Here is a 114,199-nt window from a genome sequence, read left to right on the forward strand (position 1 = left end):
ATGACGTCTTCGGGGTCGCCGTCGGCCTCCTCGACGAAGGCGAACTGCTCGGTGCGGTAGTCCCGTTCGGGCTGGGAGGGGGGCGCGGTGTCCTCGGCCGGCGCGGCCGGGCCGGCCTGCTGCGGGATGTACGCGGTCTGCTCGGCGACCCGGGGCTGCTGGCCACTGGCCGCGGTCTGCCCGTAGGGGTCGTAGGGCTGTGCCGGTGCCCCGCCCTGGGGCCCGCCCGCGGCATACGGGTCGTAGGAGGGCGCGGCCTGCTGCCGGCCGGTGCCGTACGGGTCGTAGGGCGGCGCCTGCTGCGTGCCCGTGGCGTACGGGTCGTAGCCGTAGCCCTGCTGCTGCGCGTACGGGTCGTACTGCTGCTGGGGCGCCTGCTGCGGGGCGACCTGCCGGTACACGGGCCGGCCGTACTCGTCGTAGCCGACGAGTTCGTACTGGTCGCCCTGGTCGCCGCCGTGGCCCGCGTCGTATCGGTCGTTCACCGGTAGCCCCTCTCGGCTCACTCGCCGCGGTACAGCTCGCGCTTGTGGATGTAGCGCACGACTCCGTCCGGCACCATGTACCAGATGGGGTCTCCCTTGGCGACTCTCGCACGGCAGTCCGTGGAGGAGATGGCCAGTGCGGGAACCTCCACCAGCGAGACGCCGCCCTCGGGCAGGCCGTGGTCGGTCAGGTGGTGGCCGGGGCGGGTGCAGCCGATGAAGTGCGCGAGGGAGAACAGCTCCTCCGAGTCGCGCCAGGTGAGGATCTGGCCCAGGGCGTCGGCGCCGGTGATGAAGAAGAGGTCGGTGTCCGGGTTGAGCGCGCGCAGGTCGCGCAGGGTGTCCACGGTGTAGGTCGGGCCGCCGCGGTCGATGTCGATGCGGCTCACCGAGAACTGCGGGTTCTCGGCGGTCGCGATGACCGTCATCAGATAGCGGTCCTCGGCCGGGGAGACATGGCGGTGGGTCTTCTGCCACGGCTGGCCGGTGGGTACGAACACCACCTCGTCCAGGTGGAACTGCGCGGCGACCTCGCTGGCCGCCACGAGGTGCCCGTGGTGGATCGGGTCGAACGTTCCGCCCATGACGCCGAGGCGGCGCTTGCCGGGGTTCGACGGGCCGTTCACCGGGCGGGTCCCGGTACCGCTCGCCCGGCGGGCCGTGGTGCCGCTCGCGTCGTCCATCGCCGGACCGGTAGGCATGTCCTGCTCTCCCATGCGTGCAGACCCTACCGGCCCGGCCTGAGCACTCCGTTCGACGGATGCCCGGGTTGTCCCGGTACCGGGCGGTGCGGGGTTCAGCGGTCGCGGTTGAAGCGGGTGGTGATCCACAGCAGAAGCAGCAGGATGACGAGGGCGCCGCCGCCGGTGAGCGCGGGATTGAGGCTCTCGTGGTTGCCGCCCTCGGCTTCGGCGAGGGTGACGAGGTGGGCAGCGGTGGTGTGGAGGCTCATCTTCGGCAGGACCTATCGTCGGGGTCCCCCCGCTCGAGCGGAGTCGAGACCGGAGGGAGGGCGGGATAAGACGTCGGCCCATGGTAAGCGGGGGCCGTGTCGGCGATCACGCCGACTCCGCCGTCGGGGAACCCTGGGCGGCCCTCAGTCGTCTTTCCGCTTGTAGCCCCGCAGCAGGAACCACCCGGCGAACGCACAGCCCAGGATCATCACCACCAGCACGACCCGCAGCAGATAGCCCGATCCCTGGTGCTGGGGGGCGCTGGCGGCCGCGGCGAGCCAGGCGGCTGCTGGGATGTGCTCCATGGTGCGGGACTCTCCTTCGGTGTGGTGCCCGTCCACGGTAACTCCGCCTAGGCTGGGCCTTGCTTCGGGGGCGCAAAGGGCCGCACAAGGGTCCGCAAAGGGCCACTCACACGCACATGGGGGAAGACATGTCCGACGACGGCCACCAGCACAACGGGCACGAGCATGTACCGAGCAGGCAGCGCCGGCGCTTCCCGGGGATCTCCTCGCGTGCGTACGAGCACCCCGCCGACCGCAGTGCCCTGGTCGCGCTGCGCAAGCTGAGCGGGTTCGACACGGTCTTCAAGGCGCTCAGCGGTCTGCTGCCCGAGCGCAGCCTGCGGCTGCTGTTCCTCTCGGATTCCGTGCGGGTCTCCGACGAGCAGTTCACCCACCTCAACGACATGCTGCGGGACGCCTGTTACATCCTGGACCTGGAGAAGGTCCCGCCGATGTACGTCAACCAGGACCCGCAGCCGAACGCGATGTGCATCGGCCTGGACGAGCCGATCATCGTCGTCACCACCGGCCTCGTCGAGCTGCTCGACGAGGAGGAGATGCGGGCGGTCATCGGCCACGAGGTGGGCCACGCCCTGTCCGGGCACGCGGTGTACCGCACGATCCTGCTGTTCCTGACGAACCTGGCGATCCGGGTCGCGTGGATCCCGCTGGGCACGCTCGCGATCATGGCGATCGTGACGGCGCTGCGCGAGTGGTTCCGCAAGTCGGAGCTGTCGGCCGACCGGGCCGGGCTGCTGGTCGGGCAGGACCTGCGGGCCTCGATGCGCGGCCTGATGAAGATCGCGGGCGGCAACCACCTGCACGAGATGAACGTGGACGCGTTCCTGAAGCAGGCCGAGGAGTACGAGTCGGGCGGCGACCTGCGCGACTCGGTGCTGAAGATCCTGAACCTGCTGCCGCGCTCGCACCCGTTCACCACCATCCGGGCGGCGGAGCTGAAGAAGTGGTCCGAGAGCCGCGACTACCAGCGGATCATGGACGGTCACTACCCGCGGCGCGACGAGGACAAGGACACCTCGGTCTCGGACTCGTTCCGGGAGTCGGCGGCCAGCTACGCCGGCAGTGTGAAGAGCTCCAAGGACCCGCTGATGAAGCTCGTCAGCGACATCGCCGGCGGGGCCGGGGGCCTGGGCGGCCGGGTGCGGCGCGGCTTCGACGGTTTCACCAGCTCGGCACCGGGCGAGGAGCGGCCGTCGCAGGACGAGCCGCCCACGGACGCTCCGCCCCGCACCGAGGACTGACCGGCTCCGGGCGGCCCGTCACACCTTCGGCTGCGCCCCGGCGGCCAGCGTCCCGCACAGCGCCGTGGCACCGCCCGTCGCGTACGGGTCGGTGCCCGCGGGGCCACCCGACCTGGCCGTCTGGCCGGCCAGCAGCGGGTGGAAGTGGTTGGTGGAGTCCTCGGCACAGGACAGCGGGCCGGCCTGGACGTAGGAGACGACGAGCTGGGCCTGGTGCAGACGCAGGTCGTCGCGGTCGAAGCGGAAGTGCAGCTCGCGCCGGACGGTGAACAGCGAGGCCGGGGCCTTCGCGGACGAGCCGGTCGGCTTCAGCGCGTACACGAAGGTGTGGTCCGCGGTGACCTCCAGGGCGGCGGAGTCGGTCTCGGTGGCCTCCATCGAGCCCTGGACGCGGATCCTGCGGTCCGCGAGCTCGGCGCGGGTCTGGTCGAAGCGAACCAGCCATCCGGTGGGCTGGTGGCGGCCGTCGGCGGTCGGGCGGGCGAAACTCTGGTCGAACTGGTCGAGTTGGGCGCCGTCGAGCATGACGCGCACGGCGCGCACGTCCTGACTGCCGATCACCTCGGGGTAGAGCGCGGAGCGGACGATGTAGTCCTTGGCCGTGGTCAGGGCGGCCACCACCTGGCTCTCGGAGAAGTGCGCGGTGCGCCGGGCGGCGGGCAGCGGGATGCCCTCGGCGCCGACGCGGAACTGCGCGGCGGGGCTGTGCGCGTACAGGTACTCGGCGTCGGCCTTCCCGGGCACCTTGCCCTGCGGGGTGAGCGGGATGACGGTCATCCGCAGGGGTTCGACGGGCCGGCGGGCGACGGAGCTCTGGTACGGGTGGCGTACGCCCATGTAGATCGCGGTGCCGAAGGCGACGGCTATCAGCAGGACGAGGATCAGCGCCTGCCGGGACAGTCCCCGGTGCAGGGGCGGGCGGCGGCGTACGGCGGGGGCGTGGTCGGTCATGCGCTCGTGCGCGGAGTACTCCTGGAGGCGGGCAGCGCGGACGAACGACTCGTCGAAGACGACGGATCGGTACTCGTCCTCTCCACCTCCGGGGCCGCCCTCGGGTGTCCCCTCGGGTGGGTCTCCAGGCCCGCCCATACCTTCAGGGTAGGTCTCCGGACGCCCCGGTAAACGCCCTGGTACACGACAAGTTCTGACAGGTTCTCACCAGGGCCGCAACCGTGCGCGACCGGACGGCTCGGGGGCCCGGTCAGGGGGTGCGCGGGATGACCGGGATGGCCGGCTGGGAGGTCTCGGCGGAGGCGGAGGGCGGAGGGGCGCTGCCCTGCTCCAGGCCGGTCGACGCGGGGGGTGGGACCTGGTCCCGGCTGCTGGAGGAGGCGCCCCGGTAGACGGCGGTGAAGGCCAGGGCGACCATGCCGATCCCCATGACGAGGGCAAGCATCCAGGCGACCGGGCGGTGCCAGCGGACCTGTTTGCCGAAGGGGCCCGAGGTGCCGTAGCGGCCCTCGAGGACGTCGGTGTCGTCCAGGTCGTCGAGCTCGGGATCATGGCCGAAACCGGAGGGGTCGTATCCCTCGTCGTACCGCTCGCCCCGGCCGTGGGCCCGGCGGGTCTCCGCCTCGGAGGCCTCGGCTCTGGCCTGGGCGGCGGCCAGGAGGCGTTCGACGGCGGTCGGCTCGTGCACCACGGCCGCCCGCACGAAGGCCTCGTCGAAGACCACGGAGGCGAACTCTTCGTCCGACACCCCGCGGTCGTGGTCGTCGTCGGGCTCCCAGCCGTCAGGGAACGGCGTGCCCCCCACGTCCTCCGGCACGGATCCAGAGTAGACCTGGGGGGTCAATTTGGGCAGACGGTATGGAAATTCATCCGCCCTGTGAGACACCTCTCGCGGACACGGGAGCATGCGGTGCGCATATGCCGAACGGATACGCGCACCGCCGCAGGGCTCCGGCCTCAGCGGCGGATGTGGCCGTCCCCGGTGACGATGTACTTGGTGCTGGTCAGCTCCGGCAGGCCCATCGGGCCGCGGGCGTGCAGCTTCTGGGTGGAGATGCCGATCTCCGCGCCGAAGCCGAACTGGCCGCCGTCGGTGAAGCGGGTGGATGCGTTCACGGCGACGGTGGTGGAGTCGACCAGCTGGGTGAAACGGCGGGCGGCCTGCTGGGAGGTGGTGACGATCGCCTCGGTGTGACCGGACGACCACAGCCGGATGTGCTCGACGGCCTTGTCGAGGGAGTCGACGACGGCGGCGGCGATGTCGTAGGAGAGATACTCGGTGTCCCAGTCGTCCGGGGTGGCCTCGACGACGGTCGCCTTGGTGTCCTCGGCGTACGCCAGCACTCGCGGGTCGGCGTGCACGGTGACCCCGGCCTCCGCGAGGGCGTCCAGGGCGCGCGGCAGGAACTCGGGGGCGATGTCCTGGTGGACCAGGAGGGTCTCGGCGGCGTTGCAGACGCTGGGCCGCTGGGCCTTGGAGTTGATCAGGATGTCGACGGCCATGTCGAGGTCGGCCTGGGCGTCGACGTAGACGTGGCAGTTGCCGGTGCCGGTCTCGATGACGGGGACGGTGGACTCGTTCACCACGGTCTGGATCAGCGAGGCGCCGCCGCGCGGGATCAGGACGTCGACCAGACCGCGGGCCCGCATCAGCTCGCGCACGCTCTCCCGGCTCTCGCCGGGCACGAGCTGGACGGCGTCGGCGGGCAGCCCCGCCCCGCCCACGGCGTCGCGCAGCACGCGCACCAGGGCGGTGTTCGACTCGTAGGCCGAGGCCGAGCCGCGCAGCAGGACCGCGTTGCCGGACTTCAGGCACAGGGCGGCGGCGTCCACGGTGACGTTCGGGCGGGCCTCGTAGATGATGCCGACCACGCCGAGCGGGACGCGGACCTGGCGCAGGTCGATGCCGTTGGGCAGCGTCGAGCCGCGGACGACCTCGCCGACCGGGTCGGGCAGGGCGACGACGTCCCGCACGTCGGAGGCGATGGCGCGCACCCGCTCCGGGGTGAGCGTGAGCCGGTCGACGATGGCCTCGCTGGTGCCGGCCGCGCGGGCCTTGGCCACGTCCTTGGCGTTGGCCTCGACGATCTCGCTCGTACGGACCTCCAGGGCGTCCGCGATGGCGGCGAGCGCGTCGTCCTTGACCGCGCGCGGCAGCGGGGCGAGGTCGGCGGCGGCGGCCTTGGCGCGGTAGGCGGCCTGGGTGACCGGGGACATGGCGTCGTACGGCGAGAGCGTGGTCATGAGGGAAGCGTAGTGCGCCGGACCGGGCCGTTCACCGTTCGTCCCACACCCCGAGACGGTCTCAAAAGGGGTGAACTCCGACAGGGGTCGCCGGGGGCGGTCCGTATCCCTCCGCCAGGCGCTGGTGGTAGGTCTCGCGGTCGATGACCTCCAGGCCGACGATCTCCCAGGGCGGCAGCTTGGCGGTCTGGCGGTGCTCGCCCCACAGGCGCAGGGCGACGGCGGCCGCGTCGTGCAGGTCGCGCGCCTCCTCCCAGTAGCGGATCTCCGCGTGGTCGTTGGCATACCTGCTGGTCAGCAGAAAGGGATGGTCGTGGGCGAGCTGTTCGAGGGCGCGCCGGACCTCGTGCAGCGGGGCGGCCTGGCCGGAGACGCTGAGCGTGACGTGCCACAGCCGGGGCAGGTCGGCCGGCTCCTCGTAGGACTCGCCGGCCGTGACGCTGGTCAGACCACCGCGGGACGCCGCCGCCCCAGGGCGTACTCGTCTCACGACGGCCTCCTTTGCGCGGCATCGAGCGGTGCTCGTGCGGAACGGGTCCCTGAGTCAAAGTTGAGCAGGCCGCAAGCGCTCGCGGGGCGGTTTTGCGGAACGTCCACCTCAGGGCGCGCCGTTTTGCGGGGCGTTCACCCTGTTTTCGGCTGCCGAACGCCCTGGCCGGGCCGCCGGCGGACGTATCAGGGACGAAGGATCACCAGGTCGTCGCGGTGGACGACCTCGCGTTCGTAGGCCGGGCCCAGTTCGCGCGCCAGCTCCCGCGTCGAACGCCCGAGCAGCTGGGGGATCTCCTTGGCGTCGAAGTTGACGAGCCCGCGGGCCACCGCGCGCCCCGCGCCGTCGCGCAGCTCGACCGGGTCACCGGCGGCGAAGTCGCCCTCCACGGCGGCGATACCGGCCGGCAGCAGCGACTTGCGCCGCTCGACGACCGCCCGCACCGCCCCTTCGTCCAGGGTGAGGTGCCCCTGCGGGGTGGAGGCGTGCTGCAGCCACAGCAGGCGGTCGGCGTAGCGCTTGCCGGTGACGTGGAACCAGGTCCCGGTGTCCCCGCCGGACAGGGCCTCGGCCGCGTGCACGGCGCTGGTCAGGACCACGGGGATGCCGGCCGCGGCGGCGATGCCGGCCGCCTCGATCTTGGTGACCATGCCGCCCGTGCCGACGCCCGCCTTGCCCGCGCTGCCGATCTCGACGTGCGCGAGGTCCTCGGGTCCGCGGACCTCCGCTATCCGCGAGGTGCCGGGCTTGCCGGGGTCGCCGTCGTAGACGCCGTCGACGTCGGAGAGCAGCACCAGCAGGTCGGCGTGGACCAGGTGCGCCACGAGTGCCGCGAGGCGGTCGTTGTCGCCGAAGCGGATCTCGTCGGTGGCGACGGTGTCGTTCTCGTTCACGATCGGGAAGGCGCCCATGGCGAGCAGCTTGTCGAGGGTGCGCGAGGCGTTGCGGTGGTGGGCGCGGCGGCTCATGTCGTCGCTGGTGAGCAGCACCTGGCCGACGCGGACGCCGTAGCGGGCGAAGGAGGCGGTGTAGCGGGCGACGAGCAGGCCCTGGCCGACGCTGGCGGCGGCCTGCTGGCGGGCCAGGTCCCGGGGGCGGCGGCGCAGGCCCAGCGGGGCGAGTCCGGCGGCGATGGCACCGGAGGAGACCAGGACGATCTCCCTCTCCCCTCCGCTGCGGCTCTTCGCGAGGACGTCGACGAGCGCGTCGACGCGGTCGGCGTCCAGGCCGCCCGAGGCGGTGGTCAGCGACGAGGAACCCACCTTGACGACGATCCTGCGGGCTTCCGCCACGCCCTGCCTTGCCCCTGCCACCTGCTTGTCCGTCCCCTCGCGCGCTCGGGTTGCCCCGCCAGGCAATCTACGCGAAGGGGCACGGGCGGCGCGCGTCGGTCCACGCACCGGACACGCGCGACGTAACCGATTGCTCACGCGGTGCGTACGGCAAAAAGGTTGCACTGGTTGCCTATAGAAATAAAAGTCCCGGCAAACTTAATTTGAATGTCGTGTCACCCATAGATCACCAGACCCGCCCCACGCAGCGCATCCTTCTCCGGTCGGGGAAGAGCCCCTACGACGTCTTCTCGGTCGAGGAGGCGCTGCACCAGGACGTCATCGCCACCAACTCCGGCAACCTGATCTTCAGCGACGCCGCGCACAAGATCCTCGAGACGCCCGGCACGGAGGTGGTCTCGAACGGCATCCGGACGGATGTGTCGGCGGCGGAGCGGATCAACGAGGAGTACGACGTCTTCGTCGTACCGCTGGCCAACGCCTTCCGGCCGTCCTTCGAGGGGCAGCTGAAGCGGCTGACCCGGCTGATCCGCCGGCTGCGCATCCCGGTGGTGGTGCTGGGCGTCGGCGCGCAGGCCGGGCTGAGCTACAACGCCGAGCGGCTGAAGCCCATGGAGGAGTCGGTGCGCGACTTCGTCTCCGCGGTGCTGGACCGCAGCGCGTCCATCGGCGTGCGCGGCGACTTCACCGAGAAGTACCTGCGGGGTCTGGGTTTCCAGGACGTCGAGGTCATCGGCTGCCCGTCGCTGTTCCTGTACGGCGGCGAACTGCCGGTGCGCAAGCGGGTGGCGGAGCTGACGGCCGGGTCGCGGATCGCGGTCAACGGTTCGCACAGCGCGGTGCAGAAGCAGGGGCTCGGCAAGGTCATCGACCGTGCCCACGCCCGCTATCCGCACCTGACCTTCATCGGCCAGAACCTCAGCGACGCACGGCAGTTGCACTGGCGGGACCTGTCGCACCCGAACGCCGCGGTGACCGCGATCCCGACCCACCCGGACCACCCGATGTACCGGGAGGACAAGGTGCGCGTCTACGTCGACCCGGTGACCTGGATCGACGACCTGCGCGGCTACGACTTCTCGTTCGGCTCCCGCATCCACGGCAACATCGCGGCGCTGCTGGCGGGCACGCCCGCGACGGTGCTGTGCGGCGACTCCCGGACGCTGGAGCTGTGCCGCTACTTCGACATCCCGCACCGCAGGATCGACAAGCTGCCCGAGGACCTGGACCCGGCGCGGCTGTACGAGGAGGCCGACCTCTCCGGACTGACCGGCGGGCACGCGGAGCGCTTCGAGCGCTTCACGGCGTTCCTGGGCCGCAACGGTCTGGAGAACACCTTCACCCACGGCGACGGCGGCGCGGCCTTCGACGCCCGGATGAGGAAGCTGTCCTTCCCGGCGGGCATCCGCCCCTGGAACGACGCCGACCTGGCCTCGCTCACCTCCCGGTTCGGCTGGATGCAGACCCGGCTCGCCGAACTGTCCCTGGACAACGACCGGTTGAAGCGCGAGCTGGAGCGCACCGCCACGGCATCGGCCGCCCCGACGTCCGTCTACCGCAAGGCCCGCCGTGTGGTGGCCCGCCCGATCAGACGGGCACTGCAGACGGGCCGCCAGTAACGGAGTCAGGCCGCCGCGGGCACCTTCAGCACCCGGCGGGCCTTGCGCACGGCGCGGCGCAGGACCGAGGAGGGTGTGTGCTCGCGGTAGCCGGGGAAGGCCCTGGCCTCGCGCGGGGTGGCGAGGTAGACCGAGTCGGGTATGCCCGCCGCGGCGTCACGGAAGTGCGGGTAGGCGAGGTAGACGTGGTGGCCCCGCTTCTCCAGCAGGGCCGCCGCCTGCTTCTTCGCCTTCACGAACTCCACGACGGGCAGCAGGAGTTCGGGCTTCTCCTCGGCCACCAGGTGCAGCCGCAGGCGCTCGTCGACCTTCAGCCGGCGCGCCACGCCCTCGGTCCAGAACTGCTCCATCAGCGGCTTCGCCAGCTCGAACTTGTGCCGTCGTACCTTCTCGCTGTCCTTGAGGTACTTGGGGCCGAACTGCGGGAGCAGGGTGACCACGAAGGGCCGGTGCATGAGGGAGTCGCGCCGCTCGCCGGGCGGCACCATGTCGGCGATCAGGTTCATCAGGGCCCGCGCGGAGTCGAAGCGCAGGGTGTAACCGCCGCTCTTGGTCACGTGCTTGCCGTCGTCGCGGCCGACCAGGTAGTAGCAGGTGTGGTCGGCGATCACGGAGACGCCGTCGGCCCGCAGATACGCCTCCATCGTGAACAGCGCGTCCTCGCCGGTCCACAGGGACTCGTCGAAGCGCATGCCGTGCCGCTCCAGGAGCTCCCGGCGGAACAGCTTCTGCGCGCTCAGCGTGAACTTGATGTTGGACGAGAAGACGTCCGTGCGCTCCAGGGTCTTGCCCCACATGGACTGCGGCGGCTTGCGGTTGATGCCCTCGACCCTGCCGAGGACGACGTCCGTGGCGTTGCGGTCGGCCATGTCGACCATGCGCTCCAGGGCCTCGGGGCCGAGCCGGTCGTCGGCGTCGAGGAAGAACACGTAGCGCCCGGCGGCCTTGCTCAGGCCGACGTTGCGGGGGCCGCTGGGGCCGCCGGAGTTGGCCTGCCGGATCACGGTGACGGACATGGAGACGCGGTCGGCGAACTCCTCCAGGCACTCCCCCGTGCCGTCGGTGGAGCCGTCGTCCACCGCTATGACCTCGATGCGCCCCGGGTCGATGGTCTGTGCCTCGACGGACGCGAGGCATTCGACCAGGTAAGGCATCGCTTCGTACGCTCCGATGACGACAGTCACATCAGGCTGCGTCACGGTCACATTTCCCCCTCGTCACGGGATCTTTCCCCCGTATCGTCTTATTGGCTACCTGCTAGACGGACGACCAGGGGGGCGGGTTGCCCGTACGTACGTAAAAAGGGCCCGGTTTTCGAGGATCACTCCTCGGAAACCGGGCCCTTCTCACCGTTTTCACATACGGGGGCTCACGCGGTGGTGGGCGGCTGCGCCGACAGCGCGTCCGACAGTTCGTCGGCGCCGGGGGTGCCGGCCGCGGCGGCGCGGGACTCCTGGCCGAGGTTGCGGGTCTCGGCCTTCAGCGCCAGGTCGGCGACCGCGGTGTTGAACTGCTCGATGGAGGTCGGCTCGTCGGGGCCGAGCAGGTACTCCTTGAGCTCCTTGCGGTCCTCCGCCAGCGGGTCGGCGGCGGGCTCGCGGACCGCGGCCAGCAGCTCGCCCAGCTCGGCGGCGGAGTTGGACAGGATCGTGGCGGCGCGCACCGCGGTGTTCTGCCGCTTGAACTCCTCCACGCCCAGCTCGGCGGAGTCCGTCACCGCGTACGGCTTGCCGCTGGCGATGAAGTCGGAGACCACGCTGGAGATGTCGGAGACCATCGCGTCGGAGACGTTGAAGCAGTCGTACAGGCGCGGCTCGGCGCCCGTGACGACGCGGTGCTCGAAGGTGCCGGCGGAGCGCCAGTAGGCGTCGTTCCACTCGCCGCGCAGCCGGGCGACCTCCTCGTGCCGCTTGAGGTCGACCACGCCGTCGCGGGTGGCCTCGGCCTCGTCGCCGCGGTCGCTGCCGGTGCCGGAGAGCTCGGCCAGCCGCGCCTCGATCCGGGCCAGTTCCGCCTTGGCCTGGGCCTGGGCGGCGCTGTCGACGGTGAAGCGGGGGTCGGCGGCGCGCTCGGCGGCGGCCTTCTCGACCAGCGCGGTGATCCGCTGGTGCGCGGCGCCGGCCTCCTTGCTGACGGTGCCGGTGAACGGGTGCGGCTTGTACAGCACACGGACCGGCGGGTCGGCCTTGAGGAGCTTCTTGACGATGTTCTCGCCGGCCAGCACGAGCGAGGTGTTGCCCGGGTTGCCGTCCCATCCCTCCCAGGTGGGCGCGTACAACACGGTGGGGACACGCCCCTCGGGCACGCCCTGCCGGCCCTGGATCGGCGCCAGCTGCGGGCGGCCGACCTCCACGATGTCGTCGTCGCGGACGCCGACGTCGGCTATGGCGTAGCGGTCACGGCCGGCGCGGCCGGCGGTCCACACCTCGTCGTACACCTTGCTGAAGGGGTTGACGCTGGCGAGCTTGTCGCTGTCGCCGTGGCCGATGAAGACGTGCTTCATGGTGGGCACGCGCAGCAGGTGGATGTTCTTGCCGACGTTGGCCGCGTACAGCGCGACGCGCACGGTGGTCAGGTCCATGTTCATCAGGTGGACACCGCCGGGCACGCAGACGACCGGGACCGTGGTGGGCGCCAGGTTGGCCAGGATGACCCGCTCGCGCAGGACGACCAGCGGCTTGGAGTCGAGCTGCTCCATCGTCTCCAGCCACATGTTGACCTGGTAGGCGGAGTCCTTGGAGCCGGAGAAGTACAGCACCGTCTCCGGCTTGTACTCGCGCAGCCAGTCGTCGACCGCCGCCAGGACCTTCTCGGCGTTCGGCGGGATCTTCCCGCCGCGGACGTACGGCATCAGCGCGAGGACGTACAGGCAGCCCAGGAAGAGGGTGACGCCGATGCCGATGAATCCGGGCACCGACGACTCCATCTCCGCGGCGACCAGGATGCCGGCCACGGCCGCGAGGTCGAGGTGGAGCATCTTCTCGGCGGAGCGGTTCAGCAGGAAGCGCGGCGGGGCGTCCGGGATGCGGATGCGGGACTTCAGGTCGACGTTGCGGGTGGCGACCGGCATCCGGCGGCGGTTGCGGATCAGGGTGACCAGGGCGCCGTGCGGGGCCTGGAGGCCGTAGAAGGCGATGAAGCAGGCGACCGCGCCGTAGTAGATCAGGTTGTCCGCGAGGGACAGCCGGGCCAGCAGCAGGATCAGCAGCAGCTCTCGGATCAGGAAGCGGATCGAGAGGCCGGCGCGGACCTTGCTGAGCCGGTTGACCAGGTAGCTGCCCTTGCGGTGCAGATAGTGGTCGGCGGCGTACGTCACGGCGGCGGCCGCGGCGAAGGCGGGCACGCTCGGAACGAGCGCGGCCAGCATCAGCGCCGGGAAGCCCAGCATCATGAGCGCCGCCGCGGCCAGCTCGGCCGCGCTGCCCACCCGGGCGACGCGAATAGCGGTGGATATCACGGAGAACCTGCTCTGGGAGGGAGTGCCGGTTTTGAATGTATTCAGGCCCCTGCGAAGACCCGGACGATGCACTGCTCAATGCACTGCATTAACCCCGGAAAGCAGAGGCCTGAATAACGGAAGACTAATTCCCGTTGATTATTACACGCCGTCCTGGCGGTCCAGCACCGAGGCCAGGGCCTGCTCGAAGCCCGTGGCCTTCGCCGCGCCCGCCGTCGGGTCCTGCTGGCGGACGTCGATGACGTGCCCGGTCAGCTCGGACAGCAGCACGTCGAGCGAGGTGCGGGCGACCGCCTCGGAGGAGAGCAGGGTGCCCGCGGGCTCCTGGCCGAAGGCCTTGGTGCGCATCGGGGTGGCGGTGCGCTCCGGGTTGATGCAGTTGACGCGGACGCCGTCGCCGGCCCACTCGTCGGACAGGGCCTGGGTGAGGTTCACCATGGCGGCCTTGGTCGAGGAGTAGAGGCTGTACTCGGCGCGGCCGCGGGTGTAGCTGCTGGAGGTGTACAGCAGCAGCTGGCCCTTGGTCTCCGCCAGGTACTTGTACGCCGAACGCGCGATCTGCACCGGGGCGAGGTAGTTGACCTTCAGCGCTTCCTCGATGGTCGCGTTGTCGGTCTCGGCCAGCTTGCCGATGCGCAGCACGCCCGCGGTGTTGACGACGTAGTCGATCCGGCCGGTCTCGCCGTACGCCTTGGACAGCGCGTCGTCGACCTCCTCCGGGTTCTCCACGTGGGTGCCGGTGGTGGAGCGGCCGAGGGCGTAGACCTTGGAGCCGTAGGACTCCGCGAGCTCGGCGATGTCCTTGCCGATGCCGTACGAGCCGCCGAAGATCACGATGGTCTTGCCGGTGAGCAGCTCGCGGTAGGCGTCCTCGCTCACCTGCTCGGGCGCGGCCGTCGAGGCGAGCTGGAACAGCTTGTCGGCGATGAAGACGTCGACGGGCTGGGTGACCTTCATGTTGTACTCGTCGCCCGCGACGACGTGGATCGGCACGTCCGGCAGGTACTTGAGCACGACGGAGCAGTCGTCGGTGGCCTGGAAGTTCGGGTCGCCGGCCGCGACCTCGTAGGCCCGCTTGATCGTGGACAGCTTGAAGGCCTGCGGCGTCTGGCCGCGGCGCAGCCGGGAGCGGTCCGGGATCTCGGTGATGAACTCGCCGTCCTGGCCGTGCGTGCGGGTCACGATGATGGTGTCCGCGGACGGGATGGCGACGTCGACGGCCTGGTAGCGCTCCAGCGCGGCCACGCAGTCGTCGATCACACGCCGCGAGAGCAGCGGGCGAACGGCGTCGTGGAAGAGGACGTTGAGGTCCTCGCCCTCGGCCAGACCCTCGCCGAGGGCCTCGATGGCGCGCTCGGTGGTCTCGTTGCGGGTCGAACCGCCCTCGATGATCTTCTTGACCTTGGTCAAGCCGGCCTTGGCGACGATCTTCTCGACGTCGGGCACGTAGCCCGGCGCCATCAGCACGATGATGTCGTCGATCGAGTCCGCCTGTTCGAAGGTGGCCAGGGTGTGCTCGATGACTGCCTTGCCGGCGATCTTCAGCAGCTGCTTGGGGATCGAGAGACCCACCCGCTGGCCGGTGCCACCGGCCAGGATCACTGCGGTGGTACGGGGCTTGGCTATGTGCTGGGACACAGAGGACCTACCTTGGGGCGACAGGGAACCCGGAAATGGTCCCACTTGCGGTTACCGCTGTGCAAGGTGAGCGCCGTTCACCGCATATGTGCGCGCCACCTGACATTCACCTTGCACCACTGGTGACACCGTGACACTCGCCGGGCGCGTCCGCGGAATTGCTGTGAGTAACGGCACAGGAGATCAGTGCCGGCGCAGCTTCTTCAGGCAGCGGTGACCGAGCACCTTCACGAGTTCCTTCGACGGCGTCTGGTGAACCGTGCGCGCCTTCGCGGGATCGGCGTGCCGCACGGGAGCCCCCGCGGCCGCCGCGAGGGCGCCGTAGAGCGCCTGGGCCGCCACCTCGGGAGCGATCCGCGGCTCGCCCGAGGCCGGGGCCCGGTCCGGTGACGCCGGTACGGCGGACAGCAGCGCCGGATCGCCGAGGACGCGTACGCCCGTCCGGGCGATGCGTTCCGCCATCTCGGTGGCTCTGGCGGCCGCGGCCTCGGCGGCCCAGACGGGGGTGGAGATCTTCACGTCCCGCGGTGTCGGACTGCACGCATTCTTCATATGCATCACCGCGCCGTTGCGCACGAGCCTGGAATACAGCTCGTCCGGCAGGCCATTGCCGCGGAATTCCTTATTAAGATTCCGCAGCATTTCGGTCTCGGCGAGAGTAAGGGAACGATTCGCTGTGTCCGGAACGGGTTGCAGCAGGTTCTCGGGCAGCCCGAGCAGTGTCTCGAAGGTGCGCATCAGGCCGTCCCGGTCGCGGTCGTCGACCACGACCACCGTGACCCGCTCCGGGCCCACCACCGCGGCCCAGCGCTCGACGAGCCGGTCGTGCCCGTGGCGGCGCCAGAAGCTGGGGGTGGGCTGCTCGTACGGCGCCTTCCTCAGCATGTGCCGCAGCCAGTCCTCGTAGCCCATGCGCAGGCCGTTCTGCACGTACTGCTGCCACTGCGAGGGCATGATCCTGGCCAGCGGGCGCAGGGTGACCAGGACGTGCACCCGGTCGCCGCCCAGCTGCCGGACGATCCGCGCGACGGTCGCCTCGTCCTCGGCGTCGGCGAAGAACTCGCTGCTGACCGCCGAGGTGCGCCGGCCGGTGGCCTCGACCTGCTTGACCAGCGTCGCCCAGTGCCGGTCGGTGGGCACGATGTCGCCGATCATGGCTGGCCGGGCGCAGGCGGCCAGCGCGGCCTCCATGGGGTGCCGGGTGTGCGCGGGGAACTCCACGCCGTGCGCGGGCAGTCGGTCCTTCGCGGCGAACAGGGCGCCCTGGATCGAGGTGGTCCCGGTCTTGTGCGGGCCGATGTGCAGCAGCCGGGTGCCGGCGGGCAGCGGCTCGGGCCGCCGCACCGGGGCATCGTCTCTCGTGCAGTCCGTCTCCATGGTCAGGGGATGGTAAGAGGCTTACCTGAGACTTACCTGAGGAGGGCCTGGGACCCGGATGAACCCCAGGACTCCTTCCGCGCCGCAGTCAGGCGAGTTCGACGCCGGGGCGGCCGTTCTCCACTCGCAGCCGGGCCAGGGTGCTCGCGGCCGCCGTCGGCCGTACGACCGTGTCGACCACCCTGACCTGCGCGTCGATGCCGTGCCGGTCGATGTCGAAGAGGTGGTAGCCGCGGTGTGCGTCGATCAGCTTCCAGTGCGGGTTGTCCGGCAGCAGCGGGTCCCACTGAGCGTGGAAGGCGGCCTGGTCCTGGTCGCCGTTGCTGGAGATGGAGGTGCCGACGAACTCGGCGCCGACGACGTCGGATTCGGGGTCGGCGTAGTCCGTCCTGAGGTCGCTGATCATCGTCAGGTGGCGGTCGCCGCTGAGCACGACCGGGTTGCGGACGTCGGCGAACTCCCCCAGCAGGGCGTTGCGTTCGACCTGGTAGCCGTCCCAGGCGTCGTAGTACCAGAGCTTTCCGTCGCCGACCTGCAGGTCCGTCTCGGCCATCATGATCTGCGAGGCGATCAGGTTCCAGCGGGCGGGCGAGTCGTGCAGCCCGTCCAGCAGCCACTGCTTCTGCTCGGCGCCGAGCATGGTCATCGACGGCGACCGGGCGCCCTCCTGGGTGGTCGCCTGGTCGGTGCGGAACTGGCGGGTGTCCAGGACGTTGAGGCGGGCGAGGCGGCCGAACTCCAGGCGGCGGTACATCTGGATGTGCGGACCGTCCGGGATCGCGCTCGCGCGGACCGGCATGTGCTCGTAGTACGCCTGGAAGGCCGCCGTCAGCCGGGCCACGAAGGCGTCGTGCGGCTGCTTGGCGGGGTCCTGGGGGATCTCGCCGGCCCAGTCGTTGTCGACCTCGTGGTCGTCGAAGGTGACCACCCAGGGGGCGTTCGCGTGCATCGCCGCGAGGTCGGGGTCGGAGCGGTACTGGGCGTAGCGGTTGCGGTACTGCTCCAGGGTGTACGGCTCCCCCGTGCCCTCGTGCCGGCGCGGGCCCGCCGACGACGGCGTGGACTCGTAGATGTAGTCGCCGACGAACAGGACGACGTCGGGGTCCTGGTCGAGCATGTCGGCGTACGGCGTGAAATAGCCGTGCTGCCAGTTCTGGCAGGAGGCCAGGGCAACGCGCAGCGAGCCGCCCTTGCCGTGCGGGTGCGGGGCGGTCCGGGTGCGGCCGGCCGGGGAGATCTGCGCGCCCACCCGGAAGCGGTACCAGTACGCGCGCCCGGGACGCAGGCCCCGTACGTCGACGTGAACGCTGTGCCCGTACTCGGGGCGGGCCTGGGCGACGCCCCGGCGGGCGGTCTTTCTGAACCGCTCGTCCTCGGCGATCTCCCACTGCACCGGGACCACCTCGTCGGGCATGCCGCCGCCGTTCAGCGGGTCCGGGGCGAGGCGGGTCCAGAGCACGATGCCGTCGGGCAGCGGGTCGCCGGAGGAGACACCGAGGCTGAACACCCCGTCGGGCACGGTGTTCTCCGCGGCTCGGGCGGTGCCCGGGAGCCACAGCTGGGCAGAGGCCGCGGCGCCGAGAACGGCGGCACCGGCGGTCAGAAAACGGCGTCGGTCGGGCGAGAGTGCTCCGGTCATCGTCGAACTCCTTTGCCTGGCTGGCCTCTTGGACTCGTGCAGGCTCACGCACCCGGGCGGTCCGCCCGCTGAACGTGGCCCTTCGCGTGCATGACAAATGGGCAGACAACAGAAGACCCGTTGCGACACGGGAACAACAGGATGAACCCGATCTTGTCGCAACGGGCCTCATGAACGAGCCGCGTGCGGGGATACCACCAAGTTGGCGGAAAGACCCGGGGCGCCTACCGCGGCCTCGCTACGGCACCGAAGACACCGTCCCCCTACTCCGCGAACGGATCGAAGTCGCCGTACTCCCGATCCGCGTCGTCCCGCTCGGCCTGCCGGTCCCGCCGCCGCTGCGCGGCCGGCCTCGGCGCCTCGAAGCGATGGTCCTCGCCCCGGCGCCCCAGCATCTCCGCACCGGCCGTCAGCGTCGGCTCCCAGTCGAAGACGACGGCGTTGTCCTCGGGACCGATGGCCACGCCGTCCCCGGAGCGGGCGCCCGCCTTGACCAACTCGTCCTCCACACCGAGCCGGTTGAGCCGGTCCGCGAGGTAGCCCACGGCCTCGTCGTTGTTGAAGTCGGTCTGCCGCACCCAGCGTTCGGGCTTCTCGCCACGCACCCGGAACAGCGGCTCGCCGGCGACGTCCTCGCGCGTGACGGTGAACCCGGTGTCATCGACGGCCTTCGGCCGGATGACGATCCGCGTCGCCTCTTCCTTCGGCTTCGCGGCGCGCGCCGACGCGACCATGTCGGCCAGCGCGAACGACAGCTCCCGCAGCCCGAGATGGGCCACCGCCGACACCTCGAAGACCCGGTAGCCCCGCGCCTCGAGGTCCGGCCGCACCATCTCGGCGAGATCCTTGCCGTCCGGTACGTCGATCTTGTTGAGGACGACGATCCGGGGCCGCCGGTCGAGCCCGCCGTACTGCTTCAGCTCCTCCTCGATGATGTCGAGGTCGGAGACGGGGTCGCGGTCGGACTCCAGGGTCGCCGTGTCCAGCACGTGCACCAGCACGCTGCACCGCTCCACGTGCCGCAGGAACTCCAGGCCGAGTCCCCGGCCCTGGCTCGCCCCGGGGATCAGCCCCGGCACGTCGGCGATGGTGTACACGTTCTCACCGGCCGTCACCACGCCCAGGTTGGGCACCAGCGTCGTGAAGGGATAGTCCGCGATCTTCGGCTTCGCGGCGCTCAGCACCGAGATCAGCGAGGACTTGCCCGCGCTCGGATAGCCCACGAGCGCCACGTCGGCGACGGTCTTCAGCTCCAGGACGACGTCCTGCAGATCCCCCGGCTCGCCGAGCAGCGCGAAACCGGGCGCCTTGCGGCGGGCCGACGCGAGCGCCGCGTTGCCGAGGCCGCCGCGGCCGCCCTGCGCGGCGACGAACGAGGTGCCGTGCCCCACCAGGTCGGCGAGGACGTTGCCCGCCTTGTCGAGGACGACGGTGCCGTCCGGCACGGGCAGGATCAGGTCCTGGCCGTCCTTGCCGGAGCGGTTGCCGCCCTCCCCGGGCTTGCCGTTGGTGGCCTTGCGGTGCGGGGAGTGGTGGTACTCGAGAAGCGTGGTCACGGACTGGTCGACGGTGAGGATGACATCCCCGCCGCGTCCGCCGTTGCCGCCGTCGGGTCCGCCGAGCGGCTTGAACTTCTCGCGGTGGACGGAGGCACAGCCGTGACCTCCGTTACCCGCGGCGACATGCAGTTCGACGCGGTCCACGAAGGTGGTCATGGTTCAGTGCCTCCAGAGACGTAAGTACTACTCGTGTTAACACGCGAAAGGCGGACCCGCCTTCCCGACCGGGAAGTGAGGTCCGCCTCGCGAAAAGCTTCCGATCAGCCGACTCAGGCGACCGGAACGATGTTCACGACCTTGCGGCCACGGAACGTGCCGAACTCCACCGCACCGGGCTGGAGCGCGAACAGCGTGTCGTCGCCGCCGCGGCCGACGCCGGAGCCCGGGTGGAAGTGGGTGCCGCGCTGGCGGACCAGGATCTCGCCCGCGTTGACGACCTGACCGCCGAAGCGCTTCACGCCGAGGCGCTGAGCGTTGGAGTCGCGACCGTTACGGGTGGACGATGCGCCCTTCTTGTGTGCCATCTCTCCTCAGTCCCTTACTTCGCAGCCGCGGGGATCTCAGTGACCTTGATCGCCGTGTACTGCTGGCGGTGGCCCTGACGACGGCGGTAGCCGGTCTTGTTCTTGTAGCGAAGGATGTCGATCTTGACGCCCTTGTGGTGGTCCACGACCTCGGCCTGGACCTTGATGCCGGCCAGCACCCACGGGTCGCTGGTCACAGCGTCGCCGTCGACAACGAGCAGGGTCGAGAGCTCGACCGTGTCGCCAACCTTGGCAGTGGAAATCTTGTCAACCTCAACGATGTCGCCGACAGCAACCTTGTGCTGGCGACCACCGCTGCGCACGATGGCGTACACGCGGATCTCACTCTCTCGCTCGGGAACGGCACCCCCGCAGTCCAGCCACCCGGCACGGGCAGCCTCTCCGGAACGGCCGGCGCGGAACGCCCGGCGCTCTGGAGGAAGAGGTTTACGGGGATGTGGCGCGTCCCATATCCGTGGACACGCCGACGGTCAAGGTTACGGGGCCGGAGCCGAGGGGGTCAAACCGGACCGGGTCCCGCGGGTATGCGGCCGATCACACCGACCGGCCGCACCCCTTCACCTCGTACTGCTCAGCTCTCGTCGGCGGCGGCGGAGACCGAGGTCTTCTTCGCCGTCGACTTGGCCGCGGCCGTCTTGGCGGTCTTCGCCGCCTTCTTGGCCGTCGTCTTCTTCGCGGCCGTCTTCTTGGCTGCGGTCTTCTTGGTGGCCGCCTTCGTCGCGGTCGCCTTCTTGGCCGTCTTGCGGGCCGTCTTCTTGGCCGGAGCGGCCTCCTCGACGTCCCCCTCGGCGGCCGCGGGGGCCTCGTCCGTCGCGGCCGACGGGACGACCACGACGGCCGCCTCCTCGGACGCGGTGGGCGCGGTGGCCTTGCGGACCGCACGGCGCCGGGTACGGGCCGGGGCGGCGCTCTCGGCGACCGGCTCGGACCGCTCCTCGACGGGCTCGGCGGCCTTCTCGGCCTCGGCCCGCGGCTCGGCCGCGGGCGCGGCCTCGGTGACCGTCACCACGGCCGCCTCGGCCCCGGCCGGCGAACCGGCGGGCGCCGACACCTTGCGGGTGGCGCGACGGCGGGTACGGCCCTTGGGCGCGGCCTCCTCGGCGGGCTCGGCCGGCTCGGCCGGGACCACCGGGTCCTCCGCGGCGACCGGCGCGGCCTGCGCCTCGGTGGCCGTCTCCGGCTGCACCGGACGCTCGGCCTCCGCCGCGGCCGGCACGACCTGGGCGGTGGGCACCTCGGCGACCTCGGTGTCGGACTCGGCCCTGGCGGCGTCGGACCCGGTCCGCTCGCCCTCCGGACGCGTCCGGCCCTTCGGCGCACCGGCCGGAGCCGACGCACGCCGGCTCGTCCGGCGCCGGGAACGGCCACCGCGCACGGCGGCCTCCGCCTCGGCGACGCTGCTGAACAGCTCCTCGTCCGGCTCGAAGACCGGCGCGGGGAGCGCGATGGGCTCGGCGGCCTCGGCGGCGACCTCGGTCTCCGTCTCCTCGGCCTCCGTCTCCTCGACCTCGGCCTCCGGCGCCTCGACGGCGACCGCGGCCTCGTGGACGTGCTCGTGCCCGTCGCCGCCGCGTCCGCGCTTCTTGCGCTTGCCGCCGCCCCCGCCGGAGCTCGGCTGCTCCATGTGGACGATGACACCGCGGCCGTTGCAGTGGACGCAGGTCTCGGAGAAGGACTCCAGCAGGCCCTGGCCGACCCGCTTGCGGGTCATCTGGACCAGGCCCAACGAGGTCACCTCGGCGACCTGGTGCTTGGTCCGGTCGCGGCCCAGGCACTCCAGCAGGCGGCGCAGCACCAGGTCCCGGTTGGACTCCAGCACCATGTCGATGAAGTCGATGACGATGATGCCGCCGAGGTCGCGCAGCCGCAGCTGACGGACGATCTCCTCGGCCGCCTCCAGGTTGTTCCTGGTGACCGTCTCCTCCAGGTTGCCGCCCTGGCCGGTGAACTTGCCGGTGTTGACGTCGACGACGACCATCGCCTCGGTCCGGTCGATCACCAGCGAACCGCCGCTGGGCAGCCAGACCTTGCGGTCCAGGGCCTTGGCGAGCTGCTCGTCGATCCGGTAGGTGGCGAAGACGTCGACCTCGGAGGTCCACCTCTGCAACCGCTCGGCGAGGTCGGGCGCGACGTGCGAGACGTAGCCGTAGACGGTCTCCCACGCCTCGTCGCCGCTGACGATGACCTTGGAGAAGTCCTCGTTGAAGATGTCGCGGACGACGCGGACGGTCATGTCCGGCTCGCCGTACAGCAGCGTCGGGGCGTTGCCGTTCTTCGACTTCTTCTGGATGTCCTCCCACTGCGCCTGCAGCCGCTCGACGTCGCGGCGCAGCTCGTCCTCGCTCGCGCCCTCGGCGGCGGTGCGCACGATGACGCCCGCGTCCTCGGGGACGATCTTCTTGAGGATGGTCTTCAGCCGGGCCCGCTCGGTGTCGGGCAGCTTGCGGCTGATGCCGGTCATGGAGCCCTCGGGGACGTACACGAGGTAGCGGCCCGGGAGGGAGACCTGGCTGGTCAGACGCGCGCCCTTGTGACCGATCGGGTCCTTGGTGACCTGCACGAGGACCGACTGGCCGGACTTCAGGGCGGACTCGATGCGGCGCGGGCCGTTGGCCATGCCGAGGGCCTCGAAGTTGACCTCACCGGCGTACAGGACGGCGTTGCGGCCCTTGCCGATGTCGATGAAGGCGGCCTCCATCGAGGGCAGGACGTTCTGCACCTTGCCCAGGTAGACGTTGCCGACGTACGAGGTCGCCTGCTCCTTGTTGACGTAGTGCTCGACGAGCACGCCGTCCTCCAGGACGCCGATCTGCGTGCGCTCGCCGCTCTGGCGGACGACCATCACGCGCTCGACGGCCTCGCGGCGGGCGAGGAACTCGGCCTCGGTGATGATCGGGACGCGGCGGCGGCCCTGCTCGCGGCCTTCGCGGCGGCGCTGCTTCTTGGCCTCCAGACGCGTGGAGCCCTTGATGGACTGCACCTCGTCGGACGGCTCGGACTTCGGGCGGGGCTCGCGGACCTTGACGACGGTGCGCTCGGGGTCGCCGTCGCCGGGCTCGCTGTCGGCGGAGCTGTCACCGGCACGACGGCGGCGACGGCGCCGGCGGCGGCTACTGGAGCTGGACCCGCCGGGCTCGTCGTGAGCGTCCTCGGCGTCCTCCTCCTCCTGCTCGGCGGTGTCCTCGGCGTCCTGGTCGGCCTGCTCGGCGGCGACGTCGTCGGAGTCCTCGTCCTCGCCGGAGGCGTCCGCGGACTCGCCCCGGCGGCGGCGACGGCCACCGCGGCGGCGGCGCCGGCGCGAGCCGGTCTCCTCGGACTCGTCGCCGTCGTGGGCGTCCTCGGCCGACTCCTCGGCCTCCTCCGCCTCGTCCTCGTCGGTGGTCTCGACGCGCTCCACGGTCTGGACGGCGGCCGGCGCCTCGGCCTCGTCGCCGGACGCGGCGCCCCTGCGGCGGCGCCGGCGGCGGGCCCCGGTCTGCTCCTCCTGGAGCTCCTCGGGCTCGGCGGCCTCGGCACCGGATCCGGGCTCGGACTCGGACTCGGCGGCGGCCTCAGCGGCGGCGCGCTCGGGCGTCTGGAACTTCGGTTCGGTGAACACCGGCGCCTGGAAGACGGCGACGGCGGGCCGCGCGGGCCGCAGCGGGCTGTCCTCCTCGACGGACGCCTCGGCGGTCATCCGGGCGGGCTCGGAGAACCCGGTGGCGGCCTTGCGGGCGACCCGGCGGCGGCGACGCGGGGAGGCGTCCTCCTCGGCCGGGGCGGCGGCGGGCTCCTGGACGGCCTCGGCGGGCTCCTGGGCGGCCTCGGGGGCGGGTGCGGTCTCGGTGGCGGCCTCCTGCGCGGGTGCGGTCTCGGTGGCGGCCTCCTGCGCGGGTGCCGTCTCCTCCTCCGGCGTCCCGGCGGGCGCGGTCACGCGACGCGTGGCACGGCGGCGGGTGCGGCGCGGAGCCGCTTCCTCGGCACCGTCGACGGCCACGGCGGGCTCGGCGGCAGCGGCGGCGTCGGCCTCCGCGCCCTGCTCGCTCGCGGTCTCGGCCGCCGGCGCGGCCTCGGGGGCTCCGGTGGGCGCGGTGGCGCGCCGGGTGGCACGGCGGCGCGTCCGGGGAGCGGGCGCGGCCTCCTCGGCGGGGGTCTCGGCCACGGCGGCGGGCTCCTCGGTGCTCTCGCTCTCGGCCGCGGCGGGCACGACGGTCTCGGCGGCCTCCGCGGTGGCGGCCGGCGAGGTGACCCGGCGGGTGGCGCGCCGGCGGGCACGCGGCGGAGCGGCGTCCTCACCGGTCACGACGGCCTGCTCGGTGTCGGTGTGCAGGGCAGCCTCGGCGACCTCGGCGGCAGCGGCGGGCACGACCGTCTCGGCCGCCTCGGCGGACGCCGGAGAGGCGGTCGGCGCGGACACGCGGCGCGTGGCACGCCGACGTGTGCGGGCGGCGGGCGCGGGCTCCTCGACGGGCGCCGGTGCGGCGGCCGCCGTCTCCTCGGCACCCTCGGCACCCTCGGTCTCGTCGAGCTCCTGCGGCTCCACGGCCTTCTCCTCGCCCTCGGCCGGTACGGCGGGTGCGGTGACCTCCTCCGTCGTCCCTTCGGCCCCGGCGGGCGGGCCCGCCGGGCGGGAAGCGGCACGGCGCCGACGACGCGGCGGCAGGGTGTCGCTCGGAGTGTTCAGTTCTTCGGAACCCTCGGTGGGTTCGGTCGGTTCGAGCATGCGGGCTTGTCTCCCGTCAGGCTCCCGGGCTCCGCGCCTGGTCCGGCGTCGATGACTCGACCGCCGTTGACGTCCGCGGCTCGCGCGTTGCGCGGTGCCGCCGTCCGGGGCGCGGGCGCCGCACGGGAGCTCTCTGTGTCCTGTCTCGCCGGTTCCGTACACCCTGTTGGGTACGGCCTGGCGAAAGTCTTCTGGTCGGTGCGCTGCCCGACCCAGGTGGCTCCCGAGTACGAGGGCGGCGCTACGACGTCCGTCCTTCGCGGGACCGCCTTACGCCGGCGCCGTCGCGGCGGCAGCGGCCGTTGGGGCCTCAGCTGCCTCGCGGTCGGGCGCGAGCGGGTCGGTCACCGTGCCGGTCTCTTCATCGAACAGCCCCTGCGCCAGCCTGGTCACCGCTGCGGGGACCGGCGGCGCCAGGTCGGCCACGGCGCGGAGACCGGACAGGACGTCGTCGGGTCGTACGGCAGGCGTCACGTGCCGAACAACCAGCCGCAGTATCGCACAGGGCTGGTCGGTCGGCCTATCAGCCGGATCACTGTGCGTTTCGAGATCCGCCCGGATGTCCAGATCCGCGACCGCGGAACGGGCGTCGAACGTCCGGACGCCGTTCTTCGTCGTCCGCTGGACCTCCACGGTCCCGGCGGCCTTGAAGGCGGCGACCGCGCGCTCGGCGTCCTCGGGGGCCACGCCGTCCAGGCGCAGCTCCCACACGGAGGCGGTCAGCCGGTCGGCGAGGCCGGAGGTGCGGGCCTCGACGGCGTCGACGATGTCGAGCCCGGGGGGCAGCGACTCGTCGAGCAGGACCCTGAGTTTCTCCGGGTCCCGCGCCTCGGTGAGGGCGATCTCCAGGTACTCCGCCTCACTGCCCGTGCCGGTGGGTGCGGCATTGGCGTACGACACCTTCGGATGCGGCGTGAACCCCGCCGAGTACGCCATCGGCACCTCGGCTCGGCGCAACGCACGCTCGAAGGCGCGCTGGAAGTCACGGTGGCTGGTGAACCGGAGGCGGCCGCGCTTGGTGTAGCGCAGTCGGATGCGCTGCACCGCGGGTGCGGGCGGCGGGCCTTCGGGCTGTCGCTTGCCCAGTGTCGTTCAGTCCTTCGTGAGAGCGGTCGTACCTCTACCAAGAGTACGTGTCTCGTGGCCCGACGGTTCCCGCCGGTCGATCCTCCCGGCCGGTTCGGGTTCCCCGAACAGCATCCGGCGGAAGTCCGCCCGCGCCTGCCGTACGGATTCCCGGGCGGCGGCCAGCGCCTCCCGGGTCGCCCGTCCCACGCTGCGTGCGAGGGCCGCGGCGGGCTTCAGCACGACGTCCCGGACGGCATGGCCGACGGGGGTGAGCACCGTGCGGTACACCCACCGCACCGGTTCCACGAAGACCAGCCGGAAGAGGGCGGCGAGGGCGCGTCCGACGGCGAGCGAGATCCGCCCGGCCACCCGCCAGGCATGCCCGAGGGCATCACCGACCTCGCGGGCGACGACGGCGAGGACGCGTCCGACGGGAACGAGGACCCAGCGCCACAGCGCCAGCGCGGGCAGCACCAGCGCCACCCGGGCGATCCAGTACAGCGCGACGCCGATACCGGTGGCGACCGTGCCCACCAGCCACGCCAGTCCCCTGGCGCACGCGGCGATCGCGTGCCCCAACGGCGTCAGGACCCACGCGTACAGCCGGCCCGCGGGGACGACGAGGAGGTACCGCGCCAGCCAGGCCAGGCCGGTGTACACCCCGGTCCCGACGGCCGCGAGCAGCCACCACACGCCCCGCGCGACGGGCGTGAGCACCCGCGCGTACACCCATACGAGGGCATGTCCGAGGGGGGTCAGCACCGACCGGTAGAACCAGGTCAGCGGGATGACGACGAGCACCTTTCCGAGCAGCCCGAGCGCCTTGCCGACGGGTACGACGACGTATCGCCACAGTCCTATGAGGGGCCAGACGAACAACGCCCGCCCGAGCCACAGCAGGGCCCGCCCGACCGGCCTGAGGACGGTGTCCGTCAGGAACCTGCCCGCCACCACCAGCGCGTCCCAGACCATGCGCACCGGAACGACCAGCACGAGCACGACGATCCGCACCGGCAGGCGGATCGCCACGGCGAGACACCCCTCCGGTGCCTGCCGCTCGGGCCGCTGCGGGGATTTCTCCAGGTCCATACCGACGTAGACGCGCGGACGGCCCGGATGGATGCGGTCCTGGGGCCGAACGGCCCCCGCCCGGGCCGCGACAGGCCCTTCGAACGGGCCTGTCGTCATCTCCACCCGCCCGCGCGAGCGGCGCACGCTGACGACATGAGCGGCAACCACACATCCCCAGGCACCGGGTCATGGCACCTGAAGGGCTTCATGATCCTCACTCCGTCGCAGATCGAGGTCACGGCCGGAGAAGAGTTCACTTCGTCCGTGAGCGTGTGGCCCGCGGGGCCACGGCACGTCGTCAGCGCGTCCGCGTCCGCCGGCTCGGACCTGCGGGTCACGGTGGAGGGCCACAAGGTCACGGTCACCGGGCGCCTCGGGCGCAGGGGCGACAGGCACACCGTTCAGGTGTCCGTGAGCGACGGCGCGGACGTCGCGCACGACACCCTGACCATCGAGGCCACCGACCTGCACCGGCCGATCCCGCCGTTCCTGCACTCGACCACCGGCTGACCACGACCCGGCCACACATGCCGGGCCCGCCGGGTACGCCCATACTGGTGGCAGAAGCGTCGCCGTCCTCCGTCAGAGGGAGGTGGGTGCGGACATGTGCCGCTGGATCGCCTACTCGGGCACGCCCATCCTGCTCAGCCACGTCCTGTTCGAGCCGCAGCACAGCCTGATCGACCAGAGCCTGCACTCCCGACTGGGCGTGGAGACCACCAACGGCGACGGCTTCGGGGTCGGCTGGTACGCGGCGGATCTCCCCACCCCGGCGGTCGTACGGGACGTGGGCCCGGCCTGGAACAACCGCAACCTCCAGGAGGTCGCCCACCACGTCCGCTCGGGCCTGTTCTTCGCCCACATCAGGGCGACGACAGGGACGGCCGTGCAGCAGACCAACTGCCATCCCTTCCGGTGGGATCGCTGGCTGTGGATGCACAACGGCGTGATCAGCGACTTCCCCCGGCTCCGACGCGACCTGGCGCTGGCCGTCGACCCCGCCCTGTACTCCGACATCGAGGGCTCCACCGACTCGGAGCTGATGTTCTACCTCGCCCTGACCTTCGGTCTCACCGAGGACCCGCCGGACGCCGTGGCCCGCATGGCCGGCCTGGTCGAGGAGACGGGACACAAGCACGGTGTACGGCACCCGCTCCAGATGACCGTCGCCGTGTCCGACGGCGACCGCCTCTGGGCTTTCCGCTACTCCAGCGAGGGCCACTCGCGCTCCCTGTACTACAGCACCAGGGTGGACTCCCTGCGCGCCCTCCATCCGGACACCGCGTTCCTGCGCGAGGTCGGCGAGGAGACCCGCCTGGTCGTCTCCGAACCCCTCGGCAACCTCCCCGGAGCCTGGAACGAGGTCCCCGAGAGCAGCTACGGCATCGTCCAACCGGGCCAGGACACCCTCCACGGCTTCCAACCCCGGCCGAACACCGTATGAACCGCCCGGGCCGGACGGGGCCGGCGACCTGCGACCTGCGACAGAGTCACTTCGGTCCGGAACCGCTCCCCGCGATGTCCGCCGACGGGTAGGTCCGGCCGCCCATATCGAGACGGAACGGCGGGTACTGATCCGTCATGAGTGCGGCATAGGCGCTCACCCGGGCGACCCATCGGGCCAGGCCCAGCAGGAAGTCGAACAGGGGGACCGGGTAGCGCGCGGTGACCGCGAGGACGATCACCGCGACCAGGGAGAGGAAAGGAATCACGCCGCCGCCACGCCAAGTGTCCCCTGACGCCCAGCCCCAGTCACCGACGAACATCCCGATGACGATGTACTGCGGGATCGCCAGCAGCCACCACTTCACGAGGACCAGGCCGCGCGAGAGACGCTCGGGATAGACGACGTCGAAACGCGCCGGATAGTCCGGCACGTCCTTGAGCGTGAAGGGCGGGTACCGGTCGGTGCCGAGCGCGGTGTGGGCGTAGTAGCTGACACGCCAGTTCCAGCGCAGTACGCCGACGTTGAACTCGAAGAGGGCCCGGGGATACCGGCCCGTGAACAGGATGGCGAAGAACGCGATGACGGTCACGCAGACGAACGCGATCCACAGGAAGAACAGCACGACGTAGTGGGGAATGGCGAGGAGCCACTTCACCAGCCACAGCCATCTGGACAGCCGAGGGTCGAGAGATGCTTCGATACGCACCGGTGACGCACTGACAGGAATCATGCGCGCAAATCCCTTCGAACGTCCCCGCCCGGCGGTCACCGGCCATGCCCCGCCGGAGCAGGCGGGCGGCCAGGTGGCTTCCTGATCACGGACTCAGACTCGCACGTGCCCGGGAACACCGCGACCGGGGTTGATCCGTTCGTACCGCTCGAATCAGTGTGTGTGACCGCTCGGAGCCGAGGTCGGGCCCGCGTTCTTGACCGTCAGCGGCAGCAACTTCTTGCCCGTCGGGCCGACCTGGATATGGGTCTCCATCTGCGGCCGTATGGACACACGGGTAAATCCAGTACGGTCGCAGATGGGGACACGTACACACGGCAGTCGACAAGAGGCACTACTCGGTTGAGACCGAGTGGACTGACGCAGATCTCGCGCTCTTGGAGGAGTCGAAGGCCGCGGAGGCCCTACTGCCCGAGGACGCTCCTCGCGCTCTCTTATCCATCCGCCTGTCCGTACTGACGAACGAAACCACGTCGCCGGTACGGCAGGAGCTAGACCTTCGCATCTTGGCAAGGGAGCGAGGCTGCCGAGTCGTCGGCGTCGCTTCGAACCTGAACGTGTCGGCGACGAAGGTTCCGCCGTGGCGGAGGAAGCAACTCGGGGACTGGCTGAACAATCGCTCCCCCGCAGAGTCCATCGCCCTCTACATGAGGGAGCTCGAACCCGGAGGCCGTTATACGAAGACCCGGTTCACGAAGGAACAGGCAGAGGCGACGCTCGACAAGCTTGTCGGGGAGTTGGAAGCCATCGGCCCCGAGACGGCGAAGGACGGATGGGTCAACATCCACGGCGGTAAGACCCTCCGCGAACACTGAGCAGGAAGGCGGCATGGAAGCCATGGCCGCAGACCTGCACCGAGTCGGCATCCGGTGCGAGGTCACCCGCACCAAGGTGCCGAGGGTGCGAGCCCCGAAGGTGCACCTCCGCCTACCGGTCCCGAGGGACGTACGTGAGCGGCTCGTGATACTAGAGGACGACTTCGCGGAAGCCTTCTGATGCGTCTTCGAAGATACGCATGAGGGCCGGAGTGGATCACGGACTCCGGCCCCCTGCGACGCACTTCAGCTTGTCAGCGTCGCGCTGCCCTGCTCATCAGGAACTCGGCGGCCGCGCCCACAAGGAGGGCCAGGCTCAGGCCCAGCACGCCGGCGTTGATGACGGACGGCCCCTGAGACCACGCCCAGGCACACCCCGCGAGGAAGGCCACCGCGACGGCGATGCGACCGGACATGGTGGACGTGACCACCAAAGGCTGCCGTCCGGCCAGGCGCCGACGGTACTTGACTGCCAGGATGACCGCCGCGGCCAGGATGAGGACGGACGGTCCGGCGAAAACTTCCATCTCCTAGGTCCTCTCTCTTCGGACTAATGTCCGATCTGAAACGCAGTCTACTTGCAATTGCCGCCGGAGTATTCGTACGGAAGGAACGTAGGCACCTTTACCTCCACGCACTTATGGTCGGAGGTGGCGTTCCAGGCAACCCGGGAAATATTCGCAGCGTTGAGGATGCCGTACGCGTCGAACGGCGGCGGCGCCGCAGCAAAGAGCACGCCCACGAAGGCCGAGTTCGCGGCCAAGTGGGCCGTTTCCCTTTTGTTGAAGTACACCGTGCCGCTGATGATTCCCCACGTCCACTTGGGGTCGGCGACCACCGGGAAGGCCGCGTCGGCGCTCGGGTTGACCGTCTGCGTAACGGTGTCGCCATCAACAGTGTAGGTCGTGGGTACAGCGTTGCCGTTGGCGTCCTTGGCCCACGGGGTCTCCAGGCCACCAATGATCGTTCCGTCGGCGTTGAAGACGACCAGGCCGCCCTCGGCGGTTTGACGGGTCGTAGCCCCGGCGGGCAGCGCCAGCCTGAACGACTGTTGGCGCGGAGCGTTGGCGTCGTTGAGCGTGAACAGCGCGCGGAAGCCCCCGTCAGTGGTCGCCTGCGCGGGCCGCGGTCACGGATGCGTCGTTCCCCGCGAAGACGTTCGTGTCGTTTGTACTGGACTGCTGCTTGGCCCCGGTCGCCGGCAGCGTGAGGGAGACGGTCGCGTCTCCCTTCGTTGCGGTGATGGGCTCATCACCGCGAGTAGGAAGCGTCACCTGGGCGCCGCTCACCGGCGAGTCCAGGGCAGTCGAGCGCAAGTTGGCGGTCCCGGTTGCGTTTTCGATCAGCGTCGCGGCACGAGAGGCAGAGTGGTTCGTGTCGGCTGCCGCAGCAGGCGCCAAAGTTGCGGTCAGAGCGGCTGCGCCGGCAAGTATGGAAAAGCCGGCTATTGCACGTCTGCGCATGAAGTTGTCCCCCAGAAGATGTTCTGCGTCCGCGGGTCAATGCGGACTGATCAACTTCTACACGATCAAGCGCAAACGTTCGAAGCGGATTGCATCGCCACCATCCAGCAGCAGACTCAGAACTTGACCGGAGCTTGGGCATTGGATGGTGAACTTACGCTTTCCCGGCAGGGGCGATTCGGACAATCGAAAGTTTTCGCTGAACGGAGTAGCACGCCGCGAACTCCTGCGTGATGTCTGTCACTTGAACCACTACACGGGGTCGAACGGCTCTTCCGTGCCGTCATCGTCAACGATCTCGCTCTCGCTCTCGATCTCGCTCTCGATCAGACTCACGGCCGTCTCGTCATCATCCCGAGGCAGCGACGAACGGCGAGACTCCCGATTTTCACGTTCGGTCGGAGCGGTCATCGGCACCACTCCCCGGCAACGCCGGCCGCGATGAGTGCTGCGCCGAGGGTGTGGCCGGAGCCGACGTATCGCCAGTTCCGTTCGGTGATTGCTTCGGGTAGGTCGGTGTGGTCCTGGTGGTGGGCGCGTTGGGCGCGAAGTGCTGCGTAGGTGGTGGAGTAGGCGCGGGATTTAGTGAGGATGTGTCCTCGGTAGCCGAGCGTGTGAGTCCAGGCACGCAAGCGGAGGGGCGTGTACTCGGGTAGGGCCGCCGAGGCGCCAGCAGGTCCGCATGAGGGTTCGGGTGTGTTCGCTCACGGGTGCCGACTCGATGTCCTCCCGATTCGAAAGCGGATGGTCAGTGCCGGCGCCTGTGTCGCTCGCGCCCTTGGTGACGTAGTTGGCGACGTACGCGGCGACCGCGTCATCGTCGGGTCCGTCACCGTCAGTCCGTAGGGGCCGGGCGTCGGTCTGGGCGCCCCAGCGTAGGGTCGGCTCGCCCACGGCGGGGCAGTAGGGCGTACGGACCAGGACCCGCCGCGCGGAGGCGCGTACGGCGTCGGTGAGGAGTTCGGCCGTGGCCCAGGCGGGGGGTTCGTCGCCGGGTCCGGTCGGGCCGTCGAGGCGGACGACGGCATGGACGTGGACGGCCGCCCGCCTCTGGTACTCGACGACGCGGGCGAAGGACAGTCGGGCGTGCTGGGCGAAGCGGGACTGCACCAGGCCGACCGATGATGCGAGGCGCCGCCGGACGTCGATGACGACGGTCCCACAGCTTGGGTGCTTAGGCGCGGGGGCGCCGCGCGGGCTGCGACATCTCGCGGCGCCCTGATGTCGCCCGACGAGGTCGGAGCACGGCCGTCCCTGCTTGCGGTGCTTGCCGGACTAGACGCGCTTGCCGTCCGGACAACCGGTGCCCCGTTCCGACGCGAGCGCGGCCAGGACGTCGATGGCCTCCATCACGTGCCCCGTGGCAGTGTCGTTCGGGAGCCCAGCCGCGTGGTGGGCTTACGTTTGTCCGCAGCGCAGATGCGAGTAACAGCAAGGTTCGTAGTCGGCCGGAGTCCGACGTCACGGGGGCGCCGGGCAGGTGCCCGTGCACGGTCAGCAGGCGCCGCCGTTCAGAAGCTCAGTCATCCGCCGTGGCAACGGCGATCGGGCAAGACCCCCGGTACAAGACGCGAAGCGCCGGCCGCAGCCAGCACGTCCGCCACTTCCTCCTTACTCACCCCCACCAGCGCCTCCCTCACTCGATCGAGTGCCTCGCTCACGTCAGTGCGAGTGACCACTCGAAGCCGACGCCTGACCCGCGTTCTTGACCGTCAAGGGCAGCAACTTCTTGCCGGTCGGGCCGATTTGTATGGCCGTGTCCATCTGCGGGCGAACCCACATCACAACACGGCTATGCCCCGGACCTACCCGGAGCGCATGATCTCCCTCAGCACCAACAACCAGGGGGGCGCATGCCGCGCACGATCATGCTGTTCGCTGTCGTCCTACTCGCCAGCCTTACTGCCTGCGGAAGTAGAGACGAGGCCCGCTACCCAGCCGCGCATCCGAAGGGCACGCCAACCGTCGGCAAAGAGGACTACCTCAGGGTGGCCCACGACCTGCCGTACACCGAGGGCAAGCCAACCGATCAAGAACTCCTTGCCTTCCCACCGAGGTGGTGTCACGGCCTGGCCCAGGGACACAGCGTGAGGCACCTGTTCAGTTTCAGCGGGGACGGCCTGTATCCGGCCGGCCAAGACTGGGGCATGCTGCAGGCTGACGCCAACGACCTGCTGACAACCGGCGTGAACGTCTACTGCCCGCAGTATTGGAACCATGTGAAGCAAGACGTCAAGGCCAACGGCGGCTTCTGAAGGCCGCGGGAAACGGCGCACCGCTTCGCCGAGCCGACGGCGGGACGCATGATCTCCGGCCAACGCCACGAGGCTCAAGATGAGCCTCAGGAACTGCTGGCAAAACCCCGAAGGGGTCAGATCCACTCCACCTCTGAGGCGATCTGTGACGCTCCTCCAGGGATCGGCAGCGGCGTTCGGCGAGCCGTCCGCGGCACTGCGGGGCGAGACATTGAAGCGCCGACCGCTGCAAGCGCAGCCGCCATCTCCTCCTCGCTCACCCCCACCAGCGCCTCCATCACTCGATCGAGTGCCTCGCTCACCTCAGTGCGTGTGACCGCTCGAAGCCGGCGACGGACCCGCGTTCTTGACCGTCAGCGGCAGCAACTTCTTGCCGGTCGGGCCGATTTGGATGGTCGTGTCCATCTGCGGGCACACCCCGCAGTCGAAGCACGGGGTCCAGCGGCAGTCCTCGACCTCTGTCTCGTCGAGGGCGTCCTGCCAGTCCTCCCAGAGCCAGTCCTTGTCCAGGCCGGAGTCGAGGTGGTCCCAGGGGAGGACCTCCTCGTAGGTGCGCTCGCGGGTGGTGTACCAGTCGACGTCCACGCCGAGGGGCGTCAGGGCCTTGTCGGCGCAGGCCATCCAGCGGTCGTAGGAGAAGTGCTCACGCCAGCCGTCGAAGCGGCCGCCGTCCTCGTAGACGGCGCGGATGACGGCGCCGATCCGGCGGTCGCCGCGGGAGAGGAGGCCCTCGACGATGCCCGGCTTGCCGTCGTGGTAGCGGAAGCCGATCGAGCGGCCGTACTTCTTGTCGCCGCGGATCTTGTCGCGGAGCTTCTCCAGGCGGGCGTCCGTCTCCTCGGCGGAGAGCTGCGGGGCCCACTGGAAGGGGGTGTGCGGCTTGGGGACGAACCCGCCGATCGAGACCGTGCAGCGGATGTCGTTGGAGCGGGAGACCTCGCGGCCCTTCTGGATGACCCGCGTCGCCATGTCGGCGATCTGCAGGACGTCCTCGTCCGTCTCCGTCGGCAGGCCGCACATGAAGTACAGCTTCACCTGGCGCCAGCCGTTGCCGTAGGCGGTGGCGACGGTGCGGATGAGGTCCTCCTCGGACACCATCTTGTTGATGACCTTGCGCATCCGCTCCGAGCCGCCCTCGGGGGCGAAGGTGAGGCCCGAGCGGCGGCCGTTGCGCGTGAGCTCGTTGGCCAGGTCGACGTTGAAGGCGTCGACTCGGGTGGAGGGGAGGGAGAGGCCGATCTTGTCCTCTTCGTAGCGGTCGGCCAGGCCCTTGGCGATGTCGCCGATCTCGCTGTGGTCCGCGGAGGACAGCGAGAGGAGGCCGACCTCCTCGAAGCCCGTCGCCTTCAGGCCCTTGTCGACCATCTCGCCGATGCCGGTGATGGAGCGCTCACGCACCGGGCGGGTGATCATGCCGGCCTGGCAGAAGCGGCAGCCGCGCGTGCAGCCGCGGAAGATCTCCACCGACATCCGCTCGTGGACGGTCTCGGCCAGCGGGACCAGCGGCTGCTTGGGGTAGGGCCATTCGTCGAGGTCCATGACGGTGTGCTTGGACACGCGCCACGGGACACCCGACTTGTTGGGGACCACGCGGGCGATACGGCCGTCGGGGAGGTACTCGACGTCGTAGAACGCCGGGATGTAGACCCCGCCGGTCTTGGCGAGGCGGAAGAGGACCTCTTCGCGGCCGCCGGGGCGGCCCTCGGCCTTCCACTCCTTGATGATCCGCGTCATGTCCAGCACGGCCTGCTCGCCGTCGCCGATGATCGCCGCGTCGATGAAGTCCGCGATGGGCTCCGGGTTGAACGCCGCGTGGCCGCCCGCGAGGACGATCGGGTCGTCGAGGCCGCGGTCCTTCGACTCCAGCGGGATGCCCGCCAGGTCCAGGGCGGTGAGCATGTTCGTGTAGCCGAGTTCGGTGGAGAAGGACAGGCCGAACACGTCGAACGCCTTCACCGGGCGGTGGCTGTCCACCGTGAACTGCGGGACGTCGTGCTCCCGCATCAGCGCCTCCAGGTCCGGCCACACGCTGTACGTGCGCTCGGCGAGGACGCCCTCCTGCTCGTTCAGGACCTCGTAGAGGATCATGACGCCCTGGTTGGGCAGGCCGACCTCGTAGGCGTCCGGGTACATCAGCGCCCAGCGGACGTCGCAGGACTCCCACGGCTTGACCGTGGAGTTGAGCTCTCCGCCGACGTACTGGATCGGCTTCTGCACATGGGGGAGCAGAGCTTCGAGCTGCGGGAACACCGACGCAGCGACTTCGGCAGGCATCTCGCGAACCTTCGTGGGATGGATCCAACGGACAGGGGTGACCATCAAGACTAACGCGGCCCCGGCCCTTCCCCGACCGCCCGGACGCCCGCACCGCCCGGGCCCGCCGTCCGCGGCCGGCCCTCAGATGTCCGTCGCCTCCTTGATCCCCCGCCAGGCGACGGGCAGCGCCCCTTCCGAGGCCGCAGCCCGCTGCTCCTCACGCCCGTAGAGCACCCCGTACGTGAACGCGCTCTCCCCCGCCGCGTGCGCCACCGCGGACAGCTCACGCAGCGTCTGGCGGGCCATGACGCTGTCCTGGTGGTCGCCGAGCAGGGTCTGGACCGACTTCATCGACTTGACCAGAGCGGACGCGCGGGCGCCGAGGGCTCCGACGGCGGCCTCCGCCGAGTACCGGGCCCGCTTGGCCTTCTTGCGGGCCTCGTGCAGCGCCAGGTCGCGTTCGGTGCCGGGGTCGAGGGCGAGGGCCGCCTCCACCGTCTCCGCCAGTCTCCCGAGGTCCTTGCGTACGGCCCTGGCGATCACCTTCTCCGGTGTGCCCCCGGCCGCCTTCAGCAGGGGCGGCTCGTCGACCAGCGTGTCCAGGGTGTCGAGCAGGGCCAGGTACCGCGCGGAGTCCAGTACGCCTACCAGCCGGCGGCGTGAGCCGCCGCGCCGGTCCGTCGCCCACCTCCGCAGCCGGCTGTGGACGGGGCCGGTGACCAGCGTCCGGGGCAGTCCGTCGAGGGAGGCCGTCAGGCGCTCGGCGAGGACCTCGCTGTCGCGCCCCACCCCGAGTTCGCCGGCCAGCCACTTCAGTTCCTCGCCGACAGGGTCGGTGACGGCGCGGTCGAGGACCTTCGCGTAGCTGCGGAAGACGCTGCGCATGCGGCGGGTGGCGACGCGCATGCGGTGCAGGGCGTCGGGGACGTCCCTGCGTACCGCCGGGTCGAGGGCGACGATCGTGTCCCGCTGCTCGCGGACGTAGGCGAGGACATGGTCGCCGGCGGTCACCGGCGGGGGTGTGGCCGGCTTGCCGTTGCGGCGCTTCTTCTTCGGCGCCGTCTCCGCCAGCGCCCGGGCCAGCTTCGAGGCCGACCCGGAGGGCCGTACGCCCGCCTTGCGCAGTCGTTTGTCGACCTTGTCGAGGAAGGCCGGGTCGCCGTCGTCGGCGAGTTCGACCTCCAGTTCCGTCCACTGGGCGGTGCCGCCGGCGCCGGTGAGCCGTTCGGCGTGGACGGCGTCCACGCTGACCTCGGCCAGGACGCGGCCGGTGGGGTCGACGAGGTCGCTGACGTCGCGGTCGGAGCGCAGCCGGACCACGGGCAGCACCTCGGCCTCGCGGACCCGGGAGCGGATCAGGCCGGCGAGGACGGGCGGGAGGGTGTCGGAGAGCGGGGCGCGGATCTCGTCGCGGACGTCCGGGGCGACGGGGAACTTCAGGTGCCAGCCGGCGTCCGCGCCGCCGGTGCGGCGGCGCAGCGTGATCGAGGCGGCGGCGAGGCGCTCGTCCGCGGTGTCGTAGTAGGTGGCGTCCAGGTGCGCGACGCCCTTGTCGACCACGGCGTCGACACCCGCGACGCCGGTCAGGTCGGGCAGCCCGCTGTCGTCGGACTCGTACTTGCGCTCGATCTCGCGTTTGGTGTCCGCCATGACCCGAATCTAGTGGGATCCGGGTCCGGACGGCAGGGCCGATCGGGCCGCCTGCGATCAGGCGGACATCGGTCGTTGGACCTTGATCGACTGCAGCAGACCCACGGCCAACCACACCGCGAACATCGAGGAGCCACCGTACGACACGAACGGCAGCGGCAGGCCGGTGACCGGCATGATCCCGAGGGTCATGCCGATGTTCTCGAACGACTGGAACGCGAACCAGGCGACGATGCCAGCGGCGACGATCGTGCCGTAGAGCTCCGTGGAGTCGCGGGCGATGCGGCAGGCGCGCCACAGGACCACGCCGAGCAGGAGGATGATCAGGCCCGCGCCGACGAAGCCGAGCTCCTCCCCCGCGACGGTGAACACGAAGTCGGTCTGCTGCTCGGGCACGAACTGGCCGGTGGTCTGCGAGCCGTGGAAGAGGCCGGCCCCGGTCAGGCCGCCCGAACCGATCGCGATGCGGGCCTGGTTGGTGTTGTAGCCGACGCCGGCCGGGTCGAGGCTGGGGTTCGCGAAGGCCGCGAAGCGGGCGATCTGGTACTCGTCCAGGATGTGCAGCTGCCAGATGGCGATGCAGCCGACGACGCCGGCCGTGATCATGCCGAAGATCCAGCGGTTGGAGGCGCCGGAGGCGAGCAGCACGCCCAGGATGATCGTCACCAGGACCAGGACGGTGCCGAGGTCGGGCATGAGCAGCACGATCAGGATGGGTACGGCGGCCAGGCCGAGCGCCTGCAGGACCGTGCGGTGGTCGGGGTACTTCTTGTCGCCCGCGTCGACCCGGGCCGACAGCAGCATCGCCATGCCCAGGATGATCGTGATCTTCACGAACTCGGCGGGCTGGAGGGAGAATCCGCCGCCGAAGACGATCCAGTTGCGGCTGCCGTTGATGGTGGCGCCGAGCGGGGTGAGGACCAGCAGCACCCCGAACAGGGAGATGCCGTAGAGGATCGGGACGGCCGTGCGCAGGGTGCGGTGGCCGAGCCAGATCACGCCGATCATCAGGGCGAGCCCGATGCCGGTGTTCATGACGTGGCGGATCAGGAAGTAGTACGGGTCGCCCTGGTTGATCTCCGTGCGGTTGCGGGTCGCGGAGAAGACGAGGAGCGAGCCGAGGCCGGACAGGGCGAGGCCCGACAGGAGCATCGGCCAGTCCAGGCGGCGGGCGACCGAGTCGCGGGCGAAGATCCGCGTCCAGCCGGCCCGCTCGGGCCCGTACCCGGAGACGGAGAAGCTGTTGGCACCGGTCATGTGAGCATCCTCCGGCTTCCCCTTCCGCGCTGCCTGCGGCGCGTGTTGCGGTTGGTCGCGGTGGGCGAGGCGGTGGTGGCGCCGGGCTGGGTGCCGTCGGGGGACGTGGGGTCCTGCTTGTCCGCCTTCTGCAGGTCCTTGACGGGGTCCTTGGCGACCTTCGGGGAGGCGATGGTGCCGTCCGTCTGGATCTTCGGCAGGCTCTTCTGCGGGGTGGGCAGCAGTGCCTTCTTCTTGTCGATGGAGCCGTCGGACTGCACGCCGTACATCGCGCTGTAGATGTTGCGCACGGCCTCACCGGAGGCGCCGGAACCGGTACCGGCCTGGGCGATGGTCATGACGACCGTGTAGTCCTTGGAGTACGTGGCGAGCCACGAGGTGGTCTGCTTGCCGTAGACCTCGGCGGTACCGGTCTTGGCGTGCAGCTCGATCTTGTCCTGCGGCCAGCCCTGGAACTTCCAGGCGGCGGTACCGCTGGTGACGACGCCGGCCAGGGCCTTGTCCATGCCCTTGAGGGTGGCCTTGCTGACCGGCAGCTTGGCCCTGACCTTCGGCTTGATCTCCTGGACGGTCCTGCCGTCGGCGCTGACGACCGCCTTGCCGATGGTGGGGACGTACTCGGTGCCGCCGTTGGCGAGGGCGCCGTAGATCATGGCCTCCTGGATCGGCGTGACGAGCGTGTCGCCCTGGCCGATGGAGTAGTTGATCGAGTCACCCTCGCGCATCTTGTTGCCCTCGAGGCAGTTCTCGTAGGCGATCTTCTCGACGTACGAGCCGTCCTTCTTGCCGGTCCTGCACCAGGCGTCCTTGTTGGCCTTCCAGTAGGACTCCTTCCACTGGCGGTCGGGGACACGGCCGGTGACCTCGTTCGGCAGGTCGACGCCGGTCTCCTTGCCGAGGCCGAACTGGTGGGCTGCCTTGTAGAAGTAGTCCTTCGGCTGGCCCTTCTTGGGGTTGATGCCGCCGTCCTTCTTCCACTGCTGGTCGGCGAGGCCGTAGAAGACGGTGTCGCAGGAGACCTCCAGGGCGCGGCCCAGGGAGATCGGGCCGAAGTTCTCGCCCTCGAAGTTCTTGAAGACCTGGCCGCCCACGGAGTACGAGCTGGTGCAGGGGTAGCCGCCGTCCCACACGTAGCCGGCCTCGACCGCGGCGGCCGTGGAGACCACCTTGAAGGTCGAACCGGGCGCGGACTGACCCTGTATGGCGCGGTTCAGCAGCGGGTAGTCGGACTTCTTGCCGGTGAGCGCCTTGTAGTCCTTGGCGGAGATGCCGCCCACCCACACGTTCGGGTCGTAGGTCGGGGCGGAGGCCATGGCGACGATGCGGCCGGTCTTGGCCTCCATGACGACGACGGCGCCGGAGTCGGCCTTGTAGTTCTCGCCGGTGATCTTGTCGAACTGGGTACGGGCGATCTTCATCGCGTTGTCCAGCTCGTACTCGGCGACGCGCTGGACGCGGGAGTCGATGCTGGTGACGAGGTTCGCGCCGGGCTCGGCGGCGTCGGACTTGGCCTTGCCGATGACGCGGCCGAGGTTGTCGACCTCGTAGCGGGTGACGCCGGCCTTGCCGCGCAGTTCCTTGTCGTACTGGCGCTCGAGACCCGAGCGGCCGACCTGGTCGGAGCGCAGGTAGGGCGAGTCGGTGTTCTTGGCCTGCTGGATCTCGTCGTCGGTGACCGGGGAGAGGTAGCCGAGGACCTGGGCGGTGTTGGCCTTGCCGGGGGCTGGATAGCGGCGCACGGCCTCGGGTTCGGCGGTGATGCCGGGGAAGTCCTCGGAGCGCTCGCGGATCTGCAGGGCCTGGCGCGGGGTGGCCTCGTCGGTGATGGGGATCGGCTGGTACGGCGAGCCGTTCCAGCACGGCTGCGGGGTCTTGGCGTCGCACAGCCGGACCTTCTGCATGACGTCGGCGGGCTTCATGCCGAGGACGCCGGCCAGCTTGGTCAGGACGGCCTTGCCGTCGTCCTTCATCTTCAGCAGGTCGGTGCGGGAGGCGGAGACCACGAGCCGGGTCTCGTTGTCCGCGATCGGCACGCCGCGCGCGTCCAGGATGGAGCCGCGCACGGCGGGCTCGACGACCTGCTGGACGTGGTTGCCGGAGGCTTCCTTCTGGTACGCGGCGCCCTCGCGGATCTGCAGGTACCACAGGCGGCCGCCGAGGGTGCCGAGCAGGGAGAGGACGAGGATCTGGATGACGACGAGGCGGATCTGGACGCGTGGCGTCCGTCCGGTCTCGGGAATGTTGGTCACGTTGGCTGACTCCCCCTCTCAGTGCGCGAATGTGTCGGCGCGTACGCATGATGAACGACGGACCTGTGAGGCGCCGTTCCGCGAAAAGTGCCCCGTTCGGGTGAACTGACCCGCTGTCACAGCCGCTTGACCCCCTTGATGCGTCCCACCCGGGCGGTGCGGGTGCGCGCCTTGGTCTTCAGGGCGCCCAGGCCGCCGCGCTGGCCGCCGATCTTCAGGCCGGTGCCGGCGGAGATCCACCCCGAGGAGATGTCGGTGGCCTTCTTGCCGGTGGAACCGGTCTCGGCGAGCGGGTCGTTGTCGGCGCGCCGGGCCAGGGCCATGATCCCGGGGACCACGAAGGGGGCGAGCAGCAGGTCGTACAGGGCGGCCGTGAACAGCAGGCCGGCCAGGCCCACATGGCGGGCGGCGGTGTCGCCGACGAGGGCGCCGACCCCGGCGTACAGCAGGGTGGAGCCGATGGCGGCGGCGACCACGACGACCATGGGGCCGGTGGCCGACTTGAGTCTGCCGTTCTCGGGTTTGATCAGGCCGGCGAGGTAGCCGATGACGCACAGGACCAGGGCGTAGCGGCCGGCCGCGTGGTCGGCCGGGGGCGCGAGGTCGGCGAGCAGGCCGGCGCCGAAGCCGACGAGGGCGCCGCCGACATGGCCGTAGACCATGGCCAGGGCCAGGACGGTCAGGAGCAGCAAGTCGGGTACGGCGCCCGGCAGATGGAGCCGGGAGAGGACGCTCACCTGGATCACCAGGGCGACGACCACCAGTGTTGAGGAGAGCAGGATCCGGTTGACACGCATGGGGATTCAGCTCCTACTGCTACGGGGTCGGGCCGTTGGTGGGCGCGTTCGCCGAGGGGGTGACCGTGACGGTGACCGTCGGCGTCGGGGTCGGCTTGGGCTTCTTCGGCAGCACCGTGTCGCGGGGGTCCTTCTTCGGGGCCTCGACGACGACGCCGACGATGTCGAGCTTGGTGAAGCCGACGTACGGCGTGACGTAGATGGTCCGGGTCAGGCCGCCCTCGGAGGGCTGGACGCGGGAGACCACGCCGACCGGGACGCCCGGCACGAAGGGCTTGTCGGCCTCGGAGCCGAAGGTGACGAGCCGGTCGCCCTTCTTCACGTCCGCCTTGCCGTTGAGGAGTTCGACGCGCAGCGGCCGGTCGCCCTGGCCTGAGGCGAAGCCGAGTTCGTCGCTGTTCTCCATGCGGGTGCCGACGGTGAAGTCGGGGTCGTTGGCGAGCAGGACGGTGGAGGTGTTCGGGCCGACGGTCGTGACGCGCCCGACGAGGCCGTCGCCGTTGAGGACGGTCATGTCGCGCTTGATGCCGTCGTTCGCGCCGACGTCGATGGTGATGGTCCAGGAGAAGCCCTGGGCCGCTCCTATGGCGATGACCTCGGCGCCCTTGATGCCGTACTGGCCCTCGCCGGCGATCTTCAGCATCTTGTCGAGCTGCTTGAGGCGGCTGGTGTTGCGGTCGTCGCTGCCGAGTTTGGCCTTGAGAGCCGCGTTCTCCTTCTCCAGCCGGGCGAGCCGGTCGTGCTTGGTGCCGGAGTCGCGGACCGCGGAGACGGCGTTGCCGACCGGGTCGACCGCCGCCGACACGCCGTTCTCGATCGGGCCGAAGGCCGCGGCCGCCGCCCGGCGGGCACCGTCGACCGGTGAGTCCTCCCCGCCGCGGATGTCCACGGTGATCAGCGCGAACGCGACGGCGATCAACAGCACCAGGAGCAGCCGGCTCTCTCTCGTGTCCCTCACGTGCGGCGGCCGTGCCTTCCTCATAGGAATGTGCGGGTGTTCAGGTGTCGAAGGGTGCGAAGGCTTATGCGTGAGCTTATGCCTCTATATCAACGATCCGCCGCACGAGAGGAGATCATCTCGTACGGCGGAATCGAAGAGTTACGTCATCTGCGCGGCTGGGCGTCCAGCACCTGCTGAAGCGCCTCGAACTCCTCCACGCACTTGCCGGAACCGAGCGCCACGCTGTCCAGCGGGTCCTCGGCGATGTGGATCGGCATGCCCGTCTCGCGCCGCAGCCGCTCGTCGAGGCCGCGCAGCAGGGCTCCGCCGCCGGTCAGAACGATTCCGCGGTCCATGATGTCGCCGGACAGCTCCGGCGGGCACTTGTCGAGGGTCGTCTTGACGGCGTCGACGATGGCGTTGACCGGTTCCTCGATGGCCTTGCGCACCTCTGCGGCCGAGATGACGACGGTCTTGGGCAGCCCGGACACCAGGTCCCGGCCGCGGATTTCGGTGTGTTCGTCAGCGTCGAGGTCGTACGCCGAACCGATCGTGATCTTGATCTGCTCGGCAGTCCGCTCACCCAGAAGAAGGCTGTACTCCTTCTTGATGTGCTGGATGATCGCGTTGTCCAGTTCGTCGCCCGCGACGCGGATGGACTGGGCGGTGACGATGCCGCCGAGCGAGATGACCGCAACCTCCGTCGTGCCGCCGCCGATGTCCACCACCATGTTGCCCGTGGCCTCGTGGACCGGCAGGCCGGAACCGATGGCCGCGGCCATGGGCTCCTCGATGATGTGCACCTGGCGGGCGCCGGCCTGGGACGACGCCTCGATGACGGCGCGGCGCTCGACGCCGGTGATGCCCGAGGGCACACAGACGACGACCCGCGGACGAGCCAGATACCGCCGCTTGTGGATCTTCAGGATGAAGTAGCGGAGCATCCGCTCGGTGATCTCGAAGTCGGCGATCACGCCGTCCTTCAGCGGGCGGACGGCGACGATGTTGCCGGGCGTGCGGCCGATCATCTTCTTCGCTTCGGCACCGACCGCGAGGATGCCACCGGTGTTCGTGTTGATCGCGACTACGGACGGCTCGTTGAGTACGATCCCGCGACCCCTGACGTACACCAGCGTGTTGGCGGTCCCGAGGTCGACAGCCATGTCACGGCCGATGAACGACATTGAGTTCCCCATCAGGATTCGTCTGGCCTTCCTGGGAGCTTTTGAGGGCTTTTCAGGTCGGCGAAGTAAGTGCTGTGACGTGAAGGCTTCCATGCTATCGGCGCCCGCACGGACACTGCGTAAGGGTCTCCGCCATTGTCAGCAGATGCTGGGTGCGTTCGCTTGGTGAGAGGGGCGTTCGGGGGTGCTCGTTCCCTCGATCGCCGCGCATATGCCAGAAAGTCCGGGGGTCACCGCCCCCGGAATCGCCGTTCCGCGGGGCCGGGTTACGCGCGGCCCGGGAAGAAGATCTTCACCTCGCGCGCGGCGGACTCCTCGGAGTCGGAGGCGTGGATCAGGTTCTCCCGGACGATGACGCCGTAGTCGCCGCGGATGGAGCCGGGCGCGGCGGCGATCGGGTCGGTCGGGCCGGCGAGCGCGCGCAGCCCCTCGATGACCCGCTCCCCCTCGACGATCAGCGCCACGACCGGGCCGGAGGCCATGAACTCCACCAGCGGCTCGTAGAACGGCTTGCCCTTGTGCTCTCCGTAGTGCTGCTCCAGCGTCTCCTGGTCCAGGGTGCGCAGCTCCAGCGCGGTGATCTGCCAGCCGGCCTTGCGCTCGATGCGGCTGATGATCTCGCCGGTCAGGCCCGCGGCGGACTGCGTCGGGCTTGAGCAGGACGAGGGTGCGCTGGCTCACTGCGGGCTCCTAGTGATCAAGAGTCGTGCGGGGTGTTCGAAGATTACAGGGCGTGTCGGGGCCCTCGTCACGCAGCGTCAGGTGTAGAGGAGCCGCTCTGGGCGGCGAATCTCGCCTTCGCCTCGTCGATCTTCCTGCCGTAGTGCACCGAGGCCCACCACAGGGCGGCGAAGATCGCGCCGAGGAAGAACATCGTCGGCACGGCGAACCCGGAGGCGATCAGCGCGACCTGAAGCGCCCAGCCCAGTGCGATGCCGCCCGGGCGGGTCACCATGCCGCACAGCACCAGGCACAGGAACATTGCGATGCCGCTGACGGTCCACACCGTCGCCACGGACAGGTCCGGGTCCTTCATGGCGACCAGCCCGGCGAACCCGATCACGAAGAACTCGCCGATCAGCGTCGAGGAACACAGCGTACGCACGGTGTCAGCCCCTCCCGAGGAGCAGTCGGGCCTCGCCCACGGTGATGACGGAGCCGGTGACGAGGACTCCGCCGCCCGCGAACTCGCCCTCCTCCTCCGCAAGGGTGATCGCGGCCTCCAGGGCGTCCGGCAGCCGCGGCTCGACCTGGACGCGGTCCTCGCCGAAGACCTCGACGGCGATCGCGGCGAGTTCGTCGGCGTCCATCGCGCGGTGCGTGGAGTTCTGGGTGACGACGACCTCGGTGAAGATCGGCTCGAAGGCCTCCAGCAGCCCGCGCACGTTCTTGTCGCCGCTGGCGCCCACGACCCCGATCAGCCGGCTGAAGTCGAACGCCTCACCGACCGCCTCGGCGGTGGCCCGGGCACCGGCCGGGTTGTGGGCCGCGTCCAGCACGACCGTCGGGGAGCGCCGTACGACCTCCAGGCGGCCCGGGGAGGACACGGACGCGAAGGCCTTGCGGACCGTGTCGATGTCGAGGGGCTCGGGGCGCTGCGAGCCGACGCCGAAGAACGCCTCGACGGCGGCCAGCGCCACGGCCGCGTTGTGCGCCTGGTACGGGCCGTGCAGCGGCAGGTAGACCTCGCCGTACTCGCCGCCGAGGCCGCGCAGGGTGAGCAGCTGGCCGCCGACGGCCACATGGCGGGCGACCACGCCGAACTCCAGGCCCTCGCGGGCCACGGTGGCGTCCACGTCGACGGCCTTCTTCAGCAGCACCTGGGCCGCGTCGACCGGCTGCTGCGCCAGGATCACGGTCGCGTCCTGCTTGATGATCCCGGACTTCTCCGAGGCGATCGCGGCGGGCGTCTCCCCCAGGCGGTCGGTGTGGTCGAGGTCGATCGGGGTGATGACGGCGACGTCCGCGTCGATGACGTTCGTGGCGTCCCAGGAGCCGCCCATGCCGACCTCGACGACGGCCACGTCCACGGGGGCGTCCGCGAAGGCCGCGTACGCCATGCCGGTGAGGACCTCGAAGAAGGACAGGCGGTACTCCTGCGAGGCGTCGACCATCTCGACGTAGGGCTTGATGTCGTCGTACGTCTCGATGAAGCGCTCGGCGGAGATCGGGGCGCCGTCCAGGCTGATGCGCTCGGTGATCGACTGCACGTGCGGGGAGGTGTAGCGGCCCGTGCGCAGCTCGAAGGCGCCGAGGAGGGCCTCGATCATGCGGGCGGTGGACGTCTTGCCGTTCGTGCCCGTGATGTGGATCGAGGGGTACGAGCGCTGCGGCTCGCCCAGCACGTCCATCAGCGCGGCGATCCGGCTGACCGACGGCTCCAGCTTCGTCTCGCCCCAGCGGGTCGCAAGGTCGGCCTCGACCGCGCGCAGGGCCTTGTCGACCTCCGGGTCCTCGGGGCGGGCGGGCACGTCGGCGCTCGGGGCTCCGCCCTGGGTGCGGAGGGTTCGGCTGCCGGCCTCGATGACCGCGAGATCGGGGTCACGGGTGGTCTCTTCCGCGATGATCTCGTCGAAGGGGTCGCTGTCACTCACAGGGCCAGTCTAGGGCTGCGCCCGGGGGGAGGGGTGGCTGGTCCCGGTCGGCGGGCACGGGGAGGTCTGTGGCTGGTCCCGGTCGGCGCCTGAGGGGAGGGGTGGCTGGTCCAGGTCGGCGGGCACGGGGAGGTCTGTGGCTTGTCGCGCAGTTCCCCGCGCCCCTGGGTGGGTGGCGGCACCCGGGGCTCAACAGTTACGAGGGCCGCGCGCGCCGGGGTGCGCGAAGGGCCAGGGCGCGTCACAGCTGCGAGGGCGGCCCGCGCCCCTTGGGTGGGCGAAGGCTCTCGGCGCTCAGCAGCTCCGAGGGCCGCGCCCCGGGGTGGGCGAAGGCCCCCGGTGCCTGTCGGCTCCGGGGGCCCGCGTGCCTGGGTCGGTTACTGCTGGGGCAGGCGGTCCAGCTGGGACTGGATGCGGGTGATGTCCTCCTCCGCCTTGGCCAGGCGGGTGCGGATCTTGTCGACCACGTTGTCCGGGGCCTTCGCCAGGAACGCCTCGTTGCCCAGCTTGGCCGTCGCCTGGGCCTTCTCCTTCTCCGCCGCCGCGAGATCCTTGGCGAGGCGCTTGCGCTCCGCCGCGACGTCGATGGTGCCGGAGAGGTCGAGGGCGACCTCGGCGCCCGCGACCGGGAGGGTGGCCGTCGCCGTGAAGGAGTCGCCCTCCGGCTGCAGGCGCAGCAGCTGGCGGATGGCGGCCTCGTGCGGCGCCAGTGCCGTGCCGTCCAGGCTGAGGCGGGCCGGGACGCGCTGGCCCGGCTGCAGGCCCTGGTCGGCGCGGAAGCGGCGGACCTCGGTGATGACCGACTGGAGGGTCTCGATCTCCCGCTCGGCGCCGGCGTCCCGGAAGCCGCTGTCGGCCGGCCACTCGGCGACGACGACCGACTCGCCGCCCGTGAGGGTGGTCCACAGGGTCTCCGTGACGAAGGGGACGACCGGGTGCAGCAGCTTGAGCGTGACGTCGAGGACCTCGCCCAGGACCCGCTTCGAGACCTCCGCGGCCTCACCGCCCGCCTGGAACGTCGTCTTGGACAGCTCGACGTACCAGTCGAAGACCTCGTCCCACGCGAAGTGGAAGAGGGCGTCGGAGAGCTTCGCGAACTGGTAGTCCTCGTAAAGCGCGTCGACTTCGGCGACGACGGAGTTGAGCCGGGACAGGATCCATCGGTCCGTGGGCGACATCGCCGACGCGTCGGGCAGCGGGCCGTCCACCGTCGCGCCGTTCATCAGCGCGAAGCGGGTGGCGTTCCAGATCTTGTTGGCGAAGTTGCGCGAGCCCTGGACCCAGTCCTCGCCGATGGGCACGTCGACGCCCGGGTTGGCACCGCGCGCGAGGGTGAACCGGAGCGCGTCGGAGCCGTACTTGTCCATCCAGTCCAGCGGGTTGACCGCGTTGCCGAAGGACTTCGACATCTTCTTGCCGAACTGGTCGCGGACCATGCCGTGCAGGGCGATGGTGTGGAAAGGCGGGGTGCCGTCCATCGCGTACAGGCCGAACATCATCATCCGGGCGACCCAGAAGAAGAGGATGTCGTAGCCGGTGACCAGGACGGAGTTCGGGTAGAACTTCGCGAGCGACTCGGTCTGTTCGGGCCAGCCGAGCGTGGAGAAGGGCCAAAGACCCGAGGAGAACCAGGTGTCGAGGACGTCGGTGTCCTGACGCCAGCCCTCGCCGGTGGGGGCCTCGTCGTCGGGGCCGACGCAGACGACCTCGCCGTTCGGGCCGTACCAGACCGGGATGCGGTGGCCCCACCACAACTGCCGTGAGATGCACCAGTCGTGGAGGTTGTCGACCCAGTCGAAGTACCGCTTCTCCATCTCCTGGGGGTGGATCTTGACGCGGCCGTCGCGGACCGCGTCGCCGGCTGCCTTCGCCAGCGGGCCGACCTTGACCCACCACTGCATGGACAGGCGCGGTTCGATGGTCGTCTTGCAGCGCGAGCAGTGGCCCACCGAGTGGACGTAGGGCCGCTTCTCGGCGACGATCCGGCCCTCGGCGCGCAGCGCGGCGACGATGGCGGAGCGTGCCTCCAGCCGGTCCAGGCCCTGGAAGGGGCCGTGTGCGGTGATGACCGCGTGCTCGTCCATGATCGTGAGGGACGGCAGGCCGTGGCGCTGGCCGATCTCGAAGTCGTTCGGGTCGTGCGCCGGGGTCACCTTGACCGCGCCGGTGCCGAACTCCGGGTCGACGTGCGTGTCCGCGACGACCGGGATGAACCGGTCGGTCAGCGGCAGGCGGATCTGCTTGCCGACCAGGTGCCGGTAGCGCTCGTCGTCGGGGTGCACGGCGACGGCGGTGTCGCCGAGCATCGTCTCGGCACGGGTGGTGGCGACGACGATGGTGTCGTCTCCCTCGCCGTACTTCATGGAGACGAGCTCGCCGTCGTCGTCCTGGTACTCGACCTCGATGTCCGAGATGGCGGTCAGACAGCGCGGGCACCAGTTGATGATGCGCTCGGCGCGGTAGATCAGCTCGTCGTCGTAGAGCCGCTTGAAGATGGTCTGGACGGCCTGGGACAGGCCCTCGTCCATGGTGAAGCGCTCGCGCGACCACGCGACGCCGTCGCCCAGGCGGCGCATCTGGCCGCTGATCTGGCCGCCGGACTCGCCCTTCCACTGCCAGACGCGCTCGACGAAGGCCTCACGGCCGAGGTCGTGGCGGGACTTGCCCTCCTTGCCGAGTTCGCGCTCGACGACGTTCTGCGTGGCGATGCCGGCGTGGTCCATGCCGGGCTGCCACAGCGTCTCGTAGCCCTGCATGCGCTTGCGGCGGGTGAGGGCGTCGATGAGGGTGTGCTCGAAGGCGTGCCCGAGGTGCAGGCTGCCCGTGACGTTCGGCGGCGGGATGACGATGGTGTACGGCGGCTTGTCGCTCTTCTCGTCCGCCTCGAAGTAGCCCCGCTCCACCCAGCGCTCGTACAGCGGCCCCTCTACATCGGCCGGCGCGTACTGGGTCGGCAGTTCGGTGCTGGGCGCTGATGGCTGCTGCTGAGCGTTCTCGGTCACGGGGTCAGTTTAGGGGTGTCGCGGGGGTGTCCCGAAACGCGTTTGTTCTGTAACGGTGCGGCCCCCGCTGGAACACCTGCTCCCCGTCTACGCCAGGATGTCAGGGCCACATAAGCATCTGGAGGGGAACCCAGAAATGAGTCACAACCAGCCGGGCCCGTACGGCGGGCAGCCCCAGCAGCCCGGGCCGTACGGCCAGCCGGGACCCTACGGCCAGCAGCCGCCGCAGGCCCCCCAGCCCGGCTACGGCTACCCCCAGCAGCCGCCGACGGCACCCCAGCCGGGCTACGGCTACCCGCAGACGCCCCCGCAGGGCGTGCCGCCGCAGCAGCCGGGCCCGTACGGGCAGCAGCAGCCGCCCTACGGCCAGCAGCCGTACGGCCAGCAGCCCTACACGGTCCCGCAGCCCCCGGTCCCGGGCGGCGGCAAGAAGAAGACGGGCCTGATCATCGGCGCGGTGGCGGTCGTGGCCGCGATCGGGGTGGGGATCTACTTCGTGGTGGGCGGCAGTAGTGGCGCCGGTTCGAGCGTCGCCGACGACGGCCCGCACAAGCTGACGACGCCGTCGGTCGTGCTCACCGAGTACAAGAAGTCCAGCGGCGACAGCAACACGATGACCAAGTCCGACCTGCAGGACGCGGCGTCCTGGGGCGTCAAGGACGCCAAGGACGTCAGCGCCTCCTACGAGGTGAAGGACGCGAGCAACCCGCTGGGCGGGAAGATCCTCTCGTTCGGTGGTGTCTACGGAACGATCGACGATCCCGGAAAGGCCGTTGACGCCTTCTTCAGTTTCATGAAGAACGACTCCAAGAAGGAGAACGTCACCTTCGAGGGAAGCCCGAAGGAGTACAAGCCCGCAGGGCTGAACGGCGCGATCCTCAAGTGCCAGGGGGCCAAGGTCGAGAACTCGTCCGCGGCCTCGTCCGGCATGGCCAAGGAGATGGGCGTGACGTACTGCGTCTGGGGCGACCACAGCACGCTCGGTTTCGTGATGCCGATGAAGTACTCGGACATCGCGGCGGGCAACGCGACCGACCCCACGGAGGCGGCGGCGACGACCGCCAAGCTCCGCAACGAGGTCCGCGTCAAGGCCTAGTCAGAGCACCGTGAGGGGGCCTTCGCCGGCGAACGCCCCCTCACCGTGTCAGTCCATCAGGACGTCAGGCCCACGAACACGCCTTCTGTGCCACGCTGTTCGAAATTCCCAGCTGAACGAGCTTGTACACGCATACCGGATTGGCCGTCGTCCCCAACCCGGTGGACAGCTTCTCGTAGCCACAAGCGGTTGTGACCTTCGCACCGACCACGTACCCGTAGGTGTGGACTATGCCGGTGCACTGGGCGACGGTGGCCGAGGCCGGCGAAGCCGCGATGAGGGGCGCTGCCCCTACCGCCACCATCACACCGACCGTCGCCAAGATGCGCTTTGTCATCACTGCTTGGAACCCTCCCGTTTCATCAACACCAGCCGCTCGAACGCGCGACCGATGGAGCTCGCGTTCAGAGGATCATGTGATCGAGAGCGCTTCCAAGGAGTGACGTGGACCTGACGCGATTTCGCTGCAACGCGACTCAATGACGTCATGGTGTCAAAAAGGAACAGGCGCCCGGCGATATCGCCGGGCGCCTGTTCCTACGACGTACCTGAACCGTCTACGCCGTCTTCTGCTCCCCCGGGCCCCGGCCGTTGCGGGCTTCCCTCGGGATCAGGGTCGGGTTGACGTTGGAGTGGACGACGTCGGCCGTGATGACCACGCGGGCCACGTCCTTGCGGGACGGGACCTCGTACATCACCGACATCAGGACCTCCTCCATGATGGCGCGCAGGCCGCGCGCGCCGGTCTGGCGGAGGATGGCCTGATCGGCGATGGCCTCCAGGGCCTCGCGCTCGAAGTCCAGCTCCACGCCGTCGAGTTCGAAGAGGCGCTGGTACTGCTTGACGAGCGCGTTGCGCGGCTCGACCAGGATCTGCAGCAGCGCCTCGCGGTCGAGGTTGTGGACCGAGGTGATGACCGGGAGGCGGCCGATGAACTCGGGGATCATGCCGAACTTGACCAGGTCCTCGGGCATGACGTCCTCGAACTGGTCCTTGGCCTCCAGCTCGCGCTTGGAGCGGATCGTCGCGCCGAAGCCGATGCCCTTGGCACCCGCCCGGGACTCGATGATCTTCTCCAGGCCCGCGAAGGCACCGCCCACGATGAACAGGACGTTCGTCGTGTCGATCTGGATGAACTCCTGGTGGGGGTGCTTGCGGCCGCCCTGGGGCGGAACGGAGGCGGTGGTGCCCTCCAGGATCTTCAGCAGAGCCTGCTGGACGCCCTCGCCCGACACGTCGCGCGTGATGGAGGGGTTTTCACTCTTCCGCGCGACCTTGTCGATCTCGTCGATGTAGATGATCCCGGTCTCGGCCTTCTTGACGTCGTAGTCGGCCGCCTGGATCAGCTTGAGCAGGATGTTCTCGACGTCCTCGCCGACATAGCCGGCCTCCGTCAGCGCCGTCGCGTCCGCGATCGCGAACGGGACGTTCAGCATGCGGGCCAGGGTCTGCGCGAGGAGCGTCTTGCCCGAGCCCGTGGGGCCGAGCAGGAGGATGTTGGACTTCGCCAACTCGATCGCGTCGTCACGGCCGCTGCCGCCGCCGTTCTCGCCGGCCTGGACGCGCTTGTAGTGGTTGTAGACCGCGACGGAGAGGGACTTCTTCGCCGCCTCCTGGCCCACCACGTAGCCCTCGAGGAACTCGTAGATCTCGCGCGGCTTGGGAAGCTCCTCCCAGCGCACCTCGCTGGTCTCCGCCAGCTCTTCCTCGATGATCTCGTTGCAGAGATCGATGCACTCGTCGCAGATGTACACACCAGGCCCTGCGATGAGCTTCTTGACCTGCTTCTGGCTCTTGCCGCAGAACGAGCACTTCAGCAGATCGCCGCCGTCACCGATGCGTGCCACGGTGTGCTTCCCCTTCGCCTGGGAGACGCCTAGATCCAGCGGCTCCTGGTGCTGCCTATTCCGACGGTACCTTGCCGGGCCCCCCGTTCGGGCCCCCCTTGGCGCGGTTCACTGTGACGTGCAGCGTGTCAAAGCACACCAACCGTGCCAAGGGGCGGCAGACGATACAGCTTCCGCACCGCTTCCGTTGTCAGCGGACGGCCGCGTTGTTCATCTTCCGGGTGGAGATGATCTGGTCGATCAGGCCGTACGACAGCGCGTCCTCGGCCGTGAGGATCTTGTCGCGCTCGATGTCCTCGCGGATCTTCTCGATCGGCGTGGTCGAGTGCTTGGCCAGCATCTCCTCCAGCTGCGCACGCATCCGGAGGATCTCGTTGGCGGCGATCTCCAGGTCGGAGACCTGACCGCGGCCCGTCTCGCTGTAGGGCTGGTGGATCAGCACACGGGCGTTCGGCAGCGCCATGCGCTTGCCCGGCGTGCCGGCGGCCAGCAGGATGGCGGCGGCGGAGGCCGCCTGGCCCATGCAGACCGTCTGGATGTCGGGCTTCACGAACTGCATCGTGTCGTAGATGGCCGTCAGCGCCGTGAAGGAGCCGCCGGGGCTGTTGATGTAGACCGAGATGTCCCGGTCGGGGTCCATCGACTCCAGGCACAGCAGCTGCGCCATGACGTCGTTGGCCGAGGCGTCGTCGATCTGGACGCCGAGGAAGATCACCCGCTCCTCGAAGAGCTTCGCGTACGGGTCGTATTCACGGATGCCCTGCGAGGTGCGCTCGACGAAGCGCGGGATCACGTAGCGGGACTCGGCGCGCGGGCCGGTGTACTCGGCCTCGGTGCGGGCGTGGAGGCCGCTGCCGGGGAAGTCGTTCACTGTCTGTCTCCTAGGGGCTTGGGCGGTCGGCTGGGGGCTCGGCGGGGTGGCCTCAGGCCGCGCCGGTGCCACCGCCGCCCGGCATACCGGCGGCCGTCGGGATGACGTCGTCGATGAGGCCGTACTCCTTGGCCTCGAAGGCGTCGAACCAGCGGTCGCGGTCCGAGTCGCGGGTGATCTGCTCGACCGACTGGCCGGTGTGCTGCGAGGTGAGCTCGGCCATGCGCTTCTTGGTGTGCAGCAGCCGCTCGGCGTGGATCTTGATGTCGGAGGCCGAGCCCGCCAGGCCCGCGGAGGGCTGGTGGATCAGGATCTCGGCGTTCGGCAGCGCGAAGCGCTTGCCGGGAGTGCCCGCGCTGAGCAGGAACTGCCCCATGGAGGCCGCGAGGCCCATGGCGATGGTCACCACGTCGTTCTTGATGAACTGCATGGTGTCGTAGATAGCCATACCGGCCGTGATCGAACCGCCCGGGCTGTTGATGTAGAGGTAGATGTCCTTGTCCGGGTCGGCGGCAAGGAGCAGCAGCTGTGCGGTGATCTTGTTCGCAATGTCGTCGTCGACCGGCTGGCCGAGGAAGATGATCCGCTCGTTGAGCAGCCGGTTGTAGACCTGGTCGCCGAGGCCACCACCGATGGAAGGCTCGCCGGCGGCTGAGGGCATCAGATTCGTCACGTATCCACCTGCTCGTCTTACGACGGCGCCGGGCCGTCTCACGTGTTCCCATCCGGGGGCGGGGTGGTTCTGGTGACTCCCCTGCCCTCGTACATGGACCCTAACGCGCAGGCCGGACAGTGCCATCCCGGTTCCCGGACTGTTCGCTGTCAGCGCATGTGCGGTTGCTCCGTGGGACGGCGGGCGGGCACGAGCGCGGGAAAGGGCCCGGGGAGCGTGTCCCCGGGCCCTTTCCCTACGACATCCCTACGACGTCACGCGGAACCGTGAGCGTCAGCCCTCGGTCTTCTCCGCCTCGTCGGCGTCGGTGGCGTCGGCCTCGGTCGCCTCGGCGGCGACGTCGGCGGCGGCCTCCGTCTCCTCCTCGTCGTCCAGGTCGACGATCTCGCCGTTGGTGTCCTTGACCGTGGCGGCCTCGACGACGACCGCGAGGGCCTTGCCGCGGGCGACCTCGCCGACCAGGAGCGGCACCTGGCCGCCCTCGACGACGGCCTGGGCGAACTGGTCGGGGGACATGCCGGAGGAGGCGGCGCGGCGCATGAGGTGCTCGGTGAGCTCCTCCTGGTTGACGTTCAGCTTCTCCTGCTTGACCAGCTCGTCGAGGACGAACTGGGTCTTGATGCCCTTGACCGCGGCTTCCTTGGTCTCGGTGTCGAACTCCTCCTCGGTCTTGCCCTGGATCTCCAGGTACTTCGCGAGGTCGAGACCCATCTGGCCGAGCTGGTGGTGCTCCAGGTTGTGCTTGCGGGTGTTGATCTCGTCCTCGAGCAGCTTCTCGGGGACGGGCACCTCGACGAGCTCCAGCAGCTTCTCCAGGACGCGCTCCTGGGCCTGCGTGGCCTGGTCGTACTGCTTCATGTTCTCGAGGCGCTTGCGGCTGTCGGCCTTGAGCTCCTCGAGGGTGTCGAACTCCGAGGCGAGCTGCGCGAAGTCGTCGTCCAGCTCGGGCAGTTCGCGGGCGGCGACCTGGGTGACCTTGACGGTGACCTCGGCCTCCTTGCCGGCCGCCGAGCCGCCCTTGAGCTCGGAGGTGAAGGTGGCCTCCTCGCCGGCGGACAGGCCCTTGACGGCGTCGTCGATGCCGTCGAGGAGCTCGCCGGAGCCGATGGTGTACGAGACACCGTCGGCGACGCCGTCCTCGAGGACCTCGCCCTCGACCTTGGCCTGCAGGTCGATCGTGACGACGTCGCCGTCCTCGGCGGCGCGCTCGACCGGGGAGGTCGAGGCGAAACGCTCGCGGAGCTGCTCGACGGACTTCTCGACGTCCTCGTCGGTGACCTCGACGGCGTCGACCTCGACCTCGATGCCGGAGTAGTCCGGGATCTCGATGGTCGGGCGGACGTCGACCTCGGCGGTGAAGTTCAGCGTCTCGCCGTCCTTCAGCTCGGTGATGTCGACCTCGGGCTGGCCGAGGACGTCGATCTCCGCCTCGTTGACCGCCTCGGTGTAGAACTTCGGAAGCGCGTCGTTGACCGCCTCCTCCAGGACCGCACCGCGGCCGAACCGCTGGTCGATGACGCGGGCCGGGATCTTGCCCTTCCGGAAGCCCTTCACCGTGACCTGCTGGTTGATCTTCTTGTACGCCGCGTCGAGGCTGTCCTTGAGCTCCTCGAAGGGCACCTCGACAGTGAGCCGAACCCGAGTCGGGTTCAGGGTCTCCACGGCGCTCTTCACGGTTCGGTCTCCTTGGTGGCTGACTGCTTGGGTTCTGCCGGGGCCAGAGCGGCTCCGGCGGATCGCCGCCCGGAGGACTACTTCGTAGAGGAGAGACACACGGGCGTGCAGCTTGCATAGTAACGGCAGCGGCGACACGCCCCAAAGGCGATCACTCGGTGATCACCTGGTCGGGGTGGCGGGATTTGAACCCACGGCCTTCCGCTCCCAAAGCGGACGCGCTACCAAGCTGCGCCACACCCCGTCTGGTGCGACACGTAGGGTACATGCCCGCACGCTGTGCGACCGCCGGTTTTCCCGGAGTGCCGCCGCTCTCGGCCGGCCGGGCGGCCAAGGGGTGTGCGGCGAGGCGGGCCGACCCGCTACGATGCCTTCAGTGCCGCGGTCTCCCGACCTGCGGCGCGCTCTGTGCGGGCGTAGCTCAATGGTAGAGCCCCAGTCTTCCAAACTGGCTACGCGGGTTCGATTCCCGTCGCCCGCTCCATACGGCCCGGGGCCGGACACGAGGATCATCCTCATGTCCGGCCCTGAGTGGTTTCCGGGGTCCGCGGACCCCGCCCTGGCCGGGGCGCCGGGCGGGCGCGTGTCGGCATGGCGGGGCCGCCGCCGGGTACGCGAAGCGTGGGGCGGCCGGTGGGGCTCGGGGTCAGAAGCTGATCGAGTTGATCGTTTCCGCTATCGAGTTCAGGAAGCGGTTGATCGACGGGGCCATGCCGGTCGACGCGAGGAAGAAGCCGAAGAGCACCGCGACGATGGCGGGTCCGGCCTTGATCGATCCACCCCGGATCAGGACCACCAGGATGATCGCCAACAGCAGCACCACTGACAGTGAAATGGCCACAACTGATCACACACCCTTGGTCGGTCCGCTCTCCCGGCCCGGGGGCGCATCCCCGCGCACCCCCGCCAGAACCATCGTGCCACCAACAGGGCCTGCGTATGCGGCTGGTGGGACATCGGCGCGGCACCTGTGTCACAGCTTTGCCTGAACCATACGGACGCACGGGCGCCACGGGCCCCAACACGGGCCGTCCGCACGGCAATTCGAGGACCCACCCGCCCAGGTAATTCGGCGGGATCGTTTCCATGTCCACACAACGCGTTCGCAGTTATTTCGAATTGTCGTCACGGGCACATCAAAGCGGAGGGACAGCCGACCCATTTGTCATGATTCATCCGGACTAAGCCACCCATAAGGCCAGCGAGCGACTCCGGTGGAATGTCCCCTTCATGCCTCTTTGCCAGGATGAATCGTGAGGTCAACTCCCCGCATTTTCGGGGCACACGAAGCCCATAAGCAGGAATGACATGGACGGTTTCACGAATAGCCACAGACAACGCTAGGGTGCCTCAGATGTTTCACGCCGCCTCGTCCCCCGGTCAGCACAGAACGCCGCTCCCTCCGGCACAGTCGCCGGCGTCGGGAGTGCCGAGTCCGCGTTCGCCGCAGAGTCAGCAGGCGCGTGCGGCCCAGGGACGGCCGGCCCGGCCCGGCAAGCAGCGCGACGCCTTCTTCGACAACGCCAAGTACCTGGCGATCGTGCTGGTGGCCATGGGCCACTCCTGGGAGCCGCTGAAGGGCGACAGTCGCGTCCTGGAGGGCGTGTACACGGTCGTCTACGCCTTCCACATGCCGGCGTTCATCATCATCTCCGGCTTCTTCTCGCGCAGTTTCGACATGCGCCCCGACCGCCTCAGGCGCCTGGTCACCGGCGTCCTGGTGCCCTACGTCGTGTTCGAGACGGCGTACTCCCTGTTCAAGCGCTACGGCGACCACGATCCGGGCATGGACGTCAGCCTGCTCGATCCCTGGTACCTCACCTGGTTCCTGATCGCCCTGTTCATCTGGCGGCTGACCACCCCGCTGTGGAAGACGGTCCGGTGGCCGCTGCCGCTCGCGCTCGCCGTGGCCATGCTGGCGTCCGTCTCCCCGGACATCGGCGACGACCTCGACCTGCAGCGGGTGCTGCAGTTCCTGCCGTACTTCGTGCTGGGTCTGTGCATGAAGCCGGAGCACTTCCACAGGGTGCGCACGCGCCGGGTGCGGATGCTGTCCGTGCCGGTCTTCGCGGCCGCGCTGGCCGTCGGCTGGTGGGCCGTGCCCCGGATGAACACCGCCTGGTTCTACCACCGCGACGCCGCCCAGAACCTGGGCGCGCCCTGGTGGTCGGGGCCGGTCATGACGCTGGCGCTGTTCGGCTGCTCGCTGCTGCTGACCGTCTGCTTCTTCGCCTGGGTGCCGCGCCGGCGGATGTGGTTCACGGCACTCGGGGCGGGCACCCTGTACGGCTATCTGCTGCACGGTTTCGTGGTCAAGGCCGGTGACTTCTACGGCTGGTTCGACTACGGCTGGATGCGCCGGCCGCTCGGCGAGATCCTCGTGACGCTCGCGGCGGCCGCCGTCGTCACCGTGCTGTGCACCCGGCCGGTGCAGCGGGTGTTCCGGTTCGCGATGGAGCCGGAGATGAAGTGGGCCTTCCGGCCCGACTCCGTCGAGGCGGCGCGCGGCCGGGTCAACGCCCCGCGCGAGAAGGTCAGCGCCTAGCCACACCCCAGCAGGGCGCCGCGGCGTCCAGACCGAGAAGTGCGCGCATGCCGGCGTACTTCTCGGTCAGTCGTGTGCGGGTGGCCTCGTCGGCGACGCCCGCGATGCGCGCCGGGTCGGCGTTGTGCGCGATGTCCGCGGCCTTCACCAGGAGCGCGCCGGGGGTGGCCAGGATCCGGTCGGCGTACTCCCGCGCCGGCTCGCCGTCCCGTTTGGTGAGGGCGAGCACGATGTCCTGGGTACGGGTGCTCAGTTCGAGGCCGCGCAGCCACCGCTCCGTCAGCGGCGTGTCCTCGACGGCGTCGTGCAGCCAGGCCGCCTTCAGCTGGTCCTCGTCCCCCGCGCAGGCGCGTACGCCCGCCACGACGGCGACGAGGTGCTCCACGTAGGGGCGGTCCTGCTTGTCGGTCTGGGTGGCGTGCGCCCAGCGCGCGATCTTCTCGACTTCGAGGAGCGACAGTGTCATGGCCCCAGTCTGTCCTGGCGCCGGACCGCCCTCGCAGGCGGCTACATCAGCCTGGGCTGCCCGGCCGTCGGGCCCTCGCGGCAGATCAGCAGCAGGGCCCGGTCGTCGTTGACGTCCTTGGCCACCGCCTCGATCAGATGCCAGGCCGCGCCGTGGAAGCCGCCCGCGACATACCGGTCGGCCTCCCCGGTCAGCCGGTCGATGCCCTCGACGATGTCCCGGTCGGAGGTTTCCACCAGCCCGTCCGTGAACAGCATCAACACGTCTCCGGGGCGGAGCGATCCCTTCACGGGGTCGAACTGGGCGCCGTCGTACACACCGAGCAGCGGCCCCTCGGCCGCCTTCTCCTCCCAGCGGCCGCTGCCCGCGCTGAGCTGCAGGCCCGGCGGGTGGCCGGCGGAGTAGAGCTCGTAGTCGCCGGAGTCGAGGTCCAGCACGAGGTGGATGGAGGTCGCGAAGCCCTCGTCCCAGTCCTGGCGCAGGAGGTAGCCGTTCGCGGCCGGGAGGAAGGCGTGCGGCGGCAGCGAGCCCAGCAGGCCGCCGAAGGCGCCGGACAGCAGCAGGGCTCGCGAACCGGCGTCCATGCCCTTGCCGGACACGTCCGTCAGGACGACCTCCAGGGTGCGGCCGCCGTTCGTGCGGGCCGCGACCACGAAGTCGCCCGAGAAGGACTGGCCGCCGGCCGGGCGCAGGGCCATCTCGCGGTGCCAGCCGCCGGGCAGCGTGGGCAGCTTGCTCTGGACGCGGATGCGTTCGCGCAGGTCGAAGAGCATGGTGCCGCCGCGCCGCCAGGGCACGCCGACCCGGCTGCGGAACTGGGCCACCAGCAGGCCGAAGAAGCCGCACGCGGCGACGGCGAGGACCACGCCCGGCGTGACCCGCGAGGGGCCCTCCGTGTAGGGGCCGAGCTTCACCGACTCCACGATCAGCGCCGTGGCCGCCGCCGCGTACAGGCCGAGCAGGCTCGCCGGACGCAGCAGCAGGCCGCCCGCGACGATCGGCACGACGAGCAGGGCCGGCGAGCACCACACCGAGTTGGCCAGGGTCACGGCCGCGATGACGGGGATGGTGAACAGCAGCAGGCCCAGGGCCATCCATTCCGAGCCGTCCCCGCGGAAGTAGTCGACGGCGCTTCTGCGCACGCCGACCCGGGCCCGGTGCCACTGCATCTTCAACCGGGCCGTGAACGTCTCGGCTTCCGCGCGCCGCTCTCGTCCTGCTGCCATTAGTTCGGGACCTTATCCGTCGGACCCGCCACTTGGCACAGGAGGTACGACTTGTCCCCCATCCGAGATTCAACTTCACAGGCACCGGCAAGGCCGTGAATAGACCGTTTTGTACGGGCCTGTTGAGCCCTTCGGCCTGCGCCGGAAATTCCCTCGCTCCTCCCGTGCGGCCCTGGTAGGCATGGTTCATGGGGAACGACGTGCGCGCGCTGCGGCAGGACGAATGGGACGAGTGGTACGACAACCTGATCCGCGCCTTCGGCGGGGTCGCGGAGTCGGACGAGGAGCGCGCGCTGTGGCGCGAGCTGATCGATCCGCGGCGGTGCGTGGGCGTCTGGGACGGTGCGGCGTGCGTCGGGACGGCCGGGGCGTTCGCCTTCCGGCTGACCGTGCCCGGCGGGACCGCGGTGCCGGCCGCCGGCGTCACCATGGTCTCGGTGGCCGCCACGCACCGGCGCCGGGGTGTCCTGACGTCCATGATGCGGCGGCAGTTGGACGACGTGCGGTCCTGGGGCGAGCCGCTGGCCGTGCTGACGGCCTCCGAGCCCGCGATCTACGGGCGCTTCGGGTACGGGACGGCGACCTTCCACGTGAACGCCGAGATCGACACGACCCGTGTCCGGCTGTCCGTGCCGCCCGGCACCGATGAGGTGCGGCTGCGGTACGCGCGCCCCGGGGACGTGCTGGACGCCTGCGAGGCGCTGTACGCCCGGCTCGTGCCGCGGCGGCCCGGGATGCTGGTGCGCGGGCCGGGCTGGGAGCGGCTGGGGGTGCTGGACCCGGAGAGCGACCGGGGCGGCGCGTCACCGCAGCAGTGCGTGCTCGCGGAACGGGAGGGCGAGGTCGTCGGCTACGCCCGGTTCCGCGTCAAGCCGGACTGGGAGCCGACCGGCCCCGTCGGCACGGTGGTGGTGCAGGACGTGGAGGCGCTGGATCCGGCGGCGCACGCGGCGTTGTGGCGGTTCCTGTGCGAGATCGACCTCACGTCGAAGGTGTTCGCCCGGGGCCGCCCGCTGGACGAGGGCTGGCAGCACCTGGTCTCCGACATCCGGCGGTGCTCGCTGCGGACGCGGGACTCCCTGCACGTACGGCTGGTGGACGTCGGCGCGGCGCTCCAGGCACGGACGTATCAGGCGCCGGTGGATGTGGTGCTGGCGGTCGAGGACGCCTTCTGCCCCTGGAACGAGGGTCGTTGGCGGCTGACCGGCGACCCTAAGGGCGCCTCCTGCGCCCGCACCGACGACGCCCCCGATCTCGCCCTGTCCGTACGGGAGTTGGGGTCGGCTTATCTCGGCGGAGTCACCCTGAAGGCACTCGCCGCGGCCGGGCGGGTGCGGGAACTGCGCCAGGGCGCGCTGGCGGAGGCGTCACTGGCCTTCGCGTCCACGGTGGCCCCTTGGCTGCCGCACGGCTTCTAGGGCGCGTGCCAGGCATCGCGGGGCAGGCGGGACTTTCGACGCACGCCCTAGGCGCGCTGGCAGGTGGGGCACCAGAAGAGGTTGCGGGCGGCGAGGTCGGCGGTGCGGATCTCGCCGCCGCAGATGTGGCAGGGCAGGCCGGCCCGGCGGTAGACGTAGACCTCGCCGCCGTGGTCGTCGACGCGCGGCGGGCGGCCCATCGCCTCCGGGGTGTGTTCGGGGCGGACGGTGTCGATGCGGTTGTGGCGCACGCCCTCCCGCATCAGCGCGACGAGGTCGGCCCAGATCGCGTCCCACTCGGCCGGGGTGATGTCCCTGCCCGCCCGGTAGGGGTCGATGCCGTGCCGGAAGAGGACCTCGGCGCGGTAGACGTTGCCGACGCCGGCGATCACCTTCTGATCCATCAGCAGCCCGGCGATCGAAGTACGGCTGCGGGAGATCCGCCGGTACGCCACCCGCGGGTCGGCGTCGTCCCGCAGCGGGTCGGGGCCGAGGCGGGCGTGTATCGCCTCCTTCTCGGCGTCGGTGACGAGCGCGCAGGTCGTCGGGCCGCGCAGGTCGACGTAGGAAGTGTCGTTCGCCAGGCGCAGCCGGACGGTGTCGGTCGGCGGGGGCGCCGGGGCGGCGCCGAAGGTCACCTTGCCGAACAGGCCGAGGTGGATGTGGACCCAGTCGCCGTCGCGGAAGCCCAGGAAGAGGTGCTTGCCGTGGGCTTCCGTACGGGTGAGCAGGGCGCCGTCGAGCAGGGCGGCGGCGTCGGAGAACTTGCCCTGGGGGCTGGTGACGCGCGGCGCCGTGCCGGAGAAGCGGCCGGCGTAGTCGGACGCCAGCCGGTGGATCGTGTGCCCCTCTGGCACGGTGCCTGTTCCTTTCCGGCCCCTGTCGCGGGGCGTCAGTCCTGCTGCGGGTGGTGCGCCGGGATCGGGGGCAGGTCGCCCGTCGTCTCGTAGTCCGCGAGCATGTCGATGCGGCGGATGTGGCGCTCGTCACCGGAGAACGGGGTGCCCAGGAAGGTCTCGACGAACTTCGTCGCCTCCTCGGTGGTGTGCATGCGCGCGCCCACCGCCACGACGTTGGCGTTGTTGTGCTGGCGGCCGAGCGAGGCGGTCTCCTCGCTCCAGGCGAGCGCCGCTCGCACACCCTTCACCTTGTTCGCGGCGATCTGCTCGCCGTTGCCGGAGCCGCCGATCACGATGCCGAGGGCGTCGGGGTCCGCGGCCGTCCGCTCGGCGGCACGCAGGCAGAAGGGCGGGTAGTCGTCCTGGGCGTCGTAGAGGTGCGGGCCGCAGTCGACGGGGTCGTGGCCGGCCGCCTTCAACCACTCGACGAGGTGGTTCTTGAGTTCGAAGCCGGCATGGTCGGAGCCGAGATACACGCGCATGCCTGTGAGTGTGACACGGCCGTTTCAGGGCAGCAGCCCCGGGTGTCGGCCAAGGGGAATCCGCACTTCACCATGGAACCTCAAGGAAACCTCAAATAACGATCCGGATTCAAAGGTTCACGAATTCCTTTGCCTCCGTTTCACTGGACCGACCCGTACACACCCCTGTGCGGGAAACCGCTCAGACCGCTCACCCGGCGCAAAGGAATTCCCCCATGACTTCCGGGCACCAGCCCTCCGGGCTCCAGGCAGGACTCAAGAACCGCCATCTGTCGATGATCGCCATCGGCGGTGTCATCGGCGCCGGCCTCTTCGTCGGCTCCAGCTCCGGCATCGCCACCGCGGGACCCGGCATCCTCCTGTCGTACGCCCTCGTCGGCACCCTCGTCGTCCTCGTGATGCGCATGCTCGGCGAGATGTCCGCCGCGAACCCCACCTCCGGTTCGTTCTCCGCCCACGCCGACCGGGCGCTGGGCCGCTGGGCCGGGTTCTCCATCGGCTGGCTGTACTGGTTCTTCTGGGTGGTGGTGCTGGCCGTGGAGGCCACGGCCGGCGCCAAGATCCTCGAGGGCTGGATACCGGCGGTCCCGCAGTGGGGCTGGGCACTCATCGTGATGGTCGTGCTGACCGCCACCAACCTCGTCTCGGTCGGCTCCTACGGCGAGTTCGAGTTCTGGTTCGCCGGGATCAAGGTGGTCGCGATCGGCGCGTTCATCGTCGTCGGCGCGCTCGCGGTGTTCGGCGTGCTGCCGGGCGTCCACAGCGACAAGGCGGGCCTGGACAACCTGACCGGCCACGGAGGCTTCCTCCCGCACGGCCCCGGCGCGATCCTCACCGGCGTGCTGCTCGTCGTGTTCTCCTTCATGGGCAGCGAGATCGCGACACTGGCCGCGGGCGAGTCGGAGAACCCGCAGCGCGCGGTGACGAAGTCGACGAACAGCATCATCTGGCGGATCGCCGTCTTCTACCTGGGCTCGATCTTCGTCGTCGTCTGCCTCCTGCCGTGGAACGACCCGGCCATCAAGGACAAGGGCTCCTACGTCGCGGCCCTCGACTCCCTCGGGATCGCGCACGCCGGCCAGATCATGAACTTCATCGTGCTGACGTCGGTGCTCTCCTGCCTCAACTCCGGCCTCTACACGGCCTCCCGCATGGCCTTCTCGCTGGGCGAGCGGGGTGACGCGCCGAAGGCGTTCGCGCGGACCACGTCGCGGGGCGTGCCGATGGCGGCGATCGTGGCGTCGGTGGTGTTCGGCTTCGTGGCCGTCTTCTTCAACTACAAGTTCCCCGACTCGGTCTTCCTGTTCCTGGTCAACTCCAGTGGTGCGGTGGCCCTGTTCGTGTGGCTGGTCATCTGCTTCTCGCAGCTGCGGATGCGGCGGATCATCCAGGCCGAGGCGCCGGAGAAGCTGGTCGTGCGGATGTGGCTGTACCCGTATCTGACGTGGGCGACGGCGGCGTTGATCGTGTTCGTGCTGGCCTACATGCTCACCGACACGGAGCACGACGGGCGGGAGACGGTGCTGCTGTCCCTGCTGGTCGCGGCGGTCGTGGTGGCGATCGCCGTGCTCCGGCAGAAGGTTCTCGGGGCCGGGCGGGCGGCCGTGGGCGACACCGTGCCCGCAGAGGCCGGGCACGAGGCCGGGAAGGTCAAGACCGGCTGACGCGGACGGCGTCCTGCGGACGGAAGGGGCTCGCGGTGCGGACCGCGGGCCCCTTCCGTGCGCTCACAGCACGGTGAAGCTGTCCTTGACCCGGTCGTAGACCCCGACGGCCCGGGTCTCGATGTCCGGGTGGTACCAGGTGTTGATCTGGTACGACCTGCCCTCCTGGTCGAAGCCGAGCAGCCGCGCGTGCCAGTTCACGCCCTTGAGGGTGAAGGTGTACTCCCAGACGACCGCCGGGTGGCCGCGGAAGGTCGTCTGTTCCAGGCGGATCTTCTGGTAGTTCTGGCCCTGGTGGGCGTCCTGCTCCGACTTCCGCCAGGTCCCCATCAGGTCGTCGCGGGCGATGGCGGACTTGGCCACGAGTTCCTGGGCGCCGTCGGGCGAGGTGTAGTGGACCTCGGCTCCCGTCATCACGTTGCGCTTCCAGCCCGCGGGGGTCGCCCACGCGTATCCGCCGGCCTCCGCGTGGGTCCCGGGCGGCAGCGTACGGGGCCGGGAGGTGCCCTCGACGGTGGGCGGCGGACCGGACCCGGAGGTGGTGGGTGGCTTGGTCGCGGAGGTCGTGGGACCGGCGTGATCGCCGCCGTGCCCACCGGAGTTCAGCAGCACCGTCACGACGACCGCGGCACCGGCGGCGACCAGCGCTGCGGCGGCCAGAAGCCCCGCACGGCGACGACGCCGAGCGGGGGTGGCAGGAGGCTCCCCGTGCAGCGGATGGGGGCCGAGTCGGGGCCGGGTGCCCTGCTCGTGCAGCGAGCGGTCGGGCGGCGCCGGTCGCTGCCGGGCCACCGCGGGGGCTCGGGTCAGGGAGACGCCGGGGCGGGTGGGGCCGGGAGGGGCGGCGTGGGGCGAAGTGGGTTCACTGGTGCGGGAGTTGACGGACGGCGCCTCCGCACCGGCTTCGGAGCGCAGCTCGGAGGGGACTTCGACGGAGGCGGCGGCGGGGGCGGGGGCGGCGGGGGACGTGCCGGGGGGTCCCCCGGGTTCCGCGGGGCGGACGAGAGCTGCACCGGGTTGCGCGCGGCCGACGGGTGACTCGCCGGGTTGCGCGCGCCCGACGGGTGACTCGCCGGGTTGCGCGCCGCCGACGGGTGACTCGCCGGGTTGTGCGCGCCCGACAGGTGACTCGCCGGGTTGCGCGCCGCCGACGGGTGACTCGCCGGGTTGTGCGCGCCCGACAGGTGACGCGGGTGCCGGCGCGCCGTCGGCCCAGGGCGCCGATGCCAGGGCACCGTCGGCCCGGGGCACCGATGCCGGGGCACCGTCGGACCGGCGCGCGGGTGCAGGTGGATCGCCGGCCGGAGGGACGGGGGCTGATGGGCCGTCGGCCGGAGGGACGGGACCCGGCGGGCCGTCGGCCGGTGCAGCGGGGCTGGGCAGGCCGTCCGACGGCGCGGCGGGGGTGGGCGTCGCGTCAGGAGGTTCGGGTGGGGTGTGACCGCCGTGGCGTAGTTTCTGTGTCTCCTGCCGGGCGGTGGGGGGAACGTCCTCCGGGGGCTCGGGGCGCCTGGGGTCGCGGGCGGCTCGTACCAGACGGGTGTGCGGGGTGGCCGCGGCGGGTGGTTCGCCGGAGGGCCCGTGCTGGGGGGTGGGCGGCTCTGGCTCGGGGGTGACCGGGGGTGCCGGGGTGGTTCCCGCGGCCGTCGGCCGGCCCTGGGGCTGCCGTTCCTCCGGGGCGTCCGCGCCGCCCCCGCCCACCGGCAAGGTCGGCGTGGGGGCTGGGAAGGCGACCGGGCGCAGGGCCTCCTCCAGTTCCGCGAGGCCCGGCCTGGCTTCCGGTTCCTTCTCCAGCAGTGCCGCCAGGACGCCGCTCAAGGGTCCGGCCGCGGCGGGGAGTTCGGGCTCCTCGTAGAGGACCGCGTGCAGGGTGGCCAGGGTCGTGCCGCGGGAGAAGGGGGAACGGCCGCCCAGGGCCGCGCAGAGGGTCGCGCCCAGGGACCAGATGTCGGACGGCGGGCCCTGCGGGCGTCCGGAGATCCGCTCGGGTGCCATGTAGTCGGGCGAGCCGACCAGCATGCCGACCATGGTGAGAGCCTTGGCGTCCTGGATCGCGGCGATACCGAAGTCGGTCAGGACGATCCGCCGGTCGGGTTCCGGGGAACCCTCGACGAGTACGTTCCCGGGTTTGATGTCGCGGTGCAGGACGCCTCGGGCGTGGACCTGCCGCAGGGCCGCCACCAGACCGAGCCCCGTGCGAGCCGTCTCCCGCGGACCGAGGGGCCCGTCCTCGGCCAGGACGCGTTCCAGCGAACGGCCCCTGACCAACTCCATGACGATCCACAGACGTTCGCCCTCGTCGACGACGTCGTAGACGCGCACCACGTTGGGGTGGTCGATGCGGGCCGTCGCCCTGGCCTCGCGCAGGGTGCGCTCGCGGCGGGTACGCGTGTCCTCGCCGTCCAGGCCGTCTATCCGGATCTCCTTGACGGCCACCGGGCGGTCGAGTATTTCGTCGGCCGCCCGCCACACCCGCCCCATTCCCCCCTGCCCGATACTCTCGACCAGGCGATAACGCCCCGTCACCAGAAGACCCTGAACACCACCGCTCCTCGCATTCCCCGGCAATTCCACGGCGCCCCCTCGATGAACTGACACATCCCCTGAAACCCGAGACGACCTCGGTAGCGCTCCGATCCGCCCCCACTGAAACACAATGGTCACACTTCGTGCCGTACCAGCATAGTGCGGAGAAATCTTGTGGTACCTCTTCAAGTACTGCGAATTCAGGCGCAGCCGGGGGAAGCACAAGGGGGGTCCGAACATGAGTTCTCGCCGCATCACGGTCATCGCAGGATCGCTGGTCACCGCATCTTTTTCGGTGGTGATGATCCTTTCCTGCACTGCCAGCGCGGATGACCAGGGACCCGGGAGCAGCAAGGGCGGAAAGGTGATGGACAAGGCGCCGGCGGGCGTCGAGCTGACCACATTCCTGCCTTCGAAGATCTCGGTCGACAACAGCACGAAGAAGACGGCGATCACCGCCACGGTGAAGAATCAGGGGAGCAAGGACAGCGGAAAGATCCAGCTCTTGGTCGTCGGTTTCGACGGTCTCACGGTCAAGAACGTCGCCGGCTGTTCGGCGATCGCCGAGAACAGCCTTCCGAAAGGCTCGAACAGCGGTTTCTCCTGCCCCATCGACAATCTGGCGGCCGGTAAATCGAAGTCGTACGCCGTCGACGCGACGTACGACCTGGGCAAGACCGGGAAGATCTGTCTGCCCGTGCAGACCGTTGACGGGAAGAAGACGTACTGGCAGCAGGGGCCGGTCCCCTTCGGCACCAACAACCCCTCTCCGAACGCCCCCGCCACCCCGCTGCTCCTCGGCACCGACAACAAGCCGGTGGCGCCGGGCGGCGAGACCGAACTGCCCAAGACCGGTGTCGGGCGGGACGTCCTGCCGCTGGGCGCGGCGGGCGCGGCACTGGTCGCGGCCGGTGCGGCCGGGCTGTGGTGGTCGACCCGGCGGCCGGTCGGCCCGCTGCGGCCGCGCGGCTGAGCGGGTCCGGCCGCGCCGGCCGGGCTGAGCGGACGGCATGTCCGACGGGCCCGGCGGGGGTGATCGCCCTCGCCGGGCCCTTTCCCGAAAAGCTGACGGCGGTTGTCAGGTTACGCGGGCACAGTGCGGGTCATGGATGTCGCCGAGAACCCCACCGAACCGCTCGTCCTGCGCCCCGGCGACCCGGGCTACGACGGCGAACTCGGCGGTTTCCAGACCGGGTTCGAACAGCGGCCGGACGTGGTCTTCGCCGCCTCCTCGGCCGGTGACGTGTCCGCCGCCGTGCGGTACGCGGCCGGGCACGGCCTGCCGATCGGCGTCCAGGCCACCGGTCACGGGCTGCCCGGAGCCTCGCAGGGCGGCGTGCTCGTCACGACGAGGCGCATGGACGGCGTGGCCGTCGATGCCGGCGCACGCACCGTCCGGGTGCGGGCGGGTGTCCGCTGGGGCCAGGTCGTCGCGGCGGCCGAACCGTACGGGCTCGCGCCGCTCAACGGCTCCGCGCCCGGCGTCGGCGCCGTCTCCTACACCCTGGGCGGCGGACTGGGCATCCTCGCCCGGGAGTTCGGGTACGCGGCCGACCATGTGCGCGCGGTGGACATGGTGACGGCGGACGGGCGGTGCCGGCATGTGACCCGCGCCTGCGACCCCGACCTGTACTGGGCGCTGCTGGGCGCCGGCGCCGACTTCGGCGTCGTGACCGGGCTGGAGATCGGGCTTGTACCGGTGCACCGGCTCTACGGCGGCTCGCTCGCCTTCGACGGGCACGCGGTGGACCCGGCGGCCCTGCTGCGCGCGTACGAGGAGTGGACCCGGACCGTGCCGGACGAGCTGACCTCGTCTTTCGCCGCCGTACCGTATCCGGACCTGCCGGCGCTTCCACCGCGGTTGCGCGGGCGGTACGTGGTCTCGGTGCGGGTCGCGTACACCGGCGGCGACGGTGACGCGGTCGTGGCGCCGCTGCGGGAGTTCGGGCCCGTGCTCGCCGACTCGCTGCGCGAGATGCCGTACGCGCAGAGCCACACCATCCACAGCGACCCGGACTTCCCGCACGCCTACTACGGCGACAGCGCGGTGCTGAGCGAACTGAACCTCGCCGGGGCCGGTGAACTGCTCGCCCGCACCGGGCCGGACGCGGGCGGGCCGATGTGCGTGGTGCAGATCAACCATCTGGGCGGGGCCCTCGCGCGGCCCGCGCCGAACTGCGTGCCTTATCGCGAAGGACGTTTCCTGCTGCGGCTGTTGAGCGCCGGGGAGCGGGAGGCGGCCCGTGCGGTGGTGGACCCGGCCCTCGCGCTGCTCGCGAACACGACGATCGGGCGGGCCCGCAACTTCGCCTTCGGGGCCGGTGACCGGAGCGAGGGACTGTACGACCCCGGAACGCACGCGAGGCTCGCCGGGATGAGGGCGAGCCTCGACCCGGCGAACCTCTTCGCCGGCCCCTACGGCCTCAGCGCCTGCCGACGAGCTTCCAGGCGGCCGGCATGAGACCCATGGCCAGGGCGGCCTTGAGGGCGTCGCCGATCAGGAACGGCGTGAGGCCGGCCGCGACCGCGGCGGAGGCGGACAGGCCGGCGGCGTAGGCCAGGTACGGGACACCGACGGCGTAGATGAGGGCCTCGCCCAGCAGCATCGTGCCCGCCATGCGCCAGACGGAGCGGTCGGCGCCGCGGCGGGCCAGGGCGCCGACGGCGGCGGACGCGAGCAGCATGCCGAGGATGTAGCCGAAGGAGACGGAGACACCGGAGGTGCCGCCCGCGAACCACGGCACACCGGCGAGTCCGGCGAGCGCGTACAGGACGAGCGAGGCCAGCCCGCGGCTCGCGCCGAGGCTCGTGCCGACCAGCAGAGCGGCGAAGGTCTGGCCGGTCACGGGCACCGGGGAGTGCGGGACGGGCACGGAGATCTGGGCCGCGAGACCGGTGAGCACGGCACCGCCGACCACGAGGGCCACGTCCCGGACGCGGGAGGCGGGGAGCAGGTCGGCGAGGACCTGTCCGGGGCGGGCGGGGGTGACGGCAGCGGTGCTCATGGGGGCTCCGGGGTCGGGACGGGCGGGGACACCGTGACGCTAACCCGGAGTGCTCCCCGCGATCACCGTCAGCGCCCGACAAAGGCCGACGGCGGGCCTTGGTGGGCTCCGGACAAAGGATGCCCGTTACACCGGCTCCGGCGTGACACCGCTCACTCGGCGGGCGTGACCTGGGCTTCGTCGTGCTCCGCGGCACCCGGCCGAAGACGCGCGTAGCCGGTCGATCACTCCGCGCAGCCTACCCGTCCGGATGCTGGGCGGCCCTGCCTCGCGGCCGCGTGGGCCGCCCAGACTGTGGGCGTTTTGCCCATCTCACGCATTGGACGAGCCGCGCCCATGCCGCACAGCACCACCCCGGTCGACGCACCGCCGCGAGCGGACGACGACACCGCCCTGTCCCACGGCCTCAAGCAGCGCCATCTGTCGATGATCGCCCTCGGCGGGGTGATCGGGGCGGGGCTGTTCGTCGGTTCCGGCGCCGGTATCGCCGCCGCCGGGCCGTCGATCGTGGTCGCCTACGCCCTGTCCGGTCTCCTCGTGATGCTGGTGATGCGGATGCTGGGCGAGATGTCGGCCGCGTATCCCTCGTCGGGCTCGTTCTCGGCGCACGCCGAGCGGGCCCTCGGGCCGTGGGCGGGGTTCACCGCCGGCTGGTCGTTCTGGGTGCTGCTGTGCACGGCCGTCGGCCTGGAGGGCATCGGCGCGGCGAAGATCGTGACCGGATGGCTGCCGCAGACCCCGGAGTGGGGGTGGGTCGCCCTGTTCATGGTGGTGTTCTGTGCCGCCAACCTCGCCGCGGTGAAGAACTTCGGCGAGTTCGAGTTCTGGTTCGCGGCCCTGAAGGTCGGTGCGATCAGCCTGTTCCTGGTCCTGGGCGTGCTGGCGATCGCGGGCGTCCTGCCCGGCACGGACTCCCCCGGGGCGAGCAACCTCGGTGACTTCCTGCCGCACGGCGGCGAGGGCCTGCTGGTCGGCCTGCTCGCCTCGGTCTTCGCCTACGGCGGCCTGGAGACGGTCACCATCGCGGCGGCCGAGTCGCCGGACCCGGTGCGGGGCGTGGCGAGCGCCGTCCGTACGGCGATGTGGCGCATCGCGCTGTTCTACATCGGCTCGATGGCGGTCGTCGTCACCGTGGTCCCCTGGGACTCGGCGGAGGTGGTGGAGAAGGGCCCGTACGTCGCCGCTCTGGACCATCTCGGCATCCCCGGCGCCGGACAGCTGATGAACGTGGTCGTCCTGGTCGCGCTGCTGTCCGCCATGAACGCCAACGTCTACGGCTCCTCGCGTATCGCCTACTCGCTGGTCGAGCGCGGTCAGGGCCCCAAGGCGCTGGGCCGGGTGTCGGGCGGGGTGCCGCGCACGGCCGTGCTGGCCTCGTCCGTCTTCGGCTTCGGGTGCGTGGTGCTCAGCTACTGGCGTCCGGACGACGTCTTCCCGTGGCTGCTGAACATGATCGGCGCGGTGATCCTGGTCGTGTGGATCTTCATCGCCGTCTCGCAGCTGCGGCTGCGCGGCCGACTGGAGCGTGAGGCACCGGACCGGCTGGTCGTGCGGATGTGGGCCTTCCCGGTGCTGACCTGGGTCGCGCTGGCGGGCATGGTGGCGATCTTCGTCCTGATGGCCCGCGAGCCGGGCACCCGGGTGCAGCTGTACTCGACGGGCGGGATGACGCTGTTCCTGGCGGTCGTGGGGTACGCCTGGCAGCGCGCCCGCGCGAGCCGCTGAGGAAGCCGCTGCGAGGCGAGGCCGTCGGGGCTTTTCGTCATCCGTTCACCCGCCTACGCCGTTTCCCGGTCACAGGGCACGTTCAGCGAGATCAGGCCGACGTGGTCGGCATCCGCGCGCAGTTCGGTGACGGCGGCGTTCCGCAGCCGGGGGAAGACCCGCCGGTACTCGCCGAGCGGGATGGACAGCAGCCTGCACAGCACCAGCCGCAGCAAGGTGTTGTGGGCGACGACGAGGACCCGCTCGCCGTCGTGGGCGGCGGCGATGCGGCGCAGGGCGGCGGCTCCCCGGCCGGCGGCGGCGGCCGGGTCCTCGGCGCCGGGGAAGGGGTGGGCCACCGGGTCGGCGCGGAAGGCCGCCGCCGCGTCCGGGTCCGTTTGCGCGAACTGCGCGAGGGTACGGCCCTCCATCACCCCGAAGTCGCATTCGCGCAGGTCGGGCTCGCGGTTCGGGGTGAGTCCGAGCGCCCGGCAGGCGGGCTCGGCGGTGACGACCGCCCGCGAGAGGGGGGAGGTCCACACGGCGTCGACGGGGTGGGCGGCGGCCCACCGGCCGAGGGCCTGCGCCTGCGCGTACCCGGTCTCGGTGAGCGGCACGTCGCTGGTCCCCGCGTACCGGTTCTCGGCGTGCCAGACGGTCTGGCCGTGGCGGGCCAGGAGGAGGATGGCGGTCATGAGTCCGCAGTATCGCGGGTGAGGCGGGCGTGCGCGTGCGCCGCGACCGGGGCGGGGAGCCAGCCGCGGGCGCGCAGTTCGTCGACCAGCCGCGCGTACGGCTCGGCGAACAGGGCGGTGCGGTCCGGGCGGGGGTCCACGACGGTGCGGACGCGCACCATGCGCTCGGCGACGTCCGCGAGGCCGAGGGAGCACACGCCGTGCGCGGCCAGCGCCGCCATGCCCAGCGCCGGTTCGGTCTGGGCCGGTAGGCGGGCCGGGCGGCCCAGGATGTCGGCGCGCAGCTGGTTCCAGTACCCGCTGCGGGCGGCGCCGCCGGTGAAGGTGAGCGGGCCGTCCAGCGGGGCGCTCAGGTGGTGCAGGTAGTCCAGGCAGAGGCGTTCGGTGAAGGCGACGCCCTGCAGCAAGGCGGCCCACAGGTCCGCGTCGTCCCGCGGTTCGCCGAGGACGAGGGCGACGGCCTGCGGGGCATGGAAGGGGAAGCGCTCGCCGGGCGAGACCAGCGGGTAGGCGACCGCGCCGGACGGTTCGCGGGCGGCCGCCCGCTCGTCCATGACCGCCGGGTCGGCGCCCGCGAAGGCCGCCGTCAGCACCCCGGCGCCGACGCTGGAGGCCCCGCCGGGCAGCCAGGTCCCGTCCGGGGCGCGGTGGTTGTAGACCACGCCGGTGGGGTCGTGGACCGGGGTGGTGGAGGCGCCCTTGAGGACCAGGGTGGTGCCGAGCACCGAGTTCCAGGAGCCGGGGCGCAGGGCGCCGGAGGCGATCTGGGCCGCGCAGCCGTCGGTCATCCCGGCGACGACGGGGGTGCCGGCGGGGATGCCGGTGGCCTCGGCGGCATCCGGGCACACCGTGCCGAGCCGTGTCCCGGGGGGCACGACCTCGGGCAACAGGCCGTCGGGCAGGCCGAGTTCGGCGAGGGTGGCGTACGGCCAGGCGTCCTGTTCGAGGTCGTAGCCCGTCTTGAGGGCGTGGGAGGAGTCGGCGGGCGGGAGTTCGCCGGTGAGGCGGGCGACGATCACGTCGGGCTGGTGGGCGAGCCGGAAGCGGGGCGGCCGGGCGACCCGGAGGTGGGCGTGGGCCCGGACGGGCGTCTCGGCGAGGCCGCCGTACTCCTCCACCAGCCACATCGCCTTCGGCAGCGCCCAGGTGTCCTGCACCGCGAGTCCCGCCGCCCGCGCCCGCGCCGCCTGCCCCGCGGCCCGCCGGTCGTCGTACATGAGCCCGGGGCTCAGCGGCCGCCCGGCCACGTCCGTCAACAGCACCGTTCCGGACGTCCCGCACACCGCGAGCCCGCCGATCCGCACCCCGGGCCCCTCCCCCACCGCCTGCCGCGTGGCCGCGCACACCGCCTCCCACCACTCCCCCGGCTCCTGCTCGTGCCGCTCTGCCTCGCGCCGCCCGCCGAGCGGGGCCGCTCCCCGCCCCACGACCGTCCCGTCTCCGGTGACGGCCAGCACGCGGACGCTCTGCGTGCCCAGGTCGATCCCCAGCCACGCCTCCTGCTCGTCCGGCATCCGGACCTCCCGGGCATCGCGATCCAGTCTGTTAACTTCACACCTACCCCCGATATTGACCCGCGATTTTCGCCTGCGCGAGGGATTGACGCGCAACTTCCGCCGTTACACCCTCTGTTAGCGAGTCGACTCGACGTGTTACCCCCACGCCTGCGCACCGGGCCCGACCCCACTCGGAGGTCACGGATGGACACGCACGCGCACGACCGCCGACACTTCCTCGCCCTGACCGCCGGGGCCGCCGCGACCCCGTTGCTGGCGGCCTGCGGCGCCGGTTTCGGCGGCAACGACGACAAGGGCGGCGGTTCGGCCGCCGACGACGTCACCGGCTCCTTCGACTGGAAGCGGGAGAAGGGCAAAACGGTCAAGGCCCTGCTCAACAAGCACCCGTACACCGACGCCCTGATCGCCGACCTGAAGTCCTTCACCGCGAAGACCGGCATCAAGGTCGAGTACGACGTCTTCCCCGAGGACAACTACTTCGACAAGCTCACCGTCGACCTGTCCAGCGGCCGCGCCTCCTACGACGTCTTCATGCTCGGCGCGTACATGGTCTGGCAGTACGGCCCGCCGGGCTGGCTGGAGGACCTCGGCCCCTGGATGCGCAACTCCTCGGCCACCGGCGACGAATGGGACCGGGCGGACTTCTTCCCCAACCTCCTCCAGGCCGACCAGTGGTCGCTGAAGGACGGCGCCCCGCTCGGCCGGGGCGGACAGTACGCGCTGCCGTGGGGCTGGGAGACGAACGTCGTCGCCTACAACACCGAGGTGTTCTCGAAACTGGGCCTGAGACCGGCCGAGTCCTTCGACGAACTGCGCGAGATCGCGGGCGCCATCAAGCGGAAGGCGCCGGACGTCGGTTACGACGGCATGTACGGGATCGCCGTACGCGGCTCGCGCAGCTGGGCCACCATCCACCCGGGTTTCATGACCATGTACGCCCGCAACGGCCTGCGTGACTTCACCGTGGACGGCGGGAAGCTGAAGCCCGCGATGAACACGCCGGAGGCCGTCGCGTTCACCCGGGACTGGGCGGGCATGGTCAAGCAGGGCGGGCCGCCGTCCTGGACGTCGTACACCTGGTACCAGTGCTCCAGCGACCTCGGGGCGAAGAAGGCCGGCATGCTCTTCGACGCGGACACGGCCGCCTACTTCCAGGCCGTGAAGGGCGCCAGCCCCGCGTCCGGGAAGATCGCCTTCCACCCCGGTCCCAAGGGCCCGGACGGCTCGCTCGCCACCAACATGTGGATCTGGTCGCTCGGCATGAACGCCAAGTCGAAGAAGAAAAGCGCCAGTTGGCTGTTCCTGCAGTGGGCGACCGGCAAGGAGCACCTGCGCCGGGCGGCCGTCACCGGCAACCACATCGACCCGGTGCGCCGGTCGGTCAGCCGGGACCCCGCCTACCAGGACAAGATGCGGCACCTGCCCGGCTTCATCGAGACCTTCGAGACGGTCGTCGACCAGACGAAGATCCAGTTCACCCCGCAGGCCCAGTTCTTCGACGCCACCACCAGCTGGGCAGCGGCACTGCAGGAGATCTACGGCGGCAAGAACGCGCGGTCGGTGCTGAACGGGCTGGCGGGCGACCTCGCCGCCAAGGTGGACTGAGCGGCCATGGGCTGGCGGCTCACCCTGCGCCCGTACCTGCTGATCGTCCCGGCGCTGCTGCTGACCTGCGGAATCCTCTACCCGTTCGGCCTCGGCCTGTACTACACGCTCTTCGACTTCTCGGCGAGCAAGCCGCGGCCCGACATGGTGCGGCTGCACAACTACGAGACCGTCTTCACCCAGGACGCCTTCTGGAACTCGGCCTGGGTCACGGTCCTCTACGCGGTCGGAGCCGCAGCCGCCGAGACCGTGCTCGGGGTGGCCGTCGCCCTGCTGCTGCACCGCTCCTCGCTCGTCGGCCGGGTGCTGGAGAAGATCCTCATCCTGCCGCTGATGATCGCCCCGGTGATCGCGGCGATCATGTGGAAGCTGATGCTCCAGCCGTCGGTGGGGGTGGTGAACCATCTGCTGAAACCCGTCGGCCTGGGGGGAGTTCAGTGGACGGACACCCCGACCGGCGCGCTGCTGTCGTCGATCGCCGTGGACGTCTGGGTCTACACCCCGTTCGTGGCGATCCTCGCCCTCGCCGGTCTGCGGTCGCTGCCCACCTCCCCGTTCGAGGCGGCGGCCGTGGACGGCGCGGGCTGGTGGTACACCTTCCGGCGGCTGACGCTGCCCATGCTGTGGCCGTACGTGCTGGTCGCGGTGATCTTCCGGTTCATGGACTCGCTGAAGGTCTTCGACATCATCTACGCCCTGACCGAGGGCGGCCCCGGTGACTCCACGGTGGTCCTGCAGATCCGCGCCTACCTGGAGGCCATCCGCTTCCAGCGCTACAGCTTCGGCATCAGCTACACGATCGTGCTGTGGGCCGTGGTGTACCTCGCCGCGATGGTGCTGGTCAAACACCTGGGCCGGATCCAGCGAAAGGCGGCCGAGGCCAAATGACCGTGCGGAAACGTCTGGTGGGCGTCCTCGCGGACGCGGTCCTCATCCTCTACTTCGTCTTCGCGCTCTTCCCGATCGCCTGGATGGTGATCCTGTCCCTCAAGCCCGCGAACCAGCTCTTCAGCACGTACTTCTCCTTCACCCCCACCCTCGGCTCCTACCGGACGGTGCTCGGCGACAGCGAGGGCATCCCGTTCGTACGGTTCTTCGTCAACAGCCTGGTGGTGTCGGTGGGCGCGGTCGCGCTGTCCCTGCTCGTCGGGCTGCCCGCCGCCTACGCCTCGGCGCGCTGGCGGTTCAAGGGCTCCGAGAACCTGATGTTCACGCTGCTGTCGTTCCGCTTCGCACCCGAACTGACGGTGATTATCCCGCTGTTCGTGCTCTACCAGAAGCTCGGTCTGTTCGACACGTACGTCGGCATGATCTGGGTCCTGCAACTGGTCACGCTCCCCCTCATCGTGTGGATCATGCGGTCCTACTTCGCCGACCTCACACCGGAGTTGGAGCAGGCGGCCCTGCTGGACGGCTACACCCGCAAGCAGGCCTTCTTCAAGGTGGCGCTGCCGCTGGTCAAGCCGGGCGTCGCGGCCGTGTCCCTGCTGGCGTTCATCTTCGCCTGGAACAACTTCGTCTTCCCGCTGATCCTCACCTCCAACGAGGCCCAGACGGTGACCGTCGGCGCGCTGAGCTTCCTGGGCGGCGACCGCCCCAAGTACAACCTCACCGCGGCGGCGGCCCTGGTCTCGGTCGTACCGCCGCTGCTGCTCGCCCTGACCATCCAGCGCTATCTGGTGCGGGGACTGTCCTTCGGGGCGGTGAAGTCGTGATCGGGCTGCGCGGGATCAGCAAGGCGTACGGCGCGGTCACCGCCCTCGACGGACTCGAACTCGACGTTCGCGAAGGGGAGTTCTTCTGCCTCCTGGGCCCTTCCGGCGCCGGGAAGACCACCACACTCAAGACGGTCGCCGGTCTGGAACGCCCCGACTCCGGCACGGTCCTGCTCGACGGCGAGGACATGGCGGGCGTCGAGCCCTACGACCGGGGCGTGGCGATGTGCTTCGAGAGCTACGCCCTCTACCCGCACAAGTCGGCCTACGACAACCTCGTCTCCCCGCTCCGCTCCCCCCGTCACCGCCTGCCCGCCGCCGAGGCCCGCGACCGCGTCCACGCCATCGCCGAACTCCTCGGCATCGGTGCCCTGCTGGAGCGCCCCGTCGGCCTGCTCTCCAACGGCCAGCGGCAGCGCATCGCCCTCGGCCGGGTCCTGGTCCGCCCCGCCCGTGCCTTCCTCCTCGACGAGCCCCTCTCCCACCTGGACGCCAAGCTGCGCCAGCAGATGCGCGCCGAGCTGAAGGCGATCGGGGACGTCCAGCGCACCACCACCCTCTACGTCACCCACGACTCGGTCGAGGCCCTGGCCCTCGGCGACCGGACGGGAGTCATCCGCGACGGACGGATCGTCCAGACCGGGACCCGCGAGGAGATCTGGTACGGGCCCCACGACACCGAGGTCGCCCGGGCCTTCGGCCGCCCGCGGATCAACCTGCTGCCGGGGACGGTCACCGAGGACGGCGGCTTCCGGTCGCCGGACGGGAAGGTGAAGCTGCCCGTCCGCGCGGCGGCCCCGGCGGGCACGGAGGTCCTGGCCGGCGTGCGCCCGCGCGACCTCTCCCTCACCGCGCCCGGCCACGAGCTCACCGGCACCGTGTACGTCACCGAGGTGCTCGGCCGGTCCGTCGAGGTCACCGTCCGGCTGGGCGCACAGCACGTCTCGCTGGTCGCCCCGCGCGGCGACACGGCCGGCCTGCGGCCCGACGATCCGGTACGGCTGACGGTGCGGCCTGAGAACCTGCTGCTGTTCGAGGCCGACGGGCCGCAGGGCCCAGGACGACGGATCGGGAAACGATGAGCAGCAGCAGCGGTGCACAGCAGGGGCCCGCGGCCCGCCAGGCCGCCATGGCCGAACAGGTCCTGGCCGAGGGCTCGGCGACGGCGGCCGAGCTCGCCGAGCGGTTCGGGGTGAGCCTGATGACCATCCACCGCGACCTCGACGAACTCGAACGGCAGGGCATCGTAAGGAAGTTCAGGGGCGGGGTGACGGCCCAGCCGTCCGGGGTGTTCGAGTCCAACGTCGAATACCGCCTGAAGACCATGCGCGCCGAGAAGGCGGCGGTCGCCGACCGTGCGCTCGCCCTCATAGAGCCCGGCATGGCGATCATGCTGGACGACTCCACGACGACCCTGGAGATAGCCCGCCGCCTGCGCCACGGCGAGATCACCCCGCTCACGGTCGTCACCAACTTCCTCCAGGCGATCAACCTGCTGTCCGACCAGCGGGGCATCCATCTGATGGCCCTGGGCGGCGACTACGACCCCCTGCACTCCTCCTTCCTCGGCGTCTCCTGCGTCGAGGCGGTCCAGTCGCTGCGCGTGGACCTCTGCTTCGCCTCCACGTCGGCCGTGCACGGGGGGTACGCCTACCACCAGGAGCAGCACATCGTGTCGGTGAAGCGGGCGATGCTCGACTCGGCCGCCCGCGGCGTCCTGCTGATCGACCACACCAAGCTGGCCCGCACGGCCCTGCACCGGGTCGTTCCGCTCTCCCGCTTCGACCTGCTCCTGGTGGACGACGGGGCGTCGGCGGAGGCGCTGCGGGACCTGGACGAGCACAAGGTCACCTACGAAGTCTGCGCGACGGTGCCGGCGAGTGAGCCGCAGGGGCGCGCCGGTGTCGAGGCCGCGAGCGCGCGGAGGCCCGAAGGGCCGAGCACGGTCGCGGCCTCGACACCGGCTGAAGCGCCCCGGAGGCGAACGAGCCACAAAGGAGGGGGCGGCGATGACCGAGCTGGAACTACGTGACCTGCGCAAGACCTACCGCTCCCGGGGCCGGCCGCCGGTCACCGCGGTACGGGGCCTCGACCTGACCCTGTGCTCCGGGGAACTCCTCGGCCTCCTCGGCCCTTCGGGCTGCGGCAAGTCGACGACCCTGCGCATGATCGCCGGCCTGGAGACGGTGACCGGCGGGGACATCCTGGTGGCCGGGAGGTCCGTGACCGCGCTGCCCGCGCAGGCCCGCAACATCGGCGTCGCCTTCGAGAACTACGCCCTCTACCCGCCGCTCACCGTGGCCGAGAACCTGGCGTTCGGCCTGCGGGCCCGCCGGGGCCGTGACCGGCGCGAAGTGGCCCGCAGGGTCGCGGACATGGCCGACCGGGTCGATCTCGCGCCCCTGCTCGACGCCCACCCGGCGACCCTCTCCAGCGGCCAGAAGCAGCGCGTCTGTCTCGCCCGCGCCCTGATCCGCGAACCCGACGTCCTGCTCCTCGACGAGCCGCTGTCCCACCTCGACGCGGCCCAGCGCGACACCACGCGCCGCGAACTCAAGCGCATCCAGCGGGACCTGGGCCACACCACCATCCTCGTCACCCACGACCAGGAGGAGGCGCTCTCCCTCGCCGACCGCATCGCGGTGATGAGGGACGGCGTGATCCAGCAGCTCGGCACCCCGTACGAGATCTACGACAGCCCCGCGAACCTGTTCGTGGCGGACTTCGTCGGCGAACCCGCGATCAACCTGCTTCCCGCCGTCGCGGACGAGGACGGCCACGCCCGCCTCTCCGGCTCCGTGCGCGTGGCGCTGCCCGTCCCCGTCCCGCCCGGCCGCGAGATCGTCGTCGGGATCCGTCCGGAGGACCTGTCCCTCACCGGCGCCGAGGGCCTGCCCGCCCGGGTCGTCGCCCACGAGCCGCTGCTGGAGGCGGGGATCGCCACCCTCGCACTGGCCGGCGTCGAACGCCCCCTGGTCGTCCTGACCGGTCCCGAGGCGCGGCTCAGCCACGACGAGGCCGTCCGGGTCACCGCCGACGCGCGCCTCACCCATGTCTTCGACGCCGAGACGGGAGACTCCCTGCGATGAGCGAACACGTACGTGTCCTGGCGGCCGGCGACCACTTCATCCTGCCGTCGCTGATCCGGCGGGCCATCGGCGACGAACTGCCCTGCGAGGTGGCCGAACTGACCCTCGGCTGGCCGCTGGAACCCTTCGGCCCGGTGGCCGAGGTGACCGAGGCGAGCGACGCCGAGGACGAGCTGATCGAGGCACTGGCGGACACCCAGGTGCTGGTCACCCAGATGGGCCCGGTGACCGAACGCGTCCTGGACGCCTGCCCCGGCCTGCGCCTGGTCGTCGTCTGCCGGGGCGGGCCCGTGAACGTCAACCTGGACGCGGCCAAGCGGCATGACGTCCGCGTCTGCTTCTCCCCCGGCCGCAACGCCGCCGCGACCGCCGAGTTCACCGTCGGCGTGCTGCTGTCGGCCCTGCGCCGCATCCCCCAGGCCCACACCCTCCTGGCGGGACACGGAAGTTGGCAGGGGGCGACGTACTACACCTACGAGCACAGCGGCCTGGAGCTGGAGGACCTGCCGGTCGGGCTCGTCGGCTACGGCGCCGTCGGCAGCCGGGTCGCCCGCGCGCTGTGCGCGTTCGGCGCGCAGGTGATGGTCCACGACCCCTACGTGCGCGGCGAGATCCACGGCCTGCGCGTGCACTCCCTCGACGAACTCCTGCGCCGTTCCCGGGTGATCACCCTGCACGCCCGGCTCACCCCCGAGACGCGGGGCCTGATCGGCGCGCGTGAGCTGGCGCTGCTGCCCGAGGGGGCGGTGGTGGTGAACGTGGCACGCGGGCCACTGCTGGACGAGGACGCGCTGTGCGACGCGCTGGAGAGCGGACGGCTGTCGGCGGCGGCCCTGGACACGTACGCGACGGAACCGCTGCCGGCGGACTCGCGGCTGCACGCGCTGGCCGAGCGTGTCGTGCTGACCCCGCACCTGGGCGGCGCCTCGCGCGCCGTCGCCGAGAAGGCGGCGCGGATCGCCGCGGAGGAAGTGGCGCGCTGGGTGCGCGGGGAGCCGCTGGCGCACTGTCTGACCTGACCCGGGAGGCGAGATGTACGTCGGTATCGATGTGGGCACGTCCATGGTGAAGGCCGCCGCGTTCGACGACGAGGGGCGCCAACTGGCCGTCGCCGCGCGCCCGGTGGGTCTGTCGCTGCACGGGGGCGTTGTCGAGCAGGACATGGAGGAGGTGTACTGCGCGGTCCTCGCCGTGCTCGGGGAACTCGCCTCCCGCGCTCCCGGACCCGTCGCCCTGGCCGGCCTGACCGGCCAGGGCGACGGCGTCTGGCTGGTCGACGGCGACGGCCGCCCGGTCCGTGCCGCCGCCTCCTGGATGGACGGCCGGGCCCATGAACTGGTCGACCGGTGGCTGGCGGACGGCACGTTCGAGACGGTGTTCCGGCGCACGGGCAGTGCGATGTTCCCGGGCTGTCCGGGCCCGCTGCTGGCCTGGCTGGACAGCCACGAGCCGAAGGCGCTGGACGCGGCTCGGGCGGCCGTCTACTGCAAGGACATGGTCTTCCAGCGGCTGACCGGCCGCTCCCGGCCCACGACGGACGTGTCGGACGCCTCGATGCCGTTCCTGGACCCGCGCACCCGCGCCTACGACAACCGGGTCGTGGAGCTTCTCGGGCTCACCCGGCGCCGGGGCCTCCTCGCCCCCGTCAGCGACCCGATCGCCACGGCGGAGGCGCGCGAAGGGCTTCCGGCGGGCACGCGGCTGGCGAACGGCCCGTACGACCTGCCGTCCTGCGCGCTCGGCGCCGGGGTGACGTCCCCGGGCGACGGTCTGCTGATCGTCGGCACCTGTCTGGCCGGCCTGGTCGCGACGACCGACCTCGACCTGACCGGTGAGCCGGCCGGCCTGTACATCAGCACCGACCGTCCCGGGTACTGGCTGCGCGCGATGCCGGCGATGGTCGGTACGGCGGCCCTGGACTGGGTGCTGACGACGACCGGCGTCGCCCACGAGGAGGTCGACGCCCTGCTGGCCGAGACGCCGCCGGGCGCGCACGGGGTGCGGGTCCTGCCGTACTTCGCCCCGTCCGGGGAGCGGGCGCCGTTCGTGGAGCCCCGGCTGCGCGCCGAACTGACCGGGGTGTCGTTGGAGTCGACGAAGGCCGACCTGATCCGCGCGACCTGCGAGGGCATCGGCTTCGCGGCCCGGCACTGCCTGAAGGCGGCCGGCCTGACCGGCACGCTGGCCGTCTGCGGGGGCGGCACCCGCAGCCCCGCCTGGATGCGGCTGCTGGCGGACGTCCTGGGTCGCCCGCTGCAGGTGATCGAGGGCGAAGTGGGCGCCCGCGGCGCGGTCCTGGCGGCGGCCGCGCGGTACGGGGTGGACCTCGACACCACGACATGGACCGAACCGACGACGGTGGTGGAACCGGACCCGGCCCGGGCGGCGTACTACGCGAAGGAGTTCGAGAACCACCTGGAGAGGCTGGCAACGGCCCGCGACCGGGCGAGGAGAGCCTGATGAGGACACGAACGCTGGCTTGCCCCACCTGCGGCGACATGCAGCCCTTCCGGCTCCTCGACGAGAAGGAGAAGGCAGCGATCCGCGCCGAGAAGGGCGACGACCATCAGGTGGACAACCTGTGGCGCTGCACCGCCAAGGGCTGCCTGACGTACTACCGCCACCTGAACAAGTACGACCGTGGCCTCCTCCCCGAAAGTTTTCGCGAGGAGGAGGCCGCCGACAAGTGACGCCCGGAATCCGACCTGGCAGGACGGATTCCGGACTCACGCGACCGAACGCGGCACCCCTATGCTCCCGGTTCCGACCATTTCGCCGGCCCGTACGGGAGGCTGCTGTGTCCAGCGAACTGCACTGCCCCAACTGCCCCGACGGAAAGCTGTATCCGTTCCGAAGGGTCACAGCCGAGGAGGAGAGGCACATCGCGTCGGTCTACAAGAAGAAGGGCGCTCACGGCTTCTGGCGCTGCCAGGGCAAGACGAAGCTGGGGCAGTGCCTGTGGGTCCAGCCCTACTTCAACCAGAAGGACGGCTTCTCCCTCCCCGCATCCTTCAGCTGACCGGCACGGTCACAGGTTGCTGAAGTCCGGGCCCTTCGTGCGGGTGCGCTTGATCTCGTAGAAGCCGGGGACCGAGGCGACGGCGAGGGTGCCGTCCCAGAGGCGGGCGGCCTCCTCGCCCTTGGGGGCCGGGGTGACGACCGGGCCGAAGAAGGCGATCTGCTCGCCGTCTGCGCCGGGGACCGCGATGACGGGAGTGCCGACCTCCTGGCCGACCTTCTCGATGCCCTCCTTGTGGGAGGCGCGCAGTTCTGCGTCGAACTCGAAGTCCTCCTGGTCGGCGTAGTCGATGAGGTCGGCGGGCAGGCCGACGTCGGCGAGGGCGCCGGCGATCGCCTCGAGGGTCGGGCCCTCGCCGTTGTTGTGGATGCGGGTGCCGAGCGCGGTGTACAGCGGGCCGAGGACGTCCGCGCCGTGCTTCTGCCACGCGGCGGTCACCACGCGCACCGGCTTCCACGCCTTGGTGGCCAGCATGTCCCGGTACTCCTCGGGCAGCTGGTCGAGCTTGTCCTCGTTCAGCACGGCCAGGCTCATGATGTGCCAGCGGACCTCTATGTCGCGGACCTTCTCCACCTCCAGCACCCACCGGGACGTCATCCAGGCCCAGGGGCACAGCGGGTCGAACCAGAAGTCGACAGGGGTCTTCGCGGAGGTGCTCGCGGTCTCGGGCATGGCTCTCCTAGGAAAGTGTTCGTTTCAACCATCAACGCCGGGCAGGACCGTCCCCATTCCCGGCCTTGCCGGGTGCCCGCAGCCGAAAGCGCATGGCAGGATCAGCAGGAAACCGTGTCCACATACCGAACACCTGTCGAGGGAGTACCGCCCGTGCCCGGTGAGAATCTGACCCGTGACGAGGCCCGGGAGCGGGCCGCCCTGCTGTCCGTCGACGGGTACGAGGTGTCCCTGGACCTGCGGTCGGCCGTGGGCGGGACGGACGCGGAGCCGCGCACCTTCCGCTCGGTCACCACCATCCGGTTCCGCTGCAACGAGCCCGGAGCCGCCACCTTCGCCGACCTGATCGCGCCGAGTGTGACCTCCGTCTCACTCAATGGCAAGGACCTCGACGCCGGTGAGGTCTTCGACGGCTCCCGCATCCTCCTGGAGGACCTCGCCGCGGAGAACGAGCTGATCGTGGACGCGCAGTGTGCCTACTCGCGCACTGGCGAGGGCATGCACCGCTTCGTCGACCCCGAGGACGGCGAGGTCTACCTCTACACCCAGTACGAGCCGGCCGACTCGCGCCGCGTCTTCGCGAACTTCGAGCAGCCCGACCTCAAGGCGCCGTTCCGCTTCGAGGTGCGGGCGCCCGAGGGCTGGACGGTGTGGAGCAACGGCGCGGGCGAACTCGCCGACGGCATCTGGCGGTTCGCGGAGACGAAGCCGATCTCGACGTACATCACCTGCGTGGTGGCGGGGCCGTACCACTACGTCACGGACTCCTACGCGCGCACCCTGCCCGACGGCACCCGCCTCGACATCCCGCTCGGCGCGATGTGCCGCAAGGGTCTGGCGCCCTACTTCGACGCCGACGACGTCTTCCTCGTCACCAAGCAGGGCCTGGACTTCTTCCACGAGCACTTCGACTACCCGTACCCCTTCGGCAAGTACGACCAGGCGTTCGTGCCCGAGTACAACCTCGGCGCGATGGAGAACCCGGGGCTGGTGACCTTCCGCGAGGAGTACATCTTCCGCGGCAAGGTGACCCGGTCCTCCTACGAGGCCCGCGCCAACGTCGTCCTGCACGAGATGGCGCACATGTGGTTCGGCGACCTGGTCACCATGGTGTGGTGGGACGACCTGTGGCTGAAGGAGTCCTTCGCGGACTTCATGGGCACGTTCGCCAACGTCGGCGCGACCCGGTTCGAGGACGCCTGGATCACTTTCGCCAACCGCCGCAAGGCGTGGGCCTACCGCGCGGACCAGCTGCCCTCGACGCACCCGATCACCGCCGACATCCGCGACCTGCAGGACGCCAAGCTCAACTTCGACGGCATCACCTACGCCAAGGGCGCCTCGGTGCTGAAGCAGCTGGTGGCGTACGTCGGCCAGGACGCGTTCCTGGAGGGCGCGCGGCGCTACTTCAAGCGGCACGCGTACGGCAACACGCGTCTGGGCGACCTGCTGTCGGTGCTGGGCGAGACCAGCGGCCGGGACATGGGCGCGTGGGCGCGCTCGTGGCTGCAGACGGCCGGGGTCAACTCGCTGACGCCGCAGGTGCTGCTGGACGCCGAGGGCAGGGTCGACGAGCTCGCCGTCGTACAGGAGGCGGCGGAGTCGCACCCCGAGCTGCGGCCGCACCGGGTGGCGGTGGGCCTGTACCGGCGCACCTCCGAGGGCGCGCTGGAGCGGTACGCGCGCGCCGAGGTGGACGTCGACGGCGCCCGTACGGTCGTGTCGGAGCCGGCGGGCGCCGAGGCGCCGGAGCTGGTGCTGGTCAACGACGACGACCTGACGTACTGCAAGACCCGCTTCGACGAGACCTCGCTGGCCACCCTGCGCGAGCACCTGGGTGCGATGACGGACCCGCTGGCCCGCGCCCTGTGCTGGTCCGCGCTGTGGAACATGACCCGGGACGCGCTGCTGCCGGCCCGCGAGTTCATCGGGATCGTGCTGCGCTTCTCGGGGCGCGAGTCCGACATCGGCGTACTGCAGATGCTGCACGCCTGGGCGAACTCCGCGCTGGTCCACTACGCGGCCCCCGCGTGGCGGGAGAGGGGCGGGCTGCTGCTGGCCGAGGGCGCGCTGCGCGAGCTGCGGGCGGCCGGGCCGGGCAGCGAGCAGCAGCTGGCGTGGGCGCGGTTCCTGGCGACGGTGGCGTCGGCGCCGGACGATCTGCGACTGCTGCGGGGCCTGCTGGAGGGCACCGAGAAGATCGACGGGCTGGAGGTCGACCAGGAGCTGCGCTGGGCGTTCCTGGAGCCGCTGGCGGCGCACGGTGTCGCGGACGAGACGGTCCTCGCCGCCGAACTGGCCCGCGACGACACCGCGTCGGGCAAGCGGCACCAGGTGCGCTGCCTGGCGGCGCGGCCCTCGGAGGCGGTGAAGGCGCAGGCGTGGGCCCAGGTGGTGGAGTCCGACGCGCTGTCCAACGCGCTGGTGGAGGCGACGATCACGGGCTTCGGCCAGCCCTCGCAGCGGGAGCTGACCGCGCCGTACGCGTCGAAGTACTTCGAGGTCATCGAGCGGGTGTGGCAGGAGCGGTCGATCCAGATCGGCATGGACGTGGTCCGGGGTCTGTTCCCGGCGCTGCAGGACTCGCAGGCCACGCTGGGCGAGACGGACGCCTGGCTCGCCGCCCATGAGGAGTCCGCGCCCGCCCTGCGCCGGCTGGTGCTGGAGGCGCGGGACGACCTGGCGCGGGCGCTGCGCGGACAGGCGTGCGACGCGGCGGCGGACGAGAGCTGACCGTTGGCCTAAGCTTGCCCATTTGGTGACCGTTACGGAATCCAGGCAATCACAGCCGTAACCCCTGGTCCCCACCCCAACGGACCAGGGGTTTTTCGTGCCTACTCGGCATCCGAACACCCGTCCTTTAGTGCGGCCTTGTCTGCATTTGTCGACGGGCGTGTAACAGCGGTTAAGGGGGGCGCCAGGCGCGGGAAGCTGCTCGCCATGAACCACAACACGCCACTCCCCCCGGCTTCCCCCCGCACCCTCCGCAGCCTGTCCGAGGTGCAGCGCCGCGTACTGACCACGGCGCAGCTGCGCGCGCAGGGCGTGACGTCGGCGGAGATGAACGAGCAGTGCCGCGCCGGCGGCCCCTGGCAACAGTTCCTTCCGGGTGTCTTCCTGCTCCACGCGGGACCGCCGACCAGCGAGGAGCGGCTGCACGCGGTGCTGACGTACGCGGCCCGGGAGTCGGCCCCCGGCGTGCCCGCCCAGCCGGGAGCGGACGACCAGCGCCGCTCGGTGTACGCGGAGGCGATGATCACGGGGCTCGCGGCCCTGACCCTGCACGGCTTCACGTCCGCGCCCCCGCTGCCGTCGATCGAGAAGATCGACGTCCTGGTGCCCCGGCTGCGGCGGCTGCACTCGACGGGCTGCGCGCGGATCGTGCGCACACCGGCCCTGCCGACTCCCCAGGCGGTGGCGGGAGTTCCCGTCGCACCGGTCCCGCGCGCGCTGGCCGACGCGGTGTCCGAGCTGGCGGACGCGGGCGATGTGCACCGGCTGCTGACCGAGGCGGTGCGCGGCCACTGCGAACCGGGCGCGGTGGTGCGGGAGTTGAAAAACGCCAAGCTGCTGAGCCGGCCGCATGTGCTGGACGCGGTGGACTCGTTGCTCGCGGAGGGGCGCGCGATCGCGGAGGACCGCCTGTACCGCATGGTCCGGGAGTTCGGCCTGCCCGACCCGGTCTGGAACATCGATCTGCGCCTGCCCGGCGGCCCGCACCTCGGGGGCCTGGACGCCTACTGGCCGGAGCAGGCGGTGGCCGTGGACCTGGACACCCGCGCCCCCCGCCAGGACGAGGACGCGATGTGGTCGGAGTGCGCCCGCAAACGAGAGACCCTGGAGCGGCTCGGGATCACAGTCGTCCACATCACCCCGAAGAAGCTGCGGGACACCATGGAGCAGCAGGCGACGGTGGTCCGTACGGCCCTGATGGCGTCCGGCGACCGGGACCCGGCCGCGTATGTCGTGGTGCTGCCCCGCCAGTGACGGAGTGGGCCGGTACCAGGAGAGGAGAGGCCGCCGGCGGTGGCCGGGCGCCCCTCCTCGGATGCCCGCGTGGGCGATCCTCGGGTCAGCCCTTCTTGAGGACGAGTTCCGTGTTGCGGTCGCCGGCGGCGCCGCCGAGGGTCTTGTTGGCGCCGGGGGCGTTGTAGGACAGCTCCCGGTAGAGAGCCGCCAGGCCGGTCTGGGTGAGGTCGGAGAAGTCGGTGCGGTGCGGGGCCGCGGACTCCACCAGCGTGGTGAACAGCGAGAGCGTGCCGTCCTTGTTGTCGGCGATCTCGATCACGCGGGCGAGCTGCGGGTGGTCGACGTGCGAGGCGGTGGAGATCTCCCAGAAGGAGCGTCCGCCCGAGGTCGCGTGCGGGGTGATGTCGTTGCGGTGGATGTGGCCGTTGACCCAGGCCAGCACGTTGGCGTGGCGGGCGAGCAGGGCGAGGACCTCCTGGCCGTCGTGGCGGCGTTCGTTCGGCCGGGCGGGGTCGGCGTGGCCGGTGTTCGTCATCGTCTTGCTGGTGTGGTGGCTGAAGACGATCGCGTACGACTCCTTGTTGTCCCGCAGTTGCCTGTCCAGCCAGTTCAACTGGGCCGTCCCGATGGACCCTTCGTAGTGGCCGCCGGGGTCGGTGGTGTCGATGCTGATGCCGATGACGTCGTCGGCGATGCGGAAGGTGTAGTACTGGGTGCCGGCCGCGAGGTTGGCGGAGGAGTAGCCGTGGCCGACCGGGCCAGGACCGCGGTGGGCGGGGTCGAGGTGGGCCTTGAGGTAGTCGGCCGGGGTGTAGGGGGCGCGCCGGTCGTCGGGGGTGACCGAGCGCATGTCACGGGCGTGCGCCTTCAGCAGGTCCCGGAAGGCATGGCCCTGGGGGTCGTTGCCGTTCTTGATGTGGTCCTGGAGCTTCTTCGCCTCGGACGCGGACAGCGACATGAGCTTCTTGCCGCCGACGGCGTACTCGGCGAGCCAGGAGTCGCCGTGGCCGTAGCAGCCCAGCGGCATGGCGTCGTGGTTGCCGACGGTGGAGTACCACGGCAGGTTCAGGCCGGGGCTCCGCACCTCACGGGTGGAGGCGGCCAGGAAGCCGGCCAGGTGCGGGAAGCCGAGCTGCTTGTCGCCGTCGCGGAGCGTGGAGTCGGGCTGCCAGTACAGCTTGAGGCCGCTGTTCTGGACGCCCTCGTAGTGGCGCGGGTCACCCGAGTTGGGCGTGATCCTGCCACCGCTCATGATGCTGAGGAACCACTCCAGCTCGGTCTGGGAATTGTTGTCGGTGTTGTCGCCGGTGGTCATGGCGAAGTGCAGCGGCGAGCCGGTGACCGGGGCACCGCGTAGCGCGTTGATCCGCTCCACGAGGGAGACGGCGCCCTGCACGGTCAGCGCCTCGTGCGGGCGCCAGGCGTGCGGGTCGGTGGAGCGCAGGTACTCCAGCCGCATCGGGTGCTGGGCGTCGATCAGGTGCAGGTCGGTGAGCTGCACGAAGGCGGCGAGCGCGGTACGGCGGCCGGCGCGGCCGGACTTGGCGGCGGCGAGTTCGCCGCGCACCACTCGGCTCCAGCCGGGACCGTCGCCGAGGCGGCGGTACGGCGTGCTGGTGCGCGGGGCGGCGACGGTCGCGAGGGTGGTGCCCTTGGTGTAGGGCGCGAGGGGGGCGGCCGCGGCCCGGCGGGACTGCGCCACGACCGCCTGGTGGGGCTCGGTGGCGGCGGCGGCCTGGCTGTCGGTCGGCCGCAGGGCGAACCCGACGCCCGCGGAGACGGCTGCCGCGCCGGTGGCGGCGAGGACGGTACGGCGGTTGACCGCCGGCGTGCTGGTGGCGACAGAGCGTGTGCGCGACATGGCGCGATCTCCCCGAGTGCGGACGCGTCGGCAGTGGTCGCGGGTTTTCGCTCGCGCGAACGACCCGCTCGCTCTGGATGCTTGGCACCGGGGATGACCTGCGCGTGAACGAGACCGCAACGCGCAACGCCGATCACCGTACGTGGATCTACGGGCACCCCGCGCGTTCACGGGTGCTCGTCGCACGGCCGGGGACCGGTCGCTCCGTGTTCATCTTCCGGGGTAGGGGAGGTGTTCCGCGGCCTTCAGGGAGTGCTCGGCGTCACGTGTCCGGTGACCGGCCGCTCCCGCCACAGCGTCAGTGCGACGTCCACCAGCCGGACCCGGTTCAGCCCGCTCACGTCGGTCAGCGGATGCCAGGCCGCCATGTCGGTGGAGCCGCCGATCTCGTGGCGCAGATCGCCGCCGGTGACGCGGCCCTCGTAGACCAGGCGCAGGCCCTGGCGGTCGACGGTGCGGCCGAGACGGCGGGGGACGCGGAAGCGGTTGGTGTGGACGCCGAGGAGGCCGGTGACCTCGATCAGGTAGCCGGTCTCCTCCTCGACCTCCCGCAGGACGGTGTCGTAGGGGTCCTCCCCGTGCTCCATGCCGCCGCCCGGCAGGGTCCACTCGGGCCGGCCGTCGAAGCCGGTGCCGCGGGCCAGCAGGAGTCGGTCGTCGCGGACGCACACGGCGTAGGCCGCCACCCTCAATTTCTTTCGCACACCGGGAAGTTAGCCCGGCAGCGGCGGATTGGCAGGTGAGTATTCCGGCGCGGACCAGCGCAGGGGGAGCGCGGACCGCGTCTCGACGACCTCACTCGTGGTGAAGCGCACCGCTCGTTCCCCGTCGGGCCCGAACACCGTCCGTGCCTCGCCCGTCAGCTGCAGGGTGGTGCCCGTCGTCCAGTCGAGGAAGAGGAGTCCGGCACGGGGGTCGGCCTCGATGTTGCCGAGGGTGAGGAACATGTTGTTGCCGGGGTAGTCCCGCCAGGTCAGTTCACGCGGGGAGGCCGACCGCACGAACCCGGGGTTGCCACCGCGATGGCTGACCTCCACGCCTCCCGGGCCGATCGTGGCCAGGAAGAAGGTGTCCGCCGCCGCGACGAACTCCTTCTGGCCGTCGGTCAGTTCCGCACCGACGCGGGGGCTCTGCGGCGTGCGCCCGTCCACCACCTCGTACGACCGCCGCCGCTGGATGTACTTGGGGCAGTTGGCGAAGACTTTCTCCGCCGCGACCGCGAAGCCCCGCGCCGTCGGTCGCAGCCGGCCGTTGAGGCGCATGCGGCGCCGGGTGCGCGGGTCCAGGGCGATGGTGCCCACGGGCGTGCCCGCGGTCGCGGACGCCCGCGCCAGCGGGTCACCCTCCCGCACCGCACCGGTCACCGACATCTGGTGCGGGTCCGTCGCCCGGACGAACCCGGGGGCGCCCGTTAGCGCGGAGGCCCAGACGCGGCCCGTGGCCGGGTCCGCCGCGCCCAGGACCAGCAGCGGCTGCAGTTCCAGGAAGGCCGCCGCCACCGGCTTGACGCCCTCCCCCACCATCCGGCCCACGTGGTCGGCGGTGTCGCGCACGCCGAGCCGCTGCTGCAGCGCCCGCGCGCCCTCGTGATACACGTCCATGAGCACCGCCGTCACCTAGAAGAAACCGCAGGTCGGAGCCGATTCGACCGGCACGGGCGCGCCCTCGGCCCCGCTGGGCACCGAGATCTCCAGCCGGGTCCCGTCGGGGTCGTGGAAGAAGATGCCGCCCGACGCGGCGCCCTCGCGGTGGGCCACCACGCCCTCGTACGCGAAGTCGGCGCCGTACGCCTTCAGCGCCGCCTCGTACTCCCTGACCCGCTCGACCGAGTCCGCCTGGAACGCAAGGTGGTGCAGGCCGGCGCGGGCGCCCTCGTACGCCTGGTCCGCCTGCTGCCAGAGCGTGAGGAGCAGGTTCTCGCCGTCGCCGAGGAAGGCGTACCGCCTGCCGTCCTCCTTGCCCTCGGCGACGAGGACGAAGCCCAGCACGTCGCGGTAGAAGGCGAGCGAACGGTCGAGGTCGGTGACGTTCAGGCCGATGTGGCCGGTGCGCAGCGTCGTCATGTCTCTCCCTGTGACGGACCTTCTCGGATCTAACCTCTGTACATGAGATTAAGGGTTAGGGGTCGAGGGCGCAACCGGTCACGTACCCTTGAGTGGTTAGCCAGGAAGGAGCCCCCATGCCCCCCGCCCGCGATCCGCGCCCCCTCACCGGTGAGCCCCTCGCGCTCGACCTGCTCAACACGCGGTGGAACCGGGAGGGCGTCCTTCAGGACCTGCTCACCGGCACCGACGGGCTCGCGGTGTGGCTCGCGGCCAACGCCCTGGGCGACCGCTTCACCGCCGACGCCACGACCCTGCGGCACCTGCTGCGGGCCCGCGACGCACTGAAGAAGGCCGTCGACGGGTCACTGGAGGAGGGCGCGCAGGCCGTGGACGCGGTGCTCGCGCACGGCAGGATCCGGGCCACGCTCACCCCCGAAGGACCCGGCGAATCGGCCGAGTTCGCCGACCCGGCCTGGGGGCCGGCCTGGCTCGCCGCCCGGAACTACCTGGAGCTGCTGGCCACCGCACCCGACCGCATCCGCGGCTGCGCGCACGACGCGTGCGTCCTGCACTTCTTCGACACCTCACGCAACGGCACGCGACGCTGGTGCTCGATGGCGGCGTGCGGCAACCGGGCCAAGGCGTCCCGGCATTACGCGCGCTCGAAGGAAGCGTGAAGGTCCGGGCGGTTAAGCCGATTTGATCCCCTATGCCAGTAAAGGGCATCGGGGGTTTTCCCCATACATCCATCTCGTTTCGGTCAACATCTGCCAAACAACTGTCCCTTGCGTAAAGCTTTGCGGTCGTTCGCACGTTCCTTTCCGTACAAGGGATGCCGATGACCCTCACCCCCCAGAGACGCGTGGCCCGCACAGCCGTGGTCGCAGGTCTCGCCGCCGCGCTCTCCGCGGCCGGGCCCATACCCCTGGCCTTCTCCGCCGACGGCCCGCCCGCCGCCACCGCTCCCGCGGACGGCACCGTCAAGTCCGCGCAGAAGAAGCTCGGTTCCGACGACGCGGACCTGCTCGCCGACGCCAAGGCCGACGGCGCCAAGAACGTCACGATGATGATCGCCACCGCGCCCGGGCAGACCGAGCAGGTCGCCAAGGAGCTCGACGCCGTCGAGGGCGGCACGGTCGGAAGGACGTACGACAAGCTCGGCTACGTCCGCGCCACCGTCCCGACCGGCAAGGCCGACTCGGCCATCGCCGCCGCCGCGAAGCTCCCCTCCGTGCACGGCATCGACCTGCGCAACGAGATACCGCTGGACGACCCCGCCGTGACCGGCGGCGCCAAGTCCGCCTCGCACGACACGACGTACCCGGCCCCGGGCAAGAAGACCCCGGCCCGCAACCCGTACAACCCGTCCTTCGAGACGGGTGCCGTCGACTTCGTGAAGGACCACCCGAAGGCGGACGGCCGCGGCGTCACCATCGGCATCCTCGACTCCGGCGTCGACCTCGGCCACCCGGCGCTGCAGAAGACCACCACCGGCGAGCGGAAGATCGTCGACTGGGTGACGGCGACGGACCCGGTGACCGACGGCGACGGCACCTGGCGGCGGATGACCGCCGCGGCCTCCGGCCCGGTGTTCACCTTGGGCGGCGAGACCTTCAAGGCGCCCGAGGGCTCGTACAAGTTCAACTACATGTACGAGTCCGCCACGACCGGTGGCGACATGAAGGGCGACCTGAACCGCGACGGCGACACGACCGACGCGTGGGGCGTGCTCTACGACCCGGCGTCCGGCACCGTGCGGGTCGACACGAACGACAACCTGGACTTCACCGACGACGTGCCGATGAAGCCGTACAAGGACGGCTTCCAGATCGGCTACTTCGGCACGGACGACCCGTCCACGGACGTGGTCGAGCGCATCCCGTTCGTCGTGGAGATCCGCAAGGACGTCGTCTACAACTCCTCCGGCTCCAAGGCCGACTACGTCAACATCGGCGTCATCGAGTCCGAGCACGGCACCCACGTCGCCGGCATCACCGCCGCCAACGGCCTGTTCGGCGGCCGGATGAACGGCGCCGCCCCCGGCGCGAAGATCGTCTCCTCCCGGGCCTGCACCTGGAGCGGCGGCTGCACCAACGTCGCGCTCACCGAGGGCATGATCGACCTCGTCGTCAACCGCGGCGTCGACATCGTCAACATGTCGATCGGCGGCCTGCCGGCGCTCAACGACGGCAACAACGCCCGCTCCGAGCTGTACACGCGGCTCATCGACACCTACGGCGTGCAGCTGGTGATCTCGGCCGGCAACTCCGGCCCCGGCGCCAACACCATCGGCGACCCGGGCCTGGCCGACAAGGTGATCTCCGTCGGCGCCGCCATCTCCAAGGAGACCTGGGCCGCCAACTACGGCTCGGCCGTGGAAAAGAAGTACGCGATGATGCCCTTCTCCTCCCGCGGCCCGCGCGAGGACGGCGGCTTCACGCCCACCCTGGTCGCCCCCGGCGCCGCCATCAACACCACCCAGACCTGGCTGCCGGGCTCCCCGGTCGCCGAGTCGGGCTACACGCTGCCGGCCGGCTACTCCATGCTGCAGGGCACCTCGATGGCGTCCCCGCAGGCCACCGGCGCCACCGCGCTGCTGCTGAGCGCCGCCAAGCAGAAGGGCCTCGCCCTCTCCCCCGCCGACCTGCGCACGGCGCTGACCTCGACGGCCGGTCACATCAAGGGCGTTCAGGCGTACGAGGAAGGCGCGGGCCGCATCGACATCGTCGACGCCTGGGACGCCATCCGGCACGGCGCCACGGCCCACGACTACACCGTGAAGGCGCCGGTCGACACCGCGATCGACTCCGCCCTGAAGACGCCCGGCTTCGGCACCGGCCTCTACGACCGCGAGGGCGGCCTGAAGGCCGGCGAGAAGAAGACGTACGACATCACCGTCACCCGGACCTCCGGCCCGGACAAGGCGATCCGCCACGAGCTGCACCTCGCCAACAACGCCGGTGACACCTTCCGGATCGTCGGCGACGACGAGGTGCGGCTGCCGCTGAACCAGCCGGTGACCGTCAAGGTGCAGGCCAAGCCCCGCTCCGCCGGTCTCAAGAGCGCGATCCTGGAGGTCGACGACCCGCGGACCGAGGGCGTCGACAAGCAGATTCTGGCCACCGTGGTGGTCTCGACGCCGGTGAAGTACACCTTCTCGGCCTCGAACACCGTGCAGCGCAACAGCACCCAGTCGTACTTCGTGACCGTGCCCGAGGGCGCCAAGTCCCTGGAGGTCGCGATCGGCGGGCTGAAGGACAAGAGCCAGACCCGGTTCATCGCGATCCACCCCTACGGCGTCCCGGTCGACAACACCAGCACGCCGTACTGCTACAACAACTACCTGGACGGCAACGGCTGCAAGCCCGACGTGCGCGCGTACGCGGACCCGCAGGCCGGCGTCTGGGAGATCGAGGTCGAGTCGCGCCGCACCTCGCCGCTGCTCGACAACCCGTACAAGCTGGACGTCGCCGTCTACGGCGCCGCCTTCGACCCGGCGACGGTGACCGTGCCCGAGGCGAAGGTCGGCACGCCGGCCCCCGTCTCCTGGAAGGTGACGAACACGCTCGCCGCGATCGACGGCCACCTGGCCGGCGGTCCGCTGGGCTCCGCCAAGACGGCCCGCCCGACCATCAAGCAGGGCGAGACGCAGACCACGACGGTGGAGGTGCCCGCGGGCGCCAAGTCCCTCGACGTGGCCATCGGCAAGGTCTCCGACGCCTCCGCCGACCTCGACCTGACGGTGAAGAACGCCGCGGGCACGGTCGTCGGCCAGTCCGCCGACGGCGACTCGGAGGAGGCGGTCTCCATCGCCTCGCCGGCCGCCGGCACGTACACCATCGAGGTCGCGGGCTACTCCGTCCCGGCCGGCTCCACCGCCTACGACTACCAGGACGTCTTCTTCTCCCCGTCCCTGGGCACCGTCACCGTCGACGAGTCGGCGCCGGTGAAGCTCGGCACGGGCGCCTCGGCGACCGTCTCGGGCACGGTCAGCGCGGCGGCCGCCGCCCCGGAGGGCCGCGCGTTCTTCGGCCAGGTGCAGCTGGTCAACGCCCGCGGCACGGTCGCGGGCACCGGCAGCGTGAAGATCGAGAAGGTCACGCAGTAGCCGGAACGGCACAGGTGAGGGCGGGCGTCCGTACGGGCGCCCGCCCTTCGCCGTCCCCGCCCGTCAGCAGGTGAGGTCGGCCGACTCCGGCAGGGTCCGGAGCAGTCCGGGGCGTTCCCGGGCGATGTCCTTCTCCCCGACGAGGACGTAGTCCGGGGTGGTCGCCTGCCGCGGGACGCCGACCAGGACGCGGTCGCCCTTGTGCAGGTCCTTGGGGACGGTTTCCCCGTCGACCAGCAGGCTCAGCTCCCGCTTCCCCTTCGCGGGCTTGTACGACCGGGTCACGTGCAGGGTGATCCGGTCCTGCCCGGCCTCGCCCGGCACCTGTTCCACCCGGGTCACCTCGCCCTCGGCGACCAGGCCCGCACAGGCCAGGTAGCCGGGACTGGAGAACGGCGAGCGGGGCGCCGCGGAGTCGGCGGCCCTGGCACCGGACGCGCTCTTCGAGTCGCCGCCCATACTGCCGCCGGCCTGTCCGAGCAGCCAGACCATGCCCGAGAGCACGCCCGTGACGGCGGCGACGGCGAGGCCCGCGAAGGCGAACCTGCGCACCGGGTGCCGGGCGCGGGGCGCCCGTGCCGCCGCGGACTGCCGGTTCGGCCGCGGCTGCGCCGCCAGGGCGTCCCCGATCAGCCCGAGCTGCTCCCGCAGCAGCGCCACATCGGCCTCGGCCCGCCGGTGCTCGGCGAGGAAGGCGGCGTCGGCGCCGTCCGGGGGCCGCTCGCCGGTGATCGCGGCCATCAGCGCGTCCGTGCCGTCGCCGGAGCCGTGGGTCTCGTGTTCGGCGGTCATCTCACACCACCTCGTCCTCGTGCAGGCGGGCGCGCAGGGCCCGGACCGCCGTGTGCAGCCGGCTCTTGACCGTGCCCTCCGGGACGCCGAGCTCCTGGGCGATCGAGCGGACGGGCAGGTCGGCGTAGAAGCGCAGGACGAGAACCTGGCGCTGGGCGTCGGGCAGTTCGTCCAGCCCCTGGGCGACGGCCAGGGACAGCACGCTGGTGTCCTCGCCGGAGGGCTGCTCGTGCTGGCGCAGGGAGGACAGCCGCTCCCCCAGCCGCTCCTGACGCTTCTTGGCCCGGTGCCAGTCCATGGCCAGGTTGGAGGCGACGACCGCCGCCCACGCGGAGACGTCGCGCGGCGCCTCGTAGCCCTTCGCCGCCCGCTCCAGCAGCCGCAGGCGTACCTGCTGTACCCCGTCCGGCAGGTCCGCCTGCGGCACCCCGCCCAGCGCGAGCACCGCCCGCACCCGGCGTTCCTGAGCCGCGTCCAGGGGATCACCGTGGTCGTCCTCCTGGGCCCGGCGGGCCTTCCTGCGCAGCACAAGCCACCCCCTCACCGCGTTTCCTCTACGACGCGGGACCGCCCGGAAACGTTCGCCGGAGGTTGGCGCCGCGCGGAGAGGCGTACGTCACACCCGTGCCCGGAGCTGCACGGCTTGCGGCGGAGGGCGATCGTAGGACGAACTTCTGCAGCTCAGAAGGGGCGTGGCGGGAGTTTGGCAGCCGCAGACCGGTCCGTGTCGTCCCGCTCCCCGGGCATGGCACGCAAAGAATTGGACAGGTAGCACCGGGTCGGCCGCATGATGGAAAAGCCGCAGACACCGAGAACAGCCAGAAGGAGTCACCGTGAGGGTCGGAATCGTCGGAGCCACCGGTCAGGTCGGCACGGTCATGCGCAGGATCCTCACGGAACGGAACTTCCCGGTCACCGAGCTGCGCCTGTTCGCCTCGGCCCGTTCGGCGGGGACGGTCCTGGACGGCGTCACGGTGGAGGACGCGGCGGCCGCGGACTACACGGGTCTGGACATCGTGCTGTTCTCCGCGGGCGGCGCGACCTCGAAGGCGCTGGCCGAAAAGGTCGCCTCGCAGGGCGCGGTCGTGATCGACAACTCCTCGGCCTGGCGCAAGGACCCCGAGGTCCCGCTGGTCGTCTCCGAGGTGAACCCGCACGCGATCGCCGACCGCCCCAAGGGCATCATCGCCAACCCGAACTGCACGACGATGGCCGCGATGCCGGTCCTGAAGCCGCTGCACGCCGAGGCGGGCCTGGAGGCGCTGGTCGTCGCCACCTACCAGGCGGTGTCCGGTTCGGGCCTCGCGGGCGTGGCCGAGTTGCACGGCCAGACGCAGAAGGTCGTGGCCGACGCCGACAAGCTCACCCACGACGGCGCGGCGGTCGACTTCCCCGAGCCCGGCGTCTACAAGCGGCCCATCGCCTTCAACGTCCTGCCCTTCGCCGGCAACCTCGTCGACGACGGCCTGAACGAGACCGACGAGGAGCAGAAGCTCCGCAACGAGTCCCGCAAGATCCTGGAGATCCCCGGCCTCAAGGTGTCCGGCACCTGCGTCCGCGTCCCCGTCTTCTCGGGCCACTCCCTGCAGGTCAACGCCCGCTTCGCCCGCCCGATCAGCCCCGAGCGCGCCACCGAGCTGCTCGCCGGCGCCCCGGGTGTCGCGCTCTCCGACATCCCGACCCCGCTGCAGGCCGCCGGCCAGGACCCGTCCTTCGTCGGCCGCATCCGCGCGGACGAGACCGTCGACAACGGCCTCGCCCTGTTCATCTCCAACGACAACCTCCGCAAGGGCGCGGCCCTGAACGCGGTGCAGATCGCGGAACTGGTGGCGGCCGAGCTCAAGAGCTAGGGCCTCCTGACCTCGTAGAGGAAGCAGCCGTACTCGACGGCCCGGACGTGGACGAGCGCCACGGCCGGGTCGTCGAACGCTTTGTGGAAGGCGTCGTCGTCGGGGGCGTCGACCAGTTCCCCGCCCAGGATGTGGCCCTCGGCGGAGTAGCGGCGCAGGACGCGGTGCGCGTTCGCGAACGGGTGGCCGTCGAGGTCGGGGCCCGGGCACTCCTCGGCGTGGACGAAGACGGGACCCTGCTCGTCGTAGGCCCCGGGGGCGGCGCCCGTCGCGGCCGCCCAGCGGCGCAGCGGCGCGTACGACACCAGGGCGATCCGCTCCCCGGGCGCGCTGCGGCGCAGACAGCAGCGCAGGGGTGCGCCGCCCTCGTCGTCGGTGAACGCGGTCATCGGGCGGCCCGCGTTGTCGGCGGTGCGCAGCTCCTTGAGGACGGACGGTTCGACGGGTCGTGCGGTGTAGGTCGTCATGTGTTCACGGTCGCGCGCGGCCGCCGCGCTCACCGGCGGTTATTGGACATCGCCTTCCCCCCACCGGCGTGGAAGGATGGCCGGACCGCCGAACCGACACATACCGAGGAGATGACCGCGTGCCTGGCACAAACCTGACTCGCGAAGAGGCTCAGCAGCGGGCGAAGCTGCTCACCGTCGAGTCGTACGAGATCGACCTCGACCTCTCCGGCGCGCAAGAGGGCGGTACGTACCGGTCCGTGACGACGGTGCGCTTCGACGTCGCGGAGAACGGTGCGGAGTCCTTCATCGACCTGGTGGCCCCGACGGTCCACGAGGTCACCCTGAACGGCGACGCGCTCGACCCGGCCGAGGTGTTCGCGGACTCCCGCATCGCCCTGCCCGGCCTGCTGGAGGGCCGCAACATCCTGCGCGTGGTCGCCGACTGCGCGTACACCAACACAGGTGAGGGCCTGCACCGCTTCGTCGACCCCGTCGACGAGCAGGCGTACCTCTACACCCAGTTCGAGGTGCCCGACGCGCGCCGGGTGTTCGCCTCCTTCGAGCAGCCGGACCTCAAGGCCACCTTCCAGTTCACGGTGAAGGCGCCGGCCGGCTGGACCGTCATCTCCAACTCGCCGACGCTCGAGCCCAAGGACGACGTCTGGGTGTTCGAGCCGACGCCGCGGATCTCGACGTACATCACGGCGCTGATCGTCGGCCCGTACCACTCCGTGCACAGCGTGTACGAGAAGGACGGCCAGTCCGTGCCGCTGGGCATCTACTGCCGGCCCTCGCTCGCCGAGTTCCTGGACTCCGACGCGATCTTCGAGGTCACGCGGCAGGGCTTCGATTGGTTCCAGGAGAAGTTCGACTACGCCTACCCGTTCCAGAAGTACGACCAGCTGTTCGTGCCGGAGTTCAACGCCGGCGCGATGGAGAACGCGGGCGCGGTGACCATCCGCGACCAGTACGTCTTCCGGTCCAAGGTGACCGACGCCGCCTACGAGGTGCGCGCGGAGACGATCCTGCACGAGCTGGCGCACATGTGGTTCGGCGACCTGGTCACCATGGAGTGGTGGAACGACCTGTGGCTGAACGAGTCGTTCGCCACCTACACCTCCATCGCCTGCCAGGCGCACCACCCCGCCTCGCGCTGGCCGCACTCGTGGACGACGTTCGCCAACTCCATGAAGACGTGGGCGTACCGGCAGGACCAGCTGCCCTCCACCCACCCGATCATGGCCGAGATCCGCGACCTGGACGACGTCCTGGTCAACTTCGACGGCATCACCTACGCCAAGGGTGCCTCCGTCCTCAAGCAGCTCGTCGCCTACGTCGGCATGGACGAGTTCTTCCGCGGTGTGCAGGCGTACTTCAAGCGGCACGCGTTCGGCAACACGCGCCTGTCCGACCTGCTCGGCGCGCTGGAGGAGACCTCCGGCCGTGACCTGGGCACCTGGTCGCAGAAGTGGCTGCAGACGGCCGGCATCAACGTCCTGCGCCCGGAGATCGAGACCGACGCCGACGGTGTCGTCACCTCCTTCGCCGTCCGCCAGGAGGCCCCGGCGCTCCCGGCGGGCGCCAAGGGCGAGCCCACGCTGCGGCCGCACCGCATCGCCATCGGCCTGTACGAGCGGGACGACGTGAGCGGCAAGCTGGTCCGCGAGGAGCGGATCGAGCTGGACGTCGACGGCGAGCTGACCGCCGTACCGCAGCTGGTCGGCAAGCGCCGGCCGGCCGTGGTGCTGCTCAACGACGACGACCTGTCGTACGCCAAGGTCCGTCTCGACGAGCACTCGCTGGCGTTCGTCACCGAGCACCTCGGCGACTTCGAGTCCTCGCTGCCGCGCGCCCTGTGCTGGGCGTCGGCCTGGGACATGACCCGGGACGCCGAGCTCGCCACCCGCGACTACCTCTCGCTCGTCCTGTCGGGCATCGGCAAGGAGTCCGACATCGGTGTCGTGCAGTCGCTGCACCGCCAGGTGAAGCTGGCGATCGAGATGTACGCCGACCCGACCGCCCGCGAGGCGCTGCTGACCCGCTGGACCGACGCCACGCTCGCGCACCTGCGCTCCGCGGAGCCGGGCAGCGACCACCAGCTGGCCTGGGCGCGCGCGTTCGCGGCCACGGCCCGTACGCCGGAGCAGCTGGACCTGCTGGAGGCGCTGCTCGACGGTTCGCAGACGGTCGAGGGGCTGACCGTCGACACCGATCTGCGCTGGGCGTTCGTGCAGCGGCTCGCGGCGGTCGGCCGGTTCGACGAGGCGGAGATCGCCGCCGAGTACGAGCGGGACAGGACGGCCGCCGGTGAGCGGCACGCGGCCAGCGCCCGTGCCGCCCGTCCGACGGCCGAGGCGAAGGCGGAGGCCTGGGCGTCGGTCGTGGAGTCCGACAAGCTGCCGAACGCCGTGCAGGAGGCGGTCATCGGCGGCTTCGTGCAGGCCGACCAGCGTGAGCTGCTGGCGCCGTACACGGCGAAGTACTTCGAGGTGGTCAAGGACATCTGGGGGTCGCGTTCGCACGAGATGGCCCAGCAGATCGCCGTGGGCCTGTACCCGGCGTTCCAGGTCTCGCAGGAGATCCTGGACCGCACGGACGCCTGGATGGCCGACGCGGAGCCGAACGCGGCCCTGCGCCGCCTGGTCTCGGAGTCCCGCTCGGGCGTGGAGCGCGCGCTGAAGGCGCAGGCGGCGGACGCGGCCGTCTAGTCCGCACCGCGACGCGAAGCGCTACGACGCGAAGCGCCACGACGACGAAGGGCGCCCGGCGATCCGCCGGGCGCCCTTTCGCGTCCGTGTCCTCAGCGGGCCACCATGCCGCCGGTGACGTTGACGAAGGTGCCGGTGAGGCCGGCCGCGTGGTCGGAGGCGAGGAAGACGGCGGTGGCGGCGACCTCGGCGAGGGTGGGGTTGCGGCGGGTCATGCGCATCTTGGCGAGGCCCTCGACGATGCCCTGGACGGCGGCGGCGTCGATCGCCGGGTTGACCGCGGACAGCTTCTCGACGGTGAACGTCTCCGGCACCCCGGCCGCCCACATCCCCACGGCCCGCACCCCGCGCGGTCCCAGCTCGATCGCCAGGTTCCGTACGAGCGTGTCGATCGCGGCATCGGCGGGCCCGGTCCCGCCCATCATCGGGCTGCCGTGCGCGGAGCCGCTGTCGAGGGTGAGGATCACGCCCGAGCCGTGCTCGGCCATGCGGCGGCCGGCGGCGCGGGCGGTGAGGAAGTTGGCGCGCAGGCCGTCGGTCACGGGCCGCAGGAAGTCGTCCACGGGCATCTCGGTGAGCGGGACTCCCTGGACGTCGCCGCGGGTGACGAGGTTGAAGGAGATGTCGACGTCGCCGACGCGCGCGAGGTGCTCCTCGACCGCCCGCTCGTCGAGCGCGTCCACCACGGCGACCTCGGCGTCCTTGATGTCGGCGGCCACCGCCTCCAGCGTCGCGCGGGTGCGGCCCACCAGGTGCAGGCGGGCGCCCTCGGCGGCGAAGGCGCGGGCGACCGCACCGCCGATCGAGCCGCCGGCGCCGTAGATGATCGCGGTCTTGTCGGTGAGCAGCATGGTGATCTCCTGAGGAAAGGCGTTCCGTGTCGGTCGGACATACAGACGCACCGGACCGCGCCCGCTCATCGGTGGGGCGGGATCACAGGCGCAGCGGCAGACCGAAGGCCGGAAACAGGTGCGGCTCGAAGGAGGTGATCTCCACGATCCGGTCGTCGGCGTCGAAGCGCAGGACGTCGAGGACCTGGGCGCGGTAGACGTTCGTGCCGGGCCTGCGGACGTAACCGCCCGCGGCGAGCTGGCCGTTGGCGCGGGCGGGCAGGTGGCGCCAGTGGCCGAAGAACAGGGGGGACCCGGGGTCGAGGGTGGGCCGCAGGAACTCCACGAGCGCGTCCCGGCCGGTGAACCAGAAGGGGTTGGGCGGCATCGTCAGCGTGACGTCCTTGCTGAGCAGGTCGGTCATCGCGGTGAAGTCGAGGGTCTGGGCCGCGCTCATGTACTGGTGCAGGACGGTGCGTTGGGAGTCCGTGGGCTCCGCGGTGCGCCAGTCGGCGCGCCGGCCGGGCAGGTGGTCGCGGAGGGTGGGGCGGGCGCGCTGCAGGGCGCTGTTGGCGGAGGCGACGGTCAGGCCGAGGGCGTCGGCGGTCTCGGCGGCGGACAGGCCGAGCACGTCCCGCAGGATCAGCACGGCGCGCTGGCGGGGCGGCAGGTGCTGGATCGCGGCGAGGAAGACCAGCTCCAGGGTCTCCCGGGAGACGGCGGCGGCCTCGGGCTGTTCCTCGGCGGAGGGCAGTTCGTCGTCCGGGTAGGGCTGGAGCCAGGTGAGGCGGGCCGGGGGTTCGCCGGTGCCGTGGTTCATGCCGGGGATCGGCTCGTAGCGCTGGGGGCGGCGGGCGGTGCGGCGCTGGAAGTCCAGGCAGGCGTTGGTGGCGATGCGGTACAGCCAGGTGCGGGCGCCGGCCCGCCCCTCGAAGGCGTCCCGGGCCCGCCAGGCCCGCAGGAACGTCTCCTGCACGAGGTCCTCGGCGTCGTCGTAGGAGCCGGTCATGCGGTAGCAGTGGACGTGGATCTCGCGGCGGTGGGACTCGGTGAGGGCGGCGAAGTCGGCCTCGTTGAGGGCGGAGCGGGCGGCGGAGGATTGCGTCACGGGTTCCGGCGTGACGTTTTCCCCGGCAGCGGTCGGCGTGACGTGTCCCGTGCCTTGTTGCGTCACGGCCGCCTGCGTGACGGAATCGTTCGCGGTGTCGCGGGCGACCCGGGCGACGCGGCGGAGCCGGGCGACGGACGCCGACAGCTCGGTCACCCCGGAGTACAGGACGGAGGCCGGCTGCGGCACCAAATCGGTCACCCGGCGTCCGATGTCGTCGATCAGGCCCTGCACACCGGCCCCGGCGTCGGCCGCTTTCTGCTGCCGCTCCCGGTAGGCCTTCTGCCGGCACGCGGCCGAGCAGTACACGGAACTGCGGCCGGTACGGCCCGCCCGAGCGGGCAGCGGCTTGCCGCAACTGGCACAGAAGTCGGCGACCACGGGCACCTCCGGGCTGGGCGCGTTGCGTCACGTGGGGACGGAGTGACGCTATCGCGGTACGGGGCCGCGGGGACCCCTCGGTCACACCGGTTCGGCCGGCCCGGTGAGGTGGGTGCGGGCGACCTTGCGGAACGCGGTCACCAGACGGCCGCGGTCACCGGCCCGGGTGGCGAGGGCGACCTGGCTGGGCTCCACGCCGTGCAGCGGGACGGCGGTCAGGTCGGGGCGCAGCCGGATGCCGGTCGGGTACGCGGTGACGACCAGGGCCTCCCCGGCGGCGACGACCTCGAACTTGTCCTCTGGGAGAAGGGCTTCTCCGGCCACGTCGGTGACGGAGCCAACCGGTGGCCCGCCGTGCACCGCTCGGACGCCGGCCGTCTGGTCCGGCTCGCCCTGGAGTCGGCGACGGCGGGCAGCCGCCTGCACGCCGTCGGCGAGGAGGGCATCCCGTTCCGCGACATCGCCGCCGCCATCGGCCGCCACCTGGACCTGCCGGTGCGCTCCGTCGCCGCCGAGGAGGCGGAGTCCCACTTCGGCTGGCTCGGCCACACCGTCCCCCTCGACGTACCGGCGTCGAACACGCTGACCCGGAAGTGGCTGTCCTGGGCGGCGACGGGCCCCGGCCTGCTGGAGGACCTGGATGAGGGGCACTACTTCAGCGCGTAGGCGAGGGCGCGGGTGAGGGCGAGGGCGTGGGCGCGGGGCCGGGTGCCTCCGTCACGGTGTCGCCCGCGGCGACGCGGGACGCCCGCCGGCCGGCCCCGAGCTGCCCCGCCACCGTCGCCCCGAACGCCAGGGCCATGCCGGCCAGTTGGACCGGCGTGAGGGGCTGGCCGAGGGCCGCCCAGCCGACGATCGCGGCGGTGAGCGGGGAGAGCGGACCGAGGAAGGTGACCTGCGTGGCGGTCAGGCGGCCGATGCCGCGGAACCACAGCCAGTAGGCGACGGCCGTGTTGGCCAGGGCGAGGTAGAGGTAGCCGCCGATCGCGCGGGCGTCCAGGGCGGGCGGGGCGCCCTCGACGAGGAGGGCGAGCGGGGCGATGAGCAGCCCTCCGGCCGTCAGTTGCCAGCCGGTCAGGGCGAGCGGGCCCACTCCGTCGGGGCGGCCCCACTTCTTGGTGAGCACCGTGCCGGTGGACATCGACGCGGTCGAGCCGAGGGCGGCGAGGACGCCGACGGGGTCGAGTGCCCCGGCCGCCCTCAGGACGACGAGACTGACGCCGAACGCCGCCACGAACCCGGCGAGCAGGGCCCGCCTCGTCGGCCGCTGCCCCAGCAGCAGCGCCGACAGCCCGACCACGAACAGCGGCCCGGCCGAGCCCACGACGGCCGCCATGCCGCCGGGCAGGCGGTACGCGGACAGGAACAGCAGCGGGAAGAACGCGCCGATGTTCAGCGCACCGAGCACGGCCGACCGCCACCACCAGGCCCCCCGCGGCAGCACCCGCCCGACCGCCAGCAGCACCAGCCCCGCGGGAAGAGCACGGGCGAGCGCGGTGAACAAGGGCCGGTCGGCCGGCAGGAACTCCGTGGTGACGGCATAGGTGGTACCCCAGGACACGGGAGCGAGCGCGGTACCCAGAACGACGGCGGAACGCTTCATGACCGGCTTCCTTCGGCGGGGCGGGAGGTGAACGAGGCTGCGGCGGGGCGGGAGGCGAACGGCGCTCTCCTGGCCGCCGCCGTGCGGGAGGTGCTCGGCGGGGCTCCGGATTCCGGCCGGCGGGAGGCGAGCCGCCCGGTTTCGGCTTCCGGCCGGCGGGAGGCGCCCGGCGCGGTGCCGACCTCCGCCGTGCGGGAGGCGAGCTGAGCGGCGCCGGCCTCAGCTGTGCCGGAGGCGAGCGTGGTTCCGGTCGGGGTGGACGCGGTGGTCGTGTGGACGATCGTGGTCGTCGTGGGGCGTACCGCGTCGGCCGGCAGGTGCCGTTCCGTGCGGATCAGGAGGGCCGCGGCGGCGGCCGACGTGAGGACGAGGAGCGCCCAGGGCGCCCGTCCGTCCACCGCGAGCAGTGCCGTGAACAGCGACGGCGCGACCGCCTTGGCCAGCGACCAGGACATCTGGTAGGCCGCCAGGTACCGGCCGCGCACATCCTCGGGGGCCGCCGCCACGGCGAGGACCTCGGCGGCGGGGCTGTGGATCAGCTCACCGAGGGTGTAGACGAGGACCACGGCGACCAGGGCCCCGCCCAGCACCGCCGCGGAGCCCGGCCGCAGGGTGCCCAGCACGATCTGCGCGAGGAACGCGGCCGCGAACAGGGCGCCGCCCAGCGCCGCCGCCCGGGTGCGCCGTGCCCCGGTCCGGCGCACCCGGGCGCCGACGAACACCCCGGCCACCGCGCACAGCACGGTGTTGAGCGTGAACGCGGCGCCGGTGAGCACCGCGGGCCCGTGCAGCCACTCCACGACGAACAGCGGGAAGAGCACCGACAGCGCCGAATAGCTGAGCGCGTTCAGGAAGTTGGCGCCGGTGACCACCAGGAAGGGCCGGTCGGCCAGCACCAGCCGGTATCCGGCCCCGGCCCTGGGCTCCGCCGCGCGGCCGGCCGCGGGCAGCGGCCGCAGGGGGCGCAGCAGCAGCGCGGCGAGGGCGAAGGACAGCGCGTTGCCCCAGGCCGCGTAGGTGTAGCCGGCGCTGCCGGCGAGGGCGATGACGAGCGTGGCGAGCAGGGCGCCGGTGCCGTACCCGCCGTTCTGCATCGCCCGGTTGGCCGCCTGCAGCCGGTCCCGCCCGGCACCCCGCGCCACCTCGCCGAGCAGCGAGGACTGTACGGCGGGGAAGGCGCGGTCGGCCGCGGCGGTGACCAGGGCGACGCCCGCGAAGGCGGGGAGAGAGCCGGCGAAGGGGTACAGGGCGAAGCCGACGGCCCGCACCCCGTACAGCGCGAGCTGCACGCGCCGCGCGCCGAACCGGTCGACGGCCGCCCCGGCCGGGGGCAGCGCGGCCATCCCGGCGAGCCCGGTCACCGTGAGCACCAGCCCGACGACGGTGAAGGACAGGCCGGTGACGTGATGGAAGAAGACCAGCGTGAACGGTACGTACATGCCGGTGCCGACGCCGTTGACGGCGGCGGCGACGGGCAGCGCCCACTGGCCGGGTATGCGCTCCGGTTTCTCCACGGTCGACCCCTCCACGAGTAGCTTGGCTGTCATTAGCTTAGCGCTAAGCAACTTGCCGTCAAGCTACTTTCTTGCGGCCGACCGGACCGGTGCGGATACTCGGGACATGAGTGCAGAGCGCAAGGACGCCGTCGACGCGATCATCGACCAGTGGGCGCGGGCGCGGCCCGACCTCGACACCAGGGCGATGGAGGTCTTCGGCCGGATCTACCGGCTCTCGCGCACCATGGGCGACCGCATGGAGAAGGCCTACGCCCCGTACGGCATCTCACGCGGCGAGTTCGACGTCCTGGCGACCCTGCGCCGCTCCGGGGAGCCGTACACCCTCTCGCCGCGTCAGCTCTCGGCGACCCTGATGCTCACCACGGGCGGCATGACCGGCCGCCTGGACAAGCTGGAGCGCGCCGGACTCCTGCGCCGCTCCCCCGACCCGCACGACCGCCGAGCCCTCCAAGTGACGCTCACCGACAAGGGGTTGGAGGTCATCGACCAGGCGGTGGGCGCGGGCCTGGCCGTCCAGACGGAGGCGCTGTCCCCGATGGACGACGAACAGGCCGGCCAACTGGCCGACCTGTTGCGAGAGTTGCTGGCGGGGACGCAGGAGGCGGAGCACTAGGCCCCATGGGGGCCGGCGCCCGGCGTCAGCCCACGTGCCGGGCGAGCGCGTCCTCGATCGCCGCCGCGTCCGCCGACTCCGCCGCCCAGGCCACGTATCCGTCGGGCCGAACCAGCAGCGTCGTACCGCGCCCGCTCGCCCAGCGTTCCACGGCCAGCCGGTCCTTGTCGGCGCTCCGGTCGGCGTAGGGCTCGGGAGTGATCAGGACGAACCGGCCGCCACGCAGGGCCTCGTGGAGGCGGCCGCTCTCCAGGGCCACGTCCGGGACCCGGGCTCCGGTGAGGCGGTGGGCGCCCCGCGGCGCCGGGTACCGGTAGCCGATCCCGGTGATCTGGCGGGCCGCCCTGCGGCGGGCCGGGGTGACGACGTTCAGGAACGCGGTCAGTGCCGCGCGCAGCCCCAGCTCCCACGGCCCCTTGGCCATTGCCAGGCGCACGATGCCGCCGCTGCTGCGCAGGACGGCCTTGCCGACGGGGTGCCGCTCGGCCTGATAGCTGTCGAGGAGCGCCGGGTCCGCGTGGCCGCCCACCACCTGGGCGAGCTTCCAGCTCAGGTTGGCTACGTCCTGAAGGCCGGTGTTCATGCCCTGGCCGCCGGCCGGGGTGTGGACGTGCGCGGCGTCCCCGGCGAGGAAGACGCGGCCCACGCGGTAGGCGGGCGCCTGGCGTTCGTCGCTGTGGAAGCGGGACATCCAGCGGGCGTCGTGCATGCCGTAGTCGCGGCCGAGGGCGAGCCGGGTGACCTCCTTGACCTCGTCGAGGCCGAGAGGCTCGCTGTCGGCGACGTCGCGGGCGCGGTTCCAGGCGATGACCCGGTAGTAGCCGTCACCGAAGGGTGCGAGGAAGGCGAAGGCGTCACCGGCGGCGTCGACGGTGAGCAGGGTCTCCGGCTCCTCGGCCAGCCGCACGTCCGCGAGGACGACGGACCGGATCACCGAGCGGCCGGGGAAGGGCAGCCCGATCGCGTCCCGCACGGCGCTGCGCATGCCGTCGGTGCCGACGACGTACGCCGCGCGCAGGGTCTCCGCCACGCCGCCGGGGCCGCGGACCTCGACCGTCACGCCGTCCGCGTCCTGGGTGAGCCCGGTCAGCTCGGTCTCGTGGCGGAAGTCCACGCCCGCCTCGACGGCCCGGCGGTACAGCGCCTTCTCCACCTCGTACTGCGGGATGACGAGGAGGTGGTTGAAGCGGGAGGGGAGGGTGTCGAGCTCCACGGTGAGGCGGCCGAAGAGGCGGAGGCGGTCGAGGGGGCGCCCGGCCCGCTCCAGCTCGCCGGCGAGACCGCGGGTGTCGAGCTGCTCCAGGGTGCGGGCGTGCAGGACGAAGGCCCGGGAGAGGTTGCTGATCCTGTGGGGGCGCTTCTCGACGAGGGTGACGGGGACACCGGCCTCGGCGAGGTCCCCGGCGAGCAGGAGCCCCGCGGGGCCGGCGCCGACGACGAGCACGGAGCGGTGGGATGCGGTGCCGTTCATGGAGACCTCCTGATGCCAACGCCTGTTTGCCAACGCCTGTTGACGACAGTAGAAGCACCCGGCCGGGCAAGTCAACACTTGTTGGCCTACGCATGTTGGCCTACGCTCGTTGGCATGCATGACAGCGACAGCGACAGCGACAGCAGCACCGAGACAGGCACCGAAGCCGGCACCGAGCCCGGTCACGCCGCCCAGCGCCGTTCCGACGCCACCCGCGGCGCGATCCTCGCCGCGGCCCGCGAGCGCTTCGCCTCCGACGGCTACGACCGGGCGACCATCCGCGCCATCGCCAGGGACGCCAAGATCGACCCCTCGATGGTGATGCGGTACTACGGCTCCAAGGAGGGCCTGTTCGCGGCGGCCGTCGCGGTGGACCTGGAGCTGCCGGACCTCACCTCACTGCCCCGGCACGACGTCGGCCGGGTCCTGACCAGGCACTTCCTGCGCATGTGGGAGGAGAACGAGGAGCTCACGGCCCTGCTGAGGGTGGCGGCGGCCAGCCGGGCCGGGGCAGACCGCATGCAGGGCATCTTCCGGGACCAGTTGCTACCGGTCACCCGCCAGGTGTGCCCGGACCCGGAGCAGGTGCCGACGCGGGCCGCGCTGTGCGCGACGCAGCTGCTCGGGCTGGCGCTGACCCGCTACGTCCTGCGGATCCCGCCGGCCGTGGCGCTGCACGGCACGGAGATCGAGGCGTGGCTGGCGCCGACGCTGCAGCGGTATCTGACCGCGCCGAGCCCCTGAACGCACGAGGGCGCCGACCTCGCCGTACGCGGAGCGGATGCGCGTGCGTACGGCGAGGTCGGCGCCCTCGGGAAAAAGCCGCCGGGGAGGCCTTCGGGGAAGGCCGTCGGGGAAAGGCGTCGGGTCAGGCCTTGACGTCGACGTTGGAGCTGGTCCTGTCCTGCCGGTCGTGGGACCGGTCCAGCACCATGACCAGGCCCGCGATGATCGCGAACAGGGCGATCGGGAGGGCCACGTAGAGGCCCAGCGTCTCGATGACGCTCAGGCCCTTGCCGGGGTCGTCGCCGTCGTCGCGGGTGAGCGCGAACGCGGGGGACGACATGAGCAGCATCATCAGCGTCGTGCCGGAGGCCAGGGCGCCGGCGCGCAGGGCGTTCTTCTTGTCCACGGGCCCAAAGTATCCAACGCCGTTCGGGACCGCGCGTCCGGGGTGCCGTACGAGGGCGGCGGCGAGGACGCGGCGGCGCCGCCGCCCGGTCAGGCGGGCGCCTGCCGGCCCCGTCCGCCGGAACCCGCGTCCCGCACCACCTCCAGCAGGGCGTGCAGGCGCCCGCTGCCCGCCAGCTCCTCCAGCGTCACCGGCCTGCCCTCGGCGTCCGCGATGGGCAGCCGCCAGTTCGGGTACTGGTCCCAGGTGCCCGGCAGGTTCTGCGGCCGGCGGTCCCCGACGCAGTCCGGCAGCCAGACGCCCACCATCCGGGCGGGCGTGCGCAGCAGGAAGCGGTGGACGGCCTGGATGCGGGCCTCCTCCTCGGAGGCGCCGTGGGCGCCTCCCGTGCCGTCGAGCAGGCCGAGCCGGGCGAGGTAGGCCAGCCACTCCGCCGCGTCGGCCGCGGCCTCGGCGCGCTCCTCCGCCACCGGCCGGGTCAACAGCCCCAGGCGGTCGCGGAGTTCGACGTGGTCGCCGGTGAGGCGGGAGGCGGTGGGCGGCAGGTCGTGGGTGGTGGCGGTGGCGAGGCAGTCGGCGCGCCAGGCCTCGGGCGGCAGGGGGCGGCCGTCGCCCTCCCAGTCGCGCTCGAACCAGAGCACGGACGTGCCCAGCACGCCCCGTTCGCGCAGCCGGTCGCGCACGCCGGGCTCGACCGTGCCCAGGTCCTCGCCGATGACGACCGAGCCCGCGCGGGAGGCCTCCAGCACCAGGACGGCGAGCATGGCCTCGGCGTCGTAGCGGACGTAGGTGCCCTCGGTGGGCGGATGCCCCTGGGGCACCCACCAGAGGCGGAACAGGCCCATGACGTGGTCGATGCGCAGGGCTCCGGCGTAGCGGAAGAGCGCCTGGAGCAGGCGCCGGTAGGGCTGGTAGCCGGACTCGGCCAGGCGGTCGGGGCGCCAGGGCGGCAGGCCCCAGTCCTGGCCGCGCGCGTTGAAGGCGTCGGGGGGTGCGCCGACCGACATGCCGGCGGCGAAGTGGTCCTGCTGAGCCCAGGCGTCGGCGCCGCCGGGGTGCACGCCGACCGCCAGGTCGTGCACGATCCCGATCGGCATCCCGGCCTCGCGGGCGGTGCGCTGGGCGGCGGTGAGCTGGCTGTCGGTGAGCCAGGCGAGACGGCAGTGGAAGTCGACCCGGTCCATCAGGTCGGTGCGGGCGCGGGCGGTCTCGGGCGAGCGCGGGTCGCGCAGGCCCTCGGGCCAGTTGCTCCAGTCCGGTCCGTGGACTTCGGCCAGGGCGTACCAGGTGGCGTGGTCCTCCAGGGCCTGGCCCTCCCGGGCGAGGAAGTCGGCGTAGGCCGCGCGCCGCCCCGGTCCGAGCGGCACCGCGTGGATGAGTTCCAGTGCCTCGCGCTTGAGTTCCCAGACGGCGTCCCGGTCGATCAGCGCGTCCTTGTCCAGGACCGCTTCCCGCAGCCGCGCGGCACGCTCCAGCAGCCCCCGCACCCGCTCGGGGTCCTGGACGTGGGCGAACTCGGGGACGTTCTCGACGCGCAGGTGCACGGGGTCGGGGAAGCGGCGGGAGGAGGGGCGGTAGGGGGAGGGGTCGGTGGGGGCGCCGGGCACGGCCGCGTGCAGCGGGTTGACCTGGACGAAGCCGGCGTCGAGCGCGCGGCCGGCCCAGGCGGTGAGCTCGGCGAGGTCGCCGAGGTCGCCCATGCCCCAGGAGCGCCGGGAGAGCAGGGAGTAGAGCTGGACGAGCAGGCCGTACGAGCGGGCCGTGGGGGTGGGCAGCCGGGGCGGGGCGACGACCAGGTGGGCCTCGGCGGTGCGGCCGTCGGGCGCGGTGGCCGTCAGGCGGTGGACGCCGGGCGGGAGCCGGTCGGCCGAGGAGCGTGTCTCGCCCTGCTCGGTCTCGATGCGCAGCCGGGTGCCGGCCGGGAGGGCGGCGAGGGCGGGGGACTCGGTGTCGGTCCAGCGCACCACGGTCGGCGGCAGCAGCCGTGCGGCCAGTTCGCGTTCGCGGGCGGTGAGTGCGGTGCGGGTCGCCTCCTCGGTGCTCGCGTCGACGCCGAGCGCGGCGAGGGCGAGGGTGACGGCGGTGGCAGAGGCGGCGACCGTGCGGTCGAGGGACGGGCTGTAGGAGGTGGCGACGCCGTGCAGCTCGGCGAGGCGGGACAGCTCGTGGGAGGGGGGTTCGGCCGGCCCCTGCGTCGTCATCTAGGGCCTCACGGCTTCCCGTTCGAGGGCCGCCGACTCGCTGGTCAGGGGTGGTGCGTCGGCGAGCGGGGGTTCGCTGGTGAGGGGCTCGGCGTCGGGCAGCGGCGGCTCACTGGTGAGCGGGGTGTCGGCGCGGGTGCCCTCGGCGCTGAACACGCAGAAGCGCGGTTCGTGGGCCGGGGAGGGCAGGTGCGCCACGGGTTTGGAGAGGGGGTGTGCCGGTGCGGCCACGAGGGGCCTCCTTGTCGGGTACGACGACGTATCGGATTACCGCAGCCCTACCCAGCGGACGCGACGGCAGACGTACGGGAAGGAACTAGGTGCCTCTTGTCACATTCTGCTCCACTTCGGCACCGGCGACTGCCCGTCGATCACCCCGACCGCGTCAGCCGGCCCGCACGATCACTATTCACTCAGTACATGTATCGAGTGCATAATGATCGGCATGAGCACCCGCCACATCCTGCTGGGGCTGCTCGCCTCGGGGCCGAGCCATGGCTACGACCTGAAGCGACGGCACGACGAACGTTTCCCGCAGGCCCGTCCGCTGGCCTACGGGCAGGTCTACACGACCCTGCAACGCCTGGTCCGCGACGGTCTCGCGGAGGTGGACGGCACCGGCGCCGACGGCGGGCCGGAGCGGACGACGTACCGCTCGACCGAGGACGGGTCACGGGAACTGACGCGCTGGGCCGGGGAGATCGCCCCGCCCGCCCCCTTCGTGACGAACGAGATCTTCGCGAAGGTCGTCGTGTCGATCCTGTCGGGCGGCGACGCGGAGGCCTATCTGCGGGCCCAGCGCGCCGCGCACATGGAGCGGATGCGGGAGCTCACGGCGGTCAAGACCGCCAAGGGCGCCGATCTGGCGACCGTGCTCTCGGCGGACTACGCCCTCAACCACCTCGATGCCGACCTCCGCTGGATGACCACGACGGCGGCCCGGCTCACCACCTTGACCGCGGAGGTCGACGCAGCATGAGCGACGGGGACAGCGCGGTGCCGCTTCTGGCGGCCCGCGACCTGACCAAGACGCACGGCAGGACCCGGGCGCTGAGCGGCGCCTCGGTGGAGCTGGGCGCCGGCGAGATCCTCGCCGTGACCGGTACCAGCGGCAGCGGGAAGTCCACGCTGCTCCACTGCCTCGCCGGGATCGTCCGGCCGGACGCGGGCGCGGTGACGTATGCCGGACAGCGTCTGGACCAGCTGCCGGAGAAGCGGCTGAGCGAACTGCGGCGGTCCGACTTCGGGGTGGTGTTCCAGTTCGGGCAGCTGATACCGGAGCTGACGGCGCTGGACAACGTGGCGCTGCCGCTGATGCTGGCGGGGACCTCCCGCGGGGACGCCCGCGCGCAGGCCGGTGAATGGCTGGAACGGTTCGGCGTGCGCGGCCAGGGAGAGCTGCGCCCGGGCGAGATGAGCGGGGGCCAGGCCCAGCGCACGGCCCTGGCACGCGCCCTGGTGACCGGCCCGCGGGTGGTCTTCGCGGACGAGCCGACGGGGGCGCTGGACTCCCTGGCGACCGAGCAGGTCATGACGGCCCTGGCGCACACCGCCCGTGAGGCGGGCACGGCCGTCCTGCTGGTCACGCACGACGACCAGGTGGCGGCCTACGCGGACCGCGAGGTCCGGCTGGCCGACGGCGCCGTGGCGGTCGCGGGGGTGACGGCGTGAGGGCGGATCTGCGGCTGGCCTGGCTGCTCACGCGCGGCTCGGACCGCCGGGAGTGGTGGCGGGCCGTGCTCACGGCGCTCGGGGCGGCCCTGGCGACCGGGATCGGGTTCGCGATCGCCGTGCTCACCTCGATGGACGGGTACTACTCCGTGTCCGTGGGGTCGGGGCTGCTCGACTCCGCGAGCGACCGCCTGAACGTGAGTGTCG

102 protein-coding genes, 2 tRNA genes and 1 pseudogene (2 of these 105 running past the window's edge) are annotated in these 114,199 nt (G+C 71.1%); 36 read left to right on the plus strand and 69 right to left on the minus strand.

What is annotated here, in order from left to right:
• The 4 genes from LN251_RS07670 to LN251_RS07685 form a co-directional block, all read right to left on the minus strand.
• Positions 1-485, minus strand: partial view of a LytR C-terminal domain-containing protein gene (locus LN251_RS07670; protein WP_458243723.1) — the 5' end (the start) only. It extends 1,213 nt beyond the left edge of the window; only the first 485 of its 1,698 coding nucleotides appear in the window; its start codon is at positions 483-485; the stop codon falls past the left edge of the window.
• A 17-nt stretch (positions 486-502) separates the two neighbouring features.
• The gene (gene nadD, locus LN251_RS07675) at positions 503-1,201 is read right to left on the minus strand and encodes a nicotinate-nucleotide adenylyltransferase (protein ID WP_458243724.1); all 699 of its coding nucleotides are present in this window, start codon (positions 1,199-1,201) and stop codon (positions 503-505) included.
• A gap of 80 nt (positions 1,202-1,281) precedes the next feature.
• On the minus strand, positions 1,282-1,437 hold the full coding sequence (locus tag LN251_RS07680; RefSeq protein ID WP_458243725.1) for a hypothetical protein: 156 nt from the start codon (positions 1,435-1,437) through the stop codon (positions 1,282-1,284).
• A gap of 144 nt (positions 1,438-1,581) precedes the next feature.
• Positions 1,582-1,743, minus strand: a complete 162-nt coding sequence (locus tag LN251_RS07685; RefSeq protein ID WP_203237729.1) for a hypothetical protein — start codon at positions 1,741-1,743, stop codon at positions 1,582-1,584.
• Between the two features lie 128 nt (positions 1,744-1,871).
• Between LN251_RS07685 and LN251_RS07690 the strand changes: the two genes are divergently transcribed.
• On the plus strand, positions 1,872-2,984 hold the full coding sequence (locus tag LN251_RS07690; RefSeq protein WP_458243726.1) for a M48 family metallopeptidase: 1,113 nt from the start codon (positions 1,872-1,874) through the stop codon (positions 2,982-2,984).
• 18 nt (positions 2,985-3,002) lie between these two features.
• On the opposite strand, the gene LN251_RS07695 is transcribed toward LN251_RS07690, so the two are convergent.
• The 5 genes from LN251_RS07695 to proB all read right to left on the minus strand — a co-directional run bounded on the left by LN251_RS07695 (position 3,003) and on the right by proB (position 7,961).
• Positions 3,003-4,073: an SCO2583 family membrane protein gene (locus LN251_RS07695; protein ID WP_458243727.1), complete on the minus strand. Its 1,071-nt coding sequence runs from the start codon at positions 4,071-4,073 to the stop codon at positions 3,003-3,005.
• Positions 4,074-4,185: 112 nt separating this feature from the next.
• Positions 4,186-4,752: an SCO2584 family spore wall biosynthesis protein gene (locus LN251_RS07700; protein ID WP_458243728.1), complete on the minus strand. Its 567-nt coding sequence runs from the start codon at positions 4,750-4,752 to the stop codon at positions 4,186-4,188.
• A gap of 140 nt (positions 4,753-4,892) precedes the next feature.
• Positions 4,893-6,179, minus strand: a complete 1,287-nt coding sequence (locus LN251_RS07705) for a glutamate-5-semialdehyde dehydrogenase (protein WP_458243729.1) — start codon at positions 6,177-6,179, stop codon at positions 4,893-4,895.
• A 61-nt stretch (positions 6,180-6,240) separates the two neighbouring features.
• Complete coding sequence (locus LN251_RS07710; RefSeq protein ID WP_058925325.1) at positions 6,241-6,669, minus strand: hypothetical protein; 429 nt, start codon at positions 6,667-6,669, stop codon at positions 6,241-6,243.
• 185 nt (positions 6,670-6,854) lie between these two features.
• Positions 6,855-7,961: a glutamate 5-kinase gene (gene proB / locus LN251_RS07715; RefSeq protein ID WP_458243730.1), complete on the minus strand. Its 1,107-nt coding sequence runs from the start codon at positions 7,959-7,961 to the stop codon at positions 6,855-6,857.
• 212 nt (positions 7,962-8,173) lie between these two features.
• Here proB and LN251_RS07720 point away from each other — a divergent pair, with 212 nt between their 5' ends.
• Positions 8,174-9,580, plus strand: a complete 1,407-nt coding sequence (locus tag LN251_RS07720) for a polysaccharide pyruvyl transferase family protein (RefSeq protein WP_458243731.1) — start codon at positions 8,174-8,176, stop codon at positions 9,578-9,580.
• A gap of 5 nt (positions 9,581-9,585) precedes the next feature.
• Here the strand turns inward: LN251_RS07720 and LN251_RS07725 are convergent, their stop codons facing one another.
• The 11 genes from LN251_RS07725 to LN251_RS07775 all read right to left on the minus strand — a co-directional run bounded on the left by LN251_RS07725 (position 9,586) and on the right by LN251_RS07775 (position 26,654).
• Positions 9,586-10,785 (minus strand): glycosyltransferase family 2 protein, encoded by a 1,200-nt coding sequence (locus LN251_RS07725; RefSeq protein ID WP_458243732.1) that lies wholly within the window; start codon positions 10,783-10,785, stop codon positions 9,586-9,588.
• Between the two features lie 164 nt (positions 10,786-10,949).
• Positions 10,950-13,037, minus strand: a complete 2,088-nt coding sequence (locus tag LN251_RS07730) for a hypothetical protein (protein WP_458243733.1) — start codon at positions 13,035-13,037, stop codon at positions 10,950-10,952.
• A 141-nt stretch (positions 13,038-13,178) separates the two neighbouring features.
• Positions 13,179-14,675 carry a D-ribitol-5-phosphate cytidylyltransferase gene (locus LN251_RS07735; RefSeq protein ID WP_458243734.1) on the minus strand — a complete coding sequence of 499 codons (1,497 nt, stop codon included), beginning with the start codon at positions 14,673-14,675 and terminating at the stop codon, positions 13,179-13,181.
• Positions 14,676-14,858: 183 nt separating this feature from the next.
• On the minus strand, positions 14,859-16,052 hold the full coding sequence (locus tag LN251_RS07740; protein ID WP_458243735.1) for a hypothetical protein: 1,194 nt from the start codon (positions 16,050-16,052) through the stop codon (positions 14,859-14,861).
• 88 nt (positions 16,053-16,140) lie between these two features.
• Positions 16,141-17,691 carry an alkaline phosphatase D family protein gene (locus LN251_RS07745; RefSeq protein WP_458243736.1) on the minus strand — a complete coding sequence of 517 codons (1,551 nt, stop codon included), beginning with the start codon at positions 17,689-17,691 and terminating at the stop codon, positions 16,141-16,143.
• Between the two features lie 263 nt (positions 17,692-17,954).
• Entirely contained in the window at positions 17,955-19,406 is a 1,452-nt protein-coding gene (obgE, locus tag LN251_RS07750) for a GTPase ObgE (protein ID WP_458243737.1), read from the minus strand.
• A gap of 113 nt (positions 19,407-19,519) precedes the next feature.
• Positions 19,520-19,774 (minus strand): 50S ribosomal protein L27, encoded by a 255-nt coding sequence (gene rpmA / locus LN251_RS07755; RefSeq protein WP_040253648.1) that lies wholly within the window; start codon positions 19,772-19,774, stop codon positions 19,520-19,522.
• Positions 19,775-19,788: 14 nt separating this feature from the next.
• Positions 19,789-20,109 carry a 50S ribosomal protein L21 gene (gene rplU / locus LN251_RS07760; protein ID WP_007381993.1) on the minus strand — a complete coding sequence of 107 codons (321 nt, stop codon included), beginning with the start codon at positions 20,107-20,109 and terminating at the stop codon, positions 19,789-19,791.
• Between the two features lie 257 nt (positions 20,110-20,366).
• Entirely contained in the window at positions 20,367-24,497 is a 4,131-nt protein-coding gene (locus LN251_RS07765) for an Rne/Rng family ribonuclease (protein ID WP_458243738.1), read from the minus strand.
• A 270-nt stretch (positions 24,498-24,767) separates the two neighbouring features.
• A complete protein-coding gene (locus LN251_RS07770) occupies positions 24,768-25,541 on the minus strand; it encodes a TIGR03936 family radical SAM-associated protein (RefSeq protein WP_458243739.1) in 774 nt (257 codons plus the stop codon).
• Positions 25,542-25,589: 48 nt separating this feature from the next.
• Complete coding sequence (locus tag LN251_RS07775; RefSeq protein WP_458244149.1) at positions 25,590-26,654, minus strand: hypothetical protein; 1,065 nt, start codon at positions 26,652-26,654, stop codon at positions 25,590-25,592.
• 135 nt (positions 26,655-26,789) lie between these two features.
• Between LN251_RS07775 and LN251_RS07780 the strand changes: the two genes are divergently transcribed.
• Complete coding sequence (locus tag LN251_RS07780) at positions 26,790-27,146, plus strand: hypothetical protein (protein ID WP_458243740.1); 357 nt, start codon at positions 26,790-26,792, stop codon at positions 27,144-27,146.
• Between the two features lie 94 nt (positions 27,147-27,240).
• Complete coding sequence (locus tag LN251_RS07785) at positions 27,241-28,080, plus strand: class II glutamine amidotransferase (RefSeq protein ID WP_458243741.1); 840 nt, start codon at positions 27,241-27,243, stop codon at positions 28,078-28,080.
• A gap of 46 nt (positions 28,081-28,126) precedes the next feature.
• On the opposite strand, the gene LN251_RS07790 is transcribed toward LN251_RS07785, so the two are convergent.
• On the minus strand, positions 28,127-28,813 hold the full coding sequence (locus LN251_RS07790) for a DUF4389 domain-containing protein (protein WP_458243742.1): 687 nt from the start codon (positions 28,811-28,813) through the stop codon (positions 28,127-28,129).
• A 377-nt stretch (positions 28,814-29,190) separates the two neighbouring features.
• Here LN251_RS07790 and LN251_RS07795 point away from each other — a divergent pair, with 377 nt between their 5' ends.
• Positions 29,191-29,628, plus strand: coding sequence for a hypothetical protein (locus tag LN251_RS07795; protein ID WP_458243743.1), 438 nt, complete (start codon positions 29,191-29,193; stop codon positions 29,626-29,628).
• Between the two features lie 254 nt (positions 29,629-29,882).
• Here the strand turns inward: LN251_RS07795 and LN251_RS07800 are convergent, their stop codons facing one another.
• The 5 genes from LN251_RS07800 to LN251_RS07820 form a co-directional block, all read right to left on the minus strand.
• Positions 29,883-30,155, minus strand: a complete 273-nt coding sequence (locus LN251_RS07800; protein ID WP_458243744.1) for a hypothetical protein — start codon at positions 30,153-30,155, stop codon at positions 29,883-29,885.
• A gap of 47 nt (positions 30,156-30,202) precedes the next feature.
• Positions 30,203-30,466 (minus strand): hypothetical protein, encoded by a 264-nt coding sequence (locus LN251_RS07805; protein ID WP_458243745.1) that lies wholly within the window; start codon positions 30,464-30,466, stop codon positions 30,203-30,205.
• A gap of 877 nt (positions 30,467-31,343) precedes the next feature.
• Positions 31,344-31,502 carry a hypothetical protein gene (locus LN251_RS07810; RefSeq protein ID WP_458243746.1) on the minus strand — a complete coding sequence of 53 codons (159 nt, stop codon included), beginning with the start codon at positions 31,500-31,502 and terminating at the stop codon, positions 31,344-31,346.
• Entirely contained in the window at positions 31,499-31,723 is a 225-nt protein-coding gene (locus LN251_RS07815) for a replication initiator (RefSeq protein ID WP_458243747.1), read from the minus strand. Before LN251_RS07815 ends, LN251_RS07810 begins: the two co-directional genes overlap by 4 nt.
• Entirely contained in the window at positions 31,674-32,201 is a 528-nt protein-coding gene (locus LN251_RS07820) for a replication initiator (RefSeq protein ID WP_458243748.1), read from the minus strand. The genes LN251_RS07815 and LN251_RS07820 overlap by 50 nt, the downstream gene beginning before the upstream one ends.
• Positions 32,202-32,944: 743 nt before the next feature.
• Here LN251_RS07820 and LN251_RS07825 point away from each other — a divergent pair.
• A complete protein-coding gene (locus tag LN251_RS07825) occupies positions 32,945-33,346 on the plus strand; it encodes a hypothetical protein (protein WP_458243749.1) in 402 nt (133 codons plus the stop codon).
• Positions 33,347-33,649: 303 nt separating this feature from the next.
• Here the strand turns inward: LN251_RS07825 and LN251_RS07830 are convergent, their stop codons facing one another.
• The 11 genes and pseudogenes from LN251_RS07830 to LN251_RS07880 form a co-directional block, all read right to left on the minus strand.
• Positions 33,650-35,620: a TIGR03960 family B12-binding radical SAM protein gene (locus LN251_RS07830; RefSeq protein ID WP_458243750.1), complete on the minus strand. Its 1,971-nt coding sequence runs from the start codon at positions 35,618-35,620 to the stop codon at positions 33,650-33,652.
• Positions 35,621-35,743: 123 nt separating this feature from the next.
• Positions 35,744-37,252, minus strand: a complete 1,509-nt coding sequence (locus tag LN251_RS07835; protein WP_458243751.1) for a CYTH and CHAD domain-containing protein — start codon at positions 37,250-37,252, stop codon at positions 35,744-35,746.
• Between the two features lie 57 nt (positions 37,253-37,309).
• Positions 37,310-38,509, minus strand: a complete 1,200-nt coding sequence (rodA, locus tag LN251_RS07840) for a rod shape-determining protein RodA (protein ID WP_458243752.1) — start codon at positions 38,507-38,509, stop codon at positions 37,310-37,312.
• Positions 38,506-40,758, minus strand: a complete 2,253-nt coding sequence (gene mrdA, locus LN251_RS07845; protein ID WP_458243753.1) for a penicillin-binding protein 2 — start codon at positions 40,756-40,758, stop codon at positions 38,506-38,508. The genes rodA and mrdA overlap by 4 nt, the downstream gene beginning before the upstream one ends.
• Positions 40,759-40,874: 116 nt before the next feature.
• Positions 40,875-41,555 carry a rod shape-determining protein MreD gene (mreD, locus tag LN251_RS07850; protein ID WP_458243754.1) on the minus strand — a complete coding sequence of 227 codons (681 nt, stop codon included), beginning with the start codon at positions 41,553-41,555 and terminating at the stop codon, positions 40,875-40,877.
• Between the two features lie 19 nt (positions 41,556-41,574).
• On the minus strand, positions 41,575-42,513 hold the full coding sequence (gene mreC / locus LN251_RS07855) for a rod shape-determining protein MreC (RefSeq protein ID WP_249837680.1): 939 nt from the start codon (positions 42,511-42,513) through the stop codon (positions 41,575-41,577).
• Between the two features lie 146 nt (positions 42,514-42,659).
• Positions 42,660-43,679, minus strand: coding sequence for a rod shape-determining protein (locus LN251_RS07860; RefSeq protein ID WP_004931372.1), 1,020 nt, complete (start codon positions 43,677-43,679; stop codon positions 42,660-42,662).
• A gap of 266 nt (positions 43,680-43,945) precedes the next feature.
• Positions 43,946-44,360: pseudogene (gene ndk / locus LN251_RS07865) on the minus strand (nucleoside-diphosphate kinase).
• 67 nt (positions 44,361-44,427) lie between these two features.
• Positions 44,428-44,784 (minus strand): DUF4233 domain-containing protein, encoded by a 357-nt coding sequence (locus LN251_RS07870; RefSeq protein ID WP_458243755.1) that lies wholly within the window; start codon positions 44,782-44,784, stop codon positions 44,428-44,430.
• A gap of 4 nt (positions 44,785-44,788) precedes the next feature.
• On the minus strand, positions 44,789-46,273 hold the full coding sequence (folC, locus tag LN251_RS07875; RefSeq protein WP_458243756.1) for a bifunctional tetrahydrofolate synthase/dihydrofolate synthase: 1,485 nt from the start codon (positions 46,271-46,273) through the stop codon (positions 44,789-44,791).
• 377 nt (positions 46,274-46,650) lie between these two features.
• Positions 46,651-49,275, minus strand: coding sequence for a valine--tRNA ligase (locus tag LN251_RS07880; RefSeq protein ID WP_458243757.1), 2,625 nt, complete (start codon positions 49,273-49,275; stop codon positions 46,651-46,653).
• A gap of 136 nt (positions 49,276-49,411) precedes the next feature.
• On the opposite strand from LN251_RS07880, the gene LN251_RS07885 reads away from it, so the two are divergent.
• On the plus strand, positions 49,412-50,371 hold the full coding sequence (locus tag LN251_RS07885; RefSeq protein WP_458243758.1) for a hypothetical protein: 960 nt from the start codon (positions 49,412-49,414) through the stop codon (positions 50,369-50,371).
• A 64-nt stretch (positions 50,372-50,435) separates the two neighbouring features.
• Here LN251_RS07885 and LN251_RS07890 read toward each other — a convergent pair whose 3' ends face one another.
• The 6 genes from LN251_RS07890 to LN251_RS07915 all read right to left on the minus strand — a co-directional run bounded on the left by LN251_RS07890 (position 50,436) and on the right by LN251_RS07915 (position 55,680).
• The gene (locus LN251_RS07890; protein WP_458243759.1) at positions 50,436-50,708 is read right to left on the minus strand and encodes a hypothetical protein; all 273 of its coding nucleotides are present in this window, start codon (positions 50,706-50,708) and stop codon (positions 50,436-50,438) included.
• A 220-nt stretch (positions 50,709-50,928) separates the two neighbouring features.
• Positions 50,929-52,218, minus strand: a complete 1,290-nt coding sequence (clpX, locus tag LN251_RS07895; RefSeq protein WP_458243760.1) for an ATP-dependent Clp protease ATP-binding subunit ClpX — start codon at positions 52,216-52,218, stop codon at positions 50,929-50,931.
• Between the two features lie 190 nt (positions 52,219-52,408).
• Entirely contained in the window at positions 52,409-53,089 is a 681-nt protein-coding gene (locus LN251_RS07900; RefSeq protein ID WP_362989652.1) for an ATP-dependent Clp protease proteolytic subunit, read from the minus strand.
• A gap of 52 nt (positions 53,090-53,141) precedes the next feature.
• Positions 53,142-53,750, minus strand: a complete 609-nt coding sequence (locus LN251_RS07905; RefSeq protein WP_055570713.1) for an ATP-dependent Clp protease proteolytic subunit — start codon at positions 53,748-53,750, stop codon at positions 53,142-53,144.
• Positions 53,751-54,035: 285 nt separating this feature from the next.
• Positions 54,036-55,436, minus strand: coding sequence for a trigger factor (gene tig, locus LN251_RS07910; RefSeq protein ID WP_458243761.1), 1,401 nt, complete (start codon positions 55,434-55,436; stop codon positions 54,036-54,038).
• Positions 55,437-55,603: 167 nt separating this feature from the next.
• Positions 55,604-55,680, minus strand: a tRNA-Pro gene (locus LN251_RS07915).
• 166 nt (positions 55,681-55,846) lie between these two features.
• Between LN251_RS07915 and LN251_RS07920 the strand changes: the two genes are divergently transcribed.
• Positions 55,847-55,920: transfer RNA gene (locus tag LN251_RS07920), tRNA-Gly, on the plus strand.
• A 162-nt stretch (positions 55,921-56,082) separates the two neighbouring features.
• On the opposite strand, the gene LN251_RS07925 is transcribed toward LN251_RS07920, so the two are convergent.
• On the minus strand, positions 56,083-56,277 hold the full coding sequence (locus tag LN251_RS07925) for a hypothetical protein (RefSeq protein WP_016435177.1): 195 nt from the start codon (positions 56,275-56,277) through the stop codon (positions 56,083-56,085).
• Positions 56,278-56,862: 585 nt separating this feature from the next.
• On the opposite strand from LN251_RS07925, the gene LN251_RS07930 reads away from it, so the two are divergent.
• A complete protein-coding gene (locus tag LN251_RS07930) occupies positions 56,863-57,981 on the plus strand; it encodes an acyltransferase family protein (protein ID WP_458243762.1) in 1,119 nt (372 codons plus the stop codon).
• Here LN251_RS07930 and LN251_RS07935 read toward each other — a convergent pair.
• Entirely contained in the window at positions 57,971-58,447 is a 477-nt protein-coding gene (locus LN251_RS07935) for an HD domain-containing protein (protein WP_458243763.1), read from the minus strand. The two genes, LN251_RS07930 and LN251_RS07935, sit on opposite strands and share 11 nt — an antisense overlap.
• A gap of 41 nt (positions 58,448-58,488) precedes the next feature.
• On the minus strand, positions 58,489-59,673 hold the full coding sequence (locus LN251_RS07940) for a PP2C family protein-serine/threonine phosphatase (RefSeq protein ID WP_458243764.1): 1,185 nt from the start codon (positions 59,671-59,673) through the stop codon (positions 58,489-58,491).
• A gap of 188 nt (positions 59,674-59,861) precedes the next feature.
• Here LN251_RS07940 and LN251_RS07945 point away from each other — a divergent pair, with 188 nt between their 5' ends.
• Positions 59,862-61,091 (plus strand): GNAT family N-acetyltransferase, encoded by a 1,230-nt coding sequence (locus tag LN251_RS07945; protein WP_458243765.1) that lies wholly within the window; start codon positions 59,862-59,864, stop codon positions 61,089-61,091.
• 47 nt (positions 61,092-61,138) lie between these two features.
• Here the strand turns inward: LN251_RS07945 and LN251_RS07950 are convergent, their stop codons facing one another.
• Both LN251_RS07950 and LN251_RS07955 read right to left on the minus strand, forming a co-directional pair.
• Positions 61,139-61,948, minus strand: coding sequence for an Fpg/Nei family DNA glycosylase (locus LN251_RS07950; protein WP_458243766.1), 810 nt, complete (start codon positions 61,946-61,948; stop codon positions 61,139-61,141).
• A gap of 35 nt (positions 61,949-61,983) precedes the next feature.
• Positions 61,984-62,472: a ribose-5-phosphate isomerase gene (locus LN251_RS07955; RefSeq protein WP_058925294.1), complete on the minus strand. Its 489-nt coding sequence runs from the start codon at positions 62,470-62,472 to the stop codon at positions 61,984-61,986.
• A 215-nt stretch (positions 62,473-62,687) separates the two neighbouring features.
• Here LN251_RS07955 and LN251_RS07960 point away from each other — a divergent pair, with 215 nt between their 5' ends.
• Entirely contained in the window at positions 62,688-64,136 is a 1,449-nt protein-coding gene (locus LN251_RS07960; protein ID WP_458243767.1) for an amino acid permease, read from the plus strand.
• A gap of 63 nt (positions 64,137-64,199) precedes the next feature.
• On the opposite strand, the gene LN251_RS07965 is transcribed toward LN251_RS07960, so the two are convergent.
• Positions 64,200-66,617 carry a protein kinase domain-containing protein gene (locus tag LN251_RS07965; RefSeq protein WP_458244150.1) on the minus strand — a complete coding sequence of 806 codons (2,418 nt, stop codon included), beginning with the start codon at positions 66,615-66,617 and terminating at the stop codon, positions 64,200-64,202.
• A 283-nt stretch (positions 66,618-66,900) separates the two neighbouring features.
• Between LN251_RS07965 and LN251_RS07970 the strand changes: the two genes are divergently transcribed.
• Positions 66,901-67,635 carry an LPXTG cell wall anchor domain-containing protein gene (locus tag LN251_RS07970; protein WP_458243768.1) on the plus strand — a complete coding sequence of 245 codons (735 nt, stop codon included), beginning with the start codon at positions 66,901-66,903 and terminating at the stop codon, positions 67,633-67,635.
• 132 nt (positions 67,636-67,767) lie between these two features.
• Positions 67,768-69,123 (plus strand): FAD-binding oxidoreductase, encoded by a 1,356-nt coding sequence (locus LN251_RS07975; RefSeq protein ID WP_458243769.1) that lies wholly within the window; start codon positions 67,768-67,770, stop codon positions 69,121-69,123.
• On the opposite strand, the gene LN251_RS07980 is transcribed toward LN251_RS07975, so the two are convergent.
• Positions 69,086-69,667 (minus strand): biotin transporter BioY, encoded by a 582-nt coding sequence (locus LN251_RS07980; protein WP_058925290.1) that lies wholly within the window; start codon positions 69,665-69,667, stop codon positions 69,086-69,088. The genes LN251_RS07975 and LN251_RS07980 overlap by 38 nt on opposite strands.
• 336 nt (positions 69,668-70,003) lie before the next feature.
• Here LN251_RS07980 and LN251_RS07985 point away from each other — a divergent pair, with 336 nt between their 5' ends.
• Entirely contained in the window at positions 70,004-71,392 is a 1,389-nt protein-coding gene (locus tag LN251_RS07985) for an amino acid permease (RefSeq protein WP_458243770.1), read from the plus strand.
• A gap of 53 nt (positions 71,393-71,445) precedes the next feature.
• Here the strand turns inward: LN251_RS07985 and LN251_RS07990 are convergent, their stop codons facing one another.
• Together LN251_RS07990 and LN251_RS07995 are read right to left on the minus strand one after the other, a co-directional pair.
• Complete coding sequence (locus tag LN251_RS07990; protein ID WP_458243771.1) at positions 71,446-72,066, minus strand: histidine phosphatase family protein; 621 nt, start codon at positions 72,064-72,066, stop codon at positions 71,446-71,448.
• Positions 72,063-73,580 (minus strand): FGGY-family carbohydrate kinase, encoded by a 1,518-nt coding sequence (locus LN251_RS07995; RefSeq protein WP_458243772.1) that lies wholly within the window; start codon positions 73,578-73,580, stop codon positions 72,063-72,065. The genes LN251_RS07990 and LN251_RS07995 overlap by 4 nt, the downstream gene beginning before the upstream one ends.
• A 186-nt stretch (positions 73,581-73,766) precedes the next feature.
• On the opposite strand from LN251_RS07995, the gene LN251_RS08000 reads away from it, so the two are divergent.
• The 10 genes from LN251_RS08000 to LN251_RS08045 all read left to right on the plus strand — a co-directional run bounded on the left by LN251_RS08000 (position 73,767) and on the right by LN251_RS08045 (position 83,011).
• Positions 73,767-75,188, plus strand: a complete 1,422-nt coding sequence (locus LN251_RS08000; RefSeq protein ID WP_458243773.1) for an ABC transporter substrate-binding protein — start codon at positions 73,767-73,769, stop codon at positions 75,186-75,188.
• 6 nt (positions 75,189-75,194) lie between these two features.
• Positions 75,195-76,076 (plus strand): carbohydrate ABC transporter permease, encoded by an 882-nt coding sequence (locus LN251_RS08005; protein WP_458243774.1) that lies wholly within the window; start codon positions 75,195-75,197, stop codon positions 76,074-76,076.
• Positions 76,073-76,903, plus strand: a complete 831-nt coding sequence (locus LN251_RS08010; protein WP_458243775.1) for a carbohydrate ABC transporter permease — start codon at positions 76,073-76,075, stop codon at positions 76,901-76,903. The genes LN251_RS08005 and LN251_RS08010 overlap by 4 nt, the downstream gene beginning before the upstream one ends.
• Positions 76,900-77,985: an ABC transporter ATP-binding protein gene (locus LN251_RS08015; protein ID WP_458243776.1), complete on the plus strand. Its 1,086-nt coding sequence runs from the start codon at positions 76,900-76,902 to the stop codon at positions 77,983-77,985. Before LN251_RS08010 ends, LN251_RS08015 begins: the two co-directional genes overlap by 4 nt.
• Positions 77,982-78,935: a DeoR/GlpR family DNA-binding transcription regulator gene (locus LN251_RS08020; protein WP_458243777.1), complete on the plus strand. Its 954-nt coding sequence runs from the start codon at positions 77,982-77,984 to the stop codon at positions 78,933-78,935. Before LN251_RS08015 ends, LN251_RS08020 begins: the two co-directional genes overlap by 4 nt.
• On the plus strand, positions 78,913-79,992 hold the full coding sequence (locus LN251_RS08025; RefSeq protein ID WP_458243778.1) for an ABC transporter ATP-binding protein: 1,080 nt from the start codon (positions 78,913-78,915) through the stop codon (positions 79,990-79,992). Before LN251_RS08020 ends, LN251_RS08025 begins: the two co-directional genes overlap by 23 nt.
• Positions 79,989-81,011 (plus strand): 2-hydroxyacid dehydrogenase, encoded by a 1,023-nt coding sequence (locus LN251_RS08030; protein ID WP_458243779.1) that lies wholly within the window; start codon positions 79,989-79,991, stop codon positions 81,009-81,011. Before LN251_RS08025 ends, LN251_RS08030 begins: the two co-directional genes overlap by 4 nt.
• Before the next feature lie 13 nt (positions 81,012-81,024).
• Positions 81,025-82,452 (plus strand): FGGY family carbohydrate kinase, encoded by a 1,428-nt coding sequence (locus LN251_RS08035; protein WP_458243780.1) that lies wholly within the window; start codon positions 81,025-81,027, stop codon positions 82,450-82,452.
• A complete protein-coding gene (locus tag LN251_RS08040; RefSeq protein WP_458243781.1) occupies positions 82,452-82,682 on the plus strand; it encodes a hypothetical protein in 231 nt (76 codons plus the stop codon). The genes LN251_RS08035 and LN251_RS08040 overlap by 1 nt, the downstream gene beginning before the upstream one ends.
• 107 nt (positions 82,683-82,789) lie before the next feature.
• Entirely contained in the window at positions 82,790-83,011 is a 222-nt protein-coding gene (locus LN251_RS08045) for a hypothetical protein (RefSeq protein ID WP_458243782.1), read from the plus strand.
• 9 nt (positions 83,012-83,020) lie between these two features.
• Here LN251_RS08045 and LN251_RS08050 read toward each other — a convergent pair whose 3' ends face one another.
• Positions 83,021-83,683 (minus strand): mycothiol-dependent nitroreductase Rv2466c family protein, encoded by a 663-nt coding sequence (locus LN251_RS08050; protein ID WP_058925273.1) that lies wholly within the window; start codon positions 83,681-83,683, stop codon positions 83,021-83,023.
• Positions 83,684-83,836: 153 nt separating this feature from the next.
• Here LN251_RS08050 and pepN (LN251_RS08055) point away from each other — a divergent pair, with 153 nt between their 5' ends.
• Positions 83,837-86,416 carry an aminopeptidase N gene (gene pepN, locus LN251_RS08055; protein WP_458243783.1) on the plus strand — a complete coding sequence of 860 codons (2,580 nt, stop codon included), beginning with the start codon at positions 83,837-83,839 and terminating at the stop codon, positions 86,414-86,416.
• A gap of 207 nt (positions 86,417-86,623) precedes the next feature.
• Positions 86,624-87,670 (plus strand): hypothetical protein, encoded by a 1,047-nt coding sequence (locus LN251_RS08060; RefSeq protein WP_458243784.1) that lies wholly within the window; start codon positions 86,624-86,626, stop codon positions 87,668-87,670.
• Positions 87,671-87,755: 85 nt separating this feature from the next.
• On the opposite strand, the gene LN251_RS08065 is transcribed toward LN251_RS08060, so the two are convergent.
• The 4 genes from LN251_RS08065 to LN251_RS08080 all read right to left on the minus strand — a co-directional run bounded on the left by LN251_RS08065 (position 87,756) and on the right by LN251_RS08080 (position 91,576).
• Entirely contained in the window at positions 87,756-89,513 is a 1,758-nt protein-coding gene (locus LN251_RS08065) for a TIGR03767 family metallophosphoesterase (protein ID WP_458243785.1), read from the minus strand.
• Positions 89,514-89,758: 245 nt separating this feature from the next.
• On the minus strand, positions 89,759-90,217 hold the full coding sequence (locus LN251_RS08070; protein ID WP_458243786.1) for an NUDIX hydrolase: 459 nt from the start codon (positions 90,215-90,217) through the stop codon (positions 89,759-89,761).
• 9 nt (positions 90,218-90,226) lie between these two features.
• Positions 90,227-91,114, minus strand: coding sequence for a pyridoxamine 5'-phosphate oxidase family protein (locus LN251_RS08075; protein WP_458243787.1), 888 nt, complete (start codon positions 91,112-91,114; stop codon positions 90,227-90,229).
• Positions 91,115-91,129: 15 nt separating this feature from the next.
• The gene (locus LN251_RS08080) at positions 91,130-91,576 is read right to left on the minus strand and encodes a VOC family protein (RefSeq protein ID WP_458243788.1); all 447 of its coding nucleotides are present in this window, start codon (positions 91,574-91,576) and stop codon (positions 91,130-91,132) included.
• A 116-nt stretch (positions 91,577-91,692) separates the two neighbouring features.
• Here LN251_RS08080 and LN251_RS08085 point away from each other — a divergent pair, with 116 nt between their 5' ends.
• Entirely contained in the window at positions 91,693-92,235 is a 543-nt protein-coding gene (locus tag LN251_RS08085; RefSeq protein WP_458243789.1) for a CGNR zinc finger domain-containing protein, read from the plus strand.
• 161 nt (positions 92,236-92,396) lie between these two features.
• On the plus strand, positions 92,397-95,666 hold the full coding sequence (locus LN251_RS08090) for a S8 family serine peptidase (RefSeq protein ID WP_458243790.1): 3,270 nt from the start codon (positions 92,397-92,399) through the stop codon (positions 95,664-95,666).
• Positions 95,667-95,729: 63 nt separating this feature from the next.
• Here LN251_RS08090 and LN251_RS08095 read toward each other — a convergent pair whose 3' ends face one another.
• Together LN251_RS08095 and LN251_RS08100 are read right to left on the minus strand one after the other, a co-directional pair.
• Positions 95,730-96,458: a hypothetical protein gene (locus tag LN251_RS08095; RefSeq protein ID WP_458243791.1), complete on the minus strand. Its 729-nt coding sequence runs from the start codon at positions 96,456-96,458 to the stop codon at positions 95,730-95,732.
• Between the two features lies 1 nt (position 96,459).
• Positions 96,460-96,987, minus strand: coding sequence for an RNA polymerase sigma factor (locus tag LN251_RS08100; RefSeq protein WP_272174043.1), 528 nt, complete (start codon positions 96,985-96,987; stop codon positions 96,460-96,462).
• A gap of 304 nt (positions 96,988-97,291) precedes the next feature.
• On the opposite strand from LN251_RS08100, the gene LN251_RS08105 reads away from it, so the two are divergent.
• Complete coding sequence (locus LN251_RS08105; RefSeq protein ID WP_458243792.1) at positions 97,292-98,308, plus strand: aspartate-semialdehyde dehydrogenase; 1,017 nt, start codon at positions 97,292-97,294, stop codon at positions 98,306-98,308.
• On the opposite strand, the gene LN251_RS08110 is transcribed toward LN251_RS08105, so the two are convergent.
• Entirely contained in the window at positions 98,305-98,775 is a 471-nt protein-coding gene (locus tag LN251_RS08110; RefSeq protein WP_458243793.1) for a DUF1203 domain-containing protein, read from the minus strand. The two genes, LN251_RS08105 and LN251_RS08110, sit on opposite strands and share 4 nt — an antisense overlap.
• Before the next feature lie 119 nt (positions 98,776-98,894).
• Between LN251_RS08110 and pepN (LN251_RS08115) the strand changes: the two genes are divergently transcribed.
• Positions 98,895-101,465 (plus strand): aminopeptidase N, encoded by a 2,571-nt coding sequence (pepN, locus tag LN251_RS08115; protein WP_458243794.1) that lies wholly within the window; start codon positions 98,895-98,897, stop codon positions 101,463-101,465.
• Positions 101,466-101,557: 92 nt separating this feature from the next.
• Here pepN (LN251_RS08115) and LN251_RS08120 read toward each other — a convergent pair whose 3' ends face one another.
• The 3 genes from LN251_RS08120 to LN251_RS08130 form a co-directional block, all read right to left on the minus strand.
• Positions 101,558-102,316, minus strand: a complete 759-nt coding sequence (locus tag LN251_RS08120) for an SDR family NAD(P)-dependent oxidoreductase (protein WP_458243795.1) — start codon at positions 102,314-102,316, stop codon at positions 101,558-101,560.
• 82 nt (positions 102,317-102,398) lie between these two features.
• Positions 102,399-103,784 carry a sigma-70 family RNA polymerase sigma factor gene (locus LN251_RS08125; RefSeq protein ID WP_458243796.1) on the minus strand — a complete coding sequence of 462 codons (1,386 nt, stop codon included), beginning with the start codon at positions 103,782-103,784 and terminating at the stop codon, positions 102,399-102,401.
• Positions 103,785-103,865: 81 nt separating this feature from the next.
• Positions 103,866-104,108, minus strand: a complete 243-nt coding sequence (locus LN251_RS08130; RefSeq protein WP_458243797.1) for a hypothetical protein — start codon at positions 104,106-104,108, stop codon at positions 103,866-103,868.
• Positions 104,109-104,138: 30 nt separating this feature from the next.
• Here LN251_RS08130 and LN251_RS08135 point away from each other — a divergent pair, with 30 nt between their 5' ends.
• Positions 104,139-104,450 carry a hypothetical protein gene (locus tag LN251_RS08135; protein WP_458243798.1) on the plus strand — a complete coding sequence of 104 codons (312 nt, stop codon included), beginning with the start codon at positions 104,139-104,141 and terminating at the stop codon, positions 104,448-104,450.
• On the opposite strand, the gene LN251_RS08140 is transcribed toward LN251_RS08135, so the two are convergent.
• Both LN251_RS08140 and LN251_RS08145 read right to left on the minus strand, forming a co-directional pair.
• Entirely contained in the window at positions 104,440-105,387 is a 948-nt protein-coding gene (locus tag LN251_RS08140; RefSeq protein WP_458243799.1) for an EamA family transporter, read from the minus strand. The two genes, LN251_RS08135 and LN251_RS08140, sit on opposite strands and share 11 nt — an antisense overlap.
• The gene (locus LN251_RS08145; RefSeq protein ID WP_458243800.1) at positions 105,384-106,934 is read right to left on the minus strand and encodes an MFS transporter; all 1,551 of its coding nucleotides are present in this window, start codon (positions 106,932-106,934) and stop codon (positions 105,384-105,386) included. Before LN251_RS08145 ends, LN251_RS08140 begins: the two co-directional genes overlap by 4 nt.
• Positions 106,935-107,007: 73 nt before the next feature.
• Here LN251_RS08145 and LN251_RS08150 point away from each other — a divergent pair, with 73 nt between their 5' ends.
• A complete protein-coding gene (locus LN251_RS08150; RefSeq protein ID WP_458243801.1) occupies positions 107,008-107,517 on the plus strand; it encodes a MarR family winged helix-turn-helix transcriptional regulator in 510 nt (169 codons plus the stop codon).
• A 25-nt stretch (positions 107,518-107,542) separates the two neighbouring features.
• Here the strand turns inward: LN251_RS08150 and LN251_RS08155 are convergent, their stop codons facing one another.
• Positions 107,543-108,988, minus strand: a complete 1,446-nt coding sequence (locus LN251_RS08155; RefSeq protein WP_458243802.1) for an FAD-dependent monooxygenase — start codon at positions 108,986-108,988, stop codon at positions 107,543-107,545.
• A gap of 114 nt (positions 108,989-109,102) precedes the next feature.
• Between LN251_RS08155 and LN251_RS08160 the strand changes: the two genes are divergently transcribed.
• A complete protein-coding gene (locus LN251_RS08160; RefSeq protein WP_458243803.1) occupies positions 109,103-109,732 on the plus strand; it encodes a TetR/AcrR family transcriptional regulator in 630 nt (209 codons plus the stop codon).
• Between the two features lie 124 nt (positions 109,733-109,856).
• Here LN251_RS08160 and LN251_RS08165 read toward each other — a convergent pair whose 3' ends face one another.
• From LN251_RS08165 to LN251_RS08175, 3 genes are all read right to left on the minus strand, one after another.
• Positions 109,857-110,120: a hypothetical protein gene (locus LN251_RS08165; RefSeq protein WP_458243804.1), complete on the minus strand. Its 264-nt coding sequence runs from the start codon at positions 110,118-110,120 to the stop codon at positions 109,857-109,859.
• Positions 110,121-110,209: 89 nt separating this feature from the next.
• Positions 110,210-112,321 (minus strand): 4-alpha-glucanotransferase, encoded by a 2,112-nt coding sequence (malQ, locus tag LN251_RS08170; protein ID WP_458243805.1) that lies wholly within the window; start codon positions 112,319-112,321, stop codon positions 110,210-110,212.
• Positions 112,322-112,552: a hypothetical protein gene (locus tag LN251_RS08175; RefSeq protein ID WP_458243806.1), complete on the minus strand. Its 231-nt coding sequence runs from the start codon at positions 112,550-112,552 to the stop codon at positions 112,322-112,324.
• A 214-nt stretch (positions 112,553-112,766) separates the two neighbouring features.
• On the opposite strand from LN251_RS08175, the gene LN251_RS08180 reads away from it, so the two are divergent.
• The 3 genes in view from LN251_RS08180 to LN251_RS08190 are tightly spaced (each overlapping or abutting the next) and all read left to right on the plus strand, a layout consistent with a single transcriptional unit that may run on beyond the window.
• Positions 112,767-113,300 carry a helix-turn-helix transcriptional regulator gene (locus tag LN251_RS08180; protein ID WP_458243807.1) on the plus strand — a complete coding sequence of 178 codons (534 nt, stop codon included), beginning with the start codon at positions 112,767-112,769 and terminating at the stop codon, positions 113,298-113,300.
• A complete protein-coding gene (locus tag LN251_RS08185) occupies positions 113,297-113,992 on the plus strand; it encodes an ABC transporter ATP-binding protein (protein ID WP_458243808.1) in 696 nt (231 codons plus the stop codon). The genes LN251_RS08180 and LN251_RS08185 overlap by 4 nt, the downstream gene beginning before the upstream one ends.
• Positions 113,989-114,199 carry the 5' end (the start) of an FtsX-like permease family protein gene (locus LN251_RS08190; protein ID WP_458243809.1) on the plus strand. The gene runs 1,148 nt beyond the window's last position, so the window shows 211 of its 1,359 coding nt (coding positions 1-211); it begins with the start codon at positions 113,989-113,991; the stop codon falls past the right edge of the window. Before LN251_RS08185 ends, LN251_RS08190 begins: the two co-directional genes overlap by 4 nt.

This window comes from Streptomyces sp. MAI_2237 (assembly GCF_054189285.1).

Coding starts and splice junctions, on each gene's coding strand:
- LN251_RS08140 (WP_458243799.1), bottom strand. CDS start 105,387: ATGAAGCGTTCCGCCGTCGTTCTGGGTACCGCGCTCGCTCCCGTGTCC.
- LN251_RS07825 (WP_458243749.1), top strand. CDS start 32,945: ATGCCGCGCACGATCATGCTGTTCGCTGTCGTCCTACTCGCCAGCCTT.
- LN251_RS08020 (WP_458243777.1), top strand. CDS start 77,982: ATGAGCAGCAGCAGCGGTGCACAGCAGGGGCCCGCGGCCCGCCAGGCC.
- LN251_RS07705 (WP_458243729.1), bottom strand. CDS start 6,179: ATGACCACGCTCTCGCCGTACGACGCCATGTCCCCGGTCACCCAGGCC.
- LN251_RS08005 (WP_458243774.1), top strand. CDS start 75,195: ATGGGCTGGCGGCTCACCCTGCGCCCGTACCTGCTGATCGTCCCGGCG.
- LN251_RS08095 (WP_458243791.1), bottom strand. CDS start 96,458: ATGACCGCCGAACACGAGACCCACGGCTCCGGCGACGGCACGGACGCG.
- mreD (WP_458243754.1), bottom strand. CDS start 41,555: ATGCGTGTCAACCGGATCCTGCTCTCCTCAACACTGGTGGTCGTCGCC.
- LN251_RS08110 (WP_458243793.1), bottom strand. CDS start 98,775: ATGACGACCTACACCGCACGACCCGTCGAACCGTCCGTCCTCAAGGAG.
- LN251_RS07690 (WP_458243726.1), top strand. CDS start 1,872: ATGTCCGACGACGGCCACCAGCACAACGGGCACGAGCATGTACCGAGC.
- LN251_RS07995 (WP_458243772.1), bottom strand. CDS start 73,580: ATGCCGGACGAGCAGGAGGCGTGGCTGGGGATCGACCTGGGCACGCAG.
- LN251_RS08030 (WP_458243779.1), top strand. CDS start 79,989: ATGAGCGAACACGTACGTGTCCTGGCGGCCGGCGACCACTTCATCCTG.
- LN251_RS08180 (WP_458243807.1), top strand. CDS start 112,767: ATGAGCACCCGCCACATCCTGCTGGGGCTGCTCGCCTCGGGGCCGAGC.
- LN251_RS07800 (WP_458243744.1), bottom strand. CDS start 30,155: ATGGAAGTTTTCGCCGGACCGTCCGTCCTCATCCTGGCCGCGGCGGTC.
- LN251_RS07835 (WP_458243751.1), bottom strand. CDS start 37,252: ATGGCGGACACCAAACGCGAGATCGAGCGCAAGTACGAGTCCGACGAC.
- LN251_RS08090 (WP_458243790.1), top strand. CDS start 92,397: ATGACCCTCACCCCCCAGAGACGCGTGGCCCGCACAGCCGTGGTCGCA.
- LN251_RS07945 (WP_458243765.1), top strand. CDS start 59,862: ATGGGGAACGACGTGCGCGCGCTGCGGCAGGACGAATGGGACGAGTGG.
- LN251_RS07955 (WP_058925294.1), bottom strand. CDS start 62,472: ATGCGCGTGTATCTCGGCTCCGACCATGCCGGCTTCGAACTCAAGAAC.
- LN251_RS07680 (WP_458243725.1), bottom strand. CDS start 1,437: ATGAGCCTCCACACCACCGCTGCCCACCTCGTCACCCTCGCCGAAGCC.
- LN251_RS08000 (WP_458243773.1), top strand. CDS start 73,767: ATGGACACGCACGCGCACGACCGCCGACACTTCCTCGCCCTGACCGCC.
- LN251_RS08060 (WP_458243784.1), top strand. CDS start 86,624: ATGAACCACAACACGCCACTCCCCCCGGCTTCCCCCCGCACCCTCCGC.
- LN251_RS07990 (WP_458243771.1), bottom strand. CDS start 72,066: ATGACCGCCATCCTCCTCCTGGCCCGCCACGGCCAGACCGTCTGGCAC.
- malQ (WP_458243805.1), bottom strand. CDS start 112,321: ATGACGACGCAGGGGCCGGCCGAACCCCCCTCCCACGAGCTGTCCCGC.
- LN251_RS07860 (WP_004931372.1), bottom strand. CDS start 43,679: ATGTCGTTCATCGGCCGTGACATGGCTGTCGACCTCGGGACCGCCAAC.
- LN251_RS08120 (WP_458243795.1), bottom strand. CDS start 102,316: ATGCTGCTCACCGACAAGACCGCGATCATCTACGGCGCCGGCGGCTCG.
- LN251_RS07790 (WP_458243742.1), bottom strand. CDS start 28,813: ATGATTCCTGTCAGTGCGTCACCGGTGCGTATCGAAGCATCTCTCGAC.
- LN251_RS08150 (WP_458243801.1), top strand. CDS start 107,008: ATGAGTGCAGAGCGCAAGGACGCCGTCGACGCGATCATCGACCAGTGG.
- LN251_RS08075 (WP_458243787.1), bottom strand. CDS start 91,114: ATGGACGTGTATCACGAGGGCGCGCGGGCGCTGCAGCAGCGGCTCGGC.
- rodA (WP_458243752.1), bottom strand. CDS start 38,509: ATGACCGGTGCCAACAGCTTCTCCGTCTCCGGGTACGGGCCCGAGCGG.
- LN251_RS07970 (WP_458243768.1), top strand. CDS start 66,901: ATGAGTTCTCGCCGCATCACGGTCATCGCAGGATCGCTGGTCACCGCA.
- LN251_RS07905 (WP_055570713.1), bottom strand. CDS start 53,750: ATGCCCTCAGCCGCCGGCGAGCCTTCCATCGGTGGTGGCCTCGGCGAC.
- LN251_RS07890 (WP_458243759.1), bottom strand. CDS start 50,708: ATGACAAAGCGCATCTTGGCGACGGTCGGTGTGATGGTGGCGGTAGGG.
- LN251_RS07785 (WP_458243741.1), top strand. CDS start 27,241: ATGTGCCGCTGGATCGCCTACTCGGGCACGCCCATCCTGCTCAGCCAC.
- LN251_RS08065 (WP_458243785.1), bottom strand. CDS start 89,513: ATGTCGCGCACACGCTCTGTCGCCACCAGCACGCCGGCGGTCAACCGC.
- LN251_RS07775 (WP_458244149.1), bottom strand. CDS start 26,654: ATGGACCTGGAGAAATCCCCGCAGCGGCCCGAGCGGCAGGCACCGGAG.
- LN251_RS07980 (WP_058925290.1), bottom strand. CDS start 69,667: ATGAGCACCGCTGCCGTCACCCCCGCCCGCCCCGGACAGGTCCTCGCC.
- LN251_RS08155 (WP_458243802.1), bottom strand. CDS start 108,988: ATGAACGGCACCGCATCCCACCGCTCCGTGCTCGTCGTCGGCGCCGGC.
- LN251_RS08160 (WP_458243803.1), top strand. CDS start 109,103: ATGCATGACAGCGACAGCGACAGCGACAGCAGCACCGAGACAGGCACC.
- obgE (WP_458243737.1), bottom strand. CDS start 19,406: ATGACCACCTTCGTGGACCGCGTCGAACTGCATGTCGCCGCGGGTAAC.
- LN251_RS08080 (WP_458243788.1), bottom strand. CDS start 91,576: ATGACGACGCTGCGCACCGGCCACATCGGCCTGAACGTCACCGACCTC.
- rpmA (WP_040253648.1), bottom strand. CDS start 19,774: ATGGCACACAAGAAGGGCGCATCGTCCACCCGTAACGGTCGCGACTCC.
- LN251_RS07740 (WP_458243735.1), bottom strand. CDS start 16,052: ATGGAGACGGACTGCACGAGAGACGATGCCCCGGTGCGGCGGCCCGAG.
- LN251_RS07960 (WP_458243767.1), top strand. CDS start 62,688: ATGACTTCCGGGCACCAGCCCTCCGGGCTCCAGGCAGGACTCAAGAAC.
- LN251_RS07685 (WP_203237729.1), bottom strand. CDS start 1,743: ATGGAGCACATCCCAGCAGCCGCCTGGCTCGCCGCGGCCGCCAGCGCC.
- LN251_RS07975 (WP_458243769.1), top strand. CDS start 67,768: ATGGATGTCGCCGAGAACCCCACCGAACCGCTCGTCCTGCGCCCCGGC.
- LN251_RS07780 (WP_458243740.1), top strand. CDS start 26,790: ATGAGCGGCAACCACACATCCCCAGGCACCGGGTCATGGCACCTGAAG.
- LN251_RS08085 (WP_458243789.1), top strand. CDS start 91,693: ATGCCCCCCGCCCGCGATCCGCGCCCCCTCACCGGTGAGCCCCTCGCG.
- LN251_RS08035 (WP_458243780.1), top strand. CDS start 81,025: ATGTACGTCGGTATCGATGTGGGCACGTCCATGGTGAAGGCCGCCGCG.
- LN251_RS08185 (WP_458243808.1), top strand. CDS start 113,297: ATGAGCGACGGGGACAGCGCGGTGCCGCTTCTGGCGGCCCGCGACCTG.
- LN251_RS08050 (WP_058925273.1), bottom strand. CDS start 83,683: ATGCCCGAGACCGCGAGCACCTCCGCGAAGACCCCTGTCGACTTCTGG.
- LN251_RS07985 (WP_458243770.1), top strand. CDS start 70,004: ATGCCGCACAGCACCACCCCGGTCGACGCACCGCCGCGAGCGGACGAC.
- LN251_RS07965 (WP_458244150.1), bottom strand. CDS start 66,617: ATGGGGCGGGTGTGGCGGGCGGCCGACGAAATACTCGACCGCCCGGTG.
- LN251_RS07695 (WP_458243727.1), bottom strand. CDS start 4,073: ATGGGCGGGCCTGGAGACCCACCCGAGGGGACACCCGAGGGCGGCCCC.
- LN251_RS07765 (WP_458243738.1), bottom strand. CDS start 24,497: ATGCTCGAACCGACCGAACCCACCGAGGGTTCCGAAGAACTGAACACT.
- LN251_RS07940 (WP_458243764.1), bottom strand. CDS start 59,673: ATGGCAGCAGGACGAGAGCGGCGCGCGGAAGCCGAGACGTTCACGGCC.
- LN251_RS07810 (WP_458243746.1), bottom strand. CDS start 31,502: ATGACCGCTCCGACCGAACGTGAAAATCGGGAGTCTCGCCGTTCGTCG.
- nadD (WP_458243724.1), bottom strand. CDS start 1,201: ATGGGAGAGCAGGACATGCCTACCGGTCCGGCGATGGACGACGCGAGC.
- LN251_RS08025 (WP_458243778.1), top strand. CDS start 78,913: ATGACCGAGCTGGAACTACGTGACCTGCGCAAGACCTACCGCTCCCGG.
- LN251_RS07830 (WP_458243750.1), bottom strand. CDS start 35,620: ATGCCTGCCGAAGTCGCTGCGTCGGTGTTCCCGCAGCTCGAAGCTCTG.
- LN251_RS08010 (WP_458243775.1), top strand. CDS start 76,073: ATGACCGTGCGGAAACGTCTGGTGGGCGTCCTCGCGGACGCGGTCCTC.
- LN251_RS08040 (WP_458243781.1), top strand. CDS start 82,452: ATGAGGACACGAACGCTGGCTTGCCCCACCTGCGGCGACATGCAGCCC.
- LN251_RS07935 (WP_458243763.1), bottom strand. CDS start 58,447: ATGACACTGTCGCTCCTCGAAGTCGAGAAGATCGCGCGCTGGGCGCAC.
- LN251_RS07745 (WP_458243736.1), bottom strand. CDS start 17,691: ATGACCGGAGCACTCTCGCCCGACCGACGCCGTTTTCTGACCGCCGGT.
- LN251_RS08145 (WP_458243800.1), bottom strand. CDS start 106,934: ATGACAGCCAAGCTACTCGTGGAGGGGTCGACCGTGGAGAAACCGGAG.
- LN251_RS07885 (WP_458243758.1), top strand. CDS start 49,412: ATGAGTCACAACCAGCCGGGCCCGTACGGCGGGCAGCCCCAGCAGCCC.